The following is a 115,343-nucleotide window of genomic DNA, read 5'->3' on the forward strand; positions in this document are numbered from 1 at the left end:
TCACCACCATAAAACACATGGCTCTCAATCTCATACGACGAGCGCCTGGAAAGGATTCCTTGCGATTGAAACGAAAAGTGGCGGCGTGGGACGACGAATTCCTCGTAAGCGTCATCTCACGATAATTAACTCACCCGATTCCCCTGCCACTCTCAGCCCAGTGAATTGACGAGCACGAGCGGCGACGCGGCGGGCCTGTCGATGCGATAGTGCAGCGTGACACCCATGATGCGAGCGAAATTCATGCCGGGACTCTCACCGGCGCAATTCGCGGGGCATGCCCTTCGGCCGCAGATGTCGTTTCTGAGCCGCAATGCGGAACGGCGCGTTGAGTGCGCCGTAGCCCTTGTAGCCGCCACGGCGTTCCACCACCTCGACGATGAAGCCTTCGCCGAAGGTCGGTGCATAGAGCTGAAAGAATTCGCCGTTGTCGTCGCGGTCGTAGAGGATGTTTTCGGCGCGCAGCCGGTCGGCAAGATCCGGTTCGAGCCCGAACCGCGCTTCGACATCGTCGTAGTAGTTCGGTGAAATGGCGAGGGGCGCAAAGCCGTTTCGTCTCAGCGCCGCCGCGGTGGCGAAGATATCGCCGGTCAGAAACGCCAAATGCTGCACGGCCGAGCCGAAATTCTCGGCAATGAAACGCCCGGCAAGCGTCTGCCGGTTCTCGGCCCCGTTCAATGTCAGCCTTAGCTGGCCATCATCGCTCTCGATCGCTTGGCTTCTCACAATGCCGGACGGATCGATGACATCCACCATCGGCGTCTTCCTGGTACGGAATATCGATGTGTAGAAGAGCAGCCAGGTGAGCATTTCGCCATACTCCATCGTCTGTCCGACATGGTCGATCCGCGTCAGACCAGCGGGCTCGCAGGGGCTGGCGTCGTCGACGGGCAGGAATTCCACGTCCCAGACGTTGGAGAGTTCCGACGTGCCGTCAATGAAGTAGACGACGCCGCCGCCGACCCCGCGTATCGCCGGAATCTGCAGTTCGCCCGGTCCGACGGCCTGCTCGAACGGCTCGGCGCCGAGCGCCTGCGCGCGTTTGACTGTCGCCTTCGCATCTTCGACCTTGAGGCCGATGGCGTAGACAGATGTCCCGTGGACCAGGAATGAGGAGTGGGCCAGACCCTCGCGCTCGGTGTTGACGACAATGTTGATCTCGCCCTGCCGATAGAGGCTGACCTCCTTCGATACATGCCGTCCCGCCAATTTGAAGCCCAGCGCGTGCAGCAGCGTTGACAGCGCGGCACTTCCGGAATCGTCGGCCGCGAATTCGACGAACGCCACGCCCGTGACGCCGACCCGGTCCGGCATCTCTGGCATCTCGAGCTGGAGCCCGGGTTCGTCGCGCCGCACCTGATCCATCAGCGCAAGCAGCGACCGGCGGCCGTCCACGGCGATCGATTTCGGCGACCCGCCACGGAACTGGTCGTTGAAAATCTCCAGCGACAGGTATCCGTCATAGCCCGTCGCGGCGACCGCGCCGACGAAAGCCTTGACCGGCAGGTCGCCTTCGCCCGGCATGTTGCGGAAGTGCCGGCTCCAGTAGAGCAGGTCCATCTCGATCAGCGGCGCATCGGCCAGTTGCACGATGAAGATCTTGTCCTTCGGGATCGAGCGGATCGAGCCGACGTCAATCTTCCGAGCCAGAGTGTGAAACGAGTCGAGAATAAGCCCGACATTGGGATGGTCGGCGCGGCGAACGATCTCCCAGGCGTCGCGATGGTCGTTGATGTGCTTTCCCCAGGCAAGCGCCTCGTAGCCGACGCGCAAGCCACGCCTTGCGGCGCGCTCGCCGAGTTCGCGGAAATCCGCCGCCGCGCGGTCGATGCCGCCGAGCGCCACAGGCGAGACGCTGGAACAGATCAGCATCAGATCGGTACCAAGCTCTTGCATGACGTCGAATTTGCGCTCGGCGCGGTCGAATGCTCGACTGCGCTGCGGCTCCGGCAGGCCCTCGAAATCGCGGAAGGGCTGGAACAGCGTGATGGCGAGCCCGGCATCGCGCGCCATGTTGCCGACGTCGGCGGGCGAGCCGTCGAAACCCAGGAAATCGTTTTCGAAGATCTCGACGCCATCGAAGCCGGCGGCGGCGATCGCGGCGAGTTTCTCGGGGAAGTCGCCGCCTATCGAGACCGTGGCGATCGAGGTCTTCATCTCTTTGCGGACCCGCGCTGCAACGCCCTCGACCCAAAAGGATCGAGGGAAAAAACGACAGACTCGACGTGGTCTTGTTGCGGCATCATAGGAGCGCGATCACCCGGGTAGGACCGCCGGTGGCGCCCTTCACCTTGGGGATGCCGAGGAAGAGACGCGTTCCGGATTCCGGAATCGCGTCGAGATTCGCCAGGCATTCCACGCCCCAGCGACCGCTTCCCAGCCATTCGTAGTGAACTGGAAACGCTCCACCCGAATTCAGCCCGGTGTCGAGCGACAGCGTGTCAACACCGATGCCCTTCACCTTGCGCTCGTTGATCAGCATCTGCGCCGTTTCGATGTGGAAGCCTGGTGTGTGATTCTTCTTCTGGTCGTCATTGCCGGTGAATTTCGGATCACCGACCAGTTTGTGCCAGCCAGAATTCATGACGACGCAGCATCCCTCCGGCAGCGGACCGTTTTTCGATTCCCACGCCTTGACGTCATCCGGCGTCAGCGACGTGTCGACATTGTCGCCGGCGCGGGCGGCTATGTTGATGACGGCGACCGGAACGATGAGATCCGAGATCGGGATCAGGTCGGCCGTCAAGCCGTCGGCGGAGAAATGGATCGGCGCGTCCATATGCGTGCCGCTGTGCTCGACGATCGTCCAGCGATTGAGGTTCACCTTGTCCTTGGCGAAGGTGACGAGTTGCTCGACGGTGAACCATTTGTCACCGCTGAAGGTCGGAAATCCTTCGTAGAGGGCATGTGAAAGATCGACCGTGTCCGTGAAACCTGATTGCGCGGCGCGTGCCGGCTGAACCGTCGGGAGCGTTGCCGCGGCGGCGGCTCCGAGGCCGAGGGTGAATCCAGCCTTGAGCAGGCCGCGTCGCGTCGCGTTTTCGCAGATCGAATGAAGGCACCCTGGAGGACACATGTGGCTTTTCCTTCCCCTGTTTCGTTTGAGATCGCGAGTACCGACGGCGTTCCGGCAAACGCTGGGTCTGCCGGCGCGCCGCTCACGCCGCCGTCATCTCCACCAGTGACTGCACGGCGACGCGATATCCCTTGGGTCCAAGCCCGGCCAAGACGGCGGTCGCGACCTTCGACACCAGCGAATGGTGGTAGATCTCCTCGCGCCTGTGAATGTTTGAGATGTGAAGCTCGATGATCGGCCCGGAAAACATCTTCAGCGCATCGAGGATCGGGATCGATCTGAAACTCAGCCCGGCCGGGTTGATGACGATGCCGACGCCCTCGTCGATCGCTTCATGGATCCAGTCGACAAGCTGGTGCTCCGCATTCGACTGGTGGAAGCGGATCGGTCGCTGTCCAGCCGCCTCCCGGCACATCGTCTCGATCTCGGCAAGCGTGGTCGTGCCGTAGATTTCCGGCTCGCGCTTTCCCAAACGGTTCAAATTGGGGCCATTGAGGATGAAGATAGGTTTCATGGCGTTCACCCCTGATATCCGAACAGTCGCGGCAGCCACAGCACCAGCCCCGGGAAGAATGTGATCAGCACCAGCGCGCCGATCATCGCCCACAGGAACGGCAGCACGTCGCGCACCAGGTCGCGCAACGGCACTTCGGCGATGCGTGTCATGATAAAGAGCAACAGCCCGTACGGCGGCGTTATCAGGCCGATCATGATGTTGACGACAACCATGATACCGAAATGCACCACGTCGAGGCCGAGGACCCGCGCGGTCGGGATCAGTACCGGCACGACGACCAGCAGGATGGTGGTGCCTTCGAGCAGGCAGCCGAGGATCAACAGTATGACGTTGACGAGGATCAGGAAGCCGGTCGGCGACAAGTCCCATGCTTTCAGGACGGCAGCCACGGTCTGCGGAATATTCTCGACGGTCACGACATAGTTGAAGATGAGGGCACCGGCGATCAACATGCCGATCGAGGCGGTCGTGCGCGCGCTGGCGAGCACCGAGCGGTAGAAATCCCCGAACGAGACGCTGCGGTAGAGCACGACCGAGATCAGCAGTGCGTAGGCGGCGGCAACGGCGGCCGCTTCGGTCGGCGTGGTGACGCCGCTGTAGATGCCGCCGAGCAGCACGACAGGCATCATCAACGACGGCAACGCCTCCCAGGTGATGCGCGGCAGGTCGCGTACGGGCGTCGGCTTCTCGACGGGGAAATTCAGCCGGCGCGCATCGAAAAAGACGATGCCCATCTGCGCCAGGGCCATGAGCAGGCCGGGAATGACGCCGCCGAGGAACAGGTAGCCGATCGAGGCGTCGGAAACGAGCGCATAGATGACCATGGGGATCGACGGCGGAATGATCGGGCCGATCACGGCGGTGACGGCGGTCAGCGCCGCGGCATAGCTCGCCGGATACTTGCCGTCCTTGGTCATCAGCTGCTGCATCATCTTGCCGGAGCCGGCGGCGTCCGCGATGGCCGAGCCGGACATGCCAGCGAAGATTATCGACTGCACGATGTTGACGTAGGCGAGCCCGCCACGGAATCGCCCGACGATGGCGTTGCAGAAGACCATGAGACGATCCGTCATCGAGCCTATGTTCATCAGCTCCGCCGCAAGAATGAAAAGCGGCACGGCGAGCAGGATGTAGTTGGTGTACATGCCGTTCAGGATCTGCTCGGCGGCGGTGCCCATGTCGAGGCCGGCAAGCAGCAGATAGAAGATGGAACTGGCGATCATGGCGTGACCGATCGGCAGGCCGAGGAACGACAGCGCGATGATGGCGATGATCGTGAGGGAAAAGGGACTGGTAAGGCTCATACGCCCGAGCCCGCCTTGGTCGGGTCGAACTCCTTCGGCGCCTTGCCGAACATCGCCTGCCAGGAGAGCCATAGGTAGCGGACAATCACTGCGATGACGAAAATGACATAGATCGAATAAAGCCAGTCGAAGCGGATCTTCATATAGGCGGTGCTCTCGACCTTCATGAAGGTGACGTAGTCCCAGACCGCCGGGAACGAGATGCCATAGAGAACGATCAGCGCCGTGGCGGAGATCAGGAACATGACGCGCCGCGCGCCGGGGCCGACGGCGGAATAGATCAGGTCGAAGCGGATTTCCTCTTCCTCGCGCACGACAAAGGCGGCGCCGAACAGAACCAGCCATATCCAGAGGATAACGCTCAGTTCATTGGTCCAGCCGATGGGCAGGTTGAGCAGATAACGGAAGACGATTTGCAGAATGAAGGCGGCAAACATCAGCCCCAGCATCGCGGCCAGAACGTTCTCTGCGCGGCGATAGAGCCAGCGGCCGGATTGTCTAAGCTGCCTTTTCAATGGACTTATCCCGTTCTTGCCGGCCTCGCGCCGTTGTCATCGCGAGGTCCGGCTGACGCGCCAGCGGCCGGACCTGTTCGCTGTCCGCGCCTAGAGCGCGTTGATCTTGTCGACCATGCCCGCCGGCCAGTCCTTGGCAAGATCCGAAGCGAGATACTGTTCCTGGACGTGCCTGCGGAAGGCGGCGACATCCGGCTCGTAGATCTTCAAGCCCTTGCCCTTGAAAGTCTCGACGAGTTCCTTCTCGTGGGTCAGGTGTTTCTCGGTCGAGAAGTCGATCGCCGCGTCGGCGGCAGCCTGGACCTTCGCCTGCCTGTCGGCGCCCATCTCATCCCAAACCTTCTTCGAGATGCTGAGAAGGTCGAAGCCGACGAGATGCGAGGTGAGCACGATCTGCGACATGACCTCGTAGAACTTCATGTTTTCGACGTTCGGCAGCGGGTTGTCCTGACCGTCGATCGCGCCGGTCTGCAGGCCTGTATAGACCTCGGCATAGGCCATCGGCGTTGGGTTCGCGCCGAGCGCCTTTCCCAGGAACTGCCAGGCATCACCGCCAGGCATGCGCAGCTTGACGCCGGCGAGATCGGCCGGCGTCTTGATCTTCTTGTCGGGCTTCAACCCAACCTGCCGGACGCCGAAATAGGTCGGGCCGAGCACCTTCACGCCAAGCTGGTCCTCGGTCATTTTCTTGAGTTCCGCACCCGACTCACTTGCGAAGAACGCTTTGAGGTGAGCGGCATCCCGGAACAGGTAGCCGGCCGTCACGATCGACCACGCCGGAATCTGCTTTGAGATGTCCTGCGGGGCGATGTTGCCCATTTCGAGGTTGCCGCGCTGGATCGCGACGAGTTCAGTGCCCTGCTTGAAGAGGTTACCGCCATAGTAGCCTTCAAAGGCGAAGTCGTCCTTGATGGCATCGGCGAACATCTTCATCATCTCGGCGCGGATGTCCTGCTCTGAGAAAACGGCCGAAAAGCGCAGTTTCGGCTTGTCCTGAGCGAAGGCCGGAAAAGAGCCGGCGGCGAGAATTCCAGCTCCAACCAGGAACCGGCGACGTGTCGTTGTGAGGTTCATTTTAGTCCTTCCTCCCTTTTTGCGATACGAAGTGACTTCTGAGTGAAATCCGGTTGATCTCTATTCGGGTGGCGCGCCACCAAACGCCGAGAAAACCGCCTTCATACGATCCGCGTCCGGCGCGGTGCCGGTGAACAGCTCGAATGCTCGCACCGCCTGGAATATTGCCATGCCCTCACCACTAAGCGTGCGGCAGCCACGGCGGCGCGCCTCGGCAAGCAGCTGGGTTTCGAGTGGAAAGTAAATGATGTCGGCCACCCAGCAGCCGCGCCTCAGCAGAGCGGAATCGATGGGCATGCCGGGAAGCTTGTCCATGCCTACAGGGCTCGCGTTGACGATCCCGTCGGCCGCTTGCGATGCCTCGACGATGTCGGTTACGGCTTCGACCTTGTCTGCGCCGAACCGCGACGACAGCCGGTCGGCAAGCGCGGTCGCGCGAGCCGTATCGATATCGCCGATCATCAGCCTGCCGATGCCGCTCTCGAGCAGAGCGTGGCCGACCGCAGAGCCCGCGCCACCAGCGCCTAGCATCAACACGCGGTTACGTGGTGCGAGGGTCATGCCGAGGCGGAAGCTTTCCTTGAAACCCCACATGTCGGTGTTGTGCCCTACGCGCCGTCCGCCCCGCAGGACGACCGTGTTCACCGAGCCGATAGCCTGCGCTGCGTCGGACAGCTCGTCGAGGAGCGGAATGATCTCCTGCTTGTAGGGGAAGGTGACGTTGAATCCGTCAAAGCCGAAGTACTCGGCAAAGTCGACGACCTCTGAAAGCCGCGGGGGCATGACGCCCATGCGATCGGCATCGAGAAGGCGATAGATATAGGCGATTCCGTTCGCGCGGCCCTCAGCCTCATGCATAGCCGGCGTGCGGGACTGCTGAATGCCGCGGCCAAGCAGCCCGACCAGAATCGGTCGGGAATCGGCGACCGCCTTCCCCTCCGTCATGACCGCGCTGGCGGCTGCTGATACCAATCAGACCTCCGGGACGGCAACCACGCTTTCGCATGCTCCTCGTGCCATCGGGGCGCACTTTGTACTGTCTGGTTAATTTCGTCAACGTCTTTGTACAAGCCGGTTAATTTCATTATCTCAACGCCCGGTGTAACGTTTGCGCAGTGAGGGCAAGGTCATCCATGGACGACAAGACAACCGGCAGAAACGGCTGGAAGCAGGATCCGGCGGGAGTCCGGAAGAATATCCTCGCGGTAGCAATGGCGGAATTCGCCGCCAACGGGCTATCGGGAGCGCGCATCGATGAGATCGCGGCGAAGACGAATACGTCAAAGCGCATGATCTATTATTATTTTGGCGACAAGGAAGGGCTGTACGGTCGCGTCCTCGAGGAAGCCTACCGGGAGGTGCGGGCTGGCGAGCAGGAACTTGAACTCGATCACCTTCCGCCCGTCGAGGCCCTGGGACACCTAGCCGAGTTCACGTTCGACCATCATAGCCGCAACCCCGATTTCATTCGCATCGTCATGATCGAGAACATCCACCACGGGGCGTATCTGGAGAAATCCGACCTGATCCGCTCGCTTAATGCCGGCGCGATCCAGAAGCTGGAGGCAATCTGCCGCCGCGGGCGGGAAGCAGGCCTGTTTCGGGAGGATGTCGAACCGCTGGAGTTGCACTGGCATATCAGTGCCCTGAGTTTCTTCAACGTGTCCAACCGGGCAACCTTCTCCCACATCTTCGGCGACAGGCTCTTCAGCGCCGACAGGCAGCAATTGCTTAAAAAGCACCTAGTCGAAATGGTTGTCGGCCTTGCTGTTACCCAACCGGCGTCACAGCGCGGTGAAGCCTGGCCCCGCCGTTAAGGACATTTTGGACACAACGTCGCGCTATCGAGACGCATCCGCCCGCCACAGTGAAGCAGCGGGCAAAAACCGCCAAGTGGTAGCCTCGGCCTAGGTTTGCTCCGCAGGTGTTTCTTCGGGCGGAGGCGTCAAAACCGTGATGTCCATTCTGGCGATCTTCGATGCGGCATTACCCTGCGAGTTAGGATCTGTGTCGCCCGTTTCGACAACCATTGCCTTGGCGCGATGTCCTACGCTGTCGGCGCTCTTGCCTGGCGCGAATCCTTCGCCCGTTTCCGGTTTTGCCGCTTTCAATTGAGTTTCCGGTACCTGCCGATGCTGACTTGCAATTGCCGAAACCATCGATTCCCCCTTTGGTGAGGGCACCATGGTATCTGCCGTGGCTGTTGCGAGACTTACCACGCGGAAAGCCCGCCACCGATGGCAGCGGGCCGTTATTCCCGACCGGAAAAAAGAATTGGAGTCCTTGCCCGTCGATAAAGCCGGGGAAATCGTGGTCGGTCGGATCAAGCCCCGCCGTCGTCGCCTTCTTCCCCAATGAGGCGACGGTTTTCTTCGTCGGTCAACGACCGGCTTTGTGTCTGATGACGGCGCCCCGAGAACGAGATCCTCACACAGCGGGTGATGCGATCCCCTCAAGCGCAATGATCCTGGTGCTGGCGCAACGCTTGCGGATCTCGATAAGGCGGGCATATTCGGGCGAATTGTACCAGCCCATCAATGACGCCATGTCGGGGAATTCGATAACAACCAAACGGTGTGGCTCCCAGTCACCTTCCAGAACCTTGGTCGCACCGCCACGACCCAGGTATCGCCCACCGTAGCGCTCCTCGGTGGCCGGAACATCCCGCCGGTATTCCTCGAACACGGCAGCATCTTTTACGTCTACATCCGCGATCAGATAGGCGGCCATTTGTGCTCTCTCCCTCTCAACAGCGGCCGGAGCCTTGCGCACTCCGAACTCACGAACGCGAGATTAGCTCGGATTTGTCAACGTCGGCCATACCCTTCGTCGAGCAGGCATTCTGACACTCCGCATTCCCGCCGCTAATAGATCTGCAGGCCAAGCCGCTCGTTCCTTCGCCACCGCACCACGGCACGATAGCTGGCGTCGTCCGCGGGGACGTGAAGGACGAAACGGTCGGGAATTGTGGCGCCGGGGTCCACCCGCAATTCCGCACCATGAACATGCTGATTCCTGACGGAGCATCCGATGTTGGCATCGTCGGTGATGATGGTTGCGTCCTTCAGAACAATCCCACGTGAATGAGAGCGTCGCTCGATGTGCTGATCGGTGGGACCCATTTTTTCATTCCTCCCGGAAGTCCTGCAGCGAGGCGTGGCGCAGATTCCTGTTCGAAGAGTCCGCATCGAAGGGTTGGACGAACTTCAAACATATGAATCGGCTCACAAAAACCGCCATCCAATTAGCTTGCGCTAAAATGGTTCCGGAACGTTTACCGCACATTGCCGAGTGAAACGACTTTGCGCCGATTGGGCTGCCGGCGGATTTGATTTGCTTGGTGATCCCCAAACCTTAGGGCAAACTGCCTGCCGGGGCCGCAGGAGGAGAAATGAGAGCACGCGCAGCAACGCTTGGGGATCTGGAGGATGTCTTTCGCGGTCTGTCCAAGCGAATGTCGGATGAATACGTGGCGGCTGGCAAGGACAGCAAGATCGCCTACGACAATCTGATGATGAACTTGAAGGAAGGCCGTGCGCACGCGCTTGTCGAAGGCGACAAGGCCGTGGCGATCATCGCCTGGCATGAGAGCAGCGACGCCGCCGATACGCTGTTTGCAGCGCGGGAGGATTTCTTCCGTGCCTCGACCGTTCGCTTTTGCAAGCGGCATATCAGGCATATCCAGGCACTCGCCGGCAACCTCCCCATCCACTCGCGCAGCTGGCTCCAGGGACCGGATGTCGCAAGATGGTTTGGCGTCATCGGCTACGTCGAGCGCGGCCAGGACAATGGCGCCACTCTGTACGAGCTGCCGCCCGCTCGCATCGGCTAAGCAACCCTGGCTGGTGAAGGTCCTTCACCCGGCCGCAAACGCCGCCTCCACCTCGCCCGCACAGGTTCGTCGATGCCGGTCACGGTCTTCGGCTCCGGGCGCCTTTGCTCGGCGGCGTTCTGGACTGCCTCAGCAAGCGGCTTGCGCCGGGCGCCAATTGGCGGGATGTTATGGGAGGGCAACCGGGGGGCAAACCGGTACGCCGAGATCGATATGGCTGCTGGAAAATGTCACGAACTCGCTTCGCCTTTCTTGCCTTTGTTGCCTTGATGAGGCCGATACAGGCAGGCGAGTGGATGTCTCATCTGCTTGACCGCTCCAGCCTGGCGACCGCCTATGTTCGCCAAGCGGATCTTGTGACCGCCTACACGACCGCAATGGCGCGCTTCCGTCTGCAGCTCGCGGGGCGTGCCGGCGAAACCAACCTTGCGGTCCCTCTCGAACCACTGCTTTTGCGGGCGGAATTCCGTGCGCGGACATGGCGCTCGGCGGACGGCAGTCTGTTGCAAGGCTTCGCCGGCAAGGGCGGCTTCCGGCTGACTACCGGAAACTGCCTGGCGCGCATCTGCGCTGCCAGCGAATGCAGCGATGCCGGTTGGCCGGTTTACGCCTGCAGCGACGGAGGCAAGCGCAAGATGTCCGTCACGGATTTTGTGACGGCAAGCTTCGGCGGCGTCTCCTACCGTCGATTGAGCGCCTCCCCTTCACAGGAATGACGGCGCGAGGCGCCCGACCACCTTGCTGCAGCGTTCCGCAAAGGGCGGTATCCTTCACCCTCACCGCAAACGCCGCCTGAACCGCGCGATTGACCGTCACCGGCAGGGTCGACATGTGGTTTTCGCCGGCATGCGGTTCGAAGCTCGCGCGCATGCCCAATAGATGGCGGGCTCGCCGCGATCCTCTGGAAGGCAGAGGGCCGCTTGAAGGCCCCGAAGGATGGCCGTAAAGCGCCTGGCGGCTTGCATCGACCGTGACCCGACTGGCGACCCACGGCTTCAGCTCGTCCTCGATGAAGGTAAGGAATTCCCCTGCCCCACCGGTCTGGACTTCGGGCGCGAGAAGGAGCTCGCCATCGTCCCTGGCGCGACGCATCTGTTCGAAGAGCCTGGCGTCCTGGACGAAGTCGCGGACCTCGCCAGCCGATGGTTCTCGCGCCATCTGAGTTCGGAGAGATCGGCGTCGACATCCTGATGGCCGCGCCTTGGATCACCCGGTCCGGGATCATTTGCGTCCCCAACGCGTTAGGACCTCCGTAGGACAGTGACAGCGCGCACCTGCAACCCGAATGGCTGTCGCAACCCTTATGTGGGAGAAAGACAATGCCGGATAAGAAGACCATCGAGAAGGCCCGAAAGGACAAGCGCGAGGGCAAGTCGCCGAGCACCCAGGCCGGCGAGTTCGTGCACGAGGAGATTGACAAAATCCGCCACGGCGAACATGGCGCGCGATCGACCCAGCAGGCCATCGCCATAGGACTTTCCGAGGCAAGACGCGCAGGCGTAGACCTGCCCCCGCCCAAAAAAGGCAAGGTGAAGGAGAGCACGCGCAAAAGCGCCGAATACGCCTACGAGGCCGGCCAGGGCGAACGCAGGCCGAAACGCCGCCCGCGGGTCTCGAAAGCCGTCTCCAATGTGCTTGAGCACGAGCCGAAGAGCACGGCGTCGCACGAGGCGCTCTCGCAGCAGGCCAAGCGTGCGGCTTCGCGCCGGACGGCTGAGGAGCGCTCGGCCGCCGCGAAGAAAGCCGCCGAAACGAAAGGCGCTCGCGGAAGGAAGCAGGCAGCGCAGAAGGCCGCCAGAACGCGAGCACGCCACGCATAGTTCAAGACGGCAGATCGAGCCGCGGACGCGCAAGCGGCATATCAGGCATGTCCAGGCGCCCGCCGGCAACCTCCCCATCCACTCGCGCAAGCTGGCTCCAGGGATCTGACGTCGCCAGATGGTTTCATATCATCGGCTATGTCGAGCGTGGCCAGGAGAACGGCGCCACCCTGTACGAGCTGCCTCCGGCCTCAGCCAAATGGAATCGGGGCTTGTTGCAAAGCGCCCCGAGCGATACAGGCGAAGATGCCCTCTCCCCGGGTACCGAGACGCTCCGCCATCAGCCGTCCTGGCTGAGTCTGACGCGCTGCCGTTGATTTCCAGACGTTTCCTGCGACTATCGGCATGCGCCTGCGACAGATCGAGGTCGAAACAATGTATCCCGAGTATTCCGATCACGTCTTCGTCGACCTCGCACCCGAACTGTTCAGCCAGTCGGAAACAATCGTGGCGCGCTATCGCGGGCTTCTCGCCACCGCCTTTCGCTATCGATCCGGCGTTGCCGGTCTTCGGATCAGCAACGCAATGGGCGAAATTGTCATGCTGCCGTTCCAGGGGCAGCAGATCTGGGACGCAACGTTCCTCAACCGCTCCCTGACCATGCGCTCGATGTTCGACGAGCCCGTCGCGACCCGCGACTACCTCTCCAACTACGGCGCGTTCTTCATTCACTGCGGCGCCACCGCGATGGGCAATCCTGGCCCGGATGACCGCCACCCGCTTCACGGAGACCTGCCAAATGCGCCCTATGGGCATGCGCAACTGATCGCCGGCAGCAATGCCGAGGGGCCTTTCATGGCGTTGACGGGGCACTGCCGACAAACCGTTGCCTTCAGCCACGACTATTTGATGAAGCCTACCGTGCGGCTGCAGCGCGACGGCACCGGCGTGGCGGTCGACATTGCCATCGAGAACCTGAAACGCTCGCCCATGGAGCTGATGTACCTGTCGCACATCAACTTCAGGCCGGCCGATGGCGGGCGCCTGATCGACACCGTCGCCGATGATCAAGCGGATATTGTCGTGCGCCAAGTGCTTCCGCCCTTTTTTACACCGAGCGAAAGCTACCTTGCCTATCGCGACGCCGTCGTAGCCGACCCTTCGCGGCATCGCATATTGACCAAGGGCGAGCCGATCGATCCCGAACTCGTGCTGACGATGAAGGCGAAGGCAGACGCCGAGGGCTGGGCGCACGCTCTGCAGGTCCATCCGGACCGAACGGCGGATTTCGTCAGCTTTCGCCCCGACGAGCTCAATTATGCCGTGCGCTGGATCACGCGCGGTGCTGATCAGGACGCGCTTGGCCTCGTGCTGCCGGCGACCGCCGAACCGGACGGCTATCTTGCGGCGAAGGAAAGAGGTCGCCTGGTTTGCGTCGCGCCGGGGGAAATATTCCGCTGCGCCCTGCGCTTTGGCGCTATGAACGCGGAGGAAGCCACACAACGAGAACAGGTCATTGCAGCGTTGAGGAGTGAAGGCCGTTAGCCAGAGCCGCTCACCGCAAACGCCGCCTGCACCCGCGATTGTCGATGACCGGCAGGATCGACATATGGTTTTCGCCGGCATGCGGTTCGAAGAGCGCACGCAGGCCCGGGAAAAACATCAAGATGCTTCGCCATTGCCCGCCCGAATTCGTCGGTGCGTATCACCTTCGCAGCAGCCACATCAGCACCGGGCCGCCAATCAGCGTGGCGACGAGACCGGCCGGAATCTGGCGCGGGAAGATGGCGGTGCGACCGATCCAGTCGGCGGCGACCATGATCAGCGCGCCGGCGAGCACCGCGCCAATGGCCTGCGGCAGGGCACGGGACAGGCCAAGGCGGCGGGCAAGATGCGGCGCCATCAGACCGATGAAGGTCAGCGGACCGACGATCAGCGTCGAGGCGGCGGTGAGTGCCGCGACCATCAGCAGCACGAGAAGCCGCGTCCCCTTCAAGTTGATGCCAAGGCCTTGCACGGCGGCGGAGCCGAGCGGCAGGATGTCGAGCCAGCGCATGAAGAGAGGCGCGAGCGCGAAGAGGCAGACGGCGATGCCGCCGGTCAGCAGGGCGGCGCTGACATCGACGCCATAGGTCGAACCGGTGAGCCAGTTGAGCAGCAGCATGGCGCGAGGATCGCCGGTGGCGGTGAGCACCAGGATCAGCGCGTCGAACAAGGCCGTCAAGGCGACGCCGGCGAGCAGCAACCGCTCCGGCGCATAAGCGGCACGGCGGCCGATCGCCAGCGTCACCAGCAAAGCGGCGAAGGCGCCGATGGTTGCCGCCGCCGTCTGAACAGGGCGTCCGGCGTCGGAGAGCGCGAACAGCGCCACTATCATGCCAAGCGCGGCACCGGCGCTGATGCCCAGCACTTCGGGACTGGCCATCGGATTGCCGGTCAGCCGCTGCATCATCAGCCCGGCCAGCGCCAGCATGGCGCCGGCACTCAGCGCGGCAAGCACGCGAGGCCACCGCCACGACAGCAGGGGCCGGAGCTCATCGCCGAAAGCGAAGGTCCAGCCATGCGGCCCCGGCCCATAGAGCAAAGCCAGCCCCAGCAGCAAAAGCAGACCCAGGCCGATCGCCGCCAGCACGAGGCCGGGCCGGCTTGCGCGTGGCAGCGGTTCGGCCGTCAAAGCCGGGGTTTCCAACCCAAGCGCAAGGCGCGGCAGCAGCCAGAGCAGCAGCGGTGCGCCGAGAAGCGCGGTGATCGCTCCGGTCGGCAGCAGGTCACCTTGCGGTCCGGTCGCGATCTGCACGGCCTGGTCGGCCGCCCACAGCAATGCGCCGCCGATCAGCGGCGCCATCACCAGCTGCTGACCCAGCCGTCGGGCACCACCGATGCGCGCCAAGGTGGCGGCGGCCAGGCCGACGAAACCGATAACGCCGACAGCGGCAACGACAAAGGCGATCAGCGCGACGGCGGCCGCCAGTCCGGCGAAGCGGTAAGCGCCGAGAGGCACGCCAAGGCTGCGCGCGCCTTCATCGTCGAGGCCAAGCAAGGTCAGCGGCCGCACCATGAGGAAGATCGCCAGCGCAGCAGTGCCGATGCGTGGCAACAGCCACAGTGTCGTCGACCAGTCCTGCTGGCCGAGCGAACCGGCGCCCCAGATGAACAGGCTGGCCAACCATTCATGCCGCAGCACAATAAGAGCGGCACCGATGGCGCCGGCATAGAGGCTGACCACAAGCCCCGCCAGCACCACCGAAAGCGGCGACAGGCCCTTGTGCCAGGACAGAGCAAAGACGGCGGCAAAGGCCGTGAAGGCGCCGGCAAGCGCTATCCATTCGCGGCCGAAGGCAAGCAGGGACGGCGACAGAAGCGTCGCCAGTGCCAGCGCCAGATAGGCGCCGGCCGAGACACCGACCGTTTCGGGCGAGGCCAACGGGTTGCGCAGAACCTGTTGCAGGACCGTTCCGGCAAGCCCGAGCGCCGCGCCACACAGGAGGCTGACGGCAAGCCGGGGCAGGAAGGCGTAGTGGACGAGCACCTGCCGCATGTCGGCGACGTCGGGGGCGGCGAGCGATTGGAGCCAGAGCGCCGCCGGCAGCTGCACCGTGAGGTTTGAGACGGTTGCCGCCAACGCTGCCGCGAGCAGCATGGCGCAAAGCAGGATCGCGCCTACGGGCTGATTGCCAAGAAAGCTCCACGGGGAGGCCCGGCCGGCCGACGCGGGCTTTCCCTCCTGAGCGATGGCCGCGGCATCCTCAGCCACGGGCGGCCTCCGCGATCATTGCCGACGCCAGGACCCGGGCGAATCGGGCGGCTGACGGAAGCGCACCGAACATCAGGACAGCGGGAAGGCGCATGATCGAACGGTTGCGCACGAAAGGCATGGCGTTCCAGACCGGGCTTTCGGTCAGCGTGCCGCCGGCGCCCTCGGGCAAGGGTTCGAGATAGGCAAGGCGTGCGTCGCTGGATGTCGCCAACCCGTCGACGCCGACGGTTGAAAACCCCCAATAATTGGTCTCGGCCGTCCAGGCGTTGCTGAGCCCGATGCGGTCGAACACCTCCTGAAACAGACTTTTCTTGCCGTAGACGCGCACATTGCGCGGATCCATGAAGCTGACGACATAGATCGGCCGCGCCGACAGCGGCGCCAGCTGCCGGCGGATGTCCGAAAAATACGCATCCGTCGCCGCGATCAGCGCTTCACCTTCGCTTTCCTTGCCGACAAGCCTGGCAAGCTGGCGGGTTGCCTCGAGGGCGCGCCGATAGGGCTGACCGGCTTCGGTATAGAGCCCGATCGTCATCACCGGCGCCACGCGTTCGAGCAGCGGTTTGATGCCGTCGAGATACGGCGTGGAGAGGATGATGTCGGGCTTGAGCTGCTGCAACAATTCGAGGTTGGGCTCGAGCAGCGTGCCGACATCGGCGATGTCAGGCGGCAGCGGCGGCTCGACCACCCAGGTCTCCCAGACTTGACGGTCGGCAATGGCAACCGGCGGTACACCCAGCATGAGCAAGGTCTCGGCCAGCCCGTCATCGAGGCAGACGATGCGCGGCCGGCGGGGTTCAGCCGTCGCCGCGGACGCCATGCCGGCGAACGGCAGCGTGAAAAGCCCCAGTGCCTGGCGCCGGGTCATTCGGCACGTATGATCGGGCATGGCTCTCGGCTGGAGCTCTCGGTCTCTGTGCAATGCTGCGCGCCTGATTTTCGATCTGGTCTCCAGGTTGACTATGAAACATGAGCTTAGTAGTCAACATTGAGACTCCGACAGGTCTGCTTTTTGTTCGACCGAATGTCAGGCGTAACCGTCCGCTGGCCGCAGGCGATTCAGCCTGCCCGTGCGACACCACGCCCACCGAAAATCGCGGCCCGCGAAACCCAATCCACGTGCCGAATCATTTTTCCTCCACGAATACATTCCATGATAGAGGGACGGCCATCGCCGTGTCCGGGATAGCCAGAGACCCAAAGACGGCTAGGGGCGCGTATCAAAAAGCCGGCGGCAGCCGCCGCCAGAAGGCGTCAAAGACCGGTCGAACGCATCAAGGCGGCGCGATCGGGTTGCACTCGGCAAGGCTTGATGGTTTGTTGCCGCTACACGGAGAACGAATGATGCGAGAGCCTGCCGGTCAAGACGAATATGGGTCGACGAACCCCTTCGATCCGGACGACCTGCCGACGTTGAACGCGATCGGTCCGAGCATGGGAAGTGGCAACGATTTCGAGAAATACGCCGTTGCCGTGATCATCGTCTTCGGCGCGCTGATCATTGGCGGGCTGATGGCCGCATCGATGGTCTTCGGGCACCGCAACGGCTTCCTCTTCGCGCTTGGCGGCGCCACGTCCGCCTGGATATCCGGAAACGCGCTGCTGCTCGACCGGCCGCGCATCTACGCGCTGTTCGTCGGCATCGCCGCCTTGATGCTGATTGCCTCCACCATCACGCTGGTCCTGTGACAACCATCGCGGCTATGCGCCAACCCGCTTGAGCAGCGAGCGATCAACCCGAATCGCTACGCTGCTGCAAGTCCATCTCCAGTCTTGCCAACCTCAGTATCCGAGCGCCTCGCCAGAGGCCGCGCGGCTGTCGATGGCGCCGTTATAGCGCGCACCGCCACCCTTCTCGATCTCCTCAAGGCTTTTGCCGCCGACCAGGATGCCGGCCGCCTGGCCCCAGGTCTGGTCACCGAGATCGAGGTGATAACCCATGCCGGCCAGCAGCTTTTCGGTATCCGGGGACAGACCGAACGGCTCGATATAGACCTTATCGGGCAGCCACTGATGATGGATGCGCGGCGCGTCGATCGCCTCCTGGATGTTCATGCCGTGGTCGATGACGTTGACGATGGCTTCCAGCGTGATGGTGATGATGCGCGAGCCGCCGGGGCTGCCGATGACCATGAACGGCTTGCCGTCCTTGGCCACCACGGTCGGGCTCATCGACGATAGCGGCGTCTTCTTCGGCTGGATGGCATTGGCCTCGCCCTGGACCAGGCCATAGAGGTTGGGCACGCCGGGCTTCTGGGTGAAATCGTCCATCTCGTTGTTGAGCAGGATGCCGGTGCCATCGGCGACGACGCCGGCGCCGAAGGAGCCGTTCAACGTATAGGTGACCGCGACCGCGTTGCCGTCATTGTCGATGATCGAATAATGCGTCGTTTCCTTGCTCTCGCCAAAGCCCTTCGGCATCAGGTCCTGCGACACGCCAGCCCGGAAGGGGTCGATCTTCTCGCGGATATCCTTGGCATACCCCTTGTCCAGCAATTTCCCGACCGGATTGTCGACGAAATCGGGATCGCCGAGGGCCGAATTGCGGTCGACATAGGCGTAGCGCATCGCCTCGACCATGACATGCACCGTCTCGGCTGAACCGGCGCCGAGATAGGACAGCGGGTAGCCTTCCAGCACGTTGAGGATTTCGCAGATGATGACGCCACCGGAACTGGGCGGCGGCGAGGAGGTGATCTCGTAGCCGCGATAGGCGCAGGTTATCGGCTTCAGTTCGCGGACCGCATATTGCTCGAAATCCGGCTTGGCCAGGATGCCGCCCTTAGCGCCACTCGCCTTGACGATGGCGTCGGCGATAGCGCCTTTATAGAATGCATCGGGGCCTTTTTCGGAAATGGCGGCCAGCGAGGCCGCGAGGTCGGGCTGGATCAGCCGCTCGCCGATGCCATAGGGCTTGCCACCGGGTTTCAGGAAGATGGCGGCGGCAGCGGGGTCCTTCGCCAGCCTGTCGGCACTGCCGGCAAAAGAGGCGGCGTCGCCCTGATTGAGGATGAACCCATCCTTGGCATAGCCGATTGCCGGCGCCATCAGATCCTGCCGGGACAATTTGCCGTATTTTTCGCGCGCCATCTCCAAACCGGCGACGGATCCCGGCACGCCAACGGCGAGGTAGCCGTCAAGGCTGGCGCCCTTTACCGGGTTGCCGTTCTTGTCGAGATACATCGTCTTGGTCGCCGCCAGCGGCGCCCGTTCGCGGAAATCGAGGAAGGTCGATTTGCCGTCCTTGAAGCGGATGGTCATGAAGCCGCCGCCACCGATATTGCCGGCATTGGGATAGACGACGGCGAGCGCATAGCCGACGGCAACCGCCGCATCGACGGCATTGCCGCCCTTCTTCAAGACCTCGATGCCGACTTCGGACGCCAGATGCTGTGCCGTCACCACCATGCCGTGCTCGCCCTTGGCCGGCGCCGGCGATGCGGCGAAGACGCTCGTCAACGGCGTCAGGGCGAAGGTGATGGAAAGACTGGCGGCGATCAGTGTCCGACGGTTGAGAGGCATGGCGGTTCTCCGGGCGGGGGGCGCCTAGAAGAGCCTCTCGGATCAATCGAGTCCATTCACAAAATGGTCCCTCACGAAGCAAACCGGTGAGGGAAGTTCGCCTCAGACGATGCCGCCGCTCCCACCGGCGACCGCAGGGCGTTCGGCCGCGACCTTGGCGCGGTAGCCCGCCGCCCGATAGGCGGCGACTGGGTCGATGGCGCCGCCGGTCTTCAGGCGGGCCATGGCCAGGATCGGCTCGACATCGGTGCGGTAGGCGGCTTTCAGCGTCTGCGTCGCCATCAGCGCGTCATTGCTGTCCTGGAATCCTTCCAGCGCCTTGCGATCGACCAGCAGTGCTTGGGCATAGGCGCGCTGCACCTCGACCGCCGACAGCATCAGGCTTTCGATCGGATCGGTGACGTTGTGGCTCTGGTCGAGCATGTGGGCCGGGTCAAAGCCCTCGGCGCCCGAAAGCTCCGCATCGACCAGTTCGTTGAAGACAAGGAACAGCCGGTAGGGGTCGATCGAACCGGCATCGAGATCGTCGTCGCCATATTTCGAATCGTTGAAATGGAAGCCGCCGAGCTTTTTGAACTGGATCAGCCGCGACACGATCATCTCGATGTTGACGTTGGGCGCATGGTGGCCGAGGTCGACCAGGCAGAACGCCTTGTCACCCAACTCCCGTGCGATGATGTAATTGGTGCCCCAGTCCTGCACGACGGTGGAATAGAAGGCCGGTTCGTACATCTTGTGTTCGCTGAACAGCTTCCAGTCGGCGGGCAGCCCGGCATAGATCTCCTTCATGGCGTCGAGATAGCGCTCGAACGCCTTGGCGAAATTCACCTGGCCGGGAAAGTTCGAACCGTCGCCGATCCACACCGTCAGCGCCTTGGAGCCGAGCGTCTTGCCGATCTCGATGCATTCGAGATTGTGCTCGACCGCTTGCCGGCGCGTGCCGGCATCGGCATGCGACAGCGAGCCGAATTTGTAGGAGAGTTTCTGGTCCTTCGCATCCGAGAAGGTGTTGGAGTTCATGGCGTCGAAGCCGAGGCCAAAGCGCGAAGCCGCCTGCTTCAGCCGGTTCGGGTCGGCCTTGTCCCACGGAATGTGCAGGGACACGGTCGGCGTCGCCTGCGTCAATTGCCTGATGACGGCGCAGTCCTCGATCTTGTCGAAGATATCGCGCGGCTCGCCGGCACCGGGAAAGCGTGCAAAGCGGGTGCCGCCGGTGCCAACGCCCCAGGACGGGATCGCAACGGCGAATTTCTCCACCTTGTCGCGGATGGCGTCGATGGCGATGCCGCGGCGGTCGAGGCGCTCGCCGAGCGAGGCGTAGTCGCGCTCGAGACTGGCCTTTCGCGAGGCATTGTCCTTGTCGACGAGGTCGGCGGAGATGATGGATTCGGACACTGCTGTTTCCTCCCAAAATGCGTTTGGCCGACCCTGCCCCTCATCGACCTGCCGGCACCTTCTCCCCGTAGAACGGGGAGAAGGGAAGCGCTCTGGCGTCCGCTAGCGCGTAAAGCTCTGCGCGTTGCCCGCGTCGACATTGACGATGTTGCCGGTCGACTTGGCCGACATGTCGGAGGCGAAGAAATAGATCGCCTCCGCGATGTCTTCGGGAAACACCGAACGCTTCAGCATCGAGCGCGAGCGATAGTGCTCCTCCAGATCGTCGGTCGACATCTTGTAGGCGGCGGCGCGCTGTTCTTTCCACTCGCCGGTCCAGATCTTCGAGCCGCGCAGCACCGCGTCCGGGTTGACGACATTGACCCTGATCTGCGCTTCCGCGCCCTCCAGTGCCAGGCATCGGGCGAGATGGATCTCGGCGGCCTTGGCGGTGCAGTAGGCGGCGGCGTTGGGCGAGGCGGCAAGTCCGTTCTTGGAGGCGACGAAGACGACGTTGCCGCCGATATTCTGCACGCGGAACAGCCGGAACGCTTCCCGCGAGACCAGGAAATAACCGGTCGACAGGATGTCCATGTTCTTGTTCCACAGCGCCAGCGTCGTCTCCTCGATCGGCGCCGAGGAAGCCAGCCCCGCATTCGACACCAGAATGTCGATGCCGCCGAACTCGACCGCAGTCTCGGCGAAGCCCGAAATGACCTGGTCCTCCGAGGTGACGTTGATCAGCACCGGCCTGACAAAATCCTTGCCATAGGCTTTGGCCAGTTCGTCATTGGCGCTGGCAAGGGCTGTTTCGTCGATGTCGGCCAGCACGACGCAGGCGCCTTCGCGCAGCAGCCGGTTGGCGGTTGCGCGGCCAATGCCGCCGGCGCCACCGGTGACCAGCGCGATCTGGCCGGCAAGCGCCTTCGGCTTCGGCATGCGCTGCAGCTTCAGGTCCTCGAGCAGCCAGTATTCGATGTCGAAGGCTTCCTTTGCGGGCAGGCCGACATAGGACGAGACGGTCGAGGCGCCGCGCATGACATTGATGGCGTTTACGTAGAATTCGCCCGAGATGCGCGCCGTCGCCTTGTCGCCGGCGAAGGTGAACATGCCGACGCCGGGCATCAGATAGACGACGGCATTGGGATCGCGGATGGCGGGCGAGTCGGCATGCTTGCAGCTGTCGTAATAGGCCTGGTAGCCGACACGATAGGCCGCCACGTCGTCGGCGAGGCGCGCAATGACGGCATCGCCATCGGGTTTGGCCGGATCGAATTCGATCACCAGCGGACGGATCTTGGTGCGAAGGAAATGGTCAGGACACGACGTGCCGAGTGCCGCCAGCGGGCGCAGATTCCTGGAGTTGACGAATTCGAGCACGGCGGGCGAATCGTCGAAATGACCGAGCTTGTGGCTCTTTTCCGAGATCAGGCCGCGAATTTTCGGCATCAGTTTCGCCGCAATGGCGCGGCGTTCGGCCGCGTCAAGCGACTTGACCGCTTCGCCGCCGAAGATGGCGATGCCCTCGGAGCGGCGCTCGAACCATTCGATCGCCTGATTGATCACCGAGATCGTCGTCTCGTAGCATTCCCGAGGGGTGTCGCCCCAGGTGAACAACCCATGGCTTTCCAGGATGACGCCCTTTGCGGCGGGATGTTCGAGGCAGAATTTCTCCAACCACAGGCCGAGTTCGAAGCCCGGCCGCTTCCACGGCAGCCAGCCGATGGCGTCGCCGAATATCTCCTTGGTCAGCGCCTTGGAATCCTTGGCGGCGGCAATGGCGATGATGGCATCGGGATGCATGTGATCGACAAATGGCTTCGGCACAAAGGCATGCAGCGGCGTGTCGATCGAGGCCGCGCGTGGGTTCAAATTGAACGTACAGTGCGGCAGGAAGCCGACCATTTCGTCCTCGTGCTCAACGCCGCGATAAAGGCCTTTGAGCGCGCGCAGCTTGTCCATGTAAAGGGTGGCAAAGCCGTCGAGCTTGATCGACGCGCTGTCGCCGCCCGAGCCCTTGACCCAAAGCACTTCGACATCCTCGCCGGTGAGCGGGTCTTTCTGCCAGATCTTAGAGGAGGTGTTGCCGCCGCCATAGTTGGTGACGCGCTTGTCGGAGCCAAGCGTGTTCGAGCGATAGACCAGAAGTTCCGGCTCGCTCATCGCTTGAGCCTTGGCCTCGTCCCACAGATTGGCGAGGCGCGCGCCGGTGCGCTTGTCGAGCATATGTAATCCTCCCGAAGGCACGCAAACGGTGCGGCCCATTTGGCCCGAATTTCCACGGAAGCGGCGGGTTTGTCAATCACAAACGATCAAGATCGATCATATTGCACTGCACAATGAAATTATATGATCGGAAATGATTGACACTGCGCGTTGTGGGTGCCTAGATGCTCAGGCAGGGAGGAACCATGCACGAAAAAGAGCGCCACAGGATCATTCTGTCCGCCGTCCAGGAAAAGCCTGTGGTGACGGTGCAGGAGATGGTCGACCTGACGGAGTCCTCCGAGGCGACGATCCGGCGTGACATCGCGGCCCTCCATGTCCAGAAGCGCCTGCGCCGTGTGCGCGGCGGCGCTGAAGCAATCTCGCCGCCGCAGTTCATTGGGCTGGCCGGCCGGCCCTTTTCCGTCAACGAAACGATCAACGCCTCGCAGAAGCGGGCAATCGCCCGTGAAGCGGTCGAGCTGTGCAAGGATGGCGAGCCGATCATCATCAATGGCGGCACCACCACGTTCCAGATGGTGCATTTCCTGACCGGTCGCCGCATGCCGATCTTCACCAATTCGTTCCCGATCGCCGAACACCTGCTCAAGCACTCCAAGAACACGGTGATGCTGTCGGGCGGCACCATTTACCGCGAGCAGAACATCATCCTGTCGCCCTTCGACAATGACGTGACGCGCAACTTCTATGCGCGCCGCATGTTCATGGGCGCGCAGGGGCTCGGCCCGCTCGGCCTGATGGAGGGCGACCCGCTGCTGATCCAGGCGGAGCAAAAACTGATCGACCAGGCCGACGAACTGGTGGTGCTGGTCGATTCCTCGAAATTCCGCAAACGCTCCAGCCTGATCCTGTGCGGCCTGTCGCGCATCGCAACCGTCATCACCGATGACGGCATCGAGGATCGCGAAGCCAAGATGTTAGAGACCGCCGGCGTGACGCTGATCGTCGCCCGCAAGTCGGCAAAGGAAGAATCTTCGCTGCAGGCCTGAGACACTCTCACGCCAGCAGCGGCGATGGAATGCAACGCTCAAGGGAGGATATTCGATGAGCTTCTTGAAGAAATTGATGGTGACGGCTGCATTCTCAGCCGCCATGTTCGTGAATGCGGCCTATGCCGAGAACGTCAAGATCGCACTGGTGGTGAAGTCGCTCGGCAACGGCTTCTTCGATGCCGCCAACAAGGGCGCCGAGGAGGCGGCCAAGGAACTCGGCGATGTCGACATCATCTACACCGGCCCGACCAAGGCGACCGCCGAAGCGCAGATAGAGGTGGTCAATTCGCTGATCGCCCAGAAGGTCAATGCCATCGCCATTTCGGCCAATGACGCCGACGCGCTGGTGCCGGTGCTGAAGAAGGCCATGGAGCGCGGCATCACCGTCATCTCCTGGGATTCGGGCGTCGCCAAGGAAGGCCGCCAGCTTCACCTGAACCCGTCCGACACCGGACTGATCGGCGAGACCATCATCAAGCTTGCCGCCGACTACCTGCCGGAAGGCGGCGAAGTCGCCATCCTGTCGGCCTCCTCGACCGCCACCAACCAGAATGCCTGGATCGACGCGGCCAAGAAAATCCTGCCGGAGAAGTTCCCCAAGATCAAACTCGTCGCCACCGTCTATGGCGATGATGATTCGGCCAAGAGCACGGACGAGGCCAAGGGCCTGTTGAAGTCCTATCCGAACCTCAAGGCGATCATCGCGCCGACCACCGTCGGCGTCGTCGCCGCCGCCCAGGTCGTCACCGATGAGAACCTGATCGGCAAGGTCAATGTCACCGGTCTGGCGCTGCCGTCCGAGTTCAAGAAGTTCATCGACAACGGCGCCAGCCAGGCGGTTGCGCTGTGGAACCCGATCGACCTCGGCTATTCGGCCGTCTATCTCGCCCACGATCTGGCGGTGAAGAAGGAAGAGGCCAAGCCCGGTGCCACGCTGTCGATCGGCCGCGTCGGCAAGGTCACGCTCGACGACTCCAACTCGGCCGCGATGGCTCCGCCCTTCCAGTTCGACAAGTCGAACATCGAGAAGTTCTCCAAGATCTATTGATCTGGACGCTCGCACCACCCTCCCCCTTGTGGGGAGGGTCGGCGAGCCGGCTTCGCGAAGCGATGCAAGCGAGACGGGGTGGGGTGGCGACATCTCCATGTGCCAGGACCTTGATATGCTAGTAGACTCCCACCCCGCTCACGTTGTTCGCGACCCTCCCCACAAGGGGGAGGGTAAGGCGGCTCCACTCCTGACGCTGTCCGGCATCTCCAAGAGCTTTCCCGGCGTGCGCGCGCTGCACAATGTCAGCGTGTCGCTCTATCCGGGCCAGGTGACCGCGCTGATCGGTGAGAACGGCGCCGGCAAGTCGACCCTGGTCAAGATCATGACCGGCATCTACCAGCCCGACACCGGCACGATCAGCATCGACGGCCAAGCCGTCACCCTGCCCAGCGCGCACGCAGCTTTCGGACACGGCGTCACCGCCATCCACCAGGAAACCGTGCTGTTCGACGATTTGACGGTTGCCGAGAACATCTTTCTTGGCCACGCCCCGCGCACGCGTTTCGGCACCATCGACTGGCGCACGATGCGCAAAAATGCGCGCGAAGTGCTCGACACCATGCACGCGAGTCATATCCACGCCGACGCCCGGCTGAAGGACCTCGGCATCGCCAACAAGCATTTGGTCGCCGTGGCGCGGGCCATGTCGATTGACGCTCAGATCGTCATCATGGATGAGCCGACCGCCGCCCTTTCGATGAAGGAGATCGAGGAGCTTTTCCTGCTGATCGAATTCCTCAAAAGCGAAGGCAAGGCGATTCTGTTCATCAGCCACAAGTTCGACGAAATCTATCGCATCGCCGACCGCTACACGGTGTTCCGCGATGGCGAGATGGTCGGCGAAGGCCTGATCAAGGATGCCGGCCAAAGCCAGATCGTGCGCCTGATGGTCGGCCGCGCCGTCGACCATATCTTTCCGCAGCGCAAGGCTGAGATCGGCGCGCCGGTGCTTTCCGTTTCCGGCCTGTCGCATCCGACCGAGTTCAACGACATCGGTTTCGAACTGCACAAGGGCGAAATCCTCGGTTTCTACGGCCTTGTCGGCGCCGGGCGCAGCGAGGTGATGCAGGCGATATCGGGCATAACCCGCACATCAGCCGGCACGATCATGCTGGAAGGCAAGGTGATCGCGCCGAAATCGGCGGCGGATTCGATCGATGCGGGCATCGTCTATGTGCCGGAAGAGCGCGGCAAGCAGGGCGTGGTGATCGGCCTGCCGATCTTCCAGAACGTCTCGCTGCCTTCGCTCAAGCGTACCTCCAGATCCGGCCTGCTGCGGCTGTCGGAAGAATTCGCGCTCGCCCGCTCCTATACCGAGCGGCTCGACCTGCGCGCCTCCTCGCTCAGCCAGGATGTCGGCACGCTGTCGGGCGGCAATCAGCAGAAGATCGTCATCGCCAAATGGCTGGCGACGGCGCCCAAGGTGATCATCCTGGACGAGCCGACCAAGGGCATCGACATCGGCTCCAAGGCCGCCGTGCACGGCTTCATGGCCGAGCTGGTGGCGCAGGGCCTTTCGGTGATCATGGTGTCGTCGGAACTGCCGGAAATCCTCGGCATGTCCGACCGTGTCATCGTCATGCGCGAGGGTCTCGTCGCGGCGGTCTACGACAACAAGGGGCTGGACGCCGAGACGCTGGTCAGGACGGCAGCAGGGATCGCGGCATGAAAGCCTTTCTTAAATACCGTGAAATCTGGCTGTTCGCGGCCATCGTCGTGCTGATCGGGCTGATCTCGACGCGCTTCCCGGCCTTTGCCGACCCCGTCAATTTGCGCCAGGTGTTCAACGATACCTCGATCCTGATGATCCTGGCGCTGGGCCAGATGGTTGTCATCCTGACCCGGTCGATCGATCTGTCGATGGCGTCCAACCTCTGCTTCACCGGCATGGTGGTGGCGATGCTGAACGCCGCGCATCCGGCAATCCCGATCCCGCTGCTGATTGGCATCGCCCTGGTCGTCGGCTTGGTGCTCGGCGCCATCAACGGCCTGTTGGTCTGGCGGCTGAACATCCCTTCGATCGTGGTGACATTGGGCACGCTGACCATCTATCGCGGCGCCACCTTCGTCCTGTCAGGCGGCGCCTGGGTCAATGCCGACAAGATGAGCCCGGACTTCATCGGCTTCCAGCGGGCGGCGTTCCTCGGCATTCCGGTGCTGTCCTGCATCGCCATCCTGGTCATCGTGCTGTTCTTCGTCCTGATGACGCGCACCGCGCTCGGCCGCTCGATCTATGCCATCGGCGTCAACCCGACGGCTTCGGTCTATGCCGGCATCGATGTCGGCAGGACGAAATTCATCGTCTTCTGCATCTCCGGCATGATCGGCGGACTTTCCGGCTATCTCTGGATCTCCCGCTATGTGATCGCCTCGGTCGAGGTCGCCAACGGCTATGAGCTCAACATCATCGCCGCCTGCGTCATCGGCGGCATCTCGATCGCCGGCGGCATCGGTTCGGTGGGCGGCGCGGTGCTCGGTGCGCTGTTCCTCGGCATCATCTCCAACGCACTGCCGGTCATCAACATCTCGCCCTTCTGGCAGATGGCGATCTCGGGCAGCGCCATCATTCTGGCTGTCGTGCTTAACGCGCGCGGCGAACGCCGGCAGGGCCGCATCATCCTGCGGAAAGTAGAGGCGGCATGACCGAAATCCCGGCCCCGCGCCACATTCCCGACCGACTCGACAAGCCGTTTCGTTCGGCGATCTTTTCCTGGGAAGCGCTGCTGGTCGTGGTGGCGGTCGCCATCTTCGCCATCAACAGCTTAGCCTCGCCGTATTTCCTCGACCCGTATTCGCTGTCCGATCTCACCTTCAACTTCACCGAGAAGGGTCTGATCGCCTTCGCCATGGCGCTGCTGATCATTTCGGGTGAGATCGACCTGTCGGTGGCCGCCATCATTGCGCTGGCCTCGACCATGATGGGCATGGCGGTGCAGGCCGGCGCCGGCACGCCGGTGCTGGTGCTGATCGGCATCGTCGTCGGGCTCGGCTGCGGCGCCTTCAACGGGCTGCTGGTGACGAGGCTCGGGCTGCCCTCGATCGTCGTCACTATCGGCACGATGAGCCTGTTTCGCGGCATCGCCTTCATCATCCTCGGCGACCAGGCCTACAAGGGTTATCCCGAAAGCTTCGCGTTTTTCGGCCAGGGCTATATCTGGTGGGTGGTGTCGTTCGAGCTGGTGCTCTTCCTGATCGCGGCCGTCGTTTACTGGTTCTTGCTGCACCTCACGAGTTTCGGCCGCCGTGTCTTTGCCATCGGCTACAACCCGGTGGGGTCGCAGTTCTCTGGCGTGCGCGTCGGCCGCACCAAGTTCATCCTGTTCTGCCTGACCGGGCTGATGTCGGGCATCGCCTCGGTGCTGATCACCTCGCGGCTCGGTTCGACGCGGCCCTCGATCGCACAGGGCTATGAACTCGAAGTCATCACCATGGTGGTGCTCGGCGGCGTCAGCATCCTCGGCGGCGCCGGCAGCATTCTGGGCGTCGTGCTCGCAGCCTTCATCATGGGGCTGGTGACCTTCGGCCTTGGCCTGCTCAACGTGCCCGGCATCGTCATGTCGATCTTCATCGGCCTGCTGCTGATCATCGTCATCGCTCTGCCGATCGTCTGGCGGCGGCTGCTCGGAGGACGCTGATGCCGCAGAAATACGCGTTCAAGATGAAGCTGAAGCCCGGCCTGAAGGCCGAGTACAAGAAGCGCCACGACGAGATCTGGCCGTCGCTGGTATCACTGCTGAAGCAGGCCGGCGTCTCCGATTATTCCATCCATCTCGACGAGGAGACGAGCATTCTGTTCGGCGTGCTGTGGCGGCGAGACGACCACGGCATGGACGACCTGCCGAAGCATCCGGTGATGCAGCGTTGGTGGACCCACATGGCCGACATCATGGAAACCAGGCCGGACAACGAACCGGTGGCCGTGCCGTTGGAAACCGTGTTCCATATGGCATGAGTGCGATGCGCCATATTGCCGTCATCGACATCGGCAAGACCAACGCCAAGGTCGCGTTCGTCGACCTCGTGACGTTGAGCGAGGTGGCGTTGCGCCGCATGGCCAATGCGCCGGTGCGGCAGGCGCCCTACCCGCATCATGATGTCGAAGCGCTGTGGACGTTCATCCTCGACAGCCTTGCCGGCCTCAACCGCGAACAGCGCATCGACGCCATTTCGATCACGACCCATGGCGCGACGGGCGCACTGGTCGACGCCGCGGGCGATCTGGTGCTGCCGGTGCTCGACTATGAATTCGATGGCCCCGACAGGCTGGCCGTGGATTATGATGCGATTAGGCCGCCCTTCGCCGAGACCGGCACGCCGCGCTTGCCGCTCGGCCTCAATCTCGGCGCGCAATTCTTCTGGCAACAGAAAAGCTTCCCGGCGGAATTCGCCAAGGCCGCCGCGATGCTGATGTACCCGCAATACTGGGCCTTGCGCCTGACCGGCGTCGCCGCCAATGAGGTGACCTCGCTCGGCTGCCACACTGATCTGTGGAACCCATGGACGGCGGATTTTTCATCATTGGTCGACAGGCTGGACTGGCGCTGGCTGATGGTGCCGGTGCGGCCAGCCAGTGATCGCCTCGGCCCGATCCTGCCCGCGCTTGCCGTGCGAACCGGCCTTGACCCGCAAACGCCGGTCTTCTGCGGCCTGCACGATTCCAACGCCTCGTTGCTGCCGCATCTTCTCTCCGACAAACCGCCTTTCTCCGTCGTCTCGACCGGCACCTGGGTGGTGTCGATGGCGGTTGGCGGCAAACAGATTGCGCTGGATGCGGCACGCGACACGCTGGTCAATGTCAACGCACTCGGCAGTCCCGTCCCCTCGGCACGCTTCATGGGTGGCCGCGAGTTTTCCATGCTGACGAAGGACCAGCCGGAGCAGTGGAGCGAAGATGATGTCGGCGCCGTGCTGATGCGGAAGGTGCTGCTGCTGCCATCGACCCAGCAAGGGTCGGGGCCGTTCCCGCATCAGACCGCGACATGGCTCAACGCCGACGGGATGAAAAGTGGCCAGCGCTTTGCCGCCATCTCATTCTATCTGGCGCTGATGACGGCGACCTGCCTCGACCTGATCGGTGCCGACGGCCCGACTACTGTCGAAGGCCCCTTTGCCCGCAACCGGCTCTTTGTCGGCATGCTAGCAGCCAGCACGGGACGCGCCGTCGTTGCGTCCGAGGCCGCCACCGGCACCAGCATCGGCGCTGCCTTGCTGGCAACGGATCAACTGACGGCGCAGGGCAAAGGCGAAAGAATGGAGCCGCCGGCCGACCCGGCCTGGGCCGACTACGCCAACGCCTGGCGCGCGGCGGTCGAAGCGCAGGGCCAGGGTCTATCTGATTGAGCATGATCTCGGACAAACGGTTTCCGTTTGTCCGAGGAAACCGAAACCCACTTTTCGGGATCATGCTCAGCTACAAAATCCGCTTGCCGAAGGCCGACATGACGAAGTTGACGACATCGGTGCCGATCCGGGGCTTCAGAGCCGCGGTCAGGCCGGAAACATCCATCGACAGCAGTCCGCCGGAGAGCGCGATCGCCTCCATCGCCTGATGCGTCTCGCGCACGGTGAGCCCGCCGGAGCCCGCCGCCCAGCCTGCGAATTCGGTAGCGGTAGGCGAGTAACTGACATGGAAGCCTTGCGTGCCGGAGGTGGCGACGCGGATCGCCTCATGCATCAGGTCGCGCATGCCCATGGCGTCGATGTCGGTCATGGTGAAGGCGGAGACGCGCGAATCCTTCAGCACCCGTGCCTCGGCCGGATCGGCGTGGCGCAAGCCGACGATGACGACATTCTCCGGCGACATTTGCGGCTGCAACGCGCCCGCCTTGTGGTCGAGGCCGAGTGTGCGCGCCAGCACCGAGCCTTCCGGCAGGTCGATGCCGTCCTCTTCCTCGGGCATCAGGGCGGCGATGGAATCGATCCAGATCAGGCCGAAGGAATGCGTCGCGCGCGCCGTCGCGGTCAGCGCCTTGTGGGCGATGCGACGGTCGGCGCCGGCGGCAAGCCGAATCAGTCCCGATGGCGGCCGCTCGACATCGGCCAACTCGACGACGTCGAAATTCATCGCTTCCAGCCGCGCGCCGGTGCCTTCCCGAGCCAGGATGCCGGCAGCCCCTTGCTCGGCCGTGATCTGCACCATCTTGCGGCCGGAAAAGTCCTCGACGTCGTGCATCGGGGCCTTCTCGACATATTCCGAGGTCATCGCCAGCAGCATGGCGCCATAGCTCATGCGGAAGGCGACACGGTCGCCGACGGCCGGCGGCGGATCGGCATCGCCGACATCCAGCAGCAGATGGTCGCTGGAGGCGCCGAGCACCCGTATCCCCTTGGCGATCGGTGTCAGGCCTTCGACCAGCACGTCCTCGCGGCCGATATTGGCAATGGCGCGCAGCCTGTCGCCCTGGTCGGGGAAGATCGGCTGGTTGCCGAAGGCGTCGTAGCCGGATTGGCCGATCGGCCGTGACGGCTTGAGCTTGACCTCGATGATGTCGCTGGTCAGCCGGCAGGCATCGGGTTCCAGCTCGGCCCAAGGCGTGTCGCGGAAGGTTTCGACGCCGCCTTGCAGGATCGCCTCGCCTATCCGCAGATTGTTGATGCCGGCCGGCAGTCTGCCTTCGAGCAGCAAAGGCAGCGACGACGAGGCGCCGCCGGAAATCACGTCGAGGCTTTTGCCGGACAGGCGCTCGGTCTTGTAGGCATGGGCGACGAGTTGGCCGAGATTTTCCGGCGTCGGCATGATGGCGCCGAAGCAGCCGAGATTGGTGCCGATGCCGGCGATGCGCACCCCTTTGTACCGCAGGATCTGCTCGACCGTCGGGATCAGGTCGTTCGGCCAGATGCCTTCGCGGAGATCGCCGAGGTCGATCATCAGCATGATGTCGTGGACCCGGCCCATGCGCTCGGCGATGCGCGAAATCTCGCGGATGGTGGCGAGTTCCGACTGCAGGCTGATGTCGACGGTGCGCACCACTTCCTCGACACGGGCCATCGGCGGGCTCCGCAACAGCATGATCGGCGCGTTGATGCCGCTGTCGCGCAGCCGGCGGATGTTTTCGAAGCGCGATTCGGCGATGCCGGCGACACCGCCGCGCAGCATGGCGCGCGCCACTTGCGGCATGCCGCAAGTGCCCTTGGTGACGCCGAAGACCTTGATGCCCGAGAGCGCGCAGCGCTCGACGATCGTGCGCGCATTACGCTCGATGCGGCCAAGGTCGATGGCGACTTGCGGTCCCGACATCCTAGCCCCCGTAGACCAGCCCTTGCGGATCGATCTCCGGCTTGCGGCCGGCGACGAGGTCGGCAAGGAATTTTCCCGAGCCGCAGGCCATGGTCCAGCCGACATGGCCGTGGCCAGTGTCGAGATAGAGATTCTCATAGCGTGCCTGGCCGATGACCGGCACGGAGTTCGGCATCATCGGCCGCAGGCCTGCCCACAGCTCCGCCTTGTTCTCATCGAAGGCGCCGGGGAACAGATCCTTGCCGGTCCTGAACATGGCGGCGAAATCGCTTGGCTTGTGCGAGCGGTCGAAACCGGTAAATTCGGCGGTCGAAGCCAGTCGCAACCGGTTGCCCAGCCTGGAATAGGCGATCAACTGATCCTCGTCGGCGCCGCCCATGGTCGGACCCTTGCTCTCGTCCTCCAGGGGAATCGTCGCGGTATAACCCTTCACCGGATAGACAGGCAGGTCGATGCCGTAGCGGCGGCCGAGCAGGCCGCTTTCCGGTCCCATCGAGATGACCACGGCATCGCCGGCGACCGGTCCGGCCGAAGTCATCACCGCGCGCACCCGGTCGCCCTCGATGTCTAGACCCTCGACCGTGGTGCCGTAGAGAAATTTCACGCCGAGCTTTTCGGCTGAATAGGCCGCTAATTTTTCCACGAACTGCCGGGAATCGCCGGTCTGGTCTATCGGCGAATAGACGCCGCCGGCGATCTTTTCCTTCACGCCGGCAAGACCCGGTTCAAGCTCGACCAGCCGCTCGCGGCCGACGATCTCGATCGGCAGGCCATGCTCGGCCAGATAGCGATAATTGTCGGTGCCGGTGTCGAGACTGTGCTGCGAGCGGAAGAAATAGAGGATGCCCTTCTTGCGCTCGTCATAGTGAATGCCGGTATCGGCGGAGATGGCGTTGATGCAGTCGCGCGAATAGAGCGCCAGGCGCAACTTGACCCGGCTGTTGGCGCGCAGGCGCTCTTTCGTGCACTGGCGCAGGAAGCGCAGGCTCCAGGCGAGGAAATAGGGATCGAAGCGCAGCCGGACCTTGATGCCGAGATCATGGTTGTAGAGCGCGCGCAGGAATGTCTTCAGCGCCGCCGGCGAGGCCCAGGCGGTGGCGTCCCCCGGCGACACCAGACCGGCGTTCGATTGGCTGGTGCCGCGAGCCGGCGCCGGATGGCGCTCGATCACGGTGACCTCGTGCCCGTCTCTGGCCAGATAGAAGGCGGCCGCCGTACCGACGACACCGGCCCCGAGCACCGTTATTTTCATGCCATCCCCCAAAAGCTCCTCGCGGCGCAGCGCCTCCATGCCGTGCCGCGAATGCCTTCAATAGCGCTTCACCGCCCGCCTTGCGAGCCCTTGGGAGAACCCGGCTCAGCCCCGAGCGGAGTTCTTGCCGGTCAGGATGCGCTCCCAGGCGAGCGCGTCGGCAACGATCTGGTCGAGATCGTCGCGTTGCGGGGCCCAGCCGAGTTCCGCGCGGGCGAGATCCGAATTGGCAACCACCGCCGCAGCGTCGCCGGGACGACGATCGCCCATCTTCACCTCGAAATCATGGCCAAAGGCGCGCCGCACGCTGTCGATGACCTCGAGCACCGAGTAGCCATGGCTGTAGCCGCAATTGGCGACGAGGCTTTGTCCCCCGGCGCGCAGCCGCTGCAGGGCCAGGCGATGCGCCGCCGCCAGGTCGCTGACATGGATGTAGTCGCGTGTGCAGGTGCCGTCCGGCGTCGGATAATCGGTGCCGAACACCTGCATGAACGGCCGCTTGCCGAGCGCCGTCTCGCAGGCGACCTTGATCAGATGGGTGGCGCCCGGCGTCGACTGACCGGTGCGGCCCTTCGGGTCGGCGCCGGCGACATTGAAGTAGCGCAGCGCGGTATAGCGCAGGCCGTGCGCGACCGCCGCATCGCGCAGCATCCATTCGCTCATCAGCTTGGACAGGCCATAGGGCGATTCCGGGGCCAGACGGGCGTCCTCGCGCACTGGCTCCAGTCCGGCGCCGCCATAGACGGCCGCGGTCGAGGAAAAGATGAAATTGGGCACGCCCTCGCGGACCGCGGTTTCGATCAGCGTGCGCGTCTTGCTGGTGTTGTTCTCATAATAACTGAGCGGGTCGGCGACCGATTCCGGGACCACGATCGAGCCGGCGAAATGGATGATCGCGTCGACCTTGTTTTCCCGGATGATCGAGCCGACCAATTCCTTGTCGGCGACATCGCCAACCACCAGCTTCGCCTCCGGCGCCACCGCCCATTCGAAGCCGGTCGAAAGACGGTCGAGAACGACCACGCTCTCGCCGGCATCCAGCAGCTCCCAGACCATGTGACTGCCGATATAACCGGCGCCGCCTGTTACCAAAACTGTCATCCGCGACCTCGCATCTCAAGATTTATCGGAAACTGTCTCAACCCCCGCCTTACTGGAAAGCCTGCCGCCTGGCCATTACAACTCATGGTAACCGGCATCGCCGGTATGTGGCATCGTCCTGAAACAAAGTTGATCCACATCAAGGGAATAGGCCACGATCCGTGGTCGTTAGGAACAGGTCCGGGGCGTGGCATTTTGACCAAGAAGGCCCGGTGGACGACCAATAGGGCAATGATTATGATCCCGCGCAAAAATTGGGAAGCCGACATGAACTATCAGCGGTTCTTCGAGGAAGCGATCGACCAGCTCCACGCAGAGCGTCGCTATCGCGTCTTCGCCGACCTCGAGCGTATCGCGGGCAAGTTTCCGCGCGCCATCTGGCGTTCCAACGGCCGCGCCGAGGAAATCACCGTCTGGTGCTCCAATGACTATCTCGGCATGGGCCAGCATCCCGACGTCATCGCCGCGTTCCAGAATGCGGCCGGCAAAATGGGTTCGGGCGCCGGCGGCACCCGCAACATTTCCGGCACCAGCAACCCGCTGGTCGAGCTCGAACTGGAGCTCGCCGACCTGCACGACAAGGAAGCGGCACTCGTCTTCACCTCAGGCTTCGTGTCCAACGAAGCGTCGATCTCGACCATCGCGCGGCTTTTGCCCAATTGCCTGATCATCTCGGACGAACTTAATCACGCCTCGATGATCGAAGGCGTGCGGCGCTCGGGCGCCGAGAAGAAGATCTTCCGCCACAATGACGTCGCGCACCTGGAAAGCCTGCTGCAGGCGGCGGGCCGCGAACGCGCCAAGCTGATCGTCTTCGAAAGCGTCTATTCGATGGATGGCGACATCGCGCCGATCAAGCAGATCGTCGAACTCGCCGAACGCTACAACGCCATGACCTATATCGACGAAGTGCATGCCGTCGGCATGTACGGACCGCGCGGCGGCGGCATCACCGAGCGCGAAGGCCTTGCCGACCGCATCGACATCATCGAAGGCACGCTCGCCAAGGCATTCGGCACGCTCGGCGGCTACATCACCGGCACCAGTGCCGTGATCGACGCCGTGCGCTCCTATGCGCCGGGCTTCATCTTCACAACGGCGCTGCCGCCGGCGATCGCGGCTGCCGCGACCACGTCGATCCGCCATCTCAAGCGCTCGCAGGCCGAGCGCGACGCCCAGCAACAGCAGGCCGCGAGGACCAAGCAGATCCTCTCTGCCGCCGGCCTGCCAGTGATGGAATCGGCCACCCATATCGTGCCGGTCCTGGTTGGCGATCCGGAACTCTGCAAGATGGCCAGCGACCGCCTGCTCGGCGTTCACGGCCTTTACATTCAGCCGATCAACTACCCGACCGTGCCGCGCGGCACCGAGCGGCTGCGCATCACGCCGACGCCGTTCCACTCCGATGCACTGATCGCCGAGTTGCAGGACGCTCTGGTCGAGACCTGGGATGCGCTCGGCATTCCCTATGGCTCCGCCGGTCGGCCGTCCGTGGCCAAGAGCGACCGGATCATTCCCCTGCTGGTGCCCAAGTCGGGCGGCTGAAGCCGTTTGAAACTCTACTCCGGCGGCCATCTGACACAGTTTTCTGCGCTTCCGCCGCTCACGGACCCAAATGTCCTCTGCGCTCCGGTTCTCGAAAACCGCGCCAGTTGACTCACCGGAGCGACTTTCAATCCGGCTTCAGGGCATCAAACAGTCTTCATCCAATTCGCCAGACGATGCGCCGCTTCCTCGATCTGGTCGAGGCGGCGGTGGAAACACAGCCTGAGGAAGGCTTCGCCGCCGGGGCCGAAGGCGGTGCCGGGAGCCAGGCCGACATTGGCCTTGTCGACAATGTCGAAGGCAGCAGTGCGTGAATCTGTGATGCCGTCGACCGTGAAGAAAAGATAGAACGCGCCTTGCGGCACGGTGAACCGGGCGCGGCCCGTGGCGCCGAGAATACCGCAGACCAGGTCGCGCGCCTTCCTTGCCCGCTCGACCTGTTCGGCAACGAAGGCATCGCCCTCATCAAGGGCGGCAACCGCGCCACGCTGCATGAATTGGGCAACGCCGGAGTTGGAATACTGGATCAGGTTCTCGAACACCTGCTGCAAGGCGGGATGGGTCTTGATCCAGCCGACGCGCCAGCCGGTCATCGCCCAGTTCTTGGAAAAACTGTTGACGAACAGGATGCGGTCTTCCGCCGTGGCGATGTCGAGGAAGGACGGCGCACGGCCGTGGCCGTAGTGGAACAGCGAATAGATCTCGTCGGCGATGATCCAGAGGTTCTTCGCGCGCGCCAGATCGAGGATCGCCTGCAAGGTCTCGTGATCGGCGGTCCAGCCGGTCGGGTTCGACGGCGTGTTGATGAACAGCGCCTTGGTGCGCGGCGTGATCGCCGCCGCGATCTTTTCGATGTCGCAGGACCAGCCATTGCCGGAATGGTCGAGCGTGACAGCCACAGGAACGGCTCCCGATATCGCCGCCGCGGCGTCGAAATTCGGCCAGGCCGGCGACAGATAGATGACCTCGTCGCCGGCACCGGCGAGCGCGTCGAGTGCCAGCTGGATGGCGTGCATGCCGGACCCGGTGACAATGAACTGCTCCTCGGGAAACGTCTTGCCGAAATGCCTGGCATAGTAGCGGGAAAGCGCCTGCCTGAGATCGGGGATGCCCCTCTGCCAAGTATAGAACGTCTCGCCGCCGGCCAGCGCCTTCGACGCGGCATCGGTGATGAAGGCCGGCGTCGGCAGGTCGCCCTCACCGGCCCAAAGCGGGATCATGCCCTCGCGCAGGCGGCCGTAATTGACGACGGCGACAATGCCGCTTTCGGGCGCGGCGCGTGCTTCGGCGCGAAGGCTGTCGATCAGGGTCATGGGCGGGTCCGTTCCGATCTCGGGCGTTGATCAGCGCTCCTTACCAGATGCGAAAACAGAAAACCCCGGCCGTGAACGACCGGGGTTTTGGTCCAGAAGAACCTGATCTGTCTATCTCTTGGCGAGCAGGTCGCGAATTTCGGTGAGCAGCGCGACATCGGCGGGGGGCGGAGCGGCCGGCGCGGCGGGCTTCTCGCGCTCAAGCCGCTTGCGCATATTGTTCACCGCCTTGACCATCAGGAAGATGATGAAAGCAAGGATGGTGAAGTTCAGCGCGACGGTTATGAAACTGCCATACGCGAAAACAGCACCTTGCTTTTTGGCGTCCACCAGCGAGGTGGCGTTGACGGCCGAGGAGAGCCCCAGGAAATAGTTGTTGAAGTCCAGGCCGCCGAAAATCGCGCCGACGATCGGCATGATGATGTCGTTTACGAGGGAATCGACGATCTTGCCAAAGGCCGCGCCGATGATGACGCCGACCGCAAGGTCCATCACATTGCCCTTGGAAATGAATTCCTGGAACTCTTTCAGCATTCGACCCTCCTTGTCATGACCGGCCGAGCTGCCGTTTCCCGTCCTCAGGCATCGACCCTAAGAACAAACATAACAAAAACCTCCGGCTGCAACATCGGCAAAAGGCAGAAAGCAACCGGTTTCCCGTTACCCGACGGCCATCCGTTAAAGCGCGTCACGCCGTGCTTTGAGCCTTTTGTTTTTGTGCATGCCGTTGCCCAAAGCTGCTGCGATCTTTGGTCGACATGCATCGGAATCACAGCCTTCATGCACCCAAAGCCGTGATGGACTCGGAAGCCAAGCTGTGATTGCGTCTGGGCAAGCCGGGTTGAAATTCGGCAAAGGGAGGATATTGCCGGCGTGCAGGGCTTGTTCATCGTCATCATCGCGATCGCCTATGTGACGCTGCTGTTCGCCATCGCCAGCCTGGGCGACCGCCGCTCGGCCATTTCCGAGCCAAGCCGGGCCCGGCCCTTCATCTACGCGCTCAGCCTCGCCATCTACTGCACGTCCTGGACGTTCTTCGGCTCGGTCGGCCTCTCCTCCGAACGCGGCCTCGAATTCCTCGGCATCTATACCGGCCCGGTGCTGGTGTTCGTGTTCGGCTTTCCTCTGCTCAACCGCATCGTGCGGCTGGCCAAGACCGAGAAGATCACCTCGATCGCCGACTTCCTCGGCGCCCGCTACGGCAAGAGCTTCACTGTCGCGGCGATCGCCACGCTCATCGCCACCATCGGCGCGGTGCCCTATATCGCGCTGCAGTTGAAGGCGATTTCCGGTTCGGTCAGCCTGATGGTCGAGCACTATACGGGATCGCCGCCCTCCTTCGATCCCTTCGTCAGCGACATCTCGCTGGTCGTCGCCATGCTGCTGGCGCTGTTTGCGGTGCTGTTCGGCACGCGCCACGCCGACGCAACCGAACACCAGGACGGGCTGGTGCTGGCGGTGGCCGTCGAAACCGTGGTCAAGCTTGCCGCCTTCCTGGCGATCGGCCTGATGGTCACCTTCCTGATCTTCGGCGGCCCAGGCGACATATTCGACAAGCTCGCCCAGAATGCGCAGGTTCGGCAGGCGATGAGCTACAACACCTCGCTGGCCACCTGGCTGGTGCTGACTTGCCTGAGCGGCTTTGCCATCATCATGCTGCCGCGGCAGTTCTACGTTACCATCGTCGAGAACCGCGGCGAAGCCGAACTGCGAACCGCGACATGGGTGTTTCCGCTCTACCTCGTGGCGATCAATCTGTTCGTGCTGCCGATCGCCTTTGCCGGCCTGTCGCTGGTCGGCACGGGGACCAGCAGCGATCTCTACGTGCTGTCGCTGCCCTTGTTCAGCGGCCATGACGTGCTGGCGATGGCGGCTTTTATCGGCGGCCTGTCGGCGGCAACCGCCATGGTGATCGTCGAAAGCGTAGCGCTGTCGATCATGATTTCCAACGACCTCGTCATTCCGCTGTTCGTACGCCGCCTGCTCAAGACATCGACTTCCGAGAACGAAGACTGGTCGACGCTCATCCTCAACGTGCGGCGCGGGGCGATCTTCATCCTGCTGTTCATCGCCTTCCTCTACTATCGCGAGAGCACCAACAGCGTGCGCCTGTCGTCGATCGGCCTGATGTCGTTCGCCGCCATCGCCCAGTTCGCACCCGCCCTGATCGGCGGACTGATCTGGCGCGGCGCCAATGGCCGGGGTGCAGCGCTGGGCATGGTCGCTGGCATCCTCGTCTGGGGCTACACACTGCTGTTTCCATCGCTTGCCGCGCCCGATACCGGCATCATCGTGCACGGGCTGTTCGGCTTCGAGGCGTTGCGGCCGCAGGCGCTGTTCGGCACCGTCGCCGAACCGCTGAACCACGGCGTATTGTGGAGCCTGTCGATCAACGCGGTGTTCTTCGTGCTGGGTTCCCTCTCGCGCGCGTCGGTGCCGCTGGAGCGCATCCAGGCGTCGATCTTCGTGCCGCGCGATGCCAGCCCGATGCCCAGCCTGCGCCGCTTTCGCACCGCCATCACCGTCAACGACCTCAAGGATACGATCGGGCGCTATCTCGGCGTCGAGCGCACCGAGCGCTCCTTCCAGTCGTTCGAAAAGACCAACGGCACCTCGCTGCACGGCAACGAGCAGGCGAGTATGGACATCATCCGCTTTTCCGAGCAACTGCTGGCCAGCGCCGTCGGCTCCTCCTCGGCACGGCTGATCCTGTCGCTGCTGTTTCGGCGCCACGACCGCGAATCCAGGGATGCCTTCCGCTTGCTCGACGACGCCACCGAGGCGCTGCAGCACAACCGCGACCTGCTGCAGATCGCGCTCGACCAGATGGAACAAGGCATCACCGTCTTCGACCGCGACTTCCGCCTGATCTGCTGGAACCGCCAGTACCGGGCGCTGTTCGACCTGCCCGACGAGATGGGCCAGGTCGGCGTCTCGCTCGACCGCATCCTGCGCCATCTTGCCGAGCGCGGCGACATTCCGGCAGAGCAGCGCGTGGCAATGCTCAACCGGCTGACCAGTTTCGTCAGCCCGTGGCAGATGGAGTTGAAGACCAGCGGCCGCATCCTGGAGCTGCGCTCCAACCCGATGCCGGACGGCGGCATCGTCGCCACCTATGCCGACATTTCCGGACGGGTCGAACAGGATCTGGCGCTGAAACGCGCCAATGAATCGCTGGAGCAGCGCGTCAAGACCCGCACCATCGAGCTGACTAGGGTCAACGAGGAGTTGACCCGGGTCAACGAGGAACTGGCGCAGGCGCAGATGCTGGCCGAGGAGGCCAATCTGGGCAAGACGCGCTTCCTCGCCGCCGCCGGCCACGACATCCTGCAACCGCTGAACGCCGCCCGGCTTTATTGTTCGTCGCTGATCGAGAAAGCCGGCAAGGGGCCTGCCGGCAAGGCAGCGGTCAACATCGAATCTTCACTGGAATCGGTCGAGACCATTCTCGGTGCCGTGCTCGACATCTCCCGCCTCGATGCCGGTGCGATGAAGCCGGACGATAGCGCCTTCAACCTCGACGGGCTGCTGCGCCAGATCGGCAATGACTTCCGGCCGCTCGCCGCCGAAAAGAAGCTTGAGTTGACGATCATGCCGTCATCACTGACCGTGACGACGGACCGTAATTTGTTGCGCCGGCTGATCCAGAACCTCGTCTCCAACGCCATCAAATATACGCGCCACGGCCGTGTGCTGGTCGGCGTCAGGCGGCGCGGCGAGCTGGCCGAGATCCAGGTGATCGACACCGGCATCGGCATCGCCGGCGACAAGCTGAACACCGTCTTTCGCGAGTTCACCCGGCTCGACGAAGGCGCGCGCGAGGCCGAAGGCCTCGGTCTCGGCCTCTCCATCGTCGACCGCATCGCCCGGGTGCTGCGCCTGGAGATCCGGATCTTCTCCAATCCGGGCAAGGGCACGCGCTTTTCCGTCATCCTGCCCGTGGCGGCCGTGCAGGAGACGCGGCGCGAAATCGAAACCAGGGCTCCTGCCCGCGCGACCGCTTCGCTGGCCGGGCTGCACGTGCTGTGCATCGACAACGACGCTCGCATCCTCGAAGGCATGAGGCTCCTGCTCGAAGGCTGGGGCTGCAACGTCGACACGGTGTCGGGCTCAAAGGATCTGGAGAGCGCCGCAATGCACCGGCCGGACATCGTCCTTGCCGACTACCATCTCGACGGCGAAACCGGTCTCGATATCATCGCCAGGCTGCGCGCGATCCATGGCGATAACCTGCCGGCCGTGCTGGTCACCGCCGACCGCTCCAACGAGGTGCGCACGGCTGCGGGCGGGCTAGAGATTCCGATGATCAACAAGCCGCTCAAACCGGCGGTGCTGCGCACGATGATGGCCAGGGTCAGACCGCTGGCATCGGCGGCGGAATAATGTCAAAGGGCGGCCGGCCAGAGCCGGCGGTCTCAGCCCCGATAACCGAGGCTTTCGAGGTAGGCGCAGAACATGTCGGCCATGCCATCGGCGTAGCTTTCGATCTCGCCTGGCGTTCGAGGACTTCCCGAAAAATCCTTTCCCACCGCGCTGAGTGTCGTGATGATCAGGTCTCCCGCCAAGGCGCGGACGGCTTCCCCAGCCTCGGGCAATACCTCCCGCAGGAAGGTCTCGACGATGCGCGCTCCCGAGGCTCTCGCCTCGTGCGCTTCGGGCGCGTCGCGGTAAAGGGGTGCGGCGTCGTTGAGCGCCACGCGCACCGCAGCCTCTTCGCACTCCGAGCGGATGAAGGCGTGAACCAGCGCACGCAGTCGTTCGAGCGGTGGCTGCTGGTCGTTTTCGAGTATGGTGCGCAACAGGCCACCCGTCTGCCGCCATTCGTCGCTCTGGAGCCTGAACAGAAGCGCGGCCTTGTTCGGGAAATACTGGTAGAGCGAGCCGACACTCACCCCGGCTTTTTCGGCGACGCGCGTGGTGGTGAAACGCCGCACGCCTTCGCTCGCCAAAACCTGAACAGCAGCCTCCAAAATCGCGGCGACGAGCTCCGTGGCGCGAGTCTGTTTTGGCTGTTTTCGGGAGGAAATTGAAAGGCTTACGCGTCCTGCCATGTTGCGTCCCAGCAATGCGAATTGGAAACCTGAAGGAATATTCGTATTTTCAGCACGACACAAGACGCAGTCATTTTTCGAACGGAGACTTTCATGACAACGCTCACCAACGCCCCGCTTGCACCCCTGCTGGCTCGCCTGTTCAAGGAGGCCGGTGCGGCGACCAGCCCCGCGCTCACCGCACTCTCGCGCGAACAGCGGGCGCGTCTCACGCGCAGCAAGACCGACTATGTCGATCTCTATGGACGGCTGAAGGATCTCTGGCTCGCGATCTCGCCGGAGACCGGCACGCTGCTCTACATGCTGGCACGCGGCAGCGGCGCGCGTGTCATCATCGAGTTCGGAACTTCGTTCGGCATCTCGACGCTCTATCTTGCCGCGGCGCTGCGGGACAATGGCGGCGGCAGCCTGATCACGACCGAGTTCGAGCCGTCCAAAGTCATGCGGGCCAAGGCCAACCTGACTGAGGGCGGTCTCATCGACCTGGTGGAGATCCGAGAGGGAGACGCGCTGCAGACGCTGAGCGCGGACCTGCCGGATACGATCGACCTGCTGCTGCTCGACGGCGCCAAGGCGATCTATCCGGAGATCCTGAGCCTCATCGAGAGCCGCCTGAGGCCGGGTGCATTGGTCATCGCCGACAACGCCGATTTCTGCCCCGAATATCTGGAACGCGTGCGCTCGCCGGCGTCGGGTTACATGTCCACGCCCTTCGGCGAGGATGTCGAACTATCCGTGCGGCTCGGCTGAACGGTCCCACCGCCGCATAGGATTCAACCACGCGGCATTCCGCTGGTGGCGATCACGTCTCGGCCTTGGCGCCGCCATCAGCCGGGTGCGGCAGCCTGCAAGCGGATCCGGAAGGATCGGAGTGCGAGTGCGGAGCAGCCGACACCGAGCATCCGCCCGCAGCCTGATCGCCAAATCCGCTAGCTGAACAAGGTAAGCGCGGGGGATTGCGGCGATCAGCCCGCCGGCTGCAGCGGGTCGCTGCCGATCTTGGACAGAAGGATCACCGCCTGGGTGCGGCTGTCGACGCCGAGCTTCTGCAGGATGGCGGAGACATGCGCCTTGATGGTCGCCTCGGAGACGCCGAGTTCATAGGCGATCTGCTTGTTGAGCAGGCCCTCGGCCAGCATGCCGAGCACGCGGGTCTGTTGCGGCGTCAACGCCTGCAGGCGCTTGATCAGGTCGGATATTTCGGGATCGCGCTCGACGCCGAGATCGACGCCGACGGGTGCTGCAATGTCGCCGGCAAGCACCGTCTGCACGGCGCTGCGGATCTCCTCCATGCTGGCCGATTTGGAGATGAAGCCGGAAGCGCCGAGATCGAGCGCCCGCCTGATGGTCGCCGGATCGTCATGCGCAGACACCACGACCAGTGGCACCGCCGGATGGATTCCACGCAGCGAGATGAGGCCGGAGAGGCCGCTGGCGCCCGGCATCGACAGGTCGAGCAGCACCAGATCGACATCCTCGTTGGCCACGACCAGCGCCTTGGCGCTCTCGAAATCGCCGGCCTCGTGGATGGCGGCGACATTGCCTATGCCGGCGAGTGCTTCGCGCAGCGCACCGCGAAACAGCGGGTGATCGTCGGCGATGACGAAAGAATAGCCTGACGGCAAATGTCCCTCCCCGAATCCCCCAATGGTTTTTTAGCTTTTTTTGGGACCAGTTGGACGATTATGAGGGGCTGCGCGCTGTTTTCAAGCGGCAAAGCCAGCGCGCCGCGTTTTCCCTTGTTAGAGCGCTCAGGTCTTCTGCGAGTTGAGCTGGGCGCCGTTGTCCTTGTCCATATCCTTGACGATGCCCATGAAGCCGCGCAGGAAGCGCTCCATGTAGCTCATCGTCTTGTTGAAATCCTCCTCGCTCGGCAATTTCGATTCGAGGCGGGCGGAGAGCGAATTCTCGAGTTTGGTGACGCGCTCGTCCATCGCCTTCATCGAGGCTTGCAAGCGGTCGACCTCGTCCTGGAAAGCGGCGCGTTCGTCGGCCGCCATCTTGCAGACGAGCTGGCCGGAGCGCTCCTCGCAAATCGACATGGCGCCGGTCTGCGTATCCATGCGCACGTAGCCGTTGTCAGACTTTTCCAGCCGGTAGCGGTCGGTTTCTTCCGAATATGCTGAAGCCGCGACCAACGAAACGAGCGCGGCGGGGATCAAGATGTGATGCAGACGCATGTTGTCCTCCATGGCCAAGGCCTGAAATATCGCATGTTTGCGCCGGAAATGGGGAAGACCCTTGGCGTGGTCTTTCCCGCGTGGCTGGTTCGGACTATAGCGCAACCATGTCTCAGATTATCTACAAGATAACCCCGCAGGCGCCTTGGCGCGAGGCCGAAACAAATGGCCGCTTCACCGGCGCGCCGATCGATGTCGCCGACGGCTTCATCCATTTCTCCACGGCGGCGCAGGTCAAGGAAACGGCGGCAAGGCACTTTGCCGGCCAGACCGACCTTCTGCTGGTGGCCATCGACGGCGCCAGCCTGGGTGCTGCTTTGAAATACGAGGTTTCACGCGGCGGCGCGCTGTTTCCGCATCTTTATGGTCCGCTCGACCTCAAGGCCGTGCTGTGGGTGCGACCGCTGCCGATTGGCGCCGATGGCGTGCATCGGTTTCCGGCATTGGAGGCCGAATGAGCGTGCTCGACCGGCTCGGCCAGAAGCTGCTGTTCGCCTTCGATCCGGAAACCGCGCATGGCCTGTCGATCGCGGCGCTGCGATGCGGTCTGCCGGTGGCCGGGCGCCCGCTGCGCGACGACAGGCTGAAGGTGACGGTCGGCGGCCTCGAGTTTCCAAATCCGCTCGGCATGGCCGCGGGCTACGACAAGAACGCCGAGGTGCCCGACGCGCTTCTAGGCCTGGGTTTCGGCTTTGCCGAGGTTGGTACGATTACGCCGCTGCCGCAGGCCGGCAACCCGAAGCCGCGCATCTTCCGCCTGACGGCCGACGATGCGGTGATCAACCGGCTGGGCTTCAACAATGAAGGCCACGCGGCCGCCGAAAAACGCCTTGCCGCGCGCAAGGGGCGTGGCGGCATCGTCGGCGTCAACATCGGCGCCAACAAGGACAGCACCGACCGCATCTGTGATTATGAGCGCGGCGTCGTCCGGTTTGCGCAATACGCCAGCTATCTCACCGTCAACATCTCGTCGCCCAACACGCCGGGCCTGCGCAACATGCAGGCGCGCGAGCAGCTTGGCGAACTTTTGTCGCGTGTCATGGCCGCGCGCGCCACCGCAACAGCCCAGCCGCCGGTCTTCCTGAAGATCGCGCCGGATCTGGTCGAGGCCGAGCTGGAAGACATCGCCGCCGAGGTCACCGAGAAGCGGATCGACGGCGTCATCGTCTCCAACACCACCATTTCGCGGCCGGCGCTGCGCAGCGGCAACGCCGCGCGCGAGACCGGCGGACTCTCCGGCAAGCCGTTGTTCGATCGCTCGACCATCGTGCTGGCCAGGATGCGCAAGCTGCTCGGGCCGGAGCTTGCCATCATCGGCGTCGGCGGCGTCGATTCCACCGACACGGCACTGGAAAAGATCCGCGCGGGTGCTGATCTCGTCCAGCTCTACACCAGCATGATCTATGCCGGACCGGCATTGCCGGGCCGCATTGTCGCCGGGATGGCGCGCTTTGCCGACACGGAACGGCTCGGATCCATTCGCGAGTTGCGCGACAGCCATCTCGATCGATGGGCAATGAGGCCGCTCAGCTGAACGCTGTCCGCATTCGCAGCCGCAGGATGGTCAGCAGGCTGAAGCCGCGCGCGAGCAGAAAAATGTGCAACGCCGCCCAAAGTCCATTGTTGCCGAAGGCCGGCACAAGGGTCAGCAGCGCGGCCGCGAAAACGAGGAACGACAGCAGCATCATGTTGCGCATGTCGCGCGACCAGGTCGCACCGATGAAGACGCCATCCATCTGGAACGCCAGCACACCGCTCAGCGCGGTAAAGGCTGCCCACGGCAGGTAGATGTCGGCCACCGAACGGACTTCATGCGACGTCGTCACGAGGGCAACCAGATTGGCGCCACTAAACAGCAGCACGAGAGTGGCCGCACCCGCCAGCCCAAAGCCCCAGAACAAGGTCAGCCGCACCGCCTGCCGGAAGGGCGCGGCGGCGCGCGCGCCGACGGCACGGCCGGCCAGCTGTTCGGCGGCGGTGGCAAAGCCATCGAGGAAGTAGCCGGCAACGAGAAAGAAGTTCATCAGCACGGCGTTGGCGGCCAGCGTCACTGTGCCGAACTGCGCGCCCTGGCGGGTGAACAGGGCGAAGGCGGCGAGCAGCGAGAACGAGCGGATCATGATGTCGCGGTTGAGCGACAGCATGCGCACAAAGGCAGCCATGTCGAGCAGGCGATGTCGCGGCAAGGGCGGCGTCGCCCGGAACCGCCTGAAAACGATCGCGAGACCAAGCAGCATGGCAAGGAATTCACCGGCGACAGTCGCCCAAGCGACACCGGCGACGCCCCAGCCGAGCTTCAGGCCAAGCAGGAAGCAGAGCGCGATATTGATGCCGTTCAGCACCAATTGCAGCATCAAACCGAGTCCGCCCTCGCCGCGTCCCAGCACATAGCCAAGGATGGCATAATTGATCAGCGAGAAGGGTGCGGCGAGCAGCCTGATCCTGATGTAGACGCCCATCGCCTCGCTGACGCGCGGTTCGGCGCCCATGAATTTCTGCCCGGCGATGGCGACCAGCGGCGCAAGTGCCGCGAGCACGATGCCGGCGACGACCGCGATCAGCACGGCGCGCCAGAACACCGCCTGTTCCTCCAGAGCATCGCCGCGCCCGAACGCCTGGGCGACGAGACCGGTGGTGCCGGAGCGTAGGAAATTGAAGGTGGTGAAGACGACGTCGAAGACCAGCGCGCCGGCCGCCAGCCCGCCGAGCAAGGCGGCATCGCCGAACTGACCGACAACAGCCGTGTCGACCAGGCCGAGCATCGGCGTCGTCAGATAGGCAAGCGTCATCGGCACGGCGATGGCGAGCACGGACCGGTTGGTGACGACAAAAGATCCGAGACCAATTGAGGATCTGGCGTCGGCTGGATTGGCGCCTTTGTCCAAGGATTGCTGCCTTGCTGATTGCGGCTTGATCGAACCGCCGGTGTGCCCCATTTTCCCGGCATCGCGCAATCACTCTTGCCGCGAGGGCCAACCGAATTTCCCGGTCTGGCGCGAGCCCGCCGGATCCAGTTCATGCCCCTGCAGATCGTCCATCACCCCGACTACGACGCCGGCTTCGCGGTCAACCATCGCTTTCCGATGAGCAAATACCCGCTGCTGATGGACGCCTTGCATGCACGGGGACTGGCCGGGCCCGACGCGCTCAACACCGCGGAACCCGCGTCGGCATCATGGCTGAGACTTGCCCATGCGGCGCACTATGTCGACCAGGTCATCAGTTGCTCCGTGCCGGAAAGATCGAACGCGAGATCGGTTTCCCGGTGACTCCGCGTGTCTCGTTGCGCGCACGGCTTGCCGCCGGCGGCACGGTGCTGGCGGCGCGGCTGGCCCTGCGCCACGGCATCGCCTGCAACACCGCCGGCGGCAGCCATCATGCGCGGCGCGCGCAAGGCGCGGGCTTTTGCACCTTCAACGATGTCGCCGTCGCCGCGCTGGTCCTGCTCGACGAAGGCTCGGCGCGGAACATACTGGTCGTCGATCTCGACGTGCATCAGGGCGACGGCACGGCGGATATCCTCGCGGACGATCCGCGCGTGTTCACCTTTTCCATGCATGGCGACCGCAACCACCCCGTGCGCAAGGTCGCCTCCGACCTCGATGTCGCGTTGCCCGATGGCACGGGTGACGCGGCTTACATGGAGAGGCTCGCCGCCATCCTGCCGGAACTGTCCGCCCAGGCGCATTGGGACATCGTGTTCTACAATGCCGGCGTCGACGTCCATGCCGGGGATCGGCTTGGCCGGCTCTCGTTATCGGACGACGGCCTGCGCGCCCGCGACGACATGGTGATCCGCCACTTTCGCGCGCGGGGCATTCCGGTCTGCGGCGTCATCGGTGGTGGGTACTCCACGGACGTGCCCGCGCTTGCCGCACGCCACGCCATCCTGTTCGAGGCGGCCTCGCGCTACGCCTGATAGTCCTTCTTAAGCATGACCTTGCCCGAAAAACGGTTCCCACTTTTCGGGATCATGCTCTACTTCCGGTAGTTGGCGAGTCTCAGCAGGATGAAGGCCGGCACGACGATCGCCGCGCCGAGCAGGATGTAGCCCAGGAAGCGGTCGATGGCGTGGAAGCCCAGATTCCACAGGTCGATGAAGACCTTCTGGATGCCGTAGAACACATCCATCGGCGACCAGCCGAAGGCATTCATGACAAGGCCGACGAGGAACGACACGACTAGCAGTTTCAGGATCACCTTGAGCGGCGAGTCGCCGAGAAAGCGCGTCAGTGCGGACAAGGGCCGTCTCCAGATAGAGGTACCACAGACTCGAAGGTGTCGGCCCAGACATACGCACTTGGCTGGCCGGCTTCAAGCCGGCGGTTTTGCGGGATGCCGAACACCTCCACCATGGCGTGGCCGCAAGCAGTGCCAAGGTGCATGGCAGACCGCGGCCGCAGCCGATCCCGCTGGCTTATCTGTTTTCTAACCAATTGCCGCTATTCCCAATCGAATAGCGGGAGCAAGGCTTTTGGTGGAGACGGAAAAAAACACCGCGCGACGCGCCGTCATGCTGTCGGTGGTCGTCCCATGCTACAATGAGGTGGCCGGGCTGGCCGAACTGCATCGGCGGGTAACGGCCGCATGCCTGGAACAAGGTTCTTCCTACGAGATCGTCCTTGTCATCGACGGCGCGACCGACGGTACGCGCGAGGCTATTTTCCAGCTGGCCGAAAAGGACGACCATGTCGTTGCCATCGACCTTGCCCGCAATTACGGCCACCAGATCGCATTGAGCGCGGGGCTCGAGTTCTGTCGCGGCCAGCGCATTCTCATTCTCGATGCCGACCTGCAGGATCCGCCTGAATTGCTCGGCGCGATGATGACGAAGATGAACGAAGGTTTCGATGTCGTTTACGGCCAGAGGCTGACGCGCGACGGCGAAAGCTGGTTCAAGCTCGCTTCCGCCTCGATGTTCTATCGCCTGCTGCGCTGGATGGTCGACGTCGATATAGCCCCGAATACCGGCGATTTCCGGCTGATGAACCGCCGCGCGCTCGACCATCTGAACGCGATGCCCGAACGCTACAGGTTCATTCGCGGCATGGTGAGCTGGATCGGGCTGAAACAGGCGGCTTTCCCCTATGAACGGCACCGTCGCGTTGCCGGCACCACCCACTATCCCCTGAGGAAAATGGTTCTTCTGGCGGTCGACGCGATGACCAGCTTCTCGATCGTGCCCTTGCGGTTCGCCTCGCTGCTCGGAATGATGTTCGGGCTTCTGGGGCTGGTCGTGCTCGGCTACACCCTGTTCGAATGGTCGGTCGGAAACGTGTTGCCCGGCTGGACTAGCCTTGCCGCGATCATGCTGATCCTCGGCAGCGTCCAGCTTATGGTGCTGGGCATCTTCGGCGAGTATCTCGGGCGCATGTACATGGAGACAAAGCGGCGGCCGCTCTACTTCGTCAACGAGATCGTTTCCCGCAGCCAGGCAGCCGAGGACGGGAAATTGCCCGTCCATCGCCTGCAGGAAATGGCAAAGAGGGCGGCAGGTGCTTGAGGCGGAGTTCGACCGGGCGCAGCGGGAACGGCATGGGCAGGATGCGATCGGCTCTTCCGTCTAATTTCTCGCGGATGCTGCGATTTAGTGCCGTCGGGCTCCTCAACACGGCGCTCGGATATACGCTCATCCTGGCCGGGCTGGCGCTCGGCTTCGGCGATATCGCCTCCAACGCGACGGGCTATGCCGCCGGCCTCATCATCGGTTTCTTCCTCAACCGCCAATGGACATTCAGCCGTGCCGGCGGCTTTCGCCCTGGCGCGATCGTGCGATACGCGATCACCTTCCTTGTCGCCTACGGTGCAAACCTGGGGATCGTGGTCACCGCCATGTCTGCCGGCTACATCGAAAACCCGTTTGTCCATCTGGCGGGAAACTGCCTTTACTCGGTCATCTTCTATGTCGGCTCGGCCCGTTTCGTGTTCGTCGGCGGCGCGGATGATCCAGATCCCTTGACCGGAAAGAACGCGAAATGGCCTGGAGCCGCGACATGAACCAGACCAAAGCAATCTTGCTGGCCACGCCGTCACTCGAGGACGCACAGCGGAACAGGCTGATCTTTTGCCTGCTCACGGCCGGGGCGATGGCGGCGGCACTGGCCACCCAGGCCGGTTCCACCCTGCAGGATCCCGACAGTTGGTGGCAAGTGAAGGTCGGGCTGGATTTCCTGGCAAACCGGACATTTCCGACGGTCGACCCTTATTCCCACAGTTTTGCCGGCCAGCCGTGGATTGCCAAGGAATGGCTGGGGCAGGTCCTGCTGGCTCTTGCTTACCGGGCAGGAGGCTGGAACGGGGTGGTCACGCTGATCATCGCCTCGATATCCCTGACGGTTTTCCTGATGGGGTGGTTTCTCAGCGCATGGCTGAAGCCGATCCTGGCGATTACGCTGGCCTTCGCCGCGGTGTTCCTGATCAACCCGATCTTCACGGCGCGTCCGCATGTCCTCACCTTCCCGATCATCGTCATCTGGACTGCGGTGCTCTTTGGTGCGGCAAGGGAAGAACGGGCGCCGCCCTGGTGGTCGCTTGTGCTGGTCGTGTTGTGGGCGAACCTGCACGCCACCTTCACCTTGAGCTTTGTCATCGCGGCTTTCGCCGGTCTCGATCTGCTGGCGCGCACGGGCCTCTCGAAACCCGCGCTGCTGGGAAAATGGCTGGCGTTCGGCTTGCTTTGCCCGCTGGTCAGCCTGATGCATCCCTACGGCGTGAAAGCCATCCTGGCCACGCTCACCGTCGCCTACGGCAATGAGGCGGTGCCGCTGATCATGGAATGGAAGGCGTTCGCCCAGCCGGATAGCCCCGTCCAGGAAGCCGCGATGCTGCTGGCGCTTTTCGGGCTTCTGGTGTCACGGTTACGAATTGGCTGGGCCAAGGCGTTGTTCGTCGTCTTCACCTTGCATGTCTATCTCGCCCATGTGCGTTTCATGTATCTGTTCTTCCTGCTGGTTCCCCTGGTGATCGCGGTCGAGGTCGCACAGCAATATCCTTCGCTCTCAGCCACCGCTTGGCTGGCGGGAAAGCGCGACGGACTGGAAAAGTTCCTCGCCAGGCGGTTCGACGCGATCTGCGGTGCGGCGGCCGTCCTAACGATCGGCGGGATCGTCCTGCTCGGCAGTGTCTATCAGGTCGCGCCGAGCCCGAAGACGTCGGCCAGCGGGGCGCTGGCCTTCGCCGAAAACCATCATCTGTCCGGCAACGTGATGAATTCCTACAATTTCGGCGGCACGCTGATTTTCCACGGGATCAAGACCTATATCGATGGACGGACGGACCAGCTGTTCCTGGGCGGTTTCACAAGAGCCGATGACGAAACGGGAAACAGCGACGGCAAGCCGCTCCTCGAAGCCCGGCTGAAGAAATACGAGATAGGCTGGGCACTGCTGTCGACCGGCGACAGCCGCATCCCCTTCTTCGACCAACTGGGCTGGAAGCGTGCCTATGCGGACGACTACGCGGTGATCTACCTGCCCGGCGTTTGATCCTGCCGCGTATCGGCGCGAACCGGCTTCGCCAGCATTCGAACCTTGGCATCCGGCTTGACTCTCATTTGCAGTGCAAATTGCACCACAGGGGCAGGCCTGTGAGATCGACGAGCCGGGATTCTTCGCACGAGCGGGACATCGCCGTATGGACGGCGTATCGGGCTCCGCCCGACCTCACTTAACGCGGCTGGCTGTTCGTACGCCGATGCCGGCACCAGGCAGTTTCTCTACTTCGACTATGGTCATTTCTCTTCCGCCGGCGCGACGCTGGCCATCTCGAAATACTGGCCGAGTTTTGCCGCAAGCAACAAGGTCGCTAAGGCAAAACAGCAACTCACGGCCGCAGGTACGCAGTGATCCGCGCACGCCCGCGTCGTGCGAGAACGGACCGCTTTGCGATTGCCCGAAGGCTAACCCTCATGGTAACGAGGAGACGTGCGGGTATGATGTAATGGTAGCTTGTCAGCTTCCCAAGCTGAACGCGCGGGTTCGATTCCCGCTACCCGCTCCAGCAATCATCCCACCTCGCGCAAGATGAAGTCGTGCAGCATCTTGGCGGCCGGCGACAGCACGCGGTTCCTGACCGTGATCAGGCTGTAGGGCCTGACCTCGATGTCGAATTCGGTCTGGACGACGTCGATGGCACCGGCCAGCCCGTCGGGATTCTGGATGAATTTCGCCACCTGGACCGAGACCGGCGCAATGGCATCGGACTGCGCGACCATGACCAGCGTCAGGAGCAGTGAGCTGGTGTTGAGGATCCGGTCCGGCAAAGCGATGTTGCGGTTGAGGAAATTGCTCTCCATCGCCTGGCGCAAGGGCGAGCCGCCCGACTGGAAAACCCAGTCATAGGCGGCGGTGTCCTCCAGCCGCACCGCCTTGCCCTTGGTGAGGGGGTGGCCCCGTCGCACGATCAGGCAGGCCTTCTCGACACCGATGACGCGCGACTCGAACAGCCGCGGATTGAGATCGTCCGGGATGCGCGCGATGATGAAATCATGGCGCGTGGCGATCAGCTCGCGCGCCAGCACGTTGGAGGTCTCGACCTGCATGGTGATCTCGATGCGCGGATAGATGCGGCGGATTTCGCGGATTGCCGGCACTGCCAGTTCGATCGCGGGCGCCGTCACCGCACCCAGGAACACCGAACCGCCCTTGCCCGACTTGAGCTCGGAAATCTCGCGGTCAACCTCGCGCATCTCCAGCAGGATCGAGCGCGCGCGCCTTGCCAACGCCTTCCCATAGGGGGTCAACGTGATGCCGCGCGGCAGCCTTTCACACAGCTTGACCTCGAGCACCGCCTCCATCTCGCCGATCATGCGCGAGGCCGCCGGCTGCGAAATGTTCATGACCTGGGCCGCCGCGCTGACGCGGCCATGGTCGTCAAGCGCGACGATCATGCGCATATGACGCAGACTGAGACCGCTGCGCAGCAGGGTTTCGCCATCGCCCGGAATTTCGCTGTAACGGTTTGAAATCGAACTAGAATTGCGTAGCGCGGCCATCGCCTTTCCCTTACTTCCCCTTACCGCCGCCGGTGGTCGCGCCGGTCCATTTCGCCTCATAGCACATACCAAACGCGATATAGCAACCATCAAAGATCGCATTTGACAGTTATGGCAAAGGATCACACCCTTCGCGCGTTCCGAGACGTGACGGTCGATGACGAGTAAAATCGTATCGATTGAAATCAGCGCTTCGGGGCCATGGGAGGATACCGGAGATCGATATGACGGCAGCAGTGCCTTGGCACTTCTGCACGATTGCGCGGCCCGCGACCCCCGGGGTGCCGCGTCCATCAACCAGGGAGAGTAAAAGTGAAGATTATCAAGACATTGGCCGCCGTCGCGGCCCTTGGCATCGCTGCCATGACCTACTCGGCGCACGCAGCCGACAAGGGTCTTGTCGGCGTGCTGATGCCGACCAAGACCTCGCAGCGCTGGATCAACGACGGCGACGCCGTCAAGTCCCAGCTCGAGGCTCTCGGCTACACCGTCGACCTGCAATACGCGCAGGACGACATCCCCAACCAGCTCAGCCAGCTGGAAAACGAAATCACCAAGGGCCCAAAGGCGCTGATCATCGCCTCGATCGACGGCACCACCCTGTCGGATGCGCTGCAGAAGGCCGCTGACGCGGGCGTCGTCGTCGTCGCCTATGACCGCCTGATCAAGAAGACCGCCAATGTCGATTACTACACCACCTTCGACAATTTCGGCGTCGGCGTCATCCAGGCGAATTCGCTGGTCAAGGGCCTCAAGGAGCGTTTCCCGAACACCAAGCCGTGGAACGTCGAACTGTTCGGCGGCTCGCCCGACGACAACAACGCCTTCTTCTTCTACAACGGTGCTATCTCCGTTCTGCAGCCGCTGATCGACGACGGCTCGATCAAGATCAAGTCCGGCCAGACCGGCATGGACAAGGTCGGCACGCTGCGCTGGCTCGCCGCCACCGCCCAGGCGCGCATGGACAATCTGCTGTCGGCCAACTATTCGGACGGCAGCCGCGTCGATGGCGTTCTGTCGCCCTATGATGGCCTGTCGCGCGGCATCACCGCCTCGCTGCGCGCCGTCGGCTACGGCACGGACGCACAGCCCTGGCCGATCGTGACCGGCCAGGATGCCGAGACCGCCTCGGTCAAGCTGATCATCTCGGGCGAGCAGTACTCGACCGTGTTCAAGGACACCCGTGAACTGGCCAAGGCCACCGTCGAGCTCGTCGACAAGGTGCTCTCGGGCGGCAAGCCGGACGGCCTTGATGAAAAGACCTACAACAACGACGTCAAGGTCGTCCCCTCGATCCTCTTGACGCCGCATGACGTCGACAAGTCGAACTACCAGGCACTGGTCGTCGACTCCGGCTACATCAAGGCCGACGAACTGAAGTAACCCCGGTTACAAAATCAGGGGTCCTGCGCAACGCAGGACCCCTTTTCGTTAACCAGCGAGCCCGGTATTGTTTACCGACCTCGCCGGCAGTGTTTGCCGAGCTCTCAAGGAGCGGTAGTCCCCATGGTCTCGACGATTTTGGAGATGCGCGACATCACCAAGACGTTCCCCGGCGTGAAGGCGCTGTCGAACGTCAACCTTAGCGTGGAGGAAGGCGAGATCCATGCCGTGGTCGGCGAGAACGGCGCCGGCAAGTCGACGCTGATGAAGGTGCTGTCGGGCGTCTATCCCACAGGCACCTATGACGGCCAGATCATCTTCAATGGCCAGGAATGCCATTTCAAAGGCATCCACGACAGCGAACACAAGGGCATCGTCATCATCCACCAGGAGCTTGCCCTGGTGCCGATGCTGTCGATCGCCGAAAACATTTTCCTCGGCAACGAGCACGCCAGATATGGCGTCATCGACTGGAATGCCAACGAGGCGCGCACCAGCGCCCTGTTGAAGAAGGTGGGCCTCAAGGAGGACCCCAAGACGCTGATCACCAATATCGGTGTCGGCAAGCAGCAATTGGTCGAGATCGCAAAGGCGCTGAGCAAGGAAGTCAAGCTGCTGATCCTCGACGAGCCGACGGCATCGCTCAGCGAAAAGGACAGCCAGGCGCTGCTCGACCTTCTGCTCGAATTCAAACGGCAAGGCATGACCTCGATCCTGATCTCGCACAAGCTCAACGAGGTGAATCGGGTCGCCGACAAGGTCACCGTCATCCGCGACGGGCGCACCATCGAGACACTGGCCAAGAAGGACATCTCGGAAGACCGCATCATCACCTCTATGGTGGGCCGGTCGCTCGACGACCGCTATCCGCCGCGCGAGCCTGACATCGGCGAGGTCGTGTTCGAAGTGAGGAACTGGTCGGTCTATCACCCGCTCCATGCCGACCGGCAGGTGATCAAGGGCATCGACATCAATGTGCGCAAGGGCGAAGTGGTCGGCATTGCCGGACTGATGGGCGCCGGCCGCACCGAATTCGCGATGAGCCTGTTCGGCCGCTCCTATGGCCGCCATATCACTGGCGAGGTGCTGCTCAAGGGCAAGCCGATCGATGTCTCCTCGGTGAGCCGGGCAGTCGAACACGGAATTGCCTACGTCACCGAGGACCGCAAGACCTACGGCCTCAACCTCATCGACCATATCAAGCACAACATCACGCTGGCCAATCTGGGCGGCGTGTCGCGCCATAGCGTGATCGACGACATGCGCGAGCTCTCCGTCGCCAACGACTATCGCAAGAAGACCAATATCCGCGCTTCGAGTGTCTATCAGATGACCGGCAATCTTTCCGGCGGCAACCAGCAGAAGGTGGTGCTGTCGAAATGGCTATTCGCCGACCCGGACGTGCTGATTCTCGACGAGCCGACGCGCGGCATCGACGTTGGCGCCAAATACGAAATCTACACGATCATCGCCCGCCTCGCCGCCGAAGGTAAGGCGATCGTGGTCATCTCGTCGGAAATGCCAGAACTGCTCGGCATCACCGACCGCATCTACGTCATGAACGAAGGCCGCATTGTCGGCGAAATGCCCGCGGCGGACGCCAGCCAGGAAAAAATAATGCGCGCCATCGTCCGGGGAGAAGGAAAAGCAGCATGAGCACCGAAAGCGCCCCCGCCCCGCAGAGCAAAGTCGCCGAAGACGTGCCGCAGCGTCCACGTATCGCCGTCTCGGCGCTGACGACGAACCTGCGCGAATACGGCCTGATACTGGCGCTGATCGCCATCATGGTGTTCTTCCAGTTCACCACCTCCGGAACGCTGTTCAAACCGGTGAACCTGAGCAATCTGGTGCAGCAGAACTCGTTCATCATCGTGATGGCGCTGGGCATGCTGCTGGTGATCGTCTCCGGCCATATCGATCTCAGCGTCGGCTCCGTCGCCGGCTTCATCGGCGCATTGGCGGCGATGATGATGGTCATCTGGCCGCTCGGGCCGTTCAGCAATCCGCTGGTGGTGTCGATCATCTGCCTCATCGTGGGTGGCGCGATCGGCGCGGCGCAAGGCTACTGGATTGCTTATCACCGAATACCGAGCTTCATCGTCACGCTGGCCGGCATGCTGATCTTCCGCGGCATCTGCCAGGCGCTGCTGGGCGGCGGATCCTCGGTGGGACCACTTCCCGACGGCTTCAAGGCCCTCAGCTCGGGCTTCATCCCGGATGTCATCGGGCCACTGACGCTCATCCCGCCGACGGTGAACGCGGCCGGCAAGACCATTATCGGCAGCGGCCTGACGCTGCACATGACGACGATCGTGCTGGGCCTGATCGCTGTGCTGGCCTACGCCTATTTCGGGCTGAGGACACGACGCAAACGCGAACGCCATGGCTATGAGGCCGAGCCCTTTCCCCTGTTCGTCATCAAGACGCTGGTGGGTAGCGCGCTGGCGCTGTTCCTGGTCTACCAGTTCGCCAGCTACAGGGGCCTGCCGGTGGTGCTGCTCGTCATGGGCGTGCTGATCTCGCTGTTCGTCTTCGTCACCAAGCGCATGACCATCGGCCGCCGCATCTATGCGATGGGCGGCAACGCCAAGGCCGCGCAGCTGTCAGGCATCAAGACAGAACGGCTGACGCTGATGGTGTTCGTCAATATGGGCGTGCTGTCGGCACTTGGCGGCCTGATCATCGCGGCGCGGCTGGGACAGGCGGTGCCGGCTGCCGGCCTCGGTAGCGAACTCGATGTGATTGCCGCCGTCTTCATCGGCGGCGCCTCGGCGATGGGCGGCGTCGGTCAGGTCATCGGCGCGGTGGTCGGCGGCTTCATCATGGGCGTGATGAACAACGGCATGTCGATCATGGGCGTCAATGTCGACTGGCAGCAGGTCGTCAAAGGCCTGGTGCTGCTCGGCGCCGTGATCTTCGACGTCTACAACAAGAACAAGGTTTGACGGGCCAGCGAGGCAACGAGGAAAGCATACGGGTCTAGATCGCGATGCTGCCGGCAACCCGCCGGCGTCAAGAAGTCCCTCGGGGACCAAGCTCGCGGGCGCAATCCGGACGACGAGTTCAACCCGTGGCGCGGCGAGGTCCGAGCCGCGCGGGTTAGGGTTTGCCAAACGGCAACCGGGCCAAGACAAATGAGAGAGGATTCATCATGCTGATCTCCCAGATTCTCGATGACGCCGAGACCATCCGTGTCGTTGCCCGCAACGGCGGCAAGACCCGGATCATCAACGGCGCCCGCAGCGTCTACTCGCTGGCGATGGAGGCCGCGCGTACCGGCGTCGGTCTCGTCGCGCTGATCGAACGCAAGGGGCTTGGCGAAACGGTCGATCTCGAGGCGGCCTACAAGAAAGGACGGCTGCTGTCGCCGATCAACCATCCCGACCCGGCGCATCTGCACCTGACCGGCACCGGACTGACGCATCTCGGCTCAGCCGCGACACGCGATTCCATGCACAAGAAGCTCAGCGCCGACGGCGAGGAGCAGCTGACCGATTCCATGAAGATGTTCCGCATGGGGCTGGAGGGCGGCAAGCCCGCGAAAGGCCAGATCGGCGTGCAGCCGGAATGGTTCTACAAGGGCAACGGCACGATGGCGGTGGCGCCAGGTGCGGCGCTCTTGTCACCGGCTTTCGCCAAGGACGCCGGCGAAGAGCCCGAGGTGGCCGGCATCTACGTCATCGGCGATGACGGCGCACCGTTCCGCGTCGGCTTCACCCTGTCGAACGAGTTTTCCGACCACGTCACCGAACGCGTGAATTATCTGTTCCTCGCCCATTCCAAGCTGCGCAACGCTTCGTTCGGGCCGGAGATCCTGATCGGCGACCTGCCGTCCGATATCAGAGGCACCTCGCGCATCTTGCGCGACAACGACGTGCTGTGGGAAAAGCCCTTCCTGTCCGGCGAAGCGAACATGTCGCACACCATCGCCAATCTCGAACATCACCACTTCAAATATGCGGCTTTCCGCCAGCCGGGCGACGTGCATGTGCACATGTTCGGCACGGCGACGCTGTCCTTCGCCGACGGCATCAGTACTGAAGCCGGCGACGTGTTCGAGATCGAGGCCAAGGATTTCGGCCTGCCGCTGCGCAATCCGCTCGAGATCGAGCAGCCGGTGAAGGTGGCGGTGAAGGCGCTTTGAAAGGGTGATCTCCCCCCAAAGGGGAGGAGATTGGCAGCTCCGACCTCAATAAATATCGAAGTCGAAATACTTGGCCTGGATCTTCTTGTAGGTGCCGTCGGCGACAATCGCGTCGATGGCCGCATTGAGCTTGTCGCGCAATGCCGTGTCTTCTAGGCGGACGGCAATGCCGGCTTGTGTCTCCGTGCCCTTGACGTCGCCGACCAGCTTGCAGCAGCCGTCGCTTGCCTTCTTCAACCAATCCATCAGGACGAACTTGTCCGAGATCACGGCGTCAAGCCGGCCGTTGGTCAGGTCGGTGATCGCTTCTTCCTGGGTCGGGTAGAGTTTGGCCTCGGCGCCCGCCTTGCCATAGGTATTCTGGGCATAGTCGGCCTGCGTGGTCGAGGCCTGCGCGCCGACCGTCTTGCCTGCAAGGGCCGCCGGTTCGGTCGAGGTGAGGTCGCTGTCCTTCGGCGCCACCAGAGCGAGCGGTGTCGTATAGTATTTGTTGGTGAAAGCGACCTGCTTCTTGCGCTCCTCGGTGATGCTCATCGAAGCGATGATGGCGTCGAACTTCTTCGCCTGCAGGGCGGGAATGATGCCGTCCCAGTCCTGGGTGACGATTTCGCACTCGACCTTCATCTGCGCGCACAGCGCATTGGCGATGTCGATGTCGAAGCCTTCGACCTTGCCGTCCGCTGTAATGGTATTGAATGGCGGATAGGCGCCCTCGGTGCCGATCTTGATTTTCTCAGCTGCCTGCACCGACAGAGAGCTGGCCGCCATCACCAGCATGGCAGCGCCCGCCGCCGATATGACCCGTTTCGAAATCTGCATTTTCTTGGTTCCCCTTGAACGCCGCCAGCCTGACGACCAGAAAGGCAGCCAAGCATGGCGAGCCGGCGCAGGCAAGCATTTTGCCCGCGGGCAATGGGGGTTCAGCGCGCGGGGCGGAAATGCTTGGACAGCTTCAAACCCTGCGCCTGGTAGTTGGACCCGAGATCGGTGCCATAGAGTGCCCGTGGCCGCTTCAGCATGTGCTCGTAGACCAGCCGGCCGACGATCTGGCCATGGTCGAGGATGAACGGCACTTCGTGGCTGCGCACTTCCAGCACCGCCCGGCTGCCGGTGCCACCGGACGCCGAGTGGCCGAAGCCCGGATCGAAGAAGCCGGCATAGTGGACGCGGAATTCACCGACCAGCGGATCGAAGGGCGTCATCTCGGCGGCGTAGAGCGGCGGCACATGCACCGCTTCCTGGCTCACAAGAATATAGAATTCATCGGGGTCGAGCACCAGTTCGCCAGCGCCGCTCTTGTGGATCGGCTCCCAGAAGTCGACGACCTCCTGCGCGGCGCGCTTGTCGACGTCAATGAGACCGGTGTGATGCTTGCCGCGGTAGCCGACAAGGCCGTTTCGATCGCCGTTGAGGTCGATCGACAGCGCGATGCCGCCGCCGGAAATGTTGGGCGGCTCGGTGGCAACCAGTATCTGCGCGCGATGCAACTGGTGAAGTTCGGCTTCCGACAGCAGCGCATTGCCGGTGCGGAAACGGATCTGCGACAGTCGCGAACCGGTGCGCGCGACGATCGGGAAGGTGCGCGGGCTGACCTCCAGATAGAGCGGACCATGATAGCCGGCGGCGATCTTGTCGAACTCGTGGCCGCGATCGGTCATGACGCGGGTGAAGATGTCGAGCCGCCCGGTCGAGCTCTTGGGATTGGCCGAGGCCGAAATGTCCGCCGGCAATGCCAGGCTTTCGAGCAAGGGCACGATATAGACGCAGCCGGTCTCCAGCACCGCGCCCTCGGCCAGATCGATCTCGTGCAGCTTCAGCCGGTCGAGCTTTTCCGAGACCTTGTGGTTGGGGCCCGGCAGGAAGGACGCACGCACCCGCCAGGCCTTGTCGCCGAGCCGGAGATCGAGGCTGGCCGGCTGAATCTGGTCGGCATCGAGCGCACGTGCCGACTTCAGCGCGCCGAACTGGAAGAGCGCCGAAATGTCCTGATCGGGAAGAATGCCTGTTTGCCGCAAAGCCGGCTCCGCTGCAACGCCGCTGGTACAAACCTCTTAATCAAGCCGGCAATTGACGCAAGCGTGGCGCGGGTCTAAAGGGTCGTTATCCCGTGGTGATTTGGCCGGTCGGCTTGCAGCCACGTTAAACAAGTCGCTAAAGGACCGTCGGGCCGCAAGGCCGTATGGACCGGTTGCGACTTTCGCGGCCGGTTTTTTTGTGTCTGGAAGAAGAGCGATGAGCACCAACAAGCGCAACTGGAAGCCTCAAACGGCACTCGTGCACAGCGGAACGCTGCGTTCCGGTTTCGGCGAAACGTCGGAAGCGATTTACCTCACCCAGGGCTACGTCTATGAAACGGCGCAGGCCGCCGAAGCCCGTTTCAAGGGCGAGGAGCCGGGCTTCATCTATTCGCGCTACGCCAATCCGACCGTCGACATGTTCGAAAAGCGCATGTGCGCGCTCGAAGGTGCCGAGGACGCCCGCGCCACCGCCTCCGGCATGGCCGCGGTGACGGCAGCGCTGCTGTGCAGCGCCAAGGCCGGCGACCATATCGTGGCGGCGCGCGCGCTGTTCGGCTCCTGCCGCTGGGTGGTCGAGACGCTGGCGCCAAGATACGGCATCGAGGCGACGCTGGTCGACGGCACCGACATCGCCAATTGGGAAAAGGCGGTCAAGCCGAACACCAAGCTGTTCTTCCTGGAAAGCCCGACCAACCCGACGCTGGAAGTGGTCGACATCGCCGCGGTTGCCTCGCTCGCCAATTCGATCGGCGCCAGGCTGATCGTCGACAATGTCTTCGCCACGCCCTTGCAGCAGAAGCCGCTGCAACTCGGCGCCCACATCGTCGTCTATTCGGCGACCAAGCACATTGACGGCCAGGGGCGCTGTCTCGGCGGCGTCATCCTGTCGGACAAGAAGTGGATCGACGAGAACCTGCACGATTATTTCCGCCACACCGGGCCAAGCCTGTCGCCCTTCAACGCCTGGACACTGCTGAAGGGCCTGGAGACGCTGCCGCTGCGCGTGCGCCAGCAGACGGAAAGCGCGGGCCGGATCGCGGATTTCCTCGCCGAGCGGCCGGAAATCGCCCGCGTCATCTATCCCGGCCGCGCCGACCACCCGCAGGCCGATATCGTGAAGAAGCAGATGTCGGGCGGCTCGACGCTGATCTGCCTCGACGTCAAGGGCGGCAAGCAGGCGGCCTTCGCCTTGCAGAACGCGCTCGACATCGTGCTGATCTCCAACAATCTCGGCGACGCCAAGAGCCTGATCACCCATCCGGCGACGACGACGCACAAGAACCTGAGCGACGAAGCGCGTGCCGAGCTCGGCATCGGGCCGGGCACGCTCAGACTGTCCGTCGGCCTGGAAGACACCGACGATCTGCTTGAGGATATCGAACAGGCGCTGAAGGCCTCGTAAGAGGGCTTTGGCTTTCAGGCGCCGGACGGCGTCTCTTCCAGCTCGGCCGCCTTGGTCCCGATGGTCATCGCGTTGCCGCGCCAGTCGACGGCACCGCCGAGCCAGCCGCGTGCCCACATCGCCGGCAGGATCAGGTCGCGCGCCATGATCGCGGCAACCATGCGTCGCGACAGGTACCAGCCCTTGGACCAGGCCAGGGCGCACTCGGGAAGGTAGAAGGCCGCCAGCACGGCAATGGCGGTTGCCCAGAGGCTGAAGCCGGCGCTTGCCGCCGCAATCAGCGCCAGCACCAGCGGCACCGCCGCGCCAGTCAGGATTTCGGGTGCGAAGAACAGCGGGAAGGTGACGCGGCGCAGGCGCGCCCAACGGGCCTGACGTGACCAGATCTCGTCGAACGTGCGCCGGCCAAGCGGCTGTTCGAAGGGCGCGGCGACGAGATTGACGCGCAGGCCGAGGCCGTTGACCAGCTTGGTCGCGGCGGCGTCCTCGGCGATCTCGGCGGCCAACGCGCGGATGCCGCCATTGGCGTCGAGCATCGGCTTGTTCCAGAGCATGCTCTTGCCCTGGGCAAAGCCAAGGCCAAGCGCCTCGCCGGCATATTGCCAGCGCGCCTGGAGCGTGTTGAGGAAAGCGCATTCGACTTCAGCCCAGAAGCCGGCCGGCCGCGAGCCGATCGGCGTCGAACAGACAAGGCCGGTGTCGGGCCGCCATGCAGCCATCAGGTGCTGGATGTAGTCTCTCGGCATCAACACGTTGGAATCGGCCAGGATGACCCAGTCGTGCCGCGCCGCTTCCCAACCCTTGACGCAATTGTTGAGTTTCGGATTGGCGCTGAAGCGGTCGTCGCCGATCATCAGCCGGGCCGGCACCTTGGGAAACCGGGCAATCGCCCTGTTTATCGGTTTGACTACCGGATCGTCGGCATGGGCGACGCAGAAGATCAGCTCGTAGCGCGGCCAATCAAGCGAGAAGGCGCGCTCCAGCGTCTCGTGCGTGAACGGTTCAATGCCACGCGACGGCACGATGATCGACACCGGCCGCGGCTTGCCGGTCGGCGGCGCGATAATGCGGCGCCGTTTCAGACGCGAAGCGGCAAGCACGATGCTGGCGAGATTTGAGAGGATAAGAGCAATTGAAAGCGTGGCGGCTATGAGAGTGAGTTCCATCGAGATCCGGTCACTCCAGAAAACCGGTCCGCCAGAACAATCTGGCTGGCATGACGACCGATTTCAACAGTTCGACAGAGCGCCCGAGTCGCGCGGCACTGGTCGGCGCACACCATCATTGTCGTGTGTCACTTAAATGACATTCTTTGCCGGCACCTGCCGTTCGGTAGGCAATGAAAGGACGCGCACCGTTGACCAGCCTGCAAGGAGCGCCGAAAGATACTGGATTGTTTTGGAGCTGCTTATGTACAGCGCCGTCACGCGCAACATCGAAGTGCAGGTCAGGCCGTTCTATCTGGAGGACCGTTCGGATCCGTCCGAGAACCGCTATGTCTGGGGCTATCAGATAACGATCGACAATCAGTCGGACGATTCCGTCCAGCTGTTGTCGCGCTATTGGCACATCACCGATGGCACCGGCAGGGTCGAAGAGGTACGCGGCCCTGGCGTCGTCGGCGACCAACCCGAACTCAATCCCGGCGACAGCTACCAGTACACGTCCGGTTGCCCGCTCTCGACACCCTCCGGCATCATGGTCGGGCACTACACGATGCGCAACCAGCGGGGCGAGACGTTCGACATCGCCATCCCCGCATTTTCACTCGACCTGCCGGGGAAGCGGCGGACGGTGAATTAGCGTCTTTCTCCCCGTCTCTGTACGGGGAGAAATGCCCGGCAGAGGGGCGCCGCCGGGCTGATGAGATTGTCTTCCACGCACAAGGCATCCGAGTGGACGGCGCGGCCATTCGCCGAAGTTCGCGCTGCCCTCATCCGCCCTTCGGGCACCTTCTCCCCGTAAACGGGGAGAAGGAAGGGACACTTTACTGAGCCGCAAATTCCGCCGGGTCGAAGTCATATTGCTTCGAGCAGAATTCGCAGGCGACGTGAATGCCGCCGTCCTCGGTGCTGTCCTTGATCTCCTGGGCGGAAAAGCCCTCGAGGATGCCGCGGATCTTGTCCCGGGAGCACGAGCACTGGTCGGCGACCGGAACGCCGCCGAAGACGCGCACGCCATGCTCGTGGAACAGCCTGTAGAGCAGCCGCTCGGCGCCGATCGTCGGGTCGATCAGTTCGGTCGGCTCGATGGTGCCGAGCAGCGCCAGCAACTCCAGCCAGGAATTGTCGTCGGGATCGTGGATCTCCTCGCGCGGATCGCCATCGCCGCCCGGCAGATCCGGCACGCGCATGCGCTCGGGCGACTGCGGCAGGAACTGCGCCAGGATGCCACCGGCGCGCCACTGCTCGCGGGCGCCGCCCGGGCCGGGCGTCAAGAGCTTGGCCACCGACAGCCTGAGATCGGTCGGAATCTGCTCCGACTGACGGAAATAGGTGCGTGCCGCATCTTCCAGCGTCTCGCCATCGAGTTGGACGATACCCTGATAGCGCTGCGTGTGAGCGCCCTGGTCGATGGTCAGCGCCAGCACGCCGGTGCCGAGCAGGGTCTGCTGGGACGTTTCGCCCGCCAAGACCAGCGCTTCCAGTCGGTCGGCATCGAAACGCGCATAGGCGCGCAGCGCCGAGGGCGTGGAAAAATCCGCGACCAGCATGTCGACAGGCCCGTCGGTGCGGGTCTGAAGGATGAACTTGCCCTCGAACTTGAGCGAGGTGCCGAGCAGCACCGTCAGCACACAGGCTTCCGCCAGCAGCCGGGCGACCGGCTCGGGATAGTCGTGGCGGCCGAGGATGGCGTCGAGCATCGGTCCGAGCTGGACGGTGCGACCGCGCACGTCGAGCGGGCCTACCTCGAAGGGCACGACGTGATCGTCGCCGGCGTAGCCGAATTCGCCGAGTTTGGGGTGATGTTCAGTCACTCGATAGGTTTCCAACATAACAAAGCTCCAGGGCGCGGCCATGCCGCCCTCTCGGGAGCATGCGTCGAAACGCGCTTGATTTGCGTGATGTGGCGCAAATAGGCATCACACCCCCAGAGATCAAGCTCACAGAGATCAAGCGCCGAGGCACCAGGCGAGCACGGCCTTCTGGGCATGGAGCCGGTTCTCGGCCTCGTCGAAGACCACCGAATGCGGCCCGTCGATGACCTCGTCGGTCACTTCCTCGCCGCGATGCGCCGGCAGGCAGTGCATGAACAACGCGTCCGGCTTGGCCTTCGCCATCAGCTTGGCATTGACCTGGTAGGGCGAGAACACGTTGTGGCCGCGGGCACGATGCTCCTGGCCCATCGACACCCAGCAATCGGTGACGATGCAGTCGGCCTGATCGACGGCTTCCTCGGGCGAGCGGGTGAAATGCAGCTTGCCGCCATGCGCCTGCGACCAGTCGATATGCTTCTGCGCCGGCTCACTGCCCTCGGGCACGGCGACGTTGAGGTTGAAGCGGAACCGTGCGGAGGCTTCGAGCAAGGAATGCAGCACATTGTTGCCGTCGCCGGTCCAGGCGATGGTCTTGCCGGCGACCGGACCGCGATGCTCCTCGAAAGTCATGATATCGGCCATAAGCTGGCAGGGATGGGTGTCGTCGGTCAGTCCGTTGATCACTGGCACGGTGGCATTCTCGGTCAGCTCCAGCAGCCGCTCATGCGAGGTGGTGCGGATCATGATCGCGTCGACATAACGCGACAACACCTTGGCGGTGTCGGCGATGGTCTCGGAACGGCCGAGCTGCATCTCGGTGCCGGTCAGCATGATGGTCTCGCCGCCAAGCTGGCGCATACCGACGTCGAAGGACACACGCGTGCGGGTCGACGGCTTGTCGAAGATCATCGCCAGCACCTTGCCTTCGAGCGGCTTGCTGCGCTCGCCAGCCTTGAGGCGGGCCTTTCGCACCACCGCATCGTCCAGCATAAGACGCAGATCGCCTTCGGAAACGGCGGAAAGATCGGTGAAATGGCGAACTGACATCAGCAATGGTTCCGGGATTACTTCGCGGCGGCGGAGGCGATCGCCTCCGCCAGGCCCTTGGCGCCGGCGCGGATGCGGTTGAGCGCGTCGTGGATCTCGGCGTCGGTGACGGTGAGCGGCGGCAACAGGCGAATGACGTTGTCGCCGGCCGGAACCGCCAGCAGGTGCTGGTCGCGCAATGCCATGTTCACCTTGGTGTTGGGCATGGCGCATTTGAGGCCTAGCATCAGCCCGGTGCCCCTGATGTCCTCGATGACCTCGGGAAACTCGTCGGCGACCGACGCGAGACCCTGCTTCATCAGCAGCGCCTTGCGCTGGACGTCTTCGAGGAAGCCGTCTTCCAGCACGACATCTAGCACGGCGTTGCCGACAGCCATGGCCAGCGGGTTACCGCCGAACGTGGTCCCATGCACGCCCGCGGTCATGCCGACGGCCGCTTCGTCCGTGGCAAGGCAGGCGCCCATCGGGAAGCCGCCGCCAATGCCCTTGGCGATCGCCATGATGTCTGGCACAACTCCTGACCATTCGTGCGCGAACAGCTTGCCGGTGCGGCCGATGCCGCACTGGACCTCGTCGAAGATCAACAGCAGGCCGTGCTGTTCGCACAATTGCCTGAGCCGCTTCAGCGATTGCGTCGGCACCGGACGGATACCGCCCTCGCCCTGCACCGGCTCGATCAGGATGGCGGCCGTCTCCGGCGTGATCGCCTTTTCGGCGGCGTCGATGTCGTCGAAACCGACCTGATCGAAACCTTCGACCTTGGGGCCGAAGCCTTCGAGATATTTGTGCTGGCCGCCAGCCGCGATGGTCGCCAGCGTGCGGCCATGGAAGGCGCCTTCGAAGGTGATGACGCGGAAGCGCTCGGGATGTCCGTTGACGAACTGGTAGCGCCGCGCCGTCTTGATCGCGCATTCCAGCGCCTCGGCGCCGGAATTGGTGAAGAACACCTTGTCGGCGAAAGTGGCGTCCACCAGCCGCTCGCCGAGCCGGCTCTGCCCCGGAATCTCATAGAGATTGGAGACATGCCAGAGCTTGGCGGCCTGCTCGGTGAGTGCGGCCACCAGATGCGGATGGCTGTGGCCCAGCGAATTGACGGCGATGCCGCCGGCGAAATCGAGATATCGCTCGCCTTTGTCGGTAACCAGCCAGGTGCCTTCCCCGTGGTCGAAGGCCAGGGGTGCGCGAGCAAAGGTCTCGTAAAGCGCCGAACCGCTCATTATATGCGTCTCCGGTACCGGAAAATCAAAAAAGCCGCCAAAGCGGCGGCCTTTGCGGCTTATCGTGTTTTTCGGCCATGAAGTCAACGAAAACGTCGCGTAGTGCCGCGCGGCAAGCCCTCTGACGAGACGCCGGCTCATAAGCGACCGGGCAAGTTGGGGAAAACCGAAAAAACCGATTCGTGTTGCACTTGGGACTCTTGTCACCGAGTCAGCGCATAGAGTAGTTGTAGACGAGAAATAACTAGATTTCGTGCGGCGGACCTAATCACCAGATATATGTGGTGTCTGCCCCGGCAAATATTGCCGGGTTGGGAATGGATTCCGATTGCCGCACGCTTAGCAGGAGCGCGGTCTCATGAACTGGACTGACGAGCGGGTAGAACTTCTCAGGAAACTGTGGTCGGAGGGTCTGAGCGCAAGCCAGATTGCTGCGCAGCTTGGGGGGGTCAGCCGCAATGCGGTCATCGGCAAGGTGCACCGGCTGAAACTGTCGGGCCGCGGGCGCTCGACCGCCACGCCGGCACGCCAGAAGAAGGCGGCGCAAGGATCGACCGTTCAGAAATCGGTATCGCGCGCCGCAACCGCCACGCGCCATGTCACGACATCGATCGGCGCGACTGCCTTGCAGACGCAGTTCGACGCCGAACCGGTGGCACGCCACTACATCCGCCCGGTCGAGAATGTCGTGCTGCCGATCTCACGGCATCTGCAGCTCGTCGAGCTGACCGAGCGGACCTGCAAATGGCCGAACGGCGATCCGCTTTCGGAGGACTTCCATTTCTGCGGCAACGACGCCGCCGAAACCGGCCCCTACTGCAAGTACCACGCCCGCGTGGCGTTCCAGCCGGCATCGGAACGGCGGCGGAGTCGCTGAGCGAATAGCGAATAGCGAATAGCGAATAGCGAATAGCGAATAGCGAATAGAAACGGCTTGGCTTCTGGGACAGGAAGCAAGCCATTTTGTGTTCGCTATTCGCTACTCCCTATTCGCTATTCCCTCTCTTTCACAGCCACCCATTCTTGCGAAACCGCCAGTAGAGAAACGCGCAGATCAGCGCGATCGTAGCCAGCACCATCGGGTAGCCGTATTCCATCTTCAGTTCCGGCATATCGCTGAAATTCATGCCGTAGATGCCGGCGAGCGCTGTCGGCACCGCCAGGATGGCGGCCCAGGAGGCGAGCTTCTTGGTGTTGGCCGTCTCCTGGCTCTGGCCGACCAGCAGGCTGGCTTCGAAAGCGAACGCCAGCACCTCGCGCAGGCTGTCGATCTTCTCCTGGACGGTGCGGATGTGATCGGTCACATCGCGGAACAGCGGATGCATGGCCGTATGGATCTGCGGCAGCTCGGCGCTGGTCAGCCGGCGGCAGACCTCGACCAGCGGCAGCGCCGCATTGCGCAGGCGCAAAAGATCGCGGCGCAGCATATAGAGCCGCTCGATGTCGGGCCCGGTCATCGGTTTCAACAAAACCTTGTCCTCGATCGCCTCGACCTCGTCCTCGATCTGCTCGAGCACCGGCATGTAATTGTCGACGATGAAATCGAGAATGGCGTAGAGGACGAAATCCTCCCCCTTGGCCAGCGAATGCGGGCAGCTTTCCCAATGCTGACGAACGGCGGCATAGGAAGTCGAAGGGCCGTGCCTGACGCTGACAATGTAGCCGCTGCCGACGAACAAATGGGTCTCGCCGAAGGTGACCCGGCCGTCGATCAGCTGCGCGGTGCGGGCGACAATGAACAAGGCATCGCCGTACTGCTCGATCTTCGGCCGTTGGTGCGGGTGCTCGGCATCCTCGATCGCCAGCTCATGCAGGTGAAACTGCGCCTGGACGCGAAGCAGGAGGTTGCGGTCGGGCTCAAGCAGGCCAATCCAGACGACATGACCGGATTTTTTCGCCCATTCGCCGGCTTCCTCGATGGGAATGTCGGCGATGCGACGCCCGGCCGTGTAGACGCCGCAAGCGATAATGCCGGATGTCGGCGCAGACGCCGGGGTCAGGTTCCGAACATTTTCCATCACGACCTCCCGAAGCAAATCCACGGACGAGGATAGAGGCAAGCCCGGAAAGCTTAGCTTAATTCGGGTGACGGTTCGAGAGGCGGCCGTTCACTTCACCGGCAGCGTCTCGGAAAGACCGATCTTGTCGGTCTTGTCGCCCTTCGGCCGCTCGGCCGGCAACTGCTCGCCGGTGACGATATAGTAGATGGTCTCGGCTATGTTGGTGGCGTGATCGCCGATACGCTCGATGTTCTTGGCGCAGAACAGCAGGTGCGTGCAGGGCGTGATGTTGCGCGGATCTTCCATCATGTAGGTCAGCAATTCGCGAAACAGCGATGTGTACATGGCATCGATCTGGTCGTCGCGGTCGCGCACGAAGCCGATTTTCTCCACCGAGCGGGATGCGTAGACGTCGAGCACTTCCTTGAGCTGGGTCAGCGCCAGGTTGGCCAGGGCCTCGAGGCCGCGGAACAGGCTGGTCGGCTGGCGTCCGTCAGTGACGGCGACCACCCGCTTGGCAACGTTCTTGGCGAGGTCGCCAACCCGTTCGAGGTCGGCAGAGATGCGAATGGTCCCGACGATCTCGCGCAAATCCGTCGCCATCGGCTGACGCCTGGCAATGATGATGATCGCCTTATCGTCGATTTCGCGTTGCCCTTCATCCAGCACGGCATCGTCGCGGATGACCTTCTCGGCGAGGCTAGGATCGGCATTGACCAAAGCGGCGATTGCCTGCTCGACCATGCGCTCGGCATGGCCGCCCATCGCGGCGATGCGCTTCGACAGATATTTCAGCTCGTCGTCGTAGGCGCTGACGATGTGCACGGACTGCATGGCAATACGCCTTCCCATGGAGTGTTTTGATTTTGAGTCGTTCCTCGAATCCCCGCTGATACGCTAGCCGGATGACAGAAAAAAGAAACAGTCGCCTCTAAACTAGGGCGATATCAGTGCGTCGGCAAATGAACCGAGAAGGCGGCGCCCTTGCCAACCTCGGACTTGATCGAAAGCCTGGCATTGTGGCGCGTCAGGATATGCTTGACGATAGACAGGCCAAGGCCGGTGCCCTTCTGGGTCCGGCTGGTCTCGACATCGACGCGATAGAAGCGCTCGGTGATGCGCGGAATGTGCTCCTCGGGAATGCCGGGGCCAAAATCCGTGATGGTCACGTCGATGCCGGGCTCCGAGCCGGCATCGCCGTGCGCGATCGACACCACCACGCGCCCGCCCGACTGCCCGTATTTGCAGGCGTTCTCCAGGAGGTTCTCGAAAACCTGGAAAAGCTCGTCGCGATCGCCGGGCACATCGAGCGGCCCATCGGCATAATCCCGCTCGATGGCAACGCTGTTTTCCCTGGCCAGCGGTCCGAGTGAATCAATGACGCTGTCGAGTGTCTCGCGCAGATCGACCTCGGTTCCCGGCTTCAGATAAGGCTTCATCTCGAGCCGCGACAGCGACAACAAATCGTCGATCAGACGCGCCATGCGACTGGTCTGGCTCTCCATGATCTGCAGGAACCGATCGCGCGCCGCCGGATCGTTGCGGGCCGGCCCGCGCAGCGTTTCGATGAAGCCGGCGATGGAGGCGAGCGGCGTACGCAATTCGTGGCTGGCATTGGCGATGAAGTCGGCGCGCATGCGGTCGATCCTGCGCGTTTCGCTCTGGTCCTTGAATACCAGCACGTAGAGATCGGTGGCATGACCGACCGAGGACGCGCTCACCCGGTAAGCCCGTTCGACCGGCAGCTTCTCCGTGTAGTCGACGACATCGGAGGCGACATCGCCCGACAGCACGCCGTCCAGCAGAGCTTGCATTTCCGGCGCCCGGAACTTCAATGACAGCGACATGCCGGGCGCGATCCCGCCGAAGGCGGCATAGGCGGCGGCATTGGCATGCACGATGGTGGCGGTCCGGTCGAAGATGATCAGTGGATCCGCAACGGCGGCCGCAAGATATTCACCGGAGAGCCGCTGCAAGCCGATCGCCTCGATGGCCGCGCCGCTATCGGTGGATTGGCGCGCGCCGGCGGCCGGCAGCATTGCCGCCGCAAGCAGCAGGAGCAGCGCCGGCAACAGTGCGTAGGCAGAAATACCCGCAAAGGCAAAGGCGATCAGAACAGCGACGACGCCGGCCGCAAGCAGCCAGCGGCTGTTCCACAGCCGGATGGCCAGCGTTTGCGCCATCCCTTTCTGTTCCAGGTCAGCCATTCGCTCGCGCGCCCGCACCACATGCATTCGCCGGTCGCGCGGCGGCGGAAACTTCCGCTGGACCGCTCCGGAGGCTCCCAATAGCATGAGTCCGGAAGCTGAAAAGGGTTCGTCTCGATGAAAAATGCCAAGGAAAGTCCCGCCGCGCCGACTTCGGGTCCGCTGAAGATCAGGATCGACGGCAAGGAGCGGGAGTTCGACATCGAAAATCCCGTGCTTCCCGGCTGGGTCGAGGACAACAAGCTGACCGCCGGCGGCTATCCCTACGACAAGAAGATGAAAAGCGACGAGTATGACGAGACGCTCGAGAAATTGCAGATCGAGCTGGTCAAGGCGCAGGCCTGGCTGCAGTCGACCGGCAAGCGGGTGATGGCGCTGTTCGAGGGCCGCGACGCCGCAGGCAAGGGCGGCACGATCTTCGTGGTGCGCCAGTACCTCAACCCGCGCACGGCACGCAACGTGGCGCTGACCAAGCCGACCGCGACCGAGCTGGGACAATGGTACTTCCAGCGCTATGTCGATCATTTCCCGACATCTGGCGAATTCGTCACCTTCGACCGATCCTGGTACAACCGCGCCGGCGTCGAGCCGGTGATGGGTTTCTGCACGCCGCGGCAGCACGAGCAGTTTCTCGACGAGACGCCGCATTTCGAACGAATGATCTCCAACGAGGGCATCCACTTCTTCAAGTTCTGGCTGAACATCGGCCGGGAAACCCAACTCGAGCGCTTCCACGATCGTCGCTACAGCCCGCTGAAGAGCTGGAAGTTTTCGCCGATCGACGTTGCCGGCATCACCAAGTGGGATGATTACACAGAGGTGCGCGATACCATGTTCGAGCACACTCACAAGGAGTTCGCACCGTGGATCATCGTGCGGGCCAATGACAAGCGGCGCGCGCGGCTGGCGGTCATGCGGCGCATCCTGTTGTCGCTGCCCTATGACGGGCGCGACCTCGACGTGATCGGCAAGGAGGACAAGAAGATCATCGGCGAAGGGCCGTCGTTTTTGAAAGAATAGGCTGGCCTGGGAACCAGGACTGACGCATTTTGCGCCGCGCAGCCAAGGCCGCGCGGCGATGCTTTTTTCCTCGTCTGTCCTAAAGCGCGTCGCGTCGAAACGGATTCATGCGCCGCGCTTTAGGTCTTTGTTTCCATGCATGTCGTTGTCTCAAAACCGGGGCCACTTTTGAGCGACATGCATCAAGCCGCCAGCCGGGCGATGCGCTGCAATCGCCGCAGGGTCGTGTCGTCCTGCAGCGCCTGCTGGAAAAGCGAAATCTCCTGGTCGATGCGGTCGCATAGTGCCTGCGTGTCCCCCTTCAGCAGGCCGCGCGTCTGCAGCAGGGCGGCGACCGGCTTCTTGACAAGCTGTCTCGCCCGGCCGAGGGCCGCTTCCTCGACGCTGCCGCCCGGCACGATCTCGGCGATGAGGCCGAGCGCCCTGGCATCTTCGGCGCGAAGCGTGTCGCCGAGGCAGAAGAAGCGGAAAGCACCGGCGTAGCCGAGCTTCTGCGGCGCCAGGATGCTGGTCGCCGCATCCGGCACAAGGCCGAAATCGACGAATGGTACCCGGAACGTGCTTTCATCGGATGCGATCACCATGTCGCAATGGAACAGGATGGTGCAGCCGACCCCGACGGCATCGCCGTCGACGCAGGCAAGGATGGGCTTTGGAAATGTCGCCAGCGTGCGGAACAGGTCGGTGACGGCGGCGATCAGTTTCTGGTGCTTGGTGGCGTCGAGGAATTCGGAGAAGTCGCCGCCGAGACAGAAACAGCCTGCCAGGCCGCGCAAAACGACGACGCGCACCTCCTCATTGTCGGCGGCTTCATGGAAGGTCTTTGCTAGGCTTTCATAGGCTCTCCTGTCCAGCACCGGCCGGCCGTCATTCGACGACACGGTGACCACCAGCGTGTGGTTGCGAAGCTCAGGTTGCGGGTGTGTGCCCATGACTGTCTCCGATCTCATGACGCACGCCTTTGCCCGAGCATGTCGGGGTAACCCCTGGTCAGCACGGGCGCAAAATGATTGCGGCGCGAGCGCACCACGTCGAGGGTGTGTTCGTTGAAGGTCAGCAGGGTGGCCACGACCTGCTGGTTGCCATAGGTGCGCTGATAACCCAGCGGGGTCGCCAGGAAATGCAGTTGCAAGGCGCGCAGCACCCACATCGGCTCGAATTCGATGATCACCTTGTCGACGCCGCGCTTCAGCCCCCACTCGACGAAACCGGCGATCAATTCGGTGCCGACGGTTGAAACGCCGCGGCGGCCATCGCGAAAACCGGGAGCCACCGCATAGCGGGTCAATTCCCAGATGTTTGGGCCCGATGGCGGCGTTCCTTCGGAAAGGTCGGTCAAAACCTCGGTCAGCAGATGTGGCCGCGTGGTCGGCAACATCCTTTGATAGCCTGCGACTTCGTCACCTCTGATGACAATCTGATGCACCGCCTCGTCATGATCGAACTGGTCGAGTTCGAGCCCGTCGGGGCGCCGGAGATCGTCCCACCCCATCTCCTCGACGAATATCTTGTAGCGCAGCCGGTGGACGGCCTCCCAAAGATCGGGACGTTCCATCAATTCCTGGGTTGTAAGGGAAAATAGCATTCCGCCGTCTCCTGTGTTCAGAGGAAGATACGGCCGTGCTTCGATGAGAAAATTGCGTGATCGCGTATGCAAGAACTTCTAAGTCGGCACGGCCGACCTAGCTAATGTAGCCGCGCCGTATCGCTTCCGCGACGGCCTGCACCCGGTTGACGGCACCGAGTTTGCTTTTGGCGTTAAGAAGATGTTTCTCCGAGGTGTGTTCGGAGATGCCGAGGATTTGAGAAATCTCCCATTCGGACTTGCCGACGGCGGCCCATTGCAGGCATTCCCGCTCGCGCGGCGTCAGCACGATATGATCGATGGCCTTGCTCGCCATCGTGTGGAGTTGCATGGCGCGGCCAACCGCGTAGGTCGACACCAGCGACACCTGGCCGAACTCGGCGGCGGACAATTCCACGGCCTCCCCGCCCAGCGACACCATGACGATCTGGCCGTCGAGCGTGATCAGCGGGAAGGCCAGTCCATCACGCAGTTTGAAGGCACCGGCATCGCCCATCACTTCGCCGCTGCTCTTGTCTATGCGGATACTCTGCGAGGCCTCGCGCCACTGGAAGGGCGCCTGCAGCTGTTTCATGTGGCTGACGACCGGGTCATGATCGACATAGTTGCGCGCGACATAGCGCTCCAGCCACTCGCCGGGCCAATCGCAGAGAAGCACATGCTGCTTTTGCTGGCCGGCCGGCGTGCCCGGCTGCGGTACGGTTCCCGCCATCAGTGCGGTGAGACCGAAATCCGACGTTATGCCCAGCAGCGTTTCGCAGACCGCCGCCGCCGTCGCGGCGTGCTGCAGTTGGTCTATGAATTCCAGCGTGCGATCGAACTGACCCATCGCAACATCAACCCCATGTTGCCTCATGCATTGCGGCCTATGATGCGTGCCTGAGTTACACTTCGCCACCGACCACGGATTGCAAACCGCATGCTTATTCTGTGGCTCCGACCTCGATCCTCTCACCAAGGCGGCCAAAGCTGATTTGCAAACCGGCTAAATCATATCCTGAAATCGGCGTGTTGAAATCAAAAACCATTGTGCCTGTCCCATTTTCGTACGAAAACCGGTGCGAGCACGACCGCGGCGGAGTTTTATCTTGGCGTTCCAATGGAGATCCTTCGCCCTTGCGATGCTGATCGAATTGCTGTCGTTCGCCGACGGCGCGCGCGCCGCGGCGCCTCAGGTTCCGGTTCTGTGGGATGCCAAGGAGCGGCTGCCCAAGCCGGACCTTTCGGCGCTGCCCCGGCTGAGATTCCTGACGACCACCGATTTCCCGCCCTTCAATTTCCTCGACGGCTCCGGAAAGCTGTCCGGGTTCCACATCGATCTGGCACGTGCCATCTGCGCCGAGCTTGGCATTGTCGAGAAATGCCAGATCCAGGCCTTGCCCTGGGCCGAGCTGGAAGGCGCGCTACGGAAAGGTGAAGGCGAGGCGATCATCGCCGGCATCGCCGCAACGCCGGAATCGCGCGCGACCTATGCCTTCTCGCGCTCCTACCTGCAGTTTCCGGCGCGCTTCATCATGCCGAAGAGCAAGGCGCTGGCCGAACCGATCTTTGCCAAGTTGCGCGGCAAGCGTGTCGGCGTGGTCGCCGGCTCGGCGCATGAGAGCATGCTGCGCGACTATTTCAACACCGTTCAGATCGTCCCCTTCGACAGGCCGGAAAACCTCTATGCCGATCTCAAGGGCGGCAAGCTCGACGCCGCCTTCGGCGACGGCATGCGCCTGGCTTTCTGGCTGGGCGGCTCGGATTCAGCGGGCTGCTGCCGCTTTACCGGCGGCCCTTACCTGGCGCCTGAATATCTGGGCTCGGGCATGGCCATCGCAACCCGGGCGGACAATCCGGCACTGGCCGCCGCGTTCGACTACGCGCTGCAGGAGATTTCGATGAAAGGCACGTTCGCCGAATTTTATTTGCGCTATTTCCCGGTTAATTTTTTTTGATCCGGTCTCCGTCAGGTTTTGCTAGGGAGCTGCGGATATTCAGGTGAGCGTGCGCAGCCGCGCCTTGGCGGCACGGCCGATGGCGGCGACGGTCAGTGTGTCGAGATCGAGCTGACGCCGGATCAGCTGCAGCACCCGCACTTCTTCCATGCGCATTTCGAGATCGACGGCGGCCACCTCGAAGGCCGCGGCGTAGGCGGTGTCGCGCAAGCGCTCGGGCAGGGCCTCGGCGACTTCAGCCAGAACGCCTTTCAGCCCATCCTTTTCGTGCAGTCGCTTCTGGCAGGCCTGGGCGACACCGACCAGCCGGTCGTGGTTGAAATCCTCGAACACCGGCCAAGAGCGGACAACGTCGCCGATCCTGGCCAGTTCGACATCGGTCATGTCGCGATCGGAGGCCGAGGTGATGACCATCAGGTAGATCAGGGCTTCATGCGGCGTCGGCAATTTTTTCTCCTTGAACCGGGCTTCGAAGGTAGGAACGCACTCTCCGCACCGCAAGGAAAAAGCGCCGCACGCGTTGACGCTCCGGCGCTGCACGCCTAGAGACCGGTTGAAAAAACCCTGCTCCGGCCCCGCCTTCGAATGATTTGGGCCGGCGAATGATTTGGAAAACAGTGACATGGCGAGATCAAACATCGTCGATCTCAATCCCGAGGTGCTGGCGGCCGCGGCCGAGAGCAAGGCGTGGCCGTTCGAGGAAGCCAAAAAGATAATCGAACGCTACAAAGGCGCCGACTTTCCCCAAACGATCTTGTTCGAGACCGGCTACGGACCATCCGGCCTGCCGCATATCGGCACATTCGGCGAGGTGGCGCGCACGTCTATGGTGCGCCATGCGTTCCGCGTCCTGACGCAGGATAAGGTTGCGACCAAGCTGCTGTGCTTTTCCGACGACATGGACGGCATGCGTAAGATACCCGACAGCGTGCCGGACCGCGTCGCACTCGAGCAGCATCTGCACAAGCCGCTGTCGTCGGTTCCCAATCCGTTCGGCGGCGACTATGCGAGCTTCGCCGACCACAACAACGCGATGCTTTGCCGCTTCCTCGACACGTTCGGCTTCGACTACGAGTTCGCCAGCGCGACGCAATATTACAAGTCCGGCCGTTTCGACGCGATGCTGCTGCGCGCCGCCGAACGCTATGACCAGATCATGGCGGTGATGCTGCCGACGCTCGGCCCCGAGCGCCAGGCGACCTACAGCCCGTTCCTGCCGATTTCGCCGAAGAGCGGCCGTGTGCTTTACGTGCCGATGAAGCATGTCGACGCCAAGGCCGGCACCATCACCTTCGACGACGAAGGCACGGAGACCACGCTTTCGATCACCGGGGGCCGCGTCAAGCTGCAGTGGAAGCCGGATTTCGGCATGCGCTGGGCAGCGCTTGGCGTCGACTTCGAGATGTTCGGCAAGGATCACCAGACCAATGCTGTGGTCTACGACCGCATCTGCAACATTCTGGGTGGACGGGCGCCGGAGCATTTCGTCTACGAACTGTTCCTCGACGAGAACGGCCAGAAGATCTCGAAGTCGAAGGGCAACGGGCTGACCATCGACGATTGGCTGACCTATGCGCCGACCGAAAGCCTCGGGCTCTACATGTACCAGCGGCCACGGCAGGCCAAGAAGCTGTATTTCGACGTCATCCCGCGGGCCGTGGACGAGTACTACACCTTCCTTACCGCGTATCCCCGGCAGGACTGGAAGGAACGGCTGGGCAATCCGGTCTGGCATATGCATGACGGCAACCCGCCCGCCATCGACATGCCGGTGCCGTTCTCGCTGCTGCTCAACCTGGTCAGCGCCTCCAACGCGCAGAACAAGGATGTGCTGTGGGGCTTCATCTCGCGCCATACGGTGGGGGTGACGCCAAGGACGCATCCCGAGCTCGACCGGCTGGTCGGCCACGCGATCCGCTATTTCGACGATTTCGTGAAGCCGACGAAAACCTTCCGGCCGGCCGACAAGGTCGAGCGCGAGGCACTGCAAGCCCTCGACACGGCGCTTGGCGAACTGCCGGCGGACGCCAATGGTGAAGCGATCCAGAACGCTTCGCTCAACGTCGCACGCAAGATCGAACGTTATCAGGACCATTCCAAGCAGAGCCCGGAGGGCGGCCCCGGCGTATCGGGCGCCTTCTTCCAGATGATCTACCAGGTGCTGATCGGCCAGGAGCGCGGCCCGCGCTTCGGATCGTTCGTCGCGCTCTATGGCATTGCCGAAACGCGGGCGCTTATTGAGCGGGCGCTGGCTGGTCAGCTGGCTTGAGAACGCCGTCCACCTCTTCCAGGATCGAACTCGGCGCCTGAGGCGCCGGGCTTGGCGCGGCCGGCATTGCCGGCATGCCGGACAGATCGGGCGCCGATCCGAAAATGCCCTTCTTCGCCGTGCGTGCCTTGTCGCCGGCCTCGACATAAGGGCCACCCTTGGCGGCGCGCGCCCAGCCGTTTTCGACCAGCCATTGGCCGACATCCTGCTTGCCGATCCGGCATTCGGCGGCGATCAGGTCGCGGCCGCCCTCGGGCGGCACGATGCAGGCCACCGCGCGGCCGCGCAGGAAGGCGCGGAACGCCGTCCGCGCACGGACGCCGCACGGCCAGGATTTGCCGTCATCGCTACAAATCTCGTCCTGGCTGACGATGTCGATGCCGGAAACCGCGACCGAGTAACCCTTCGCTTCGATCAGGCCGGCGGCCGGCGCGACCGGCTGGAACAGCTTTGTGCCGTTCCAGTCGTCGGGCATTTTCGGCTTGGGCGGCACGGCCAGCGCCAGCTTGCTCAGCGGCTCGCGCGGCTCGACCCGTTCCAGTTCCTCGGCCGGAAGCTCAGGCGGCGCAACGAGGTCGGGATCGATCGCCCTCGAATGCGGCGCAGGCTTCGGCGGCTGTGGATTTGAAATGGCCGATGTGGCCGGTTCTTCGGGCACCATGTCGGCGTCCTCCCGCGCGATCGTATCGGCGCCCGGATCGAGCTGGTCCACCGTGACCACACTGTCGCTTCCATTCAGCGTGCGGCCGCCCGTGACGACCATGGCCGCCATTACCGGGACCATCAGAATCGAAAGGGCGATATGAAGGAGACGCACCAGCCGACCTACTGGCTTGCCCACACAATCCGCGCCACCCATTCTACATCGCGCATGGGAATATCGCGGTCGGGATGATCGGGATTGAGCGAGACCAGCGCGATCGACTTAACGGTCTGGCGCTCGAGCACCTTGGCCATGACCTCGCCGGCAGTGGTTTTGACGACGACGCGATCGCCCTTGCGGGTGATCGCGCCCGGTTCGACGATGAGGATATCGCCATTGCGGTAGAGCGGCAGCATGGAATCGCCCTGCACCTGCAGCGCATAGGAGCTCTCCGTCGATTGCGCCGGCAGTTCGACCAGATCCCAACCCTGACCGGCCGGAAAGCCGGCATCGTCGAAGAAGCCGCCGGCGCCGGCCTGGGCAAAACCGAGCAACGGCACGGAGCTTCCGCGGGCGATCGAGGCGCCATGACGGATCCCGGCCCGGCCTTCGATCAGGCCGGTGAATTCGTCGAGCGAAGCGCCCGTCGCCTCGATGATCTTGGCCAGCGATTCGGTCGAAGGCCAGCGTGGCCGACCATCCGACGACAGACGCTTCGACTTGTTGAAGGCAGTGGAATCAAGCCCCGCGCGCTTGGCCAGACCCGAGGCCGAAAGCGAATAGCGCTCGGCAAGAGCATCGATGGCGGCCCAGACACGGTCATGTGAGAGCATGTCTTGCTCTCCTTCAAACAGGAAAAAATACCTTTTCCGTTCTAACCCCGAGCCACCCTCTTGTCCACAGTCCAGGGCTGCCTCATGCCGCCTTTCTGGTCTCGCCCTTCGCATAGGGATCGAAGCGCTGGTAGAAGCTCTCGCCCTTCTCGGCCATGTCGAGCAGCAGCTTGGGCGCCTTGAACTCGGCGCCGTATTTCTTCTGCAGGCTCTTGGCGATCTTGACGAACCCCTTGACGCCGATGCCGTCGATGTAGGACAGCGCGCCGCCGGTGTAAGGGGCGAAACCGAAGGCCAGGATCGAGCCGACATCGGCCTCGCGCGGGTCGGTGACGATGCCCTCTTCCATCACCCGGGCCGCTTCCAGCGCGATGGTGACCAGCAGCCGCTGCTGCAGCTCCTCATAGTCGACCTTCTCAGGCGCAAGCTGCGGATAGAGATCCTTGAGGCCCGGCCACAGCTTCTTCTTGGCGGGTTTCGCCGGATAATCGTAGAAACCCTTGCCGTTCTTGCGGCCGAAGCGGCCGTGATCGTCGACCATGGTGTTGATCAGCGCCATCTGCTTCGGATCGACCGCCTTGTCGCCGAGATCCCTGATGGTCTGCTTCATGATTTTCTGGGCAAGGTCGATGGCCGTCTCGTCGGTCAGCGCCAGGGGTCCGACCGGCATGCCGGCGGCTTTCGCGGCATTCTCGATCATCGGCGCCGGGACACCTTCGATCAGCATCTTGTAGGCTTCCGACATGTAGCGCAGCACGCAGCGGTTGACGTAGAAGCCGCGCGTGTCGTTGACGACGATCGGCGTCTTCTTGATGGCGCGGACGAAGTCGATCGCCGCGGCCAGCGCCTTGTCGCCGGTCTTCTTGCCCAAAATGATCTCGACCAGCATCATCTTGTCGACTGGCGAGAAGAAGTGGATGCCGATGAAATTCTTCGGCCGCGCCGAATTCTTGGCCAGCGCCGAGATCGGGATGGTGGAGGTGTTCGACGCAAAGATCGCCGATGGCTTCAACATGGCTTCCGCCTGTTCGGTGGCGCTCTTCTTGACGGCCGAATCCTCGAACACCGCCTCGACCACCAGATCGCAGCCGGCAAGGTCGGCATAGTTGGCCGTCGGCGTGATCAGCGACAGCAATTTGTCCTTGTCCTCCGGCTTGGCGCGGCCCTTCTTCACCTGATCCGAGATCAGGTTGTCGGAATGCGCCTTGCCCTTGGCGGCAGACTCCATGTCGCGGTCGAGCAGCACCACCGGAATGCCGGCCTTGGCGGCGACATAGGCGATGCCAGCGCCCATGAAGCCGGCGCCGAGAATGCCGATCTTCTTGAACTTGGTTTCGGCTACGCCGGCTGGGCGGCGCGCGCCCTTGTTCAGTTCCTGCAGCGACACGAACAGCGAGCGGATCATCGCCGCCGCTTCCCTGGTCCGCATGATCTCGGTGAAATAGCGCTGCTCGATGCGCAAGGCGGTGTCGAACGGCACCAGCAGGCCTTCATAGACGCATTTGAGGATCGCGGCGGCGGCCGGATAGTTACCGTATGTCTCGCGACGCAGTATCGCGATGGCCGGCGGCCACAGATTGAAGCCGGCGGGCGAATAGATCTGGCCACCGGGCAGCTTGAAGCCTTTCTCGTCCCAGGGCGCCACCGGCTTCAAGCCGTTCCTGATCATCGCCTTGGCGGTATCGACCAGCCTTGCCGGCTCCGCGATCTCATGGATCAGGCCCATCGACTTGGCCTTTTGCGGCGACAGCGTCTGGCCGGAGGTCAGCATCTGCAGCGCCTGCTGCTGATCGGTCAGCCGCGGCACGCGCTGGGTGCCGCCGGCGCCGGGGAAGATGCCGATCTTCACCTCGGGAAGCGCCATCTTCACCTTGTCGCTATCGGCGGCGACGCGACCGTGGCAGGCCAGCGACAGTTCGAAGGCACCGCCCATGCAGGTGCCGTTGATCGCCGACACCCACGGCTTTCCGCAAGTCTCCAGCTTGCGGAACAGGCCGGTCATGATGCCGGCATTGTCGAACAGCGCCTTGGTGGCCTTTTCGGCGTCCTTTCCCTTTTCAGCGGCGAAGGTCGTCAGCATCTTCTGCAGCAGGGTGATGTCGGCGCCGCCGGAGAACGTGTCCTTGCCGGATGTGATCACCGCGCCCTTGATGGCGGCGTCACCCGTCACGTGATCGACGATGGCGTTCAGTTCCCGCATCGCTTCTTCGGTGAAGACATTCATCGATCGGCCCGGCATGTCCCAGGTGACAAGCGCAATGCCGTCGGCGTCTACGTCGAGGGTGAAATTTGTATAGCTCATCGTTTCTCTCCCCGTCAGACGCGTTCGATGATCGTTGCGGTGCCCATGCCGGCACCGATACACAGCGTCACCAAGGCGGTGTTCAAATCACGACGCTCGAGTTCGTCCAGCACCGTGCCCAAGATCATTGCACCGGTGGCGCCGAGCGGATGGCCCATGGCAATGGCGCCGCCATTGACGTTGATCTTGTCATGCGGAATGTCGAACGCCTGCATGTAGCGCAGCACCACCGAGGCGAAGGCCTCGTTGAGCTCGAACAGGTCGATGTCGGACAGCTTCATCTTGGCGCGCTTCAACAGCTTCTCGGTGACGTCGACCGGGCCGGTCAGCATCAGCACCGGTTCGGAGCCGATGTTGGCGAAGGTGCGGATGCGGGCGCGCGGCTTGATGCCCATCGCCTTGCCGGCCTTCTTCGAACCGAGCAGCACGGCCGCCGCGCCGTCGACGATGCCGGATGAATTGCCGGCATGGTGGACGTGGTTGACCTCTTCCACCTCAGGATGCTTCTGCACGGCGACGGCATCGAAGCCGCCCATCTCGCCAGGCATGATGAAGGATGGGTTGAGCGAGGCCAGCGACTGCATGTCGGTCGACGGGCGCATATGCTCGTCATGGTCGAGGATGGTCAGGCCGTTCTGGTCCTTGATCGGAATGACGGACTTCTTGAAGCGGCCGTCGGCCCAGGATTTCGCGGCACGCTTCTGGCTCTCGACCGCATAGGCGTCGACGTCGTCTCTGCTGAAGCCGTATTTGGTGGCGATCAGGTCGGCGGAGATGCCTTGCGGCACGAACCAGCCGGGCAGGCCGACCGAAGGATCCATGAACCAGGCACCACCGGAGGCACCCATGCCGACGCGCGACATCGATTCGACGCCACCGGCGATGACGATCTCGTCGGCGCCCTGCGCGATCTTGGCGGCGCCGAAATTGATGGCGTCGAGCCCGGAAGCGCAGAAGCGTGAGATCTGCATGCCGGGCGCCTTGGTGTCGTAGCCGGCCTCGAAGGCGGCAGCGCGCGGGATGACCGAGCCCGCCTCGCCGACCGGATCGACGCAGCCGAAGATGATGTCGTCGACAGTGCCGGTGTCCAGCCCATTGCGGTCGCGCAGCGCCTCGAGCGTCTTGGCGGCAAGCCGCACCGCCGGCACCTCGTGCAGCGATCCGTCCTTCTTGCCCTTGCCGCGCGGCGTCCGCACGGCGTCATAGACATAAGCTTCGGCCATCTCTTGCTCCTTAGGTTTATCCGACGCTGCTCAGAGCGAGCGTCCGATCAGCAATTTCATGATCTCGTTGGTGCCGCCGTAGATGCGCTGGACGCGGGCGTCGCGGAACATGCGGGCGATCGGATATTCATTCATGTAGCCATAGCCCCCATGCAATTGAAGGCATTCGTCGACGACTTTTCCCTGCAGGTCGCTGAGCCAATACTTGGCCATCGATGCGGTCACGGGATCGAGGCCGCCATTGATGTGGCGAGTGACGCAATCATTGTAGAAGACGCGGCCAATAGTGGCCTCGGTCTTGAGCTCGGCCAGCTTGAACTGGGTGTTCTGGAAATCGATGATCGCCTTGCCGAACGCCTTGCGCTCCTTGACGTAGTCGATGGTCAGCGCCAGCGCCCGCTCGATCATGGCGATTGCGCCGGTGCCGATCTGCAGCCGCTCCTGCGGCAATTGCTGCATCAGCTGGACGAAGCCCTGACCTTCCTCGTGGCCGAGTAGGTTGGAGGTCGGCACGCGCATGTCGTTGAAGAACAGCTCCGATGTGTCGTTGGCCTTCAAGCCGATCTTGTCGAGGTTGCGGCCACGCTGGAAACCTTCGACCTCGTCGGTCTCGACGACAATCAGCGAGGTGCCCTTGGCGCCCTTCTCCGGATCGGTCTTGGTGACGATGATGATGAAGTTTGCCAGCTGGCCGTTGGTGATGAAGGTCTTGGAACCGTTGACCTTGTACTGGTTGCCATCCCTCTCGGCCCGCGTTTTGACGCCTTGCAGATCCGAGCCGGCGCCGGGCTCGGTCATGGCGATGGCGCCGATCAGCTCGCCTGTCGCCAGCTTCGGCAGCCATTTCTTCTTCTGCTCTTCGGAGCCGTAATGGAGGATGTAAGGAGCGACGATCGAATTGTGCAGGCCGATGCCGAAACCATCGACACCGACATGGCCGATGGCCTCGATGATGGCACTCTCATGCGCGAAGGTACCGCCAGAGCCGCCATATTCCTCCGGCATCGAGGCGCAGAGCAGGCCAGCCGCACCGGCCTTCAGCCAGCTTTCGCGGTCGACCATCTCGTTCTTTTCGAACTCGTCGTAGCGCGGCGCGATCTCTTCCGACATGAAGCGGTGCGCCATGTCGTAGAGCATGCCGACCTCGTCCGCCGCCCAGGCGGGCTTGGGAAGGCCAAGGATTTCGGCTGGGTTGGTCATGCTGTATGATACTCCTCCCAGAGCGCATCTTCAGAGTTGAGGTCGGCGCGCTTTACGCAGGACCCCACCCGGCCCTTCGGGCCACTCTCCCCTCACGGGGAGGGAAACTAACTTTAGAACGCTTCCGACGGCAGTGCCATCAGCGTGTCGGCGCCGCTCGAAATGCGGGCGAGATGCGCTGATGTCTCCGGCATGATCCGCTCCATGAAGAAGCGCCCCGTCACGACCTTGTTGTCGTAGAAGGCTACGTTGTTTTCATAAGAGGATTGGACGCCATTGGCGCCCGTCTTGCCAAGAGCCGCCTTGGCCATCCGCGCCCACATGTAGCCGAGCGCGACAAGGCCGAAGAGATGCATATAGTCGGTCGAGGCGGCGCCCGCATTGTCGGGCTTGGCCATGCCGTTCTGCACCAGCCACATGGTCGCCGCCTGCAGATCGTTGAGACCCTTCTTCAAGGCCTTGGTGAACGGCGCCATCTTGTCATCGGAGCGGTTCTCCTCGCCGAATTCGCCGACCTCCTTGAAGAAGGCCTGCACGGCGCGGCCGCCATTCAGGCCGAGCTTGCGGCCGACGAGGTCGAGCGCCTGGATGCCGTTGGCGCCTTCATAGATCATGGCGATGCGGGCATCGCGCACGAACTGGCTCATGCCATGCTCTTCGATGTAGCCGTGACCGCCGAACACCTGCTGCGCCATCACCGCGTGGTCGAAGCCCTTGTCGGTGAGCACGCCCTTGACCACCGGCGTCATCAGGCCGGTGTAGTCGTCGGCGGCCTGGCGGTCCTTGTCGTCACCGGAGCGGTGGGCGATATCGGACTTGATCGCCGTCCACAGCGCCAGCGCGCGACCGGCCTCGTTAAAGGCCTTCATGGTCATCAGGCTGCGGCGGATGTCGGGATGGACGATGATCGGATCGGCCTTCTTGTCCGGCGCCTTGGCGCCCGACAGCGAGCGGCCCTGCAGGCGGTCCTTGGCGTAGGCGACAGCGTTCTGGTAGGCGATCTCAGAAAGCGAGAGCCCTTGCAGGCCGACGCCGAGGCGCGCCTCGTTCATCATCGTGAACATCGCCTTCAGGCCGCCATTGGCCTCGCCGAGCAGCGTGCCTTGCGCCTCGTCATAGTTCATGACGCAGGTCGAATTGCCGTGGATGCCCATCTTCTCCTCGATCGAGCCGCAGGAGACGGTGTTCCTGGCGCCCGGATTGCCCGATGCGTCGAGCATGAGCTTCGGCACGATGAACAGCGAGATGCCCTTGACGCCTTCCGGCGCGCCCTCGATGCGGGCCAGCACCAGATGGACGATGTTGTCCGACATGTCGTGTTCGCCGGCGGAAATGAAGATTTTCTGGCCTGATATTTTGTAGGTGCCATCGCCGTTCGGCACCGCCTTGGTGCGCAGCAGGCCGAGATCGGTGCCGCAATGCGGCTCGGTCAGGTTCATTGTGCCGGTCCAGGCGCCTTCGATCATCCTGGGCAGCCACTGGGCCTTCTGCTCGTCGGTGCCGTGGGTGATGATCGCCGCGATCGCGCCTTGCGTCAGGCCCGGATACATCATCAGCGACATGTTGGCCGAGACCATATATTCGGAGACTGCAGTGTGTACGGCGTAGGGCAGGCCCTGGCCGCCGAACTCGACCGGTGCGGCCAGTCCCATCCAGCCGCCCTCGCGATACTGGTTGAAGGCCTCCTTGAAGCCCTTCGGCGTCGTCACCGAACCATCGTCATGACGAACGCAGCCTTCCATGTCGCCGACACGGTTCAACGGGTGCATGACGTTTTCGGCGAGCTTGGCGCCTTCGGCGAGGATCGCCTCGAGCACATCGGGTGTGGCGTCGGAAAATCCGGGAAGGTTCGAATAGCGCTGGTAGCCCAGCACCTCGTTGAGCACGAACAGCGTATCCTGGACGGGAGCCCTGTATGTCGGCATGCGTTTTCTCCACCCTGCGAACCCGGTCCGAACGCCCCGATGACAGCCAGGGGCGGCATGCGGACCGATGTTGAGAGCGGGATAGCAAAAATTGACGTTTGCGTAAACGTCAATTTTTTCGATGCGACGAGATTTCCCGCTCATTGCAGCAATGAGCGTAGCGGCATGGCAGCGCTTGCGAAGATAACGAAAGCCGCGCGGCGGGGCCGCGCGGCTTTGATAATCAGACATTCAGGCGGATGACTTACCAGCTTGACGCAATTCCGAAGGTAAAGCGCTACGCGCTTTCCCGGGAAAACCGATTCACACTTTTCCTGGAATTGCTTTAGCTGGCGGCGCTCGCCTGCGGTGCGGACCGCTCGGCCAGCATCCGGCGCACTGCCGACATCGAGCCGCTCAGCTCGTTGATGGCGTCGTCAATCAGCGCTCGTTGCTTCTGCAGGCGGGCAAGCTGCTTTTCCGATTTGTCCAACGCCAGCCGCAGCTGCTTGGTGTTTGAACCGGTCGGATCGTAAAGATCCATCATCTGCTTGACGTCGCGCAGCGAGAACCCGACCTTGCGGCCAAGCAGGATCAGCTTCAGCCGGGCCTTGTCGCGGCGCGTGTAGAGACGGGTCGAACCGTCACGCCGCGGGTTGAGCAGGCCCTTGTCTTCGTAGAAACGCAGCGTGCGCAGTGTCACTCCGTATTTTTTTGCCATCTCGCCGATGCGGACAAGGTCCTCGCCGGCTTCGACGGACATATTGGTATTGGCCGCGGTCTCGCCGGCCGAGATAAGCTTCATAGTCACTGGCTTTCCCCGTCTGATGGCGTCGCGGTCCTAGACCGTGTGTCGCCTGACTGGAAGCGGGGGCCTGCTTCCAGTCGTGGTTTCAACAAACAAATCGCAAAAAAGCACGCTCGACGCGCCTTTTACGTTTACGTCAATTCTATACCGATTGCCGCCTCATGGCGCAAGGGCGTTCCGAGTCCGAACTTTATGCCGCACCGTCAGGCGGAGCCAACATCCTTTCAATTTCTTAAGTTTGGTTAACGCGTTGTTTACCACGTTGGGGGAAATGTGAGCGCGTCGGCTACCCGTGTTTATCCTGTATCGAATTTTTCACGGTTTTTCGGAGCGCGGGTGAGAACCCGGGAAGCTCGTCTTCCACCGCGGCATAGCCGCCGGTCGCCTCGTTCCGACAGGGACTTGAGGGAACTGGCCGCGAGCCAGCCATTCTGAAAGACGGACGCACCTATGAACAGCAAGCGGTCCTATCTCGACACACTCAACGCCGGCAGGCAGCGCAGGCCGCAGACCACGCTTGAGCAGTTGAACCGGTCGCTGGAAACGCTGGAGCAGCGGCTGGAGCGGACGCGCGAGGACCCGATGGCACGTCCCGATCCCCGTCAATATGGCGCCGATGCACGTTATCCCGCCGCCCGACCCGCCAGCCAGCAGCGCTGGTATGAGGATCCGCAGGCCGCGCCGCGCCCGAAGACCCCGATGCAGGGAGCCGCCGCTTTCGGGCAGAATTACCAGGCCATTGCCCGCGACATCGATCGCGTGCGCGGTCAGGAAGACGGCGTTGCCATGGTTGGCAAGATCGCCGGCGAGTTGCGCGGCATGCGCGAGGAATTGCGCCACCAGATGACCGCCGGGCTGCAGCGTGAATTCGAAGCACTGCGCAAGGACATCGAGCGGGCTTTCCAGTCGGGCGCCAGGCCCGGCGCCTCGGCCAAGGGCAGCGCCGAACTCGGCCTTGAATTCGAACGGCTTTCCGGCGCCATCCAGACGCTGGCCGAAAAGAGCGGCGACAGAAGCGTCAACATGCTGCGACTCGAGCTCGAACAGGTCAAAGCCGCGATCGACACGCTGGCACGTGAAGAGAGCGTGCAGAAGGTCGACCGCCGCTGGGACGATTTCGATCGTCGCTGGACGGCTTTCGAGGACCGCGTCGACGCCGATCAGCGCAAGCGCTCGGACGATCCAGGCCTGTCGATGCTGACCGACCGGCTGGAGCAGATCAGCAACGCCGTCAACAACCTGCCGGAATCGCTGTCGCTACGCTCGCTGGAGGAAAAGGTGCGCACGCTTGCCGGCGCCGTCGATCACTTCGCCAGCCAGCAAGACAATCGCGGCAGCGACACGCTTGGCATGATCGACGAGCGGCTGGACGAGATTTCCCGCGCCATCGTTGCATCGACGGTCGCTGCGCAAGCCAATTCATTCGACCACGAGGCCTTCGAGCGCATCGAGAAGCGGATCGACTCGCTTGCCCGGCAGATCGAGGAAGTGGCGCAGGATCGGCCCGATAACGCGGTCATGGACCGGCTGAGCACCCTATCGAGCCGGGTCGACGAGCTCGCTGGCCGTGCCAATCTGCCCGAGCAGGCAATGGAGCGCCTAGCCAAGCAGATCGCACTCATCGCCGACAAGATCGACCAGGCGCCCGCCATGCCTGACGCCGACTACATCTTCCACGGGCTGGAGCAACGCTTCGACGTGCTGTCGGGCATGATGGAACGCCGACAGGGCGACGCCATCGAACAGGGCAACATGCTGTTTCGCGATCTCGAACGCCGGCTTGACGAGGTTGCCGACAGGCTTGACCAGCGGATGCCGCAAGTCGATAGCGCCGGCATCATGGATGCCATCGATGCCCGCTTCACCGCGCTGGCCAAGCGCATGGAAACGCGTGTTCCCGATCCCGCCGGCGAGGCGGCGATCCGCGGCCTGGAAAGCCGGCTCGAAGACATTTCAAGCCGGCTGGATGCGTCGGCCGCGCAGGTGGCCGGCATCGATCCGGCGCTGATCCGCAGCCTGGAGGCGCAGGTCGCCGGCCTGTCCGCCCATCTTTCCAGGCCCAGCACGCCGCTGCCGGAATTCGAGGACATCAGCCCGCGCCTCAACGAAATCGAGAAGTCGCTGGCCGGAACCCGTGATTCCATCCTCGGCGCGGCGCGCGAAGCGGCCGAGAACGCGGTGCGATCGCTGGCCGGTTCGAGTGCCAACACGACGGCCGTTTCCGGCCTTGCACAGGATTTGAAGACGCTTGAAACGCTGACGCGCCGCTCCGACGAGCGCAATTCGCGAACGTTCGAGGCCATCCACGACACGTTGCTCAAGATCGTCGACCGGCTGGGTTCGCTGGAACCCAGCGAGCCAATCGAGGCGATGAGCGAATTGCTGGATACGGCACCGGCCGAACCGAGCAACTGGCGCGGCGCCCGGCGACCCAAGATGGCCGTCGAGCCGCCGTCGATGGATATCGATCAGCCCTTGCCATTGACTGGGGACATGGCCGATCTCGATGGCCGCGCCGCCGCGATCCCCCGCAACGAGCCGGGCGCTCGCAGCGGCCTGGGCCTGGGCACTCGCACGCCCGCCGAGGCCGCCGCTGCTGCGGCCATGGCGGCGCTCGGCTCCGACCCGATTGCCGAGAAAAGCGAACAGGCGGGCGGCCGCAAATCAATGTTCGGCGGCCTGGCCCGCGCATTCAAGGGCAAGAAGGAGGCGGACATTCCGCCATTGGCCGGCTCGGCGCCGAGTGCCCCTGTACCGAGTGTCGATCTCGACGAGCCGCTCGATCCGAAAATGGCCAACCGGCCGCTGGAGCCCGGCTCCGGCGCACCTGACCTCAACGCCATCATGAAGCGTGTGCGCGACGAGCGCGGCCAGCCGGCCAAGCCCAGCGACACCGATGCCGCGAAATCGGATTTCATCGCCGCGGCCCGGCGCGCGGCGCAGGCAGCCGCCGCCGAGGCCGACGCGGTGAAGCGCCAGTCGACAATAACCGGACCGGTGAAGGCGCTGCGGATCGGCGAGCTGCTCAAGGCACGGCGCAAGCCGATCCTGATGGGGACAACCGCGATATTGCTGGCGCTGGGCGCCTTGCAACTGAGCAAGGCCTTCTTCGCCGATCCCGCCCAGGTGGCGAGCAACGACGTCGCGCCGATCGTCGCCTCGCAGCCGGTGAAAACCGCCTCATTCGATGCCGCTGGCCAGCCACGGACAGACGTTCAGCCCGCGGCAGTGGAAAGCGCGCCGGATCGTACCGTGAGACAGGCCGAGCCGTCCGAACCGGCAATCAATGACGACATGGCGGCGCAAGGCACGATGGCGACGCCGCCGGGCGCCGAGCCGTCGATGGATGCCGCGCCGGCAGCCGAGCCGGCTCCCGCCTCCGTCGCTTCGGCTACGCCCGCCGATGCCAACGCGGCGACGGCCGACACGACAGCTTCGACCGCGCCGGCCACGACTGCCCCGGGCCCCACTGTTTCAACCGCCACGGATACGAGCGATGCCGACACAAGCACCCAGCCGATGACGGCCCAGCCGGCCGCCGCCAAGGACACCACGGGCGCGGTTCCGCCAACGGATGCTTCGCCGGCGGCGGCCACGGCCAAGATCGACATTCCCGCTGACGCCGGCCCGGTCGCCTTGCGCGATGCCGCCGCCAGTGGCGATGCCAAGGCGCTGTTCGAGATCGGCTCGCGCTATGCCGAGTCGCGCGGCGTCAAGGAAGACATGGCGGCAGCCGCCAAATGGTACGAGAAGTCGGCGGAACTCGGCTTCGCGCCGGCCGAATATCGCATTGGCAATTTCTACGAAAAGGGCATCGGTGTCGCGCGCGACATCAAGAAGGCGAAGACCTGGTACCAGCTTTCCGCCGAGCAGGGCAACGCCAGCGGCATGCACAATCTGGCCGTGCTGTTCGCCATGGCCGCGGACGGCGTGACCGACAATGAATCGGCGGCGCACTGGTTCCAGGCGGCGGCTGACGCCGGCGTCAAGGACAGCCAGTTCAATCTCGGCATCCTCGCCGCCAAGGGCGTCGGCATGAAGCAGAACCTCGAAGAGTCCTACAAATGGTTCGCGCTCGTCGCCAAGACCGGCGACAAGGATGCGGCGGCCAAGCGTGACGAGATCGCCAATGCGCTGCGGCCCGAGCAGCTCGAACGCGCCCGCGCCGCGACCGAATTGTGGAAGCCCAAGCCGCTGGACGCGGCAGCCAATTCGGCCGACGTTCCCGAATCCTGGCAGGACGGCGCACCGCAGACGACGGCCAGTATCGACATGAAGAAGGCCGTCCAGAACATCCAGCGCATTCTCAACAAGAATGGCTACGATGCCGGCGGCACCGACGGCAAGATGGGCCAGAAGACGAAGACCGCGATCATGGCTTTCCAGACCGACAACAAGATGCCGGCGACCGGCGAGGTCGATGAAAAACTGGTCAAGGCGCTGCTGGCGCGCAAATAACGGCAGAGGCGTCGCTTCCACGACGCCCTTGCCACACATTTGCCTGTTAACTGATTGAGATGTTTTTTGTTTCGGCGGCGTAGCGTGGTTTGACTTCGCGGCACCTCCGGCGCAAGAACGAATTGGCTTGTCGGGCCAAGATGCCCGCAACGGTTGCATTCACCGACAGGCAGAACTGATCGAGACTGACGGGTGGGCATCTATCTCCCGATCGCGGAAATTTCCGTCAACGTCTTCGTCCTGCTGGCCATGGGTGCGGCGGTGGGTTTCCTGTCGGGCATGTTCGGCGTCGGCGGCGGCTTCCTCATCACGCCGCTGCTGATCTTCTACAACATACCTCCCGCGATCGCGGTCGCCACCGGCGCCAACCAGGTCATCGCCTCCTCCGTCTCCGGCGTCCTTTCGCACATGAAGCGGGGGACGCTCGACTTCAAGCTCGGTGGCGTGCTGCTGGCCGGCGGCATCATCGGTTCCACCGGCGGCATCTACGTCTTCGCCTTCCTGCGCCGCCTCGGCCAGCTCGATCTGTTCATCTCGCTGCTTTACGTCGTGCTGCTCGGCACCGTCGGCGGGCTGATGCTGGTCGAAAGCGTCAATGCGCTACGCGCCACGCGCAGCGGCGCGGCACCGGTGCTGAAGAAATCCGGACAGCACAACTGGATCCATCGCTTGCCGTTGAAGATGCGCTTCAGGGCATCAAAACTGTTCGTCAGCGTCATCCCGGTGCTTGGCCTTGGCGCCGGCATTGGCTTCCTATCGTCGATCATGGGCGTCGGAGGCGGCTTCATCATGGTGCCGGCGCTGATCTACCTCCTGAAAGTGCCGACCAATGTCGTCATCGGCACCTCGCTGTTCCAGATCATCTTCACCTCCGCCTACACGACGCTCGTCCATGCCACCACCAACCAGACGGTCGACGTCGTGCTGGCCTTCCTGCTGATGGCAGGCGGCGTCGCCGGCGCGCAATATGGCGCCAAGGCCGGCCAGAGGCTGCGCGGCGAGCAGCTCAGGGCCTTGCTGGCGCTGCTGGTGCTGGCGGTGGCGATACGATTGGCCATCGATCTTTTCGTCACCCCGCCCAATCTCTATTCGCTGTCCGCCACGGGCCTCAACTGATGAGGGCTCCTAACGCGTTCGCAACCGCCATTTTCCTGTCTTTGCTTGCGGCCGCCGTGCCGGCGAAGGCACAGATCCCGCTGACGGAAGGCATTCAGATCGGGCTCTCCACCGACAATGTCTCGATCACCGCCGGCTTTTCCGGCGCCGACCTGACCATCTTCGGTTCGCTGGAAAATCCCGATCCATTCGTCGCGCGCCAGGGCCGTTACGATGTCATCGTCGTGCTCGAAGGTCCGCCCAAACCGGTGGTGGTGCGCCGCAAGGACCGAGTGCTCGGCGTCTGGGTCAATCTGGACTCAGAGACCTTCGAGAACGTCCCGATGTCCTATTCGGTGGCGACGACGCGACCGCTGCAGGACATCACCGAACCCAACAGCTACAAGCAGCTGTCGCTCGGCGCCTCCAACCTCTACATGCAGCCCGCCGATGCCGGCGACAGCCCGGCGACGATCGAGGAATTCACCGCTGCATTGCGGGAGCGCAAATCGGCGACCGGCCTCTACAGCGAGAATGTCGGCGGCGTGCAATTCCTGTCGCAGAACCTGTTTCGCGCCACCGTCAGGCTGGCGCCGAATGTTCCGGTCGGCACCCACAAGGCGCGCGCCTTCCTGTTCAAGAGCGGCCTGTTCATCAAGGAAAGCTCGGCGCAGCTCGAAATCCGCAAATCCGGTTTCGAACAGTCGATCTTCCGTGTCGCGCACAATTATTCCTTCCTCTATGGCGCCTTCGCCATATCGCTGGCCATGCTGACAGGCTGGCTCGGAAGGCTGATCTTCCGGCGAGACTAATGCATGTCGCCCAAAAGTGGCCCCGGTTTTGGGAGAACGACATGCATCGAATCAAAAACCTAAAGCGCGTCGCCTGAATCCGTTCAAACACGACGCGCTTTAGAACTTTTCCCGAAAAGTGGTTTCCCTTTGTGGGAGCATGCGGTAGACCGCGCTCCCCAGCCAACTGGCAGACACAAACAATTCGGTTCGGCAGAGCAGCCTGTCCCCGGGCAGCGCGCGATTTCTCATGGCGCCTATCGGCTCGCCGACGACAAATACAGGAACTTGTCATGCGACCAGCCTTCGGCGGCATCGACTTCGGCACTTCCAATTCCACCGTCGGTGTGGTCCGGAACGGGCAGCCGCGCCTCGTCGTGCTTGAAGACGGTCAGGTCACGCTGCCCAGTGCCGTGTTCTTCAACTTCGAGGACAACCGCACCTGTTTCGGCCGCCAGGCCATCGCCAACTACACCGACAGCATCGAGGGCCGGCTGATGCGTTCGCTGAAGAGCGTGCTCGGCAGTTCGCTTGCCCATGAAAAGACACGCATCAAATCGCGGTCGATTGGCTTCATGGAGATCGTCGGCATGTTCCTCGGCCATCTCAAGAAGAAGCTGGAGGTAGATGCCGGCGACATGGTCGAGACCGTGGTGCTTGGCCGGCCGGTGCAGTTCGTCGACGACGATACCGAGGCCGATGCGAAGGCGCAAAGCGAACTCGAAAACGCCGCGCGAGCCCAGGGCTTCAAGCACATCGCTTTCCAGTTCGAGCCGATCGCGGCGGCGCTCGACTACGAACAGAAGGTGACGCGCGAGGAACTGGCGCTGATCATCGACATGGGCGGCGGCACGTCGGACTTCTCGATCGTGCGCGTTTCACCGCAGCGTTCCCGTTCGCTCGACCGCAAGGACGACATCCTGGCCAGCCGGGGCGTCCATATCGGCGGCACGGATTTCGACCGGCTGCTGAGCATCGCCCATGTGATGCCGCAGCTTGGCTACCTGACGCCAACCAAGGATGGCAAGCGCAATCTGCCGGCAAGCTACTTCATCGACCTCGCGACATGGCAGCGCATCAACCTGGTCTACACCGCCAAGGCGATGACGCATCTGCGCCAGATCCGCTACGAGGCCGAGCGCGCCGACCTTGTCGACCGTTTCATCCACATCGTCGAACACCGCTACGGACATGCGCTGGCGGCACTTGTCGAAAAGGCCAAGATCGAGCTGACCGACAGCTCGTCCGCCCATGTGGCAGTGAAGCTACCGGGCGCCGAGTTCGCCGCCGAAATCACGCGCGGTGGGCTGGATGCCACGATTGCCAGGGACATCGAGCGGGTCACCGCAACGGTGGGGCAGACCATCCAGGACGCCCAGGTCAGGCCGCTCGACATCACTGCGGTGTTCCTGACCGGCGGATCGACCGCGATCCCGCTGGCAAGGCGAGAGATCCTGTCGCTGGTGCCGCAGGCATCCGTCATCGAAGGCGACATGTTCGGCTCGGTCGGACTTGGCCTGGCGCTGGATGCGCAGCGAAAATACGGCTGACGCGCGTCTCACCATGGTCTGCTGACGTACCCAGATGCGCCTTGAGCGCCATCTGGGCCAGGCTTGCCTGGCGATCGCGATGGGTGATCATGGCGAAGTCGCGTTTCGGCAAGTCGAGCGGCACGGACCTGAGACTGCCTTCGGCCACGGCGCGGGCCACGACAAGCTCCGAAATGATGGTGGCGCCGGCTCCCGCCTCGACCGCCTGGCGGATAGCCTCATTGCTCGGCAGCACCAGGAATATCTGGAGGTCGGCTAGCGAAATTCCTTCGCGGCGCGCCAGATCCTCCAGCACTTCGCGCGTGCCCGAACCGCCCTCGCGGATGATCCAGCGCAGGCCCTTGATGTCAGGATGGCCGGGCGTAACTTCGGCGATCTCCGGATGCGAGCTGGCAACGACCAGCATCAGCCTGTCGATGTCGACCTTGGCGCGGCGCAGGATGTCGGACTCGGTGCGCCCCTCGACCAGACCGAGATCGGCCGCGCCATCGAGGACATTGGCCTCGACCTGCCTGGTGTTGCCGATGCTGACGCTCAGCCTGACGGCGGGATAGGCTTCGTGGAAGGAAGCCAGCCGGCGCGGCAGCCAGTAGCTGGCGATGGTCTGGCTGGCGGCGATCGAGAGGCTGCCGGTGACCGTCTGCGAGACATGTTCCAGCACATTGCGGGCGGCGGCGGCCCGTTCGAGCACGGCCTTGGCCTCAGGCAGGAACCGGTGACCGGTCTGGGCAAGCTCGATGTTGCGGCCGACCCGGTTGAACAGATGGACGCCGTGCTGTTCTTCAAGCGCCCGGATGGCCGCCGATGCGGCCGACTGCGAAATGCCCAGCAGTTCCGCCGCCCTGGTCATATGGCCGCGCTCGGCGACGGCGACGAAAATCCGCAATTGGTCCAGGGTCATGGGCGCATTAAGAAACAATATCGATCGAATTTACAAGAACAATTGATTAGACAGATCGATATCTTTATTCTAAGTTTTGCCGCGAAGTTAGAAAAAACTCGCCGAGAGATCGCAGAGAGCAGAATGATCGGGCGGTTCAGATCCCTGCTTGCGCATTGGACCCGCGGCATAAGGCGGCGGCTGGCCGGCGATCGATATCATCCGGAAGAGCACTACATGCGCGGCCCCGGACCGAAGACACGGGCCAAATCCGTTGGCCGCACGGGCATCCCCGGATCATGATGCAGGGACCGCCTCGCGGCGCGAATTCGGCACCATCGCAACGCCCGCTTGCCGACACCCGCGCACCGGATGAAGGCGATGGCGTCGACACCTCGCCTGCCGTTTCCGACAGCATCGCCAAGACGACCTGCTACATGTGCGCCTGCCGCTGCGGCATCGATGTCCACATCAAGGATGGCAAGGTCCGCTATATCAACGGCAACAAGGACCATCCGGTCAATCGCGGCGTGATCTGCGGCAAGGGCAGCGCCGGCATCATGCAGCACTACAGCCCGGCAAGGCTGAAGAAGCCATTGCTGCGCACCGGCCCGCGCGGCTCTGGCGAGTTCCGCGAGATCGAGTGGGAAGAGGCGTTTTCGATCGCTACCGAGCGGCTCTCCAACATCCGTCGGACCGACCCCAAGAAACTGGCCTTCTTCACCGGCCGCGATCAATCCCAATCCTTGACCGGCTGGTGGGCGAGCCGGTTCGGCACGCCGAATTTCGCCGCCCATGGCGGCTTCTGTTCGGTCAACATGGCGGCCGGCGGCCTCTACACGATCGGCGGCTCGTTCTGGGAATTCGGCGAACCGGACTGGGACAACGCTAAGTACTTCATGCTGTTCGGGGTCGCCGAGGACCACGATTCCAACCCGATCAAGATCGGTCTCGGCAAGCTCAAGGCGCGCGGCGCCAAAGTCGTCTCGATCAATCCGTGCCGCACCGGCTACAATGCGATCGCCGACGACTGGATCGGTATCCGGCCCGGCACCGACGGCCTGTTCGTATTCGCCCTCATCCACGAATTGCTCAGGGCGGGCCGCGTCGATCTCGACTACTTGATCCGCTACACCAACGCTCACGTCCTCGTCATTCAGGAGCCGGAAGCGGCCGATGACGGGCTGTTCGTCCGTGACGGCGATGGCAATCCGTTGGCCTGGGACAGGGTGGCGAAGACACCGGTCAGCGCCACCGATGCCACTGCGAGACCCGCGCTGACCGGCAACTTCACGATCGGCGGACGCCGCTGCGTTCCGGTGTTCCAGTTGCTGGCCGACCGCTACCTTGATGAGAGCTATGCACCGGACGCGGTCGCCGAGCGCTGCGGCATTGCCGCCGATACGATCCGCAGGATCGCCGCCGAACTCGCCCATGTCGCCTTCGAACAGACGATCGAATTGCCTATCGCCTGGACCGACTGGGCCGGGCGCAGGCACGAGACGATCAAGGGGCGGCCTGTCTCGATGCACGCCATGCGCGGCATCTCCGCCCACTCGAACGGTTTTCATACATGCCGCGCCATCCATTTGCTTCAGGTGCTGCTGGGCACCGTGGATGTGCCGGGCGGCTTCCGCTTCAAGCCGCCCTATCCCCGATCCGCGCCGCCCGAACCGAAACCGGCCGGCAAGACCATCAAGCCGATGACGCCGCTCGACGGCATGCCACTCGGTTTCGTCTGCGGGCCGGACGACCTGCTGGTCGATGCGGCCGGAACACCGACCCGTATCGACAAGGCCTATTCGTGGGATGCGCCGCTGGCCGCGCATGGCCTGATGCACACCGTCATCCGCAACGCCTGGGCCGGCGATCCCTACAGGATCGACACGCTCATGATGTACATGTCGAACATGGCGTGGAATTCCTCGATGAACACCGTCGAGACCATGGCCATGCTGACCGACCATGATGACGAGGGCAACTACAAGATCCCGTTCATCATCTATTCCGATGCCTATTATTCCGAGACCGTGCCGTTCGCCGACCTCGTGCTGCCGGACACGACCTATCTTGAGCGGCATGACTGCATCAGCCTGCTCGACCGGCCGATCAGCCATGCCGACGGGCCGGGGGACGCCATTCGTCATCCTGTCGTCGAGCCGGACCGTGATGTCCGGCCGTTCCAGTCGGTGCTGATCGAACTCGGCGCGCGGCTCGGCCTGCCCGGCTTCGTCAACGACGATGGCTCGGCCAAGTATGGCGACTACGCCGACTACATCGTCAACCATGAGCGCACACCCGGCATCGGCCCGCTCGCCGGCTGGCGTGGCAAGGATGGAACCTCGACCGGCAGGGGCGAGGCCAATCCGGACCAGTTGCAACGCTACATCGACAATGGCGGCTTCTGGCATCACGATTTCGCGGATGACCAGCGTTACTACAAGATGTCCAACCGCTCCTATCTCGATTTCGCGGTGCAGATGGGCTTCATCCCCAAGGCGGAGCCGATCGTCTTCCAGCTCTATTGCGAGCCGATGCAACGCTTCCGGCTGGCCGCGCGCGGTCATGGCCGCGTCTTGCCACCGGAGGGCGATCGCCAACGCATCGAGACCTACATGGACCCGCTGCCGTTCTGGTACATGCCCTTCGAGGAAGCGGTCGTCGGCTTCGAAAATTATCCGCTGCATGCACTGACGCAGCGGCCGATGCACATGTACCATTCCTGGGGATCGCAGAATGCGTGGCTGCGGCAGATCACCAGCCAGAACCGGCTGTTCGTGCATCACCGGACGGCAGCAGATCTAGGCCTTGTCGATGACGACTGGGTGTGGATCGAGAGCATCAATGGCAGGGTTAAGGGACAGATCAAGCTGATCGACGGAGTGAACGAAAGCACGGTCTGGACCTGGAACGCCATCGGCAAGCGGCGCGGCAGCTGGGGGCTGAAGGACGACGCGGCTGAATCCAATCGCGGCTTCCTGCTCAACCATATCATCGGCGACCAGACCTCGGCCGACGTCAACGGCAAGCGCTATTCGAATTCCGATCCGGTCACCGGCCAGGCGGCATGGTTCGATCTGCGCGTGCGCATCGTCAAATGCGCGGCGGAAGAGGCCGGCTTCACCGAGCCGCAATTCGAGCGTTTCCAGCAGCCACCGCATTTCGAACCCTCGCCCGACAGGCTGACTTTCGGCGCTGAGTTCCGCAGGGCGAGAGAGGCGGCCGAATGACCTGCCTGCCAAGTCAAAGCGGCAAGAAACTCGGTCTGGTTATAGACCTCGACACCTGCGTTGGCTGCCAAGCCTGCGTCACCGCCTGCAAGGAGTGGAACACCGGCGGCCACATGGCGCCGCTGACCGACATCGACCCTTATGGCGGCCATGTCGACGGCGTCTGGTTCAACCGCGTGCACAGCTACGAACACACGACCGAGATGGGCGGGCGCACCGTCAACTTCCCCCGCTCCTGCCTGCATTGCGAGACGCCGGCCTGCGTCACCGTCTGCCCGACCGGCGCCTCCTACAAGCGGGCTTCGGACGGCATCGTGCTGATCGACGAGGACAAGTGCATCGGCTGCAAATTGTGCAGCTGGGCCTGTCCTTACGGCGCACGCGAATTCGACACCGATGTCGGCGTCATGAAGAAGTGCACGCTGTGCGTCGACCGGATCTACAATGACAATCTGGCCGAAGAAGACCGCGTGCCGGCCTGCGTCGCCGCTTGCCCGACCAGCGCCCGGCATTTCGGCGACCTAGGCGATCCCCTGTCAGCTGTCTCGCAACTGGTGGCGGAGCGCGGCGGTGTCGACCTGATGCCGGAGCTCGGCTATCACCCGACCAACAAATACCTGCCGCCACGCGCCCATACCAAGCGCGCCGCATCGGTGGCCGCGCCGGCCCTCGAACCTGTGCGGGCCGAAGGCGGCTTCCTCGGCTGGGTCGACCGCATGCTTTCGAACTAGCTCATGCATCCAGCCTTCTCCGTCGTCTTCTTCACCACCGTCACCGGCGCCGGCTATGGACTGCTGGCGCTGCTTGGCGTGCTCGGAGGATTCCAGATGATTCCGCCTGATTTCTGGCTCGGCCTCGTCGGCATGGGCCTAGCGCTCGGCTTGATCGCGGCCGGATTGTTGTCTTCGGCGGGTCATCTCGGCAGGCCCGAGCGCGCCTGGCGGGCGTTCTCGCAATGGCGCAGTTCATGGCTGTCGCGTGAAGGCGTCGCCTCGGTCATCACCTTCATCCCGGCGGGACTGTTCGGCATCGGTTGGGTATTTTTTGGCCGCACCAGTGGCTGGGTGGCCATTGCTGGATTGCTGGCGGCCTGCGGCGCGGTTGTCACCGTCTGCACCACAGGCATGATCTATGCCTCGCTGAAACCGATCGCCCAGTGGCACAGCCGCTACACGCTGCCGGCTTACCTGATCTTTTCGGCGATGACCGGCAGCGTGCTGCTGAACGCGCTGCTACAGGGATTTGCTCTCGGCTCGAAAACGATCGTGGTGGCTTCCGTGCTTCTGACCTTGCTCGGCTGGGGCTGGAAGCTGGCGACCTGGCGCTACAACGACCGGCTGGAAATCCCGACCACCGCCAACACCGCAACCGGGCTGGCCGGCGGCACGGTGCGCTCGCTGGAATGGCCGCATACAGAGGAAAACTACCTGCTCAAGGAAATGGGCTTTCGCATCGCGCGCAAGCACGGCGCGCGGCTGCGTCAGATCACGCAGGCTTTGGCCTTCGCCTTGCCCCTCCTGGTGTTCGCCGCTACTTTCGCCCTGCCCTGGCCCTTCGCAGCGGCGCTATCGGTGCTCGCCGTGATCGTGCAGTTCGCCGGCATGCTGGTCGAAAGATGGCTGTTCTTCGCCGAGGCGAAGCACACCGTCACGCTCTATTACGGCAGATAGGGCTGTTTCAGCCGGGCCTGAGCATCGAGTGCGAGATGGCGAAGATACGGCCCGTGCCAAGCATATAGGCCATCAGCGTGTCCAGGCGGAACAGTCCGGCATAGGCGCGGTCGAGCACGTTGAGTGAGCCGGTATAGGCGCCGAAGGCCGGCATGATCATGCGGCCACCGTCGCCGGCAAAGCAGCGCCGACGCACCGAGCGGCCCTGCTGCACGATGCGGGCGCAGGGATGCAGGTGGCCCGCTATTTCGCCCTCGACGCGCACCTTCGACGGCTCGTGCCGGAACAGCAGCGAGCCGATGGCGAGTTCCCGCACTGTTTCGCCGGGCAGATCGGCGGGTGCTTCCGGATCATGATTGCCGGCAACCCAGAACCAGTCGCGGCCTGCCAGCAGCGCCTCCAGCCGTTCACGGAAGCTCGCATGCATGCGTTCGGCGCCACCGCCATCGTGGAAGCTATCGCCCAGGCTGATGACGATGGATGGCTGATAGTCTGATATCACCGCCTGCAGTCTGAGCAGGGTTGCGCCGGTGTCGTAGGGCGGGATCAGCGTGCCGCGCCTTGCAAGCGACGAACCCTTTTCCAGATGCAGATCGGACACGGCCAAAAGCCGCAGATCCGGAAAATAGAGCACGCCACGCGGGTCGCATACCGCGCGCTCGCCGGCGATGCCGACAAGGTCGGCCTCGGCTATCAGCGATACGCGCGCCAGCGAAAAACTCATTCCTCACGCATTCCCGGCCCCATCGCCTCCTCGACCAGTGTAGCCGCATCCATCAGCAGCGTTTCATCGGCCTCACCGTTCACCGGCATCTTGCCGATCTCGAGCATAATCGGCACGGCGAGCGGCGATATCTGTTCGAGCGCCTTATGCACGATTCGACCCTTGATGCGCGAGAGCATGTCGCCAAGTCTGCTGACATCGAGCAGACCGGTCGCCGCGTCGGCACGCGTCGCCTGCAGCAGGATGTGGTCGGGCTCGTGGCTGCGCAGCACATCGTAGATCAGGTCGGTCGAGACGGTGACTTGGCGGCCGCTTTTCTCCTGGCCTGGATGACGTTTTTCGATCAGTCCCGAGATCAGCGCGCAGTTGCGGAATGTGCGCTTGAGGAGCCAGCTGTCGGCCAGCCAGGCTTCGAGGTCGTCGCCCAGCATGTCCTGATCGAAAAGCGCACTAAGCAAAGGTTTCCTTGCTTTGAACATCGCGCCCATATCGCCCAATGACCATATGGCCAATGCATAGTCGGTGGCGACGAAGCCAAGCGGCCTGGCTCCCCCCCTATCCAAGCGGCGGGTGAGCAGCATGCCGAGCGTCTGGTGCGCCAGCCGGCCTTCGAACGGATAGGCCACCAGATAGTGGCGGTTGCCGCGCGGAAAGGTCTCGATCAACAGGTCGTCGCGTTTGGGCAGGACCGATTTGTCGGCCTGGAATCGCAGCCAGTCGGCCACCTGCTCGGGCAGCTTCTTCCATCGCCGCGGGTCGTCCAGCATGATGCGGACCTGTTCGGCGAGATAGGTCGAAAGCGGAAACTTGCCGCCCCCATAATAAGGCACCTTGGCATCACTGCCAGGTGCGTTCGACACGAAGCACTCATTCTCGCGAATGCCTTCGAAGCGCAACACCTTGCCGGCAAACATGAACGTATCGCCATGCGTCAGGGTTTCGAGGAAGGCTTCCTCGATCTTGCCGAGAACCCGGCCGCCGCGCGAAGCCGCGCCTCTGCTGCCAGCCTGCACATAACGCACATTGAGCGCCGGCACTTCGATGATGGTGCCGACATTCAACCTGTATTGCTGGGCAACGCGGGGATTGGACACCCGCCACAACCCGTCCTTGTTCAGCCGGATGCGGGCGTATCGCTCATAGTTCTTGAGCGCATAGCCGCCAGTGGCGACGAAATCGACAACGCGGTCGAATGTCGACCGATCGAGACTTGCATAGGGCGCAGCCGTGCGCACCTCCTCGAACAGATCATCGGCACGAAACGGCGCGCCGCATGCGCAGCCCAGCACATGCTGGGCCAGCACATCGAGCCCACCATCGATCAATGGCGGCGTGTCCTGCGCGCCGAGATAATTGGCGTCGAGGGCCGCCCGGCATTCCAGCACCTCGAAACGGTTGGCCGGGATGAGGATCGCCTTGGATGGCTCGTCCATGCGGTGATTGGCACGGCCGATGCGCTGCGCCAGCCGACTCGCACCCTTCGGTGCACCGACATGGACGACCAGGTCGACATCGCCCCAGTCGATGCCGAGATCGAGTGTCGACGTCGCGACTATGGCACGCAGTGCGTTGTCTCCCATCGCCTTCTCGACGCGCCGGCGCTGGGCGACGTCGAGCGAGCCGTGATGCAGCGCGATTGGCAAGGTGTCCTCGTTGACCCGCCACAATTCCTGGAACAGCAGCTCTGCCTGGCTGCGGGTGTTGACGAACAGCAGGGTCGTCCTGTGGCGCTTGATCTCGCGGTAGATCTCCGGCGTGGCGTAGCGTGCTGAATGTCCTGCCCACGGCACGCGCTCTTCCGAATCGAGGATGGAGATCTCGGGCTTCGCACCGCCGGTGACGACGATCAATTCGGCCATCCCCGGGCTCGTCGAATCTTTGGGCGGATTCTGGCTGACCAGCCAGCGCCGCAGCTCGTCCGGCTCGGCCACCGTCGCAGACAACCCGATCGTCTGCAGGCCAGGGACAAAGCTGCGCAACCGCGCCAGCCCGAGCGCCAGCAGATGTCCGCGTTTCGACGTGACCAGTGAATGCAACTCGTCGAGCACGACGTAGCGCAGGTCCTCGAAAAAGCGCCTCGCATCGCCTGCTGCAATCAGCAACGCCAGTTGCTCGGGCGTGGTCAGCAGAATATCGGGCGGGACCAGCTTCTGGCGCTGGCGCTTGTGGGCGGGCGTGTCGCCGGTGCGCGTCTCGATGGTGACAGGCAGACCGATTTCCTCCACCGGCTTGCCGAGATTGCGCTCGATGTCGACGGCCAGTGCCTTCAGCGGCGAGATGTAGAGCGTGTGGATGCCGCGCTGCGCCTGGCCAGGTTTCCTCTTAGGCCGGTTGGCCAATTCGGTCAGCGAGGGCATAAACCCGGCCAGCGTCTTGCCGGCGCCGGTCGGTGCGATCAGCAGCACCGATTGCCCCGCTTGAGCCTTCGCCAACAACTCGATCTGATGAGCGCGCGGCGACCAGCCCTTTTCGCCAAACCATCGGATGAATGGTTCGGGCAGGGCCACGGTGGCATTCTGTTCGGCAAGGCGCGGCTGCTCTGTCACCCGCCAGAGGTAGCGCGACGGCAGTCAATCGCCAAGAAGAATCGGAACAAAAGGGGATCGTTCTTTCCTACGGCCGCCGAAACCCTGTCGGACCGCCATAGAGGTAGCCGATGCGGGCGACGGCGTCCTTCAGCCCTTCGCGCGACACCAGCATGGTGTGGCCATTGGCATGGATCATGGTGTCGGCGTCGGTCATGACGGCGACATGGCCCTTCCAGAACACCAGATCGCCGCGCCGAAGTCCCGAGAAATCAGGTCCCGGTTCGAGCGGCTCGCCGAGCGTCGCCGCCTGCATGTCGGTATCGCGCAACACGTTCCTGCCGGCCATGCGCATCGCCAGCTGCACCAGGCCCGAACAATCGATGCCGAAGCCGGAAGCGCCGCCCCAGAGATAGGGTGTGCCGAGAAACATCTCAGCCACCGAAACATAATCGGTGGCCACTTCACCGAGAGGCCGCAGATGACCCGCGATGATCGCCTCGCCGGAGGGCAGGACGGCATAGTGGGTACCGCGTGTCTCGGCGGCATCCGTCACTGTCACCGTTGATCCCATCGACAATTGTCCTGAGATCGGAAACCGCAGATCGGGTCCAGGATAGAGAAAAGTGCGTGGTGCCGAGACGATATGCGTGGGCGCATGGTCCCGACCGCCCAGCATGGTATCGGCGACATAGCCGACATAGCCGTCGCGTTCGGCCTGGACCCAGGCCCAGCCCTCAGTGACCTCGAAGACGAGGACATCATCGCCGAACAGGGCTTGCGTGTTGACGCCGGCATCCGGCCGCGGCGCCTTGCGGATATCGGCCACGGACGCGGTGATCCGCGCTGGTCGGCCAGCGACGAAGCGGTCGGCGGCGACCTCGCCCTTCAGCCGTGCGTCGGCAAGGTCGGAACGGAAAGCGTGAAGGCGGGCATCCCTGGCAGTCAAATCGGCAACTCTGAAATTAGATGGGTAACTCGTGGGCCTTGGCGATGATACCATCGCCGAAGCGCTCGACAAAGAGCGCGCCTTCGACCGTGCGCCTGATCAGCACATTGCGCTTGTCGAGCTCATCGCGATGCCGCGACACCAGTTTCAATGCGCCCATCGTGTCGAGCGCGCGGGTGATGACCGGCTTGGTGACCTTGAGCCTGGCGGCGAGCCCGCGCACGGTATGTGGCGGCGGGTCAAGATAGATTGTGAACAGGATCGCGGTCTGGCGCATGGTCAGGTCGGGCGCATTGTCGCGCACCTGCGACAGCATCACTTGCTGCCACAGTCGCAAGGCCTGGCTTGGGCGCATCGCAATCGACATCGCGCCAGCATGACGGCAAATTGTTTCGGTTCCGTTTCAGTCGCTAACCTTCTTGTTGTTAGCCAAAGCGTTTCGAAATGATCCGCTCCAGCGCGCGGATGCCTTGCGCTTCGCCGCCGGCGGGGCCATGCGGGCGGTCGGCGAGGTTCCAGGCGAAGATGTCGAAATGCGCCCAGCCCGCGGTCTTTTCGACAAAGCGCTTCAGGAACAGTGCCGCCGTGATCGAGCCGGCGAAACCGTCCGTGGTAACATTGTTGATGTCGGCGATCTTCGACGACAGTTTGGCATCGTAAGGCCGCCACAACGGCATGCGCCACAGCGGGTCCTCGGCCGCGACGGAAGCCTCAGCGAGATCGGATGCCAACACTTCGTCGCCGGTATAGAACGGCGGAAGATCGGGGCCCAGCGCGACGCGGGCAGCCCCTGTCAGCGTCGCCATGTCGACCAGAAGCCGCGGCTCCTCCTCATCGGCCAGCGCCAGCGCATCGGCCAGCACCAGCCTTCCCTCGGCGTCCGTGTTGCCGATTTCGACCGACATGCCCTTGCGGCTCGTCAGCACGTCGCCAGGCCGGAAGGCGTTGCCGGCAATCGAATTCTCGACCGCGGGAATGAGCACGCGCAGCCGCACATTCAGCCCGGCAGCCATGATCATCGAGGCCAGGCCGAGCACGTTGGCGGCACCGCCCATGTCCTTCTTCATCAACAGCATGCCGGACGACGGCTTGATATCGAGACCGCCAGTGTCGAAACAGACACCCTTGCCGACCAGCGTCACCTTCGGCGCGCCTTGCTGCCCCCAACGCATGTCGATCAGGCGCGGCGCGGCGGTCGACGCGCGGCCGACGGCATGGATCATCGGGAAGTTCTGCTCGAGGAGATCGTCACCCGTGACCACCGAGACTTTGGCCTTGTGGCTGCCGGCCAGGGTCCGCACCGCCTTCTCCAAGTCTTCCGGACCCATGTCGCTGGTCGGCGTGTTGACCAGATCGCGTGCCAGGAAAACGCCATCGGCGATGCGGCGAACCCGCCCGGCATCGACTCCGGCAGGCAGGCCGAAGCGCAGCGCCTTGCCGGGTTTCTTGCCGTAACGGGTGAAGACATAGCCGCCGAGCACCAGCGCGGTTGCCGCGAGTTCCGGCTCGACCGGCATCGAGGCGAAATGCCAGTCGCCTTCCGGCAAGGCTTTCGACAATGCGCCGAGGGCGAGCGCGCCTTCGCCATCGCCGATACCGAACAAGGCGCCGCCAAGCGCCCCGTTTTCGCCAGGCACGACCAGCGTCCTGCCTGCCTCGCCGGAAAAGCCGTTGGCTCTGGCCCAGGCGATAGCGGCTGGCGTAAGACCGGCTGCGTCCAGGCCGTCCCTAGCGACCAGATGAACCGGCAGTGCGCCCGGCAATTTCTTCTCGACGAGTTCGACAGGCATTCGATGGTCTCCGTGCGGCGGGCGCCTGAGTCGGCGTTCTTAACTGTCCGTTAGGGTTAACAGAATATTTCTGCGGGAGGGAAGACGGCCACGCAATGGCCGCGCATGAATGGAGGCCCGGTGCCGATGCCGACCAACCGCACGATCAACGCCAGGGGAAAACGGCTCATCACCACGGCCCTTATGCTGGCGCTCGCGGCGGGCGTCGCCGGTTGCGGAACCGACAAGCTCTCCACCGGCTCTATCGGACGCACCGGCGGCAAACCTCTGGAAACCATGTCGGCCGCAGAACTGCACAATGCCACCGGCGCACTTGGCCAATCTTACGCCAGGAATCCCAACGACAAGCGGATAGCGACAAATTATGCGGCGGCACTGCAGATGGATGGCGACGCCGACCAGTCGCTCGCCGTGATGCGCAAGCTGGCGATCGCTCTGCCGAAGGATCGTGACGTGCTTGCCGCCTATGGCAAGGCGCTGGCGGCCAATGGCCAGTTCGAGGCGGCACTCGACGCCGTGCGCCGCGCTCAAACGCCGGAATATCCCGACTGGAGGCTGGTGTCGGCCGAAGCGGCCATTCTCGACCAGACCGGCCAGAAGGCCGATGCGCGCCAGCTTTACCGCAAGGCGCTCGAACTCAAGCCGAACGAGCCTTCGGTGCTCTCCAACCTTGGCATGTCCTATGTGCTGGAAGGGGACCTGCGCACCGCCGAAACCTATATGCGCTCGGCCGCGCAGCAGCCGAATGCGGACAGCCGGGTCCGCCAGAACCTAGCGCTGGTCGTCGGGCTGCAGGGCCGTTTCGACGAGGCCGAGAAGATTGCCTCACAGGAACTCTCGCCTGAACAGGCGCAGGCAAACGTCGCCTATCTCAGGCAGATGCTGGCGCAGCAGAATGTCTGGAGCCAGCTCAAGGATCAGGACAAGTCAAAGCCCGCGACCAACTGAGACGACAATCTGCCAGGGCCTTCAAATGAAGAAGCCGCGCTGCATCCAGCGCGGCTTCTTCACGTGTCGTACTGGGATTTGCCGCGCCGCTACTGGGCTGCTGCCGGCGCCGAATGATCTCCGAAGATACCGCGCTGACTGACCTGAATGCCGGCGGGGCCCAGAATGATGGCGAAAAGCACAGGCAGGAAAAACAGGATCATCGGCACGGTGAGCTTTGGCGGCAAGGCGGCGGCCTTCTTCTCGGCCGCGTTCATGCGCATGTCACGACTTTCGGCGGCAAGCACGCGCAGTGCATGCGCCACCGGCGTGCCGTAACGCTCGGCCTGGACGAGTGCCTGCGACACCGCCTTGACCGAATCCAGTCCGGTGCGGCTTGCCAGGTTCTCGTAGGCTTGCTTGCGCTCCGGCAGATAGGAAAGCTCGGCATTGGTGAGGATGAATTCTTCCGCCAGCGCCACCGATTGCGCGCCGATCTCGTCGGCGACCTTGCGCAGCGCTGCTTCCACCGACATGCCCGATTCGACGCAGATCAGCATCAGATCGAGCCCATCCGGCCACGCCATCTGGATCGACTGCTTGCGCTTGGTGGCGCGGTTGTTGACATAGACGACCGGTGCGTAGAAGCCGCCATAAGCAACGAGGATGCAAACGAACAGCCTGATGACCAATGGCTTGTCGGGCAATCCTCCGAGCACGAAGATGTAGATTGTGGCCAGCGCGAAGCCGACAAAGGGAAGCACGAGACGGAAGAAAAGAAACCGCGTCAGCGGATTCTGGCCACGAAATCCAGCCACTTTGAGTTTCTGCAACGTGCCCTCGTCGGCGAGCGCGCGCCTCAGATCCAACCGGTCGACGATGTTGCGCATGCCAACAGACTGTTCCTCGCGCAGACCCTTGCGACGGCGATCCGCCTCGACGGCAAGCCGGGCGCGCTGTTTGGCTCGCAGTTCGTCGCGTTCCAGGGCAACGCTTTTCATGCGAGACTTGAGCTGGTTTCCGCCAAACGCCGGCAGCAAGGTGAAGACGGTCGCAAACACCGCTATTCCGACCAGCAGCGCGATCAGGAAGCTCGGATCCGTCAGGGTTTTGATGACTTGCTCGGTCATGCCAGCATCCTAGACTTCGAAGTTCATCATCTTGCGCATCACCAGGATGCCGATCGACATCCAGACCGCGGCGCAACCAAGGATCAGATTTCCGACGCTGGTGTTGAAAAGCGGCATCAGGTAGGCCGGGCTCGACAGGTAGACGAGAAAGGCGACGACGAAGGGCAGCGCACCGATGATCGCGGCGGACGCCTTCGCTTCCATCGACAGCGCCTGGACCTTGGCTTTCATCTTCTTGCGATCGCGAAGCACACGCGAAAGATTGCCCAGCGCCTCGGAGAGATTGCCGCCGGCTTGCGACTGAATCTGGATGACGATGCCGAAGAAGCTTGCCTCAGTGCAAGGCATGGTTTCGGGCATGCGCAATGTTGCGTCGGGGATCGAGAGGCCCATCTGCTGTGAATCGACGATGCGACGAAACTCGGCCTTCACAGGCTCGGGCGATTCGTTGGCGATCAGGCGCACGGCATCGTTCAGCGGCAGGCCGGATTTGACCGCGCGCACGATGATGTCGAGCGCGTTTGGAAATTCGTTGAGGAATGCCTTGACCCGGCGGGCGCGACGAAACGAGACGAACCAGCGCGGCAGGCCCAGCCCCCCAGCAACCAGCACTCCCGGCAAGGCGAGCATCGGCGCTCCGGCCACAAAGGCGGCCATCGTCAAAACGACGCCGCATACTGCGGAATATATGTAGAAGCGCTCTACGGTTGCCTTCAGGCCGGCCTGACGGAGTTGGGCTTTCAGCGGCGGTTTCTTGACGGCGCTGTCCTTGGTCCTCTGCTTTGCGTCGAGCTCGTTGAGCGAATCCTGAACCGATTTGCGTCGCTTGGTGGCTTCCGCCGCGCGATCGCGCGAGGCCTTGACGACCGAGCGATCCGTCTCGGCGGTCCTGATCGTTTCGAGCCGCTTGCCGACCTGTTTCTCGTTGCTGATCCGAGTGAACAGAAATGCATAGGCGACGGCGCCGGCGCTGAAGCCGGCGAGTACGATAAACGCCAGTACTGTACCGTCAATTCCAAACATTGGCCCGAACCCTTACGCCCCAGGATGCGTCAGTCAGCGCGTTTCTCCATCGCCTCGAGTGCTATGGCGAGGCGCTGCTCCTCGCCATAGTAGCGGGCACGGTCCCAGAAATGCGGACGACCGATGCCAGTCGATACATGTTCTCCCAGCAGCCTGCCATTGGCGTCCTCGCCCTTGATGTTGTAGAGGACGATATCCTGCGTAATGATGACGTCGCCCTCCATCCCGATCACCTCGGTGATGTGGGTGATGCGGCGCGATCCGTCGCGCAGACGCGCCGCCTGGATGATCACGTCGATAGAGCCGACGACGATTTCGCGCACTGTCTTCTGCGGCAGCGAATAACCGCCCATGGCGATCATGGATTCGATACGGTTCAGGCATTCGCGCGGGCTGTTCGAGTGGATCGTTCCCATCGAGCCGTCATGGCCGGTATTCATCGCCTGCAGAAGGTCGAACACTTCGGGTCCGCGCACTTCGCCGACGATGATGCGCTCGGGCCGCATGCGCAGGCAGTTCTTGACCAGGTCGCGCATCGTCACTTCACCCTCGCCCTCCAGATTGGGCGGGCGGGTTTCGAGGCGGACGACATGCGGCTGCTGCAATTGCAACTCGGCCGAGTCCTCGCAGGTGATGACGCGCTCCTCGCGGTCGATATAGTTGGTCAGGCAGTTTAGCAGCGTCGTCTTGCCCGAGCCGGTACCGCCCGAGATGACGATGTTGCAGCGAACGCGACTGATGATCTTGAGGACTTCGGCGCCCTGCGGTGAGATCGCGCCGAACTTGACCAGCTGATCGAGCGTCAGCTTGTCCTTCTTGAATTTGCGGATGGTGAGCGTGGCGCCGTCGATGGAGAGCGGCGGCGCGATGACGTTGACGCGGGAGCCGTCGGGAAGGCGGGCATCGCAGATCGGGCTGGACTCGTCGACACGGCGGCCAACCTGGCTGACGATGCGCTGGCAGATATTGAGGAGCTGCTGGTTGTCACGGAAGCGGATGCCGGTCTGTTCGACCTTGCCGTTGACTTCGATGTAGACGTTCTTGGACCCGTTGACCATGATGTCGGCGATGTCGTCGCGTGCGAGCAGCGGCTCGAGCGGCCCATAGCCGAGCACATCGTTGCAGATGTCCTCGAGCAACTCTTCCTGCTCGGCGATCGTCATCGCGAAATTCTTGATCGCGATGATGTCGTTGACGATGTCGCGGATTTCCTCGCGCGCGCTCTCAGGATCGAGCTTGGAAAGCTGCGACAGATCGATCGTGTCGATGAGCGCGGAGAAAACCTGGCTCTTGGTGTCGTAGTAAGTTTCGCTCTTTTCGCGCTGTGCCCGCTTCGGCTCAGGCGCCAATGGCGGCGCCTCGACGGCACGGCGCGCCGGCGGCGCGACAGGTGCGCTTGGCGCGGCCGCGGGCCGGGCCAGAACCGCCGTGTCCGCGGAACTTGCAGCCGGCGGCGCAACAGGCGCCGGTGCTGGCTGGCGAAATTCCGGCGTGAACCGGCTGCCGTCGTCGCTGCCTCTTTTACCAAACATGATCGACTACCGATTCCACTGCTGAAGCATCACTTCTTGTTGCGCGAGAGCTTGCCGAGCAAATTGCCAAGCCCGGCCTTCTTCTTGGCCTTGATTTCGCTGCGCCCGGTCAGCACATGCGCGATTTCGTTGATCATTGCGACAACCGGGTTCTTGGCATCCATTTCGCCGAGCATGCGTCCGTTGTTGGCGGCATTGCCGAACAGCAACGGATCAAACCCAATGACCGACATCGGCGACAGGCCGAGCGGCTCGGCGAAATCGGACGGCGAAATCTCCGGGCGCTTCGGGACGCCGGCCTGGTTGATGACCAGCTTCGGCGGCGGGTCGTTGGGACGAAGCCGCTTCAGCATGTCGACAAGGTTCTTGGTGTTGCGCAGATTGGCCAGTTCCGGCGTCGCCGTGATGACGATCTCATCGGCCTTGATCAGGGTATTCTTGGTCCAGCCCGTCCAGACATGGGGAACATCGAGAACCAAAAGCGGCACGCTGCGCTGAGCGGTGTCAATGAGCTGCGTGAAGGCCTCGGAATCGAAATCATAAACCCGATCGAGCGTCGAAGGCGCTGCCAGCAGCGACAAATGCTCGGCGCACTGGGTCAGCAGCCGGTCAAGATAGACTTCATCGATACGCTCCGGCGAAAACACCGCCTCGGCGATGCCTTGCGCCGGATCCTGGTCGAAGTTGATGTTGGCCGTGCCGAACGCCAGATCGAGATCGGCGACGACCACTTCGGATTTGAATAGGGTGGACATCGCCCAGGCTACATTGTGGGCAATCGTCGAGGAGCCGACACCACCCTTGGCGCCGACAAAGGCGATCGAGCGGCCGAGCGGCTCGGCTTCCGGATCGATGAAAATCGACGATATCACGCTGACGATGTCGGCCATCGACACCGGTGCGATCACATATTCGGAAATGCCGTTGCGGATGAGTTCGCGGTAGAGACCAACATCATTGTAATGACCGATCACCACTACCTTCGAGGTCGGATCGCAATATTCCGAGAGCTGGGCGAGTTGCTCCAGCAATTGCTTCGGCTCGCTGCGCGATTCCAGCAGGATCAGGTTGGGCGTCGGCGCCGACTGGTAGAATTCGATGGCGGTGGGGACGCCGCCCATGTGGACCTTGAGATGCGCCTTCGTCATGCGGCGGTCCTCGCCGGCGCGCTCGACCGGATTGGCCACGCCCTCGGTCTCGCAGAATGCCTGGATCGAGATGCGCGGGATCGGCCGCAATGCCTGCATCGCGGCGATGTCCTGCTGCGAGGTATCGCTGCCGTCCACCGGGGCGTCGTAGGCAAGGTTGCTCATCGTCATGCTCTTTCCCGTGGCCTGTTCAATCCGAGACTGGCGGCTCAGTACGTCACTTCCGAATTGCCGAGGAACTCATCTGAGATGCCTCTCTTTTGGTAGACGTCGATGGCTTGGCTACGATTTGCCGGATCAATATTGGCAGGCTTGCGCGGGCCGAGCAGGTCGGTCGGGTTGGCCATCTGGGCGGCAAGATTGTTCTGATAGGAGCAGCCGAAGTCGGCATAGTGCTTGTTTTCCGACGTATCGACGAGGTCGTCGGGCCAGCGTCCGCATTTGTCGGTCTGCGCCCTCACCGCTACAAAGGCGACGCGAACCGGCGACGATACCTCGCTCGAGGCAGCCTGATAGGAGGTGACAACGATCCGGTTGCGCTTGACGCCGGCGGCGATCGCGAGCCGGCCAAAATCGCGGGCCGCCGCCGTCGCAGCGACCTCGTTGGCCGATCCGCTCGGGATTGCGATCGTCAGCGCCGGGGCGGCGCTCTTGTCGTAACCGTCGAGAAAGCCCGAAAGCGTATCGCGCTGCGAGCCGGTCATGCCGCGATCGCCGGCGCCCACCGGCAGGTCGATCTTCTGATTCTTTTCCGCGATCACGATCGGATGGTTGGTGCGATAATCATCCGGGATGGCGCCGACGGTGATGCTGTCGCGATGGGCGCAGCCGGCGAGCAGCGCCACAACCGCAACCGCCACGACTGGAACGGCTCGCCGGCAAACTTGCGAACGGCCAAAGCGCATCGTTGTGGCGATGGTGCTTGCCTTCAATACTAACTGAGACATGTCCGCTTCCCCGCTTACTTGTAGATGAAGCCGACGACGCCGTGGTAGCGGCCGTTGGGCTTGTCGGTCTGCATGGTGCCGTAGACGCGATTGACGCGGCCGAGGAACATGCCGGCGCCATCGCTGGCGGCGTTGAAATTGTCGTCCGGCTTGGCAAGGTCGTTGCGCGCCACCGGCTTCACCAGATAGGGCGTGATGATGATGACGAGCTCGGTCTCGTTGCGCACGAAGTCCCTGCTGCGGAAAAGCGCGCCGAGCACCGGGATTTTTGTCAGCCCGGGCAGGCCGTTGACGGCTTGCCTGACATCGTCGCGAACCAGGCCGGCGATCATCATGGAGCCGCCAGATGGCAATTCCACCGTCGTGTCGGCAAGACGCTTGCGCAGCGAAAGGGCATTCATGCCGATACTCTGATTGTCCGTGGATGCCGACACGGACCCCTCGGTTGTCGGTTCGGAAACCGAGGTTCTGACTTTCAGGCTTATGCGGCCGGGAGACAACACCACCGGCTGGAATTCCAGGCCGATGCCGTACTCGATCTTTTCAACGCTGTAGGTCTTCAGGCCGGTCTGGTTGTCTTGCGATACGTTCGCGGAAACGCCGGTCACCATATTGTATTCACCACCGACCTTGAAGGTCGCCTTCTCACCGGACACGGCGGTCAGGGTCGGCTCAGCCAGGGTCTTCATGACCCCCGACTGCTCCATGGCGTTGATATAGGCCTGCAGCCCCGAGGCGGCGATATTGAAGCCCGCATTCGACAGCGGCTTGCCGAGACCCGTGAAAGGGTCACTGAGCGCGCCGTAGCTGATGCCGTTGCTGCCGCCGCTGCCGACCATGTTGACGCCGAGCTGCTTCATCACCGAGCGGCTGACCTCGGCGACCGTCACCTTCAGCGTGACCTGGTCGTCGCCGATGATCTGGATCAGGTTGACGATCTGGCTGGTGCGGCGCTCCTGGTCCGGGTTGTTGATGTCGACACCGCTCTGGGCCGATCCGCCGGCCGCGGTCTGGGAATATTGTCCTGTCGTCGCTTCACCACCCGACACGAACATATTTGCCAGCTTTTCGGCCCGCTTGGCATCTAAGGGAGTATCCACGGTTCCTGTGAGAACGACGTTGTCGTTCAGCAGTTCCACCTTGACGGCCGACGTCGGCAGGAAGCGCCTGATATAATCCTCGAG

General features: G+C 63.1%; 99 protein-coding genes, 1 tRNA gene, 1 pseudogene and 1 riboswitch (1 of these 102 running past the window's edge). Of the genes and pseudogenes, 42 read left to right on the top strand and 59 right to left on the bottom strand.

The genetic code is table 11. The features are described 5' to 3' along the window. Positions 1–255 precede the first annotated feature (255 nt). From NKH02_RS01235 to NKH02_RS01265, 7 genes are all read right to left on the bottom strand, one after another. Positions 256–2,157, bottom strand: a complete 1,902-nt coding sequence (locus NKH02_RS01235; protein ID WP_352875751.1) for a bifunctional sugar phosphate isomerase/epimerase/4-hydroxyphenylpyruvate dioxygenase family protein — start codon at positions 2,155–2,157, stop codon at positions 256–258. An 85-nt stretch (positions 2,158–2,242) separates the two neighbouring features. Further along, positions 2,243–3,076, bottom strand: a complete 834-nt coding sequence (locus NKH02_RS01240; protein WP_352875752.1) for a cyclase family protein — start codon at positions 3,074–3,076, stop codon at positions 2,243–2,245. A gap of 82 nt (positions 3,077–3,158) precedes the next feature. Further along, complete coding sequence (locus NKH02_RS01245) at positions 3,159–3,590, bottom strand: type II 3-dehydroquinate dehydratase (RefSeq protein ID WP_352871352.1); 432 nt, start codon at positions 3,588–3,590, stop codon at positions 3,159–3,161. A gap of 5 nt (positions 3,591–3,595) precedes the next feature. Continuing rightward, positions 3,596–4,897 (bottom strand): TRAP transporter large permease, encoded by a 1,302-nt coding sequence (locus tag NKH02_RS01250; RefSeq protein WP_352875754.1) that lies wholly within the window; start codon positions 4,895–4,897, stop codon positions 3,596–3,598. Continuing rightward, a complete protein-coding gene (locus tag NKH02_RS01255; protein ID WP_502911006.1) occupies positions 4,894–5,346 on the bottom strand; it encodes a TRAP transporter small permease in 453 nt (150 codons plus the stop codon). Before NKH02_RS01255 ends, NKH02_RS01250 begins: the two co-directional genes overlap by 4 nt. Before the next feature lie 156 nt (positions 5,347–5,502). Next, positions 5,503–6,486, bottom strand: coding sequence for a TRAP transporter substrate-binding protein DctP (dctP, locus tag NKH02_RS01260; RefSeq protein WP_352875755.1), 984 nt, complete (start codon positions 6,484–6,486; stop codon positions 5,503–5,505). Positions 6,487–6,546: 60 nt separating this feature from the next. After that, positions 6,547–7,458, bottom strand: coding sequence for a shikimate dehydrogenase (locus NKH02_RS01265; RefSeq protein WP_352875756.1), 912 nt, complete (start codon positions 7,456–7,458; stop codon positions 6,547–6,549). Positions 7,459–7,619: 161 nt separating this feature from the next. Here NKH02_RS01265 and NKH02_RS01270 point away from each other — a divergent pair, with 161 nt between their 5' ends. Further along, complete coding sequence (locus tag NKH02_RS01270; protein ID WP_352875758.1) at positions 7,620–8,303, top strand: TetR/AcrR family transcriptional regulator; 684 nt, start codon at positions 7,620–7,622, stop codon at positions 8,301–8,303. 90 nt (positions 8,304–8,393) lie between these two features. On the opposite strand, the gene NKH02_RS01275 is transcribed toward NKH02_RS01270, so the two are convergent. The 3 genes from NKH02_RS01275 to NKH02_RS01285 all read right to left on the bottom strand — a co-directional run bounded on the left by NKH02_RS01275 (position 8,394) and on the right by NKH02_RS01285 (position 9,608). After that, positions 8,394–8,645, bottom strand: coding sequence for a hypothetical protein (locus tag NKH02_RS01275; protein ID WP_352871358.1), 252 nt, complete (start codon positions 8,643–8,645; stop codon positions 8,394–8,396). A gap of 268 nt (positions 8,646–8,913) precedes the next feature. Continuing rightward, the gene (locus NKH02_RS01280) at positions 8,914–9,216 is read right to left on the bottom strand and encodes a DUF1330 domain-containing protein (protein ID WP_352875759.1); all 303 of its coding nucleotides are present in this window, start codon (positions 9,214–9,216) and stop codon (positions 8,914–8,916) included. Between the two features lie 134 nt (positions 9,217–9,350). Further along, on the bottom strand, positions 9,351–9,608 hold the full coding sequence (locus NKH02_RS01285) for a PilZ domain-containing protein (RefSeq protein WP_352871360.1): 258 nt from the start codon (positions 9,606–9,608) through the stop codon (positions 9,351–9,353). Positions 9,609–9,877: 269 nt separating this feature from the next. On the opposite strand from NKH02_RS01285, the gene NKH02_RS01290 reads away from it, so the two are divergent. From NKH02_RS01290 to NKH02_RS01315, 5 genes are all read left to right on the top strand, one after another. After that, the gene (locus tag NKH02_RS01290; protein WP_352875760.1) at positions 9,878–10,318 is read left to right on the top strand and encodes a hypothetical protein; all 441 of its coding nucleotides are present in this window, start codon (positions 9,878–9,880) and stop codon (positions 10,316–10,318) included. Between the two features lie 296 nt (positions 10,319–10,614). Continuing rightward, positions 10,615–11,034: a hypothetical protein gene (locus NKH02_RS01295; RefSeq protein ID WP_352875761.1), complete on the top strand. Its 420-nt coding sequence runs from the start codon at positions 10,615–10,617 to the stop codon at positions 11,032–11,034. Between the two features lie 220 nt (positions 11,035–11,254). Beyond that, positions 11,255–11,509 carry a hypothetical protein gene (locus NKH02_RS01300; RefSeq protein WP_352875762.1) on the top strand — a complete coding sequence of 85 codons (255 nt, stop codon included), beginning with the start codon at positions 11,255–11,257 and terminating at the stop codon, positions 11,507–11,509. A gap of 128 nt (positions 11,510–11,637) precedes the next feature. Then, positions 11,638–12,138, top strand: coding sequence for a DUF6496 domain-containing protein (locus NKH02_RS01305; protein ID WP_352871366.1), 501 nt, complete (start codon positions 11,638–11,640; stop codon positions 12,136–12,138). Positions 12,139–12,513: 375 nt separating this feature from the next. After that, complete coding sequence (locus NKH02_RS01315; RefSeq protein ID WP_352876076.1) at positions 12,514–13,623, top strand: DUF4432 family protein; 1,110 nt, start codon at positions 12,514–12,516, stop codon at positions 13,621–13,623. Between the two features lie 160 nt (positions 13,624–13,783). Here the strand turns inward: NKH02_RS01315 and fhuB are convergent, their stop codons facing one another. Both fhuB and NKH02_RS01325 read right to left on the bottom strand, forming a co-directional pair. Next, positions 13,784–15,832, bottom strand: a complete 2,049-nt coding sequence (fhuB, locus tag NKH02_RS01320; RefSeq protein ID WP_352875764.1) for a Fe(3+)-hydroxamate ABC transporter permease FhuB — start codon at positions 15,830–15,832, stop codon at positions 13,784–13,786. Beyond that, positions 15,825–16,724, bottom strand: coding sequence for an ABC transporter substrate-binding protein (locus NKH02_RS01325; protein ID WP_352875765.1), 900 nt, complete (start codon positions 16,722–16,724; stop codon positions 15,825–15,827). Before NKH02_RS01325 ends, fhuB begins: the two co-directional genes overlap by 8 nt. A gap of 452 nt (positions 16,725–17,176) precedes the next feature. On the opposite strand from NKH02_RS01325, the gene NKH02_RS01330 reads away from it, so the two are divergent. Next, positions 17,177–17,524 carry a hypothetical protein gene (locus tag NKH02_RS01330; protein ID WP_292188085.1) on the top strand — a complete coding sequence of 116 codons (348 nt, stop codon included), beginning with the start codon at positions 17,177–17,179 and terminating at the stop codon, positions 17,522–17,524. Positions 17,525–17,617: 93 nt separating this feature from the next. Here the strand turns inward: NKH02_RS01330 and ggt are convergent, their stop codons facing one another. The 3 genes from ggt to NKH02_RS01345 all read right to left on the bottom strand — a co-directional run bounded on the left by ggt (position 17,618) and on the right by NKH02_RS01345 (position 22,957). Further along, positions 17,618–19,357, bottom strand: a complete 1,740-nt coding sequence (gene ggt / locus NKH02_RS01335) for a gamma-glutamyltransferase (RefSeq protein WP_352875767.1) — start codon at positions 19,355–19,357, stop codon at positions 17,618–17,620. Positions 19,358–19,459: 102 nt separating this feature from the next. Continuing rightward, complete coding sequence (gene rhaI / locus NKH02_RS01340; RefSeq protein WP_352875768.1) at positions 19,460–20,752, bottom strand: L-rhamnose catabolism isomerase; 1,293 nt, start codon at positions 20,750–20,752, stop codon at positions 19,460–19,462. A 102-nt stretch (positions 20,753–20,854) separates the two neighbouring features. Further along, on the bottom strand, positions 20,855–22,957 hold the full coding sequence (locus NKH02_RS01345) for a bifunctional rhamnulose-1-phosphate aldolase/short-chain dehydrogenase (protein WP_352875770.1): 2,103 nt from the start codon (positions 22,955–22,957) through the stop codon (positions 20,855–20,857). Between the two features lie 185 nt (positions 22,958–23,142). On the opposite strand from NKH02_RS01345, the gene NKH02_RS01350 reads away from it, so the two are divergent. From NKH02_RS01350 to NKH02_RS01380, 7 genes are all read left to right on the top strand, one after another. Then, a complete protein-coding gene (locus NKH02_RS01350) occupies positions 23,143–23,946 on the top strand; it encodes a DeoR/GlpR family DNA-binding transcription regulator (RefSeq protein ID WP_057145053.1) in 804 nt (267 codons plus the stop codon). A gap of 55 nt (positions 23,947–24,001) precedes the next feature. Next, positions 24,002–24,997: a rhamnose ABC transporter substrate-binding protein gene (gene rhaS / locus NKH02_RS01355; RefSeq protein ID WP_352871372.1), complete on the top strand. Its 996-nt coding sequence runs from the start codon at positions 24,002–24,004 to the stop codon at positions 24,995–24,997. Between the two features lie 115 nt (positions 24,998–25,112). Then, positions 25,113–26,669: a sugar ABC transporter ATP-binding protein gene (locus NKH02_RS01360; protein WP_352871373.1), complete on the top strand. Its 1,557-nt coding sequence runs from the start codon at positions 25,113–25,115 to the stop codon at positions 26,667–26,669. Then, the gene (locus tag NKH02_RS01365) at positions 26,666–27,643 is read left to right on the top strand and encodes an ABC transporter permease (RefSeq protein ID WP_352871374.1); all 978 of its coding nucleotides are present in this window, start codon (positions 26,666–26,668) and stop codon (positions 27,641–27,643) included. Before NKH02_RS01360 ends, NKH02_RS01365 begins: the two co-directional genes overlap by 4 nt. Then, positions 27,640–28,635 (top strand): ABC transporter permease, encoded by a 996-nt coding sequence (locus tag NKH02_RS01370; RefSeq protein ID WP_352875771.1) that lies wholly within the window; start codon positions 27,640–27,642, stop codon positions 28,633–28,635. The genes NKH02_RS01365 and NKH02_RS01370 overlap by 4 nt, the downstream gene beginning before the upstream one ends. Next, on the top strand, positions 28,635–28,952 hold the full coding sequence (rhaM, locus tag NKH02_RS01375) for an L-rhamnose mutarotase (protein ID WP_352871376.1): 318 nt from the start codon (positions 28,635–28,637) through the stop codon (positions 28,950–28,952). Before NKH02_RS01370 ends, rhaM begins: the two co-directional genes overlap by 1 nt. Further along, positions 28,949–30,340, top strand: coding sequence for an FGGY-family carbohydrate kinase (locus NKH02_RS01380; protein WP_352875772.1), 1,392 nt, complete (start codon positions 28,949–28,951; stop codon positions 30,338–30,340). Before rhaM ends, NKH02_RS01380 begins: the two co-directional genes overlap by 4 nt. A 70-nt stretch (positions 30,341–30,410) precedes the next feature. Here NKH02_RS01380 and NKH02_RS01385 read toward each other — a convergent pair whose 3' ends face one another. From NKH02_RS01385 to galE, 3 genes are all read right to left on the bottom strand, one after another. Continuing rightward, a complete protein-coding gene (locus tag NKH02_RS01385) occupies positions 30,411–32,237 on the bottom strand; it encodes an alanine racemase (RefSeq protein WP_352875773.1) in 1,827 nt (608 codons plus the stop codon). Between the two features lies 1 nt (position 32,238). After that, a complete protein-coding gene (locus NKH02_RS01390; protein ID WP_352875774.1) occupies positions 32,239–33,489 on the bottom strand; it encodes a D-amino acid dehydrogenase in 1,251 nt (416 codons plus the stop codon). Positions 33,490–33,594: 105 nt separating this feature from the next. Continuing rightward, positions 33,595–34,590, bottom strand: coding sequence for a UDP-glucose 4-epimerase GalE (gene galE, locus NKH02_RS01395; protein ID WP_352875775.1), 996 nt, complete (start codon positions 34,588–34,590; stop codon positions 33,595–33,597). 267 nt (positions 34,591–34,857) lie between these two features. Here galE and hemA point away from each other — a divergent pair, with 267 nt between their 5' ends. Further along, positions 34,858–36,135, top strand: coding sequence for a 5-aminolevulinate synthase (gene hemA, locus NKH02_RS01400; RefSeq protein WP_352875777.1), 1,278 nt, complete (start codon positions 34,858–34,860; stop codon positions 36,133–36,135). 146 nt (positions 36,136–36,281) lie between these two features. Here hemA and NKH02_RS01405 read toward each other — a convergent pair whose 3' ends face one another. The 3 genes from NKH02_RS01405 to NKH02_RS01415 form a co-directional block, all read right to left on the bottom strand. Then, positions 36,282–37,448, bottom strand: coding sequence for a pyridoxal phosphate-dependent aminotransferase (locus NKH02_RS01405; protein ID WP_352875779.1), 1,167 nt, complete (start codon positions 37,446–37,448; stop codon positions 36,282–36,284). Between the two features lie 111 nt (positions 37,449–37,559). After that, positions 37,560–37,982 (bottom strand): large conductance mechanosensitive channel protein MscL, encoded by a 423-nt coding sequence (mscL, locus tag NKH02_RS01410; RefSeq protein WP_352875781.1) that lies wholly within the window; start codon positions 37,980–37,982, stop codon positions 37,560–37,562. 44 nt (positions 37,983–38,026) lie between these two features. Further along, positions 38,027–38,347: a hypothetical protein gene (locus NKH02_RS01415; RefSeq protein ID WP_352875783.1), complete on the bottom strand. Its 321-nt coding sequence runs from the start codon at positions 38,345–38,347 to the stop codon at positions 38,027–38,029. Between NKH02_RS01415 and NKH02_RS01420 the strand changes: the two genes are divergently transcribed. Next, positions 38,322–41,831 carry a PAS domain-containing hybrid sensor histidine kinase/response regulator gene (locus tag NKH02_RS01420; protein ID WP_352875785.1) on the top strand — a complete coding sequence of 1,170 codons (3,510 nt, stop codon included), beginning with the start codon at positions 38,322–38,324 and terminating at the stop codon, positions 41,829–41,831. The genes NKH02_RS01415 and NKH02_RS01420 overlap by 26 nt on opposite strands. 32 nt (positions 41,832–41,863) lie before the next feature. Here NKH02_RS01420 and NKH02_RS01425 read toward each other — a convergent pair whose 3' ends face one another. Continuing rightward, positions 41,864–42,499, bottom strand: coding sequence for a TetR/AcrR family transcriptional regulator (locus tag NKH02_RS01425; protein ID WP_352871405.1), 636 nt, complete (start codon positions 42,497–42,499; stop codon positions 41,864–41,866). 93 nt (positions 42,500–42,592) lie between these two features. Here NKH02_RS01425 and NKH02_RS01430 point away from each other — a divergent pair, with 93 nt between their 5' ends. Then, positions 42,593–43,249, top strand: a complete 657-nt coding sequence (locus NKH02_RS01430) for an O-methyltransferase (RefSeq protein ID WP_352875786.1) — start codon at positions 42,593–42,595, stop codon at positions 43,247–43,249. A 215-nt stretch (positions 43,250–43,464) separates the two neighbouring features. Here the strand turns inward: NKH02_RS01430 and NKH02_RS01435 are convergent, their stop codons facing one another. Both NKH02_RS01435 and NKH02_RS01440 read right to left on the bottom strand, forming a co-directional pair. After that, a complete protein-coding gene (locus NKH02_RS01435) occupies positions 43,465–44,124 on the bottom strand; it encodes a response regulator transcription factor (RefSeq protein ID WP_352875788.1) in 660 nt (219 codons plus the stop codon). Positions 44,125–44,250: 126 nt separating this feature from the next. Beyond that, complete coding sequence (locus NKH02_RS01440) at positions 44,251–44,679, bottom strand: hypothetical protein (protein ID WP_352871392.1); 429 nt, start codon at positions 44,677–44,679, stop codon at positions 44,251–44,253. Between the two features lie 107 nt (positions 44,680–44,786). Here NKH02_RS01440 and NKH02_RS01445 point away from each other — a divergent pair, with 107 nt between their 5' ends. Next, on the top strand, positions 44,787–45,137 hold the full coding sequence (locus NKH02_RS01445; protein WP_352875790.1) for a DUF952 domain-containing protein: 351 nt from the start codon (positions 44,787–44,789) through the stop codon (positions 45,135–45,137). Beyond that, positions 45,134–46,213 carry a quinone-dependent dihydroorotate dehydrogenase gene (locus tag NKH02_RS01450; RefSeq protein ID WP_352875792.1) on the top strand — a complete coding sequence of 360 codons (1,080 nt, stop codon included), beginning with the start codon at positions 45,134–45,136 and terminating at the stop codon, positions 46,211–46,213. Before NKH02_RS01445 ends, NKH02_RS01450 begins: the two co-directional genes overlap by 4 nt. On the opposite strand, the gene NKH02_RS01455 is transcribed toward NKH02_RS01450, so the two are convergent. Next, on the bottom strand, positions 46,206–47,564 hold the full coding sequence (locus tag NKH02_RS01455; RefSeq protein ID WP_352875794.1) for an MATE family efflux transporter: 1,359 nt from the start codon (positions 47,562–47,564) through the stop codon (positions 46,206–46,208). The two genes, NKH02_RS01450 and NKH02_RS01455, sit on opposite strands and share 8 nt — an antisense overlap. Positions 47,565–47,696: 132 nt before the next feature. Between NKH02_RS01455 and NKH02_RS01460 the strand changes: the two are divergent. After that, a pseudogene (locus tag NKH02_RS01460) lies at positions 47,697–48,598 on the top strand (histone deacetylase family protein). A gap of 59 nt (positions 48,599–48,657) precedes the next feature. Here NKH02_RS01460 and NKH02_RS01465 read toward each other — a convergent pair. Beyond that, positions 48,658–48,921, bottom strand: coding sequence for a DUF6460 domain-containing protein (locus tag NKH02_RS01465; protein WP_352875796.1), 264 nt, complete (start codon positions 48,919–48,921; stop codon positions 48,658–48,660). 271 nt (positions 48,922–49,192) lie between these two features. Here NKH02_RS01465 and NKH02_RS01470 point away from each other — a divergent pair, with 271 nt between their 5' ends. The 4 genes from NKH02_RS01470 to NKH02_RS01485 all read left to right on the top strand — a co-directional run bounded on the left by NKH02_RS01470 (position 49,193) and on the right by NKH02_RS01485 (position 52,677). After that, positions 49,193–50,182 (top strand): glycosyltransferase family 2 protein, encoded by a 990-nt coding sequence (locus tag NKH02_RS01470; RefSeq protein WP_352876078.1) that lies wholly within the window; start codon positions 49,193–49,195, stop codon positions 50,180–50,182. A 74-nt stretch (positions 50,183–50,256) separates the two neighbouring features. Continuing rightward, positions 50,257–50,676: a GtrA family protein gene (locus tag NKH02_RS01475; RefSeq protein WP_352871397.1), complete on the top strand. Its 420-nt coding sequence runs from the start codon at positions 50,257–50,259 to the stop codon at positions 50,674–50,676. Next, positions 50,673–52,163 carry a hypothetical protein gene (locus NKH02_RS01480; protein ID WP_352871399.1) on the top strand — a complete coding sequence of 497 codons (1,491 nt, stop codon included), beginning with the start codon at positions 50,673–50,675 and terminating at the stop codon, positions 52,161–52,163. The genes NKH02_RS01475 and NKH02_RS01480 overlap by 4 nt, the downstream gene beginning before the upstream one ends. Positions 52,164–52,603: 440 nt before the next feature. Beyond that, a tRNA-Gly gene (locus NKH02_RS01485) sits at positions 52,604–52,677 on the top strand. 4 nt (positions 52,678–52,681) lie between these two features. Here the strand turns inward: NKH02_RS01485 and NKH02_RS01490 are convergent. Continuing rightward, a complete protein-coding gene (locus NKH02_RS01490; RefSeq protein ID WP_352870212.1) occupies positions 52,682–53,671 on the bottom strand; it encodes a LysR family transcriptional regulator in 990 nt (329 codons plus the stop codon). A 312-nt stretch (positions 53,672–53,983) separates the two neighbouring features. Here NKH02_RS01490 and chvE point away from each other — a divergent pair, with 312 nt between their 5' ends. From chvE to araD1, 4 genes are all read left to right on the top strand, one after another. Continuing rightward, positions 53,984–55,054 carry a multiple monosaccharide ABC transporter substrate-binding protein gene (gene chvE / locus NKH02_RS01495; protein WP_142868326.1) on the top strand — a complete coding sequence of 357 codons (1,071 nt, stop codon included), beginning with the start codon at positions 53,984–53,986 and terminating at the stop codon, positions 55,052–55,054. Between the two features lie 123 nt (positions 55,055–55,177). Then, complete coding sequence (gene mmsA / locus NKH02_RS01500) at positions 55,178–56,710, top strand: multiple monosaccharide ABC transporter ATP-binding protein (RefSeq protein WP_352870211.1); 1,533 nt, start codon at positions 55,178–55,180, stop codon at positions 56,708–56,710. Beyond that, positions 56,707–57,999 carry a multiple monosaccharide ABC transporter permease gene (gene mmsB / locus NKH02_RS01505; protein ID WP_352870210.1) on the top strand — a complete coding sequence of 431 codons (1,293 nt, stop codon included), beginning with the start codon at positions 56,707–56,709 and terminating at the stop codon, positions 57,997–57,999. The genes mmsA and mmsB overlap by 4 nt, the downstream gene beginning before the upstream one ends. 206 nt (positions 58,000–58,205) lie before the next feature. After that, positions 58,206–59,198 (top strand): AraD1 family protein, encoded by a 993-nt coding sequence (gene araD1, locus NKH02_RS01510; RefSeq protein WP_352870209.1) that lies wholly within the window; start codon positions 58,206–58,208, stop codon positions 59,196–59,198. Between the two features lie 45 nt (positions 59,199–59,243). Here araD1 and NKH02_RS01515 read toward each other — a convergent pair whose 3' ends face one another. Together NKH02_RS01515 and NKH02_RS01520 are read right to left on the bottom strand one after the other, a co-directional pair. Continuing rightward, positions 59,244–60,017 carry an ABC transporter substrate-binding protein gene (locus tag NKH02_RS01515; RefSeq protein WP_352875798.1) on the bottom strand — a complete coding sequence of 258 codons (774 nt, stop codon included), beginning with the start codon at positions 60,015–60,017 and terminating at the stop codon, positions 59,244–59,246. Positions 60,018–60,118: 101 nt separating this feature from the next. Continuing rightward, positions 60,119–61,213 (bottom strand): 2'-deoxycytidine 5'-triphosphate deaminase, encoded by a 1,095-nt coding sequence (locus NKH02_RS01520; RefSeq protein ID WP_352875800.1) that lies wholly within the window; start codon positions 61,211–61,213, stop codon positions 60,119–60,121. 82 nt (positions 61,214–61,295) lie between these two features. Then, positions 61,296–61,373: riboswitch (SAM riboswitch) on the top strand. 57 nt (positions 61,374–61,430) lie between these two features. Between NKH02_RS01520 and NKH02_RS01525 the strand changes: the two genes are divergently transcribed. Then, the gene (locus NKH02_RS01525) at positions 61,431–62,618 is read left to right on the top strand and encodes an O-succinylhomoserine sulfhydrylase (protein ID WP_352870206.1); all 1,188 of its coding nucleotides are present in this window, start codon (positions 61,431–61,433) and stop codon (positions 62,616–62,618) included. 14 nt (positions 62,619–62,632) lie between these two features. On the opposite strand, the gene NKH02_RS01530 is transcribed toward NKH02_RS01525, so the two are convergent. Further along, a complete protein-coding gene (locus tag NKH02_RS01530) occupies positions 62,633–63,784 on the bottom strand; it encodes a ceramide glucosyltransferase (protein WP_352875802.1) in 1,152 nt (383 codons plus the stop codon). A gap of 244 nt (positions 63,785–64,028) precedes the next feature. On the opposite strand from NKH02_RS01530, the gene apaG reads away from it, so the two are divergent. Then, positions 64,029–64,421 carry a Co2+/Mg2+ efflux facilitator ApaG/CorD gene (gene apaG / locus NKH02_RS01535; protein ID WP_352875804.1) on the top strand — a complete coding sequence of 131 codons (393 nt, stop codon included), beginning with the start codon at positions 64,029–64,031 and terminating at the stop codon, positions 64,419–64,421. A 184-nt stretch (positions 64,422–64,605) separates the two neighbouring features. Here the strand turns inward: apaG and NKH02_RS01540 are convergent, their stop codons facing one another. The 3 genes from NKH02_RS01540 to NKH02_RS01550 form a co-directional block, all read right to left on the bottom strand. Next, entirely contained in the window at positions 64,606–65,637 is a 1,032-nt protein-coding gene (locus NKH02_RS01540) for an Hsp33 family molecular chaperone (RefSeq protein WP_352875806.1), read from the bottom strand. Between the two features lie 93 nt (positions 65,638–65,730). Further along, a complete protein-coding gene (gene argF / locus NKH02_RS01545) occupies positions 65,731–66,642 on the bottom strand; it encodes an ornithine carbamoyltransferase (RefSeq protein ID WP_352870202.1) in 912 nt (303 codons plus the stop codon). Between the two features lie 17 nt (positions 66,643–66,659). After that, positions 66,660–67,859: an aspartate aminotransferase family protein gene (locus NKH02_RS01550; RefSeq protein WP_352875808.1), complete on the bottom strand. Its 1,200-nt coding sequence runs from the start codon at positions 67,857–67,859 to the stop codon at positions 66,660–66,662. A gap of 358 nt (positions 67,860–68,217) precedes the next feature. On the opposite strand from NKH02_RS01550, the gene NKH02_RS01555 reads away from it, so the two are divergent. Next, on the top strand, positions 68,218–68,736 hold the full coding sequence (locus NKH02_RS01555) for a GcrA family cell cycle regulator (RefSeq protein WP_056588322.1): 519 nt from the start codon (positions 68,218–68,220) through the stop codon (positions 68,734–68,736). Between the two features lie 130 nt (positions 68,737–68,866). Here NKH02_RS01555 and NKH02_RS01560 read toward each other — a convergent pair whose 3' ends face one another. The 3 genes from NKH02_RS01560 to NKH02_RS01570 all read right to left on the bottom strand — a co-directional run bounded on the left by NKH02_RS01560 (position 68,867) and on the right by NKH02_RS01570 (position 72,066). Beyond that, positions 68,867–69,877 (bottom strand): magnesium and cobalt transport protein CorA, encoded by a 1,011-nt coding sequence (locus tag NKH02_RS01560; protein WP_352875810.1) that lies wholly within the window; start codon positions 69,875–69,877, stop codon positions 68,867–68,869. A 90-nt stretch (positions 69,878–69,967) separates the two neighbouring features. Beyond that, complete coding sequence (gene phoU / locus NKH02_RS01565; RefSeq protein ID WP_352870199.1) at positions 69,968–70,693, bottom strand: phosphate signaling complex protein PhoU; 726 nt, start codon at positions 70,691–70,693, stop codon at positions 69,968–69,970. A 113-nt stretch (positions 70,694–70,806) separates the two neighbouring features. Beyond that, positions 70,807–72,066, bottom strand: a complete 1,260-nt coding sequence (locus tag NKH02_RS01570; protein WP_352875812.1) for an ATP-binding protein — start codon at positions 72,064–72,066, stop codon at positions 70,807–70,809. A 117-nt stretch (positions 72,067–72,183) separates the two neighbouring features. On the opposite strand from NKH02_RS01570, the gene ppk2 reads away from it, so the two are divergent. Next, a complete protein-coding gene (gene ppk2, locus NKH02_RS01575; protein ID WP_352875814.1) occupies positions 72,184–73,086 on the top strand; it encodes a polyphosphate kinase 2 in 903 nt (300 codons plus the stop codon). 182 nt (positions 73,087–73,268) lie between these two features. Here ppk2 and NKH02_RS01580 read toward each other — a convergent pair whose 3' ends face one another. The 3 genes from NKH02_RS01580 to NKH02_RS01590 all read right to left on the bottom strand — a co-directional run bounded on the left by NKH02_RS01580 (position 73,269) and on the right by NKH02_RS01590 (position 75,500). Then, positions 73,269–74,036 carry an enoyl-CoA hydratase-related protein gene (locus NKH02_RS01580; protein WP_352870196.1) on the bottom strand — a complete coding sequence of 256 codons (768 nt, stop codon included), beginning with the start codon at positions 74,034–74,036 and terminating at the stop codon, positions 73,269–73,271. Then, positions 74,033–74,671, bottom strand: coding sequence for an acyl-homoserine-lactone synthase (locus tag NKH02_RS01585; RefSeq protein WP_352870195.1), 639 nt, complete (start codon positions 74,669–74,671; stop codon positions 74,033–74,035). Before NKH02_RS01585 ends, NKH02_RS01580 begins: the two co-directional genes overlap by 4 nt. A 97-nt stretch (positions 74,672–74,768) precedes the next feature. Further along, the gene (locus NKH02_RS01590) at positions 74,769–75,500 is read right to left on the bottom strand and encodes a helix-turn-helix transcriptional regulator (RefSeq protein ID WP_352870194.1); all 732 of its coding nucleotides are present in this window, start codon (positions 75,498–75,500) and stop codon (positions 74,769–74,771) included. Between the two features lie 259 nt (positions 75,501–75,759). Here NKH02_RS01590 and NKH02_RS01595 point away from each other — a divergent pair, with 259 nt between their 5' ends. Then, on the top strand, positions 75,760–76,608 hold the full coding sequence (locus NKH02_RS01595) for an ABC transporter substrate-binding protein (RefSeq protein WP_352870193.1): 849 nt from the start codon (positions 75,760–75,762) through the stop codon (positions 76,606–76,608). Between the two features lie 39 nt (positions 76,609–76,647). Here NKH02_RS01595 and NKH02_RS01600 read toward each other — a convergent pair whose 3' ends face one another. After that, the gene (locus NKH02_RS01600; RefSeq protein WP_352870192.1) at positions 76,648–77,055 is read right to left on the bottom strand and encodes a tellurite resistance TerB family protein; all 408 of its coding nucleotides are present in this window, start codon (positions 77,053–77,055) and stop codon (positions 76,648–76,650) included. Positions 77,056–77,230: 175 nt separating this feature from the next. Here NKH02_RS01600 and NKH02_RS01605 point away from each other — a divergent pair, with 175 nt between their 5' ends. Continuing rightward, entirely contained in the window at positions 77,231–78,877 is a 1,647-nt protein-coding gene (locus NKH02_RS01605) for a lysine--tRNA ligase (RefSeq protein WP_352875816.1), read from the top strand. Here the strand turns inward: NKH02_RS01605 and NKH02_RS01610 are convergent. The 7 genes from NKH02_RS01610 to NKH02_RS01640 all read right to left on the bottom strand — a co-directional run bounded on the left by NKH02_RS01610 (position 78,843) and on the right by NKH02_RS01640 (position 87,787). Further along, the gene (locus NKH02_RS01610) at positions 78,843–79,694 is read right to left on the bottom strand and encodes a thermonuclease family protein (protein WP_352875818.1); all 852 of its coding nucleotides are present in this window, start codon (positions 79,692–79,694) and stop codon (positions 78,843–78,845) included. The genes NKH02_RS01605 and NKH02_RS01610 overlap by 35 nt on opposite strands. Before the next feature lie 8 nt (positions 79,695–79,702). Next, on the bottom strand, positions 79,703–80,353 hold the full coding sequence (locus NKH02_RS01615) for a S24 family peptidase (protein ID WP_352870189.1): 651 nt from the start codon (positions 80,351–80,353) through the stop codon (positions 79,703–79,705). 82 nt (positions 80,354–80,435) lie between these two features. Continuing rightward, on the bottom strand, positions 80,436–82,655 hold the full coding sequence (locus tag NKH02_RS01620; protein ID WP_352875820.1) for a 3-hydroxyacyl-CoA dehydrogenase NAD-binding domain-containing protein: 2,220 nt from the start codon (positions 82,653–82,655) through the stop codon (positions 80,436–80,438). Between the two features lie 14 nt (positions 82,656–82,669). Continuing rightward, positions 82,670–83,878, bottom strand: a complete 1,209-nt coding sequence (locus NKH02_RS01625) for an acetyl-CoA C-acetyltransferase (RefSeq protein WP_352875822.1) — start codon at positions 83,876–83,878, stop codon at positions 82,670–82,672. A 30-nt stretch (positions 83,879–83,908) separates the two neighbouring features. Beyond that, positions 83,909–85,078: an acyl-CoA dehydrogenase family protein gene (locus tag NKH02_RS01630; protein ID WP_352875824.1), complete on the bottom strand. Its 1,170-nt coding sequence runs from the start codon at positions 85,076–85,078 to the stop codon at positions 83,909–83,911. Positions 85,079–85,191: 113 nt separating this feature from the next. Then, positions 85,192–87,003: an acyl-CoA dehydrogenase gene (locus NKH02_RS01635; protein ID WP_352875826.1), complete on the bottom strand. Its 1,812-nt coding sequence runs from the start codon at positions 87,001–87,003 to the stop codon at positions 85,192–85,194. Between the two features lie 325 nt (positions 87,004–87,328). Beyond that, on the bottom strand, positions 87,329–87,787 hold the full coding sequence (locus NKH02_RS01640) for a MerR family transcriptional regulator (protein ID WP_352870213.1): 459 nt from the start codon (positions 87,785–87,787) through the stop codon (positions 87,329–87,331). Positions 87,788–88,240: 453 nt separating this feature from the next. Here NKH02_RS01640 and NKH02_RS01645 point away from each other — a divergent pair, with 453 nt between their 5' ends. The 4 genes from NKH02_RS01645 to NKH02_RS01660 all read left to right on the top strand — a co-directional run bounded on the left by NKH02_RS01645 (position 88,241) and on the right by NKH02_RS01660 (position 95,684). Next, a complete protein-coding gene (locus tag NKH02_RS01645; protein ID WP_352875829.1) occupies positions 88,241–92,248 on the top strand; it encodes a peptidoglycan-binding protein in 4,008 nt (1,335 codons plus the stop codon). Positions 92,249–92,440: 192 nt separating this feature from the next. Further along, the gene (locus tag NKH02_RS01650; RefSeq protein WP_352870183.1) at positions 92,441–93,364 is read left to right on the top strand and encodes a sulfite exporter TauE/SafE family protein; all 924 of its coding nucleotides are present in this window, start codon (positions 92,441–92,443) and stop codon (positions 93,362–93,364) included. Beyond that, on the top strand, positions 93,364–94,155 hold the full coding sequence (locus tag NKH02_RS01655) for a TIGR02186 family protein (RefSeq protein WP_352875832.1): 792 nt from the start codon (positions 93,364–93,366) through the stop codon (positions 94,153–94,155). The genes NKH02_RS01650 and NKH02_RS01655 overlap by 1 nt, the downstream gene beginning before the upstream one ends. Positions 94,156–94,427: 272 nt before the next feature. After that, positions 94,428–95,684: an Hsp70 family protein gene (locus NKH02_RS01660; RefSeq protein WP_352870181.1), complete on the top strand. Its 1,257-nt coding sequence runs from the start codon at positions 94,428–94,430 to the stop codon at positions 95,682–95,684. On the opposite strand, the gene NKH02_RS01665 is transcribed toward NKH02_RS01660, so the two are convergent. Continuing rightward, entirely contained in the window at positions 95,614–96,585 is a 972-nt protein-coding gene (locus NKH02_RS01665; RefSeq protein ID WP_352875835.1) for a LysR substrate-binding domain-containing protein, read from the bottom strand. The two genes, NKH02_RS01660 and NKH02_RS01665, sit on opposite strands and share 71 nt — an antisense overlap. A 278-nt stretch (positions 96,586–96,863) precedes the next feature. Between NKH02_RS01665 and NKH02_RS01670 the strand changes: the two genes are divergently transcribed. Genes NKH02_RS01670 through NKH02_RS01680 form a run of 3 tightly spaced genes read left to right on the top strand, consistent with a single transcriptional unit; the run spans position 96,864 to position 101,464 of the window. Then, entirely contained in the window at positions 96,864–99,794 is a 2,931-nt protein-coding gene (locus NKH02_RS01670) for a molybdopterin oxidoreductase family protein (RefSeq protein WP_352875837.1), read from the top strand. Further along, positions 99,791–100,525 (top strand): 4Fe-4S dicluster domain-containing protein, encoded by a 735-nt coding sequence (locus tag NKH02_RS01675; protein ID WP_352875839.1) that lies wholly within the window; start codon positions 99,791–99,793, stop codon positions 100,523–100,525. The genes NKH02_RS01670 and NKH02_RS01675 overlap by 4 nt, the downstream gene beginning before the upstream one ends. 3 nt (positions 100,526–100,528) lie before the next feature. After that, positions 100,529–101,464: a dimethyl sulfoxide reductase anchor subunit family protein gene (locus tag NKH02_RS01680; protein ID WP_352875842.1), complete on the top strand. Its 936-nt coding sequence runs from the start codon at positions 100,529–100,531 to the stop codon at positions 101,462–101,464. A 7-nt stretch (positions 101,465–101,471) separates the two neighbouring features. Here NKH02_RS01680 and pdeM read toward each other — a convergent pair whose 3' ends face one another. The 5 genes from pdeM to NKH02_RS01705 all read right to left on the bottom strand — a co-directional run bounded on the left by pdeM (position 101,472) and on the right by NKH02_RS01705 (position 107,452). Further along, positions 101,472–102,188 carry a ligase-associated DNA damage response endonuclease PdeM gene (gene pdeM, locus NKH02_RS01685; protein ID WP_352875845.1) on the bottom strand — a complete coding sequence of 239 codons (717 nt, stop codon included), beginning with the start codon at positions 102,186–102,188 and terminating at the stop codon, positions 101,472–101,474. Further along, complete coding sequence (locus NKH02_RS01690; protein ID WP_352875848.1) at positions 102,185–104,734, bottom strand: ligase-associated DNA damage response DEXH box helicase; 2,550 nt, start codon at positions 104,732–104,734, stop codon at positions 102,185–102,187. Before NKH02_RS01690 ends, pdeM begins: the two co-directional genes overlap by 4 nt. 67 nt (positions 104,735–104,801) lie before the next feature. Then, positions 104,802–105,662 (bottom strand): C40 family peptidase, encoded by an 861-nt coding sequence (locus tag NKH02_RS01695; protein WP_352875850.1) that lies wholly within the window; start codon positions 105,660–105,662, stop codon positions 104,802–104,804. Between the two features lie 16 nt (positions 105,663–105,678). Beyond that, complete coding sequence (locus NKH02_RS01700; RefSeq protein ID WP_352875852.1) at positions 105,679–106,029, bottom strand: MarR family winged helix-turn-helix transcriptional regulator; 351 nt, start codon at positions 106,027–106,029, stop codon at positions 105,679–105,681. A gap of 58 nt (positions 106,030–106,087) precedes the next feature. Continuing rightward, positions 106,088–107,452 carry a leucyl aminopeptidase family protein gene (locus tag NKH02_RS01705; RefSeq protein ID WP_352875853.1) on the bottom strand — a complete coding sequence of 455 codons (1,365 nt, stop codon included), beginning with the start codon at positions 107,450–107,452 and terminating at the stop codon, positions 106,088–106,090. A 126-nt stretch (positions 107,453–107,578) separates the two neighbouring features. Here NKH02_RS01705 and NKH02_RS01710 point away from each other — a divergent pair, with 126 nt between their 5' ends. Next, positions 107,579–108,400 carry a tetratricopeptide repeat protein gene (locus NKH02_RS01710; protein WP_352875855.1) on the top strand — a complete coding sequence of 274 codons (822 nt, stop codon included), beginning with the start codon at positions 107,579–107,581 and terminating at the stop codon, positions 108,398–108,400. An 89-nt stretch (positions 108,401–108,489) separates the two neighbouring features. On the opposite strand, the gene NKH02_RS01715 is transcribed toward NKH02_RS01710, so the two are convergent. The 6 genes in view from NKH02_RS01715 to NKH02_RS01740 are tightly spaced (at most 38 nt apart) and all read right to left on the bottom strand, a layout consistent with a single transcriptional unit that may run on beyond the window. Further along, positions 108,490–109,509 carry a type II secretion system F family protein gene (locus tag NKH02_RS01715; RefSeq protein WP_352870170.1) on the bottom strand — a complete coding sequence of 340 codons (1,020 nt, stop codon included), beginning with the start codon at positions 109,507–109,509 and terminating at the stop codon, positions 108,490–108,492. Between the two features lie 9 nt (positions 109,510–109,518). Next, a complete protein-coding gene (locus NKH02_RS01720) occupies positions 109,519–110,532 on the bottom strand; it encodes a type II secretion system F family protein (RefSeq protein ID WP_352870169.1) in 1,014 nt (337 codons plus the stop codon). Positions 110,533–110,561: 29 nt separating this feature from the next. Beyond that, positions 110,562–112,064, bottom strand: coding sequence for a TadA family conjugal transfer-associated ATPase (locus NKH02_RS01725; protein WP_352875857.1), 1,503 nt, complete (start codon positions 112,062–112,064; stop codon positions 110,562–110,564). A 29-nt stretch (positions 112,065–112,093) separates the two neighbouring features. Beyond that, a complete protein-coding gene (locus NKH02_RS01730) occupies positions 112,094–113,383 on the bottom strand; it encodes a CpaE/TadZ family protein (RefSeq protein ID WP_352875859.1) in 1,290 nt (429 codons plus the stop codon). 38 nt (positions 113,384–113,421) lie between these two features. After that, entirely contained in the window at positions 113,422–114,159 is a 738-nt protein-coding gene (locus NKH02_RS01735) for a CpaD family pilus assembly protein (protein ID WP_352875861.1), read from the bottom strand. A 14-nt stretch (positions 114,160–114,173) separates the two neighbouring features. Further along, positions 114,174–115,343: the 3' portion of a type II and III secretion system protein family protein gene (locus NKH02_RS01740; protein WP_352875863.1), read on the bottom strand. Its footprint extends 351 nt past the window's final position; 1,170 of the gene's 1,521 nt are visible here — the last part of the coding sequence; the start codon falls outside the window, past its right edge; its stop codon occupies positions 114,174–114,176.

The organism is Mesorhizobium sp. M1396 (genome assembly GCF_040317725.1).
Lineage (GTDB): Bacteria > Pseudomonadota > Alphaproteobacteria > Rhizobiales > Rhizobiaceae > Mesorhizobium.

Excerpts from the sequence above, each read along its gene's own strand:
- NKH02_RS01235 (WP_352875751.1), bottom strand. The coding sequence starts at position 2,157 with ATGAAGACCTCGATCGCCACGGTCTCGATAGGCGGCGACTTCCCCGAG.
- NKH02_RS01240 (WP_352875752.1), bottom strand. The coding sequence starts at position 3,076 with ATGTGTCCTCCAGGGTGCCTTCATTCGATCTGCGAAAACGCGACGCGA.
- NKH02_RS01245 (WP_352871352.1), bottom strand. The coding sequence starts at position 3,590 with ATGAAACCTATCTTCATCCTCAATGGCCCCAATTTGAACCGTTTGGGA.
- NKH02_RS01250 (WP_352875754.1), bottom strand. The coding sequence starts at position 4,897 with ATGAGCCTTACCAGTCCCTTTTCCCTCACGATCATCGCCATCATCGCG.
- NKH02_RS01255 (WP_502911006.1), bottom strand. The coding sequence starts at position 5,346 with ATGCTGGGGCTGATGTTTGCCGCCTTCATTCTGCAAATCGTCTTCCGT.
- dctP (WP_352875755.1), bottom strand. The coding sequence starts at position 6,486 with ATGAACCTCACAACGACACGTCGCCGGTTCCTGGTTGGAGCTGGAATT.
- NKH02_RS01270 (WP_352875758.1), top strand. The coding sequence starts at position 7,620 with ATGGACGACAAGACAACCGGCAGAAACGGCTGGAAGCAGGATCCGGCG.
- NKH02_RS01275 (WP_352871358.1), bottom strand. The coding sequence starts at position 8,645 with ATGGTTTCGGCAATTGCAAGTCAGCATCGGCAGGTACCGGAAACTCAA.
- NKH02_RS01280 (WP_352875759.1), bottom strand. The coding sequence starts at position 9,216 with ATGGCCGCCTATCTGATCGCGGATGTAGACGTAAAAGATGCTGCCGTG.
- NKH02_RS01285 (WP_352871360.1), bottom strand. The coding sequence starts at position 9,608 with ATGGGTCCCACCGATCAGCACATCGAGCGACGCTCTCATTCACGTGGG.
- NKH02_RS01290 (WP_352875760.1), top strand. The coding sequence starts at position 9,878 with ATGAGAGCACGCGCAGCAACGCTTGGGGATCTGGAGGATGTCTTTCGC.
- NKH02_RS01295 (WP_352875761.1), top strand. The coding sequence starts at position 10,615 with ATGTCTCATCTGCTTGACCGCTCCAGCCTGGCGACCGCCTATGTTCGC.
- NKH02_RS01300 (WP_352875762.1), top strand. The coding sequence starts at position 11,255 with ATGGCCGTAAAGCGCCTGGCGGCTTGCATCGACCGTGACCCGACTGGC.
- NKH02_RS01305 (WP_352871366.1), top strand. The coding sequence starts at position 11,638 with ATGCCGGATAAGAAGACCATCGAGAAGGCCCGAAAGGACAAGCGCGAG.
- NKH02_RS01315 (WP_352876076.1), top strand. The coding sequence starts at position 12,514 with ATGTATCCCGAGTATTCCGATCACGTCTTCGTCGACCTCGCACCCGAA.
- NKH02_RS01325 (WP_352875765.1), bottom strand. The coding sequence starts at position 16,724 with ATGCCCGATCATACGTGCCGAATGACCCGGCGCCAGGCACTGGGGCTT.
- NKH02_RS01330 (WP_292188085.1), top strand. The coding sequence starts at position 17,177 with ATGATGCGAGAGCCTGCCGGTCAAGACGAATATGGGTCGACGAACCCC.
- ggt (WP_352875767.1), bottom strand. The coding sequence starts at position 19,357 with ATGCCTCTCAACCGTCGGACACTGATCGCCGCCAGTCTTTCCATCACC.
- NKH02_RS01345 (WP_352875770.1), bottom strand. The coding sequence starts at position 22,957 with ATGCTCGACAAGCGCACCGGCGCGCGCCTCGCCAATCTGTGGGACGAG.
- NKH02_RS01350 (WP_057145053.1), top strand. The coding sequence starts at position 23,143 with ATGCACGAAAAAGAGCGCCACAGGATCATTCTGTCCGCCGTCCAGGAA.
- rhaS (WP_352871372.1), top strand. The coding sequence starts at position 24,002 with ATGAGCTTCTTGAAGAAATTGATGGTGACGGCTGCATTCTCAGCCGCC.
- NKH02_RS01360 (WP_352871373.1), top strand. The coding sequence starts at position 25,113 with ATGCTAGTAGACTCCCACCCCGCTCACGTTGTTCGCGACCCTCCCCAC.
- NKH02_RS01365 (WP_352871374.1), top strand. The coding sequence starts at position 26,666 with ATGAAAGCCTTTCTTAAATACCGTGAAATCTGGCTGTTCGCGGCCATC.
- NKH02_RS01370 (WP_352875771.1), top strand. The coding sequence starts at position 27,640 with ATGACCGAAATCCCGGCCCCGCGCCACATTCCCGACCGACTCGACAAG.
- rhaM (WP_352871376.1), top strand. The coding sequence starts at position 28,635 with ATGCCGCAGAAATACGCGTTCAAGATGAAGCTGAAGCCCGGCCTGAAG.
- NKH02_RS01380 (WP_352875772.1), top strand. The coding sequence starts at position 28,949 with ATGAGTGCGATGCGCCATATTGCCGTCATCGACATCGGCAAGACCAAC.
- NKH02_RS01385 (WP_352875773.1), bottom strand. The coding sequence starts at position 32,237 with ATGTCGGGACCGCAAGTCGCCATCGACCTTGGCCGCATCGAGCGTAAT.
- NKH02_RS01390 (WP_352875774.1), bottom strand. The coding sequence starts at position 33,489 with ATGAAAATAACGGTGCTCGGGGCCGGTGTCGTCGGTACGGCGGCCGCC.
- galE (WP_352875775.1), bottom strand. The coding sequence starts at position 34,590 with ATGACAGTTTTGGTAACAGGCGGCGCCGGTTATATCGGCAGTCACATG.
- hemA (WP_352875777.1), top strand. The coding sequence starts at position 34,858 with ATGAACTATCAGCGGTTCTTCGAGGAAGCGATCGACCAGCTCCACGCA.
- NKH02_RS01405 (WP_352875779.1), bottom strand. The coding sequence starts at position 37,448 with ATGACCCTGATCGACAGCCTTCGCGCCGAAGCACGCGCCGCGCCCGAA.
- mscL (WP_352875781.1), bottom strand. The coding sequence starts at position 37,982 with ATGCTGAAAGAGTTCCAGGAATTCATTTCCAAGGGCAATGTGATGGAC.
- NKH02_RS01415 (WP_352875783.1), bottom strand. The coding sequence starts at position 38,347 with ATGATGACGATGAACAAGCCCTGCACGCCGGCAATATCCTCCCTTTGC.
- NKH02_RS01425 (WP_352871405.1), bottom strand. The coding sequence starts at position 42,499 with ATGGCAGGACGCGTAAGCCTTTCAATTTCCTCCCGAAAACAGCCAAAA.
- NKH02_RS01430 (WP_352875786.1), top strand. The coding sequence starts at position 42,593 with ATGACAACGCTCACCAACGCCCCGCTTGCACCCCTGCTGGCTCGCCTG.
- NKH02_RS01440 (WP_352871392.1), bottom strand. The coding sequence starts at position 44,679 with ATGCGTCTGCATCACATCTTGATCCCCGCCGCGCTCGTTTCGTTGGTC.
- NKH02_RS01445 (WP_352875790.1), top strand. The coding sequence starts at position 44,787 with ATGTCTCAGATTATCTACAAGATAACCCCGCAGGCGCCTTGGCGCGAG.
- NKH02_RS01450 (WP_352875792.1), top strand. The coding sequence starts at position 45,134 with ATGAGCGTGCTCGACCGGCTCGGCCAGAAGCTGCTGTTCGCCTTCGAT.
- NKH02_RS01470 (WP_352876078.1), top strand. The coding sequence starts at position 49,193 with ATGCTGTCGGTGGTCGTCCCATGCTACAATGAGGTGGCCGGGCTGGCC.
- NKH02_RS01475 (WP_352871397.1), top strand. The coding sequence starts at position 50,257 with ATGCTGCGATTTAGTGCCGTCGGGCTCCTCAACACGGCGCTCGGATAT.
- NKH02_RS01480 (WP_352871399.1), top strand. The coding sequence starts at position 50,673 with ATGAACCAGACCAAAGCAATCTTGCTGGCCACGCCGTCACTCGAGGAC.
- NKH02_RS01490 (WP_352870212.1), bottom strand. The coding sequence starts at position 53,671 with ATGGCCGCGCTACGCAATTCTAGTTCGATTTCAAACCGTTACAGCGAA.
- mmsA (WP_352870211.1), top strand. The coding sequence starts at position 55,178 with ATGGTCTCGACGATTTTGGAGATGCGCGACATCACCAAGACGTTCCCC.
- mmsB (WP_352870210.1), top strand. The coding sequence starts at position 56,707 with ATGAGCACCGAAAGCGCCCCCGCCCCGCAGAGCAAAGTCGCCGAAGAC.
- araD1 (WP_352870209.1), top strand. The coding sequence starts at position 58,206 with ATGCTGATCTCCCAGATTCTCGATGACGCCGAGACCATCCGTGTCGTT.
- NKH02_RS01515 (WP_352875798.1), bottom strand. The coding sequence starts at position 60,017 with ATGCAGATTTCGAAACGGGTCATATCGGCGGCGGGCGCTGCCATGCTG.
- NKH02_RS01525 (WP_352870206.1), top strand. The coding sequence starts at position 61,431 with ATGAGCACCAACAAGCGCAACTGGAAGCCTCAAACGGCACTCGTGCAC.
- NKH02_RS01530 (WP_352875802.1), bottom strand. The coding sequence starts at position 63,784 with ATGGAACTCACTCTCATAGCCGCCACGCTTTCAATTGCTCTTATCCTC.
- apaG (WP_352875804.1), top strand. The coding sequence starts at position 64,029 with ATGTACAGCGCCGTCACGCGCAACATCGAAGTGCAGGTCAGGCCGTTC.
- NKH02_RS01540 (WP_352875806.1), bottom strand. The coding sequence starts at position 65,637 with ATGGCCGCGCCCTGGAGCTTTGTTATGTTGGAAACCTATCGAGTGACT.
- argF (WP_352870202.1), bottom strand. The coding sequence starts at position 66,642 with ATGTCAGTTCGCCATTTCACCGATCTTTCCGCCGTTTCCGAAGGCGAT.
- NKH02_RS01550 (WP_352875808.1), bottom strand. The coding sequence starts at position 67,859 with ATGAGCGGTTCGGCGCTTTACGAGACCTTTGCTCGCGCACCCCTGGCC.
- NKH02_RS01555 (WP_056588322.1), top strand. The coding sequence starts at position 68,218 with ATGAACTGGACTGACGAGCGGGTAGAACTTCTCAGGAAACTGTGGTCG.
- NKH02_RS01560 (WP_352875810.1), bottom strand. The coding sequence starts at position 69,877 with ATGGAAAATGTTCGGAACCTGACCCCGGCGTCTGCGCCGACATCCGGC.
- phoU (WP_352870199.1), bottom strand. The coding sequence starts at position 70,693 with ATGCAGTCCGTGCACATCGTCAGCGCCTACGACGACGAGCTGAAATAT.
- NKH02_RS01570 (WP_352875812.1), bottom strand. The coding sequence starts at position 72,066 with ATGGCTGACCTGGAACAGAAAGGGATGGCGCAAACGCTGGCCATCCGG.
- ppk2 (WP_352875814.1), top strand. The coding sequence starts at position 72,184 with ATGAAAAATGCCAAGGAAAGTCCCGCCGCGCCGACTTCGGGTCCGCTG.
- NKH02_RS01580 (WP_352870196.1), bottom strand. The coding sequence starts at position 74,036 with ATGAGATCGGAGACAGTCATGGGCACACACCCGCAACCTGAGCTTCGC.
- NKH02_RS01585 (WP_352870195.1), bottom strand. The coding sequence starts at position 74,671 with ATGCTATTTTCCCTTACAACCCAGGAATTGATGGAACGTCCCGATCTT.
- NKH02_RS01590 (WP_352870194.1), bottom strand. The coding sequence starts at position 75,500 with ATGGGTCAGTTCGATCGCACGCTGGAATTCATAGACCAACTGCAGCAC.
- NKH02_RS01605 (WP_352875816.1), top strand. The coding sequence starts at position 77,231 with ATGGCGAGATCAAACATCGTCGATCTCAATCCCGAGGTGCTGGCGGCC.
- NKH02_RS01615 (WP_352870189.1), bottom strand. The coding sequence starts at position 80,353 with ATGCTCTCACATGACCGTGTCTGGGCCGCCATCGATGCTCTTGCCGAG.
- NKH02_RS01620 (WP_352875820.1), bottom strand. The coding sequence starts at position 82,655 with ATGAGCTATACAAATTTCACCCTCGACGTAGACGCCGACGGCATTGCG.
- NKH02_RS01625 (WP_352875822.1), bottom strand. The coding sequence starts at position 83,878 with ATGGCCGAAGCTTATGTCTATGACGCCGTGCGGACGCCGCGCGGCAAG.
- NKH02_RS01630 (WP_352875824.1), bottom strand. The coding sequence starts at position 85,078 with ATGACCAACCCAGCCGAAATCCTTGGCCTTCCCAAGCCCGCCTGGGCG.
- NKH02_RS01635 (WP_352875826.1), bottom strand. The coding sequence starts at position 87,003 with ATGCCGACATACAGGGCTCCCGTCCAGGATACGCTGTTCGTGCTCAAC.
- NKH02_RS01640 (WP_352870213.1), bottom strand. The coding sequence starts at position 87,787 with ATGAAGCTTATCTCGGCCGGCGAGACCGCGGCCAATACCAATATGTCC.
- NKH02_RS01645 (WP_352875829.1), top strand. The coding sequence starts at position 88,241 with ATGAACAGCAAGCGGTCCTATCTCGACACACTCAACGCCGGCAGGCAG.
- NKH02_RS01655 (WP_352875832.1), top strand. The coding sequence starts at position 93,364 with ATGAGGGCTCCTAACGCGTTCGCAACCGCCATTTTCCTGTCTTTGCTT.
- NKH02_RS01660 (WP_352870181.1), top strand. The coding sequence starts at position 94,428 with ATGCGACCAGCCTTCGGCGGCATCGACTTCGGCACTTCCAATTCCACC.
- NKH02_RS01665 (WP_352875835.1), bottom strand. The coding sequence starts at position 96,585 with ATGACCCTGGACCAATTGCGGATTTTCGTCGCCGTCGCCGAGCGCGGC.
- NKH02_RS01670 (WP_352875837.1), top strand. The coding sequence starts at position 96,864 with ATGATGCAGGGACCGCCTCGCGGCGCGAATTCGGCACCATCGCAACGC.
- NKH02_RS01675 (WP_352875839.1), top strand. The coding sequence starts at position 99,791 with ATGACCTGCCTGCCAAGTCAAAGCGGCAAGAAACTCGGTCTGGTTATA.
- NKH02_RS01680 (WP_352875842.1), top strand. The coding sequence starts at position 100,529 with ATGCATCCAGCCTTCTCCGTCGTCTTCTTCACCACCGTCACCGGCGCC.
- pdeM (WP_352875845.1), bottom strand. The coding sequence starts at position 102,188 with ATGAGTTTTTCGCTGGCGCGCGTATCGCTGATAGCCGAGGCCGACCTT.
- NKH02_RS01700 (WP_352875852.1), bottom strand. The coding sequence starts at position 106,029 with ATGTCGATTGCGATGCGCCCAAGCCAGGCCTTGCGACTGTGGCAGCAA.
- NKH02_RS01705 (WP_352875853.1), bottom strand. The coding sequence starts at position 107,452 with ATGCCTGTCGAACTCGTCGAGAAGAAATTGCCGGGCGCACTGCCGGTT.
- NKH02_RS01710 (WP_352875855.1), top strand. The coding sequence starts at position 107,579 with ATGCCGACCAACCGCACGATCAACGCCAGGGGAAAACGGCTCATCACC.
- NKH02_RS01715 (WP_352870170.1), bottom strand. The coding sequence starts at position 109,509 with ATGACCGAGCAAGTCATCAAAACCCTGACGGATCCGAGCTTCCTGATC.
- NKH02_RS01720 (WP_352870169.1), bottom strand. The coding sequence starts at position 110,532 with ATGTTTGGAATTGACGGTACAGTACTGGCGTTTATCGTACTCGCCGGC.
- NKH02_RS01725 (WP_352875857.1), bottom strand. The coding sequence starts at position 112,064 with ATGTTTGGTAAAAGAGGCAGCGACGACGGCAGCCGGTTCACGCCGGAA.
- NKH02_RS01730 (WP_352875859.1), bottom strand. The coding sequence starts at position 113,383 with ATGACGATGAGCAACCTTGCCTACGACGCCCCGGTGGACGGCAGCGAT.
- NKH02_RS01735 (WP_352875861.1), bottom strand. The coding sequence starts at position 114,159 with ATGTCTCAGTTAGTATTGAAGGCAAGCACCATCGCCACAACGATGCGC.